The organism is Nocardioides aurantiacus (assembly GCF_003752505.1).
GTDB classification, from domain to species: Bacteria; Actinomycetota; Actinomycetes; order Propionibacteriales; family Nocardioidaceae; genus Marmoricola; species Marmoricola aurantiacus.
Window position 1 is genome coordinate 2,442,475 of sequence record NZ_RKHO01000001.1, and the last position, 113,540, is coordinate 2,556,014.

At 74.1% G+C, this 113,540-nt stretch carries 104 protein-coding genes (2 of these 104 only partly in view); 45 read left to right on the forward strand and 59 right to left on the reverse strand.

From position 1 onward, the window contains the following. On the reverse strand, positions 1–1,182 hold the 5' portion of the coding sequence (locus EDD33_RS11720; RefSeq protein WP_123393348.1) for a TadA family conjugal transfer-associated ATPase. Its footprint begins 123 nt before the window's first position; 1,182 of the gene's 1,305 nt are visible here — the first part of the coding sequence; it begins with the start codon at positions 1,180–1,182; its stop codon lies beyond the left edge, outside the window. A 318-nt stretch (positions 1,183–1,500) separates the two neighbouring features. Between EDD33_RS11720 and EDD33_RS11725 the strand changes: the two genes are divergently transcribed. Together EDD33_RS11725 and EDD33_RS11730 are read left to right on the forward strand one after the other, a co-directional pair. After that, the gene (locus EDD33_RS11725; protein ID WP_123391028.1) at positions 1,501–1,863 is read left to right on the forward strand and encodes a VOC family protein; all 363 of its coding nucleotides are present in this window, start codon (positions 1,501–1,503) and stop codon (positions 1,861–1,863) included. A 67-nt stretch (positions 1,864–1,930) separates the two neighbouring features. Further along, entirely contained in the window at positions 1,931–3,889 is a 1,959-nt protein-coding gene (locus tag EDD33_RS11730; RefSeq protein WP_170169796.1) for a patatin-like phospholipase family protein, read from the forward strand. Positions 3,890–4,015: 126 nt separating this feature from the next. On the opposite strand, the gene ligD (EDD33_RS11735) is transcribed toward EDD33_RS11730, so the two are convergent. Both ligD (EDD33_RS11735) and ligD (EDD33_RS11740) read right to left on the reverse strand, forming a co-directional pair. Further along, on the reverse strand, positions 4,016–4,924 hold the full coding sequence (gene ligD, locus EDD33_RS11735; protein ID WP_123391030.1) for a non-homologous end-joining DNA ligase: 909 nt from the start codon (positions 4,922–4,924) through the stop codon (positions 4,016–4,018). 9 nt (positions 4,925–4,933) lie between these two features. After that, positions 4,934–5,857: a non-homologous end-joining DNA ligase gene (gene ligD / locus EDD33_RS11740; RefSeq protein ID WP_123393351.1), complete on the reverse strand. Its 924-nt coding sequence runs from the start codon at positions 5,855–5,857 to the stop codon at positions 4,934–4,936. 55 nt (positions 5,858–5,912) lie between these two features. Between ligD (EDD33_RS11740) and ku the strand changes: the two genes are divergently transcribed. From ku to EDD33_RS11755, 3 genes are all read left to right on the forward strand, one after another. Next, positions 5,913–6,890, forward strand: a complete 978-nt coding sequence (gene ku / locus EDD33_RS11745) for a non-homologous end joining protein Ku (RefSeq protein ID WP_123391031.1) — start codon at positions 5,913–5,915, stop codon at positions 6,888–6,890. 79 nt (positions 6,891–6,969) lie between these two features. Further along, positions 6,970–8,226: a hypothetical protein gene (locus EDD33_RS11750; protein ID WP_123391032.1), complete on the forward strand. Its 1,257-nt coding sequence runs from the start codon at positions 6,970–6,972 to the stop codon at positions 8,224–8,226. Positions 8,227–8,236: 10 nt separating this feature from the next. Further along, positions 8,237–8,824 (forward strand): class F sortase, encoded by a 588-nt coding sequence (locus EDD33_RS11755; RefSeq protein WP_123391034.1) that lies wholly within the window; start codon positions 8,237–8,239, stop codon positions 8,822–8,824. On the opposite strand, the gene EDD33_RS11760 is transcribed toward EDD33_RS11755, so the two are convergent. The 5 genes from EDD33_RS11760 to EDD33_RS11780 form a co-directional block, all read right to left on the reverse strand. Next, positions 8,821–9,645, reverse strand: coding sequence for a DNA-formamidopyrimidine glycosylase family protein (locus EDD33_RS11760; protein ID WP_123391037.1), 825 nt, complete (start codon positions 9,643–9,645; stop codon positions 8,821–8,823). The two genes, EDD33_RS11755 and EDD33_RS11760, sit on opposite strands and share 4 nt — an antisense overlap. Before the next feature lie 8 nt (positions 9,646–9,653). Then, positions 9,654–10,565, reverse strand: a complete 912-nt coding sequence (locus EDD33_RS11765) for an SDR family NAD(P)-dependent oxidoreductase (protein ID WP_246003482.1) — start codon at positions 10,563–10,565, stop codon at positions 9,654–9,656. Continuing rightward, on the reverse strand, positions 10,550–11,980 hold the full coding sequence (locus tag EDD33_RS11770; protein ID WP_246003483.1) for an amidase: 1,431 nt from the start codon (positions 11,978–11,980) through the stop codon (positions 10,550–10,552). The genes EDD33_RS11765 and EDD33_RS11770 overlap by 16 nt, the downstream gene beginning before the upstream one ends. Positions 11,981–12,114: 134 nt before the next feature. After that, positions 12,115–16,938 (reverse strand): NAD-glutamate dehydrogenase, encoded by a 4,824-nt coding sequence (locus tag EDD33_RS11775; protein ID WP_123391041.1) that lies wholly within the window; start codon positions 16,936–16,938, stop codon positions 12,115–12,117. Positions 16,939–17,005: 67 nt separating this feature from the next. Further along, positions 17,006–17,854: a tryptophan 2,3-dioxygenase gene (locus EDD33_RS11780; RefSeq protein WP_123391043.1), complete on the reverse strand. Its 849-nt coding sequence runs from the start codon at positions 17,852–17,854 to the stop codon at positions 17,006–17,008. Between the two features lie 19 nt (positions 17,855–17,873). Between EDD33_RS11780 and EDD33_RS11785 the strand changes: the two genes are divergently transcribed. Together EDD33_RS11785 and EDD33_RS11790 are read left to right on the forward strand one after the other, a co-directional pair. Continuing rightward, complete coding sequence (locus EDD33_RS11785; protein WP_170169797.1) at positions 17,874–18,368, forward strand: DUF2505 domain-containing protein; 495 nt, start codon at positions 17,874–17,876, stop codon at positions 18,366–18,368. Further along, entirely contained in the window at positions 18,365–18,850 is a 486-nt protein-coding gene (locus EDD33_RS11790) for a DUF2505 domain-containing protein (RefSeq protein WP_123391047.1), read from the forward strand. Before EDD33_RS11785 ends, EDD33_RS11790 begins: the two co-directional genes overlap by 4 nt. On the opposite strand, the gene EDD33_RS11795 is transcribed toward EDD33_RS11790, so the two are convergent. The 5 genes from EDD33_RS11795 to EDD33_RS11815 all read right to left on the reverse strand — a co-directional run bounded on the left by EDD33_RS11795 (position 18,832) and on the right by EDD33_RS11815 (position 25,539). After that, entirely contained in the window at positions 18,832–19,053 is a 222-nt protein-coding gene (locus tag EDD33_RS11795) for a hypothetical protein (RefSeq protein ID WP_123391049.1), read from the reverse strand. The genes EDD33_RS11790 and EDD33_RS11795 overlap by 19 nt on opposite strands. Before the next feature lie 5 nt (positions 19,054–19,058). Then, positions 19,059–20,687 carry an L-glutamate gamma-semialdehyde dehydrogenase gene (pruA, locus tag EDD33_RS11800; RefSeq protein WP_123391051.1) on the reverse strand — a complete coding sequence of 543 codons (1,629 nt, stop codon included), beginning with the start codon at positions 20,685–20,687 and terminating at the stop codon, positions 19,059–19,061. 71 nt (positions 20,688–20,758) lie between these two features. Next, on the reverse strand, positions 20,759–23,662 hold the full coding sequence (locus EDD33_RS11805) for a M4 family metallopeptidase (protein ID WP_123391053.1): 2,904 nt from the start codon (positions 23,660–23,662) through the stop codon (positions 20,759–20,761). A 99-nt stretch (positions 23,663–23,761) separates the two neighbouring features. Next, positions 23,762–24,085, reverse strand: a complete 324-nt coding sequence (locus EDD33_RS11810) for a DUF6912 family protein (protein ID WP_123391055.1) — start codon at positions 24,083–24,085, stop codon at positions 23,762–23,764. Continuing rightward, positions 24,082–25,539 carry a WS/DGAT/MGAT family O-acyltransferase gene (locus tag EDD33_RS11815; protein WP_123391057.1) on the reverse strand — a complete coding sequence of 486 codons (1,458 nt, stop codon included), beginning with the start codon at positions 25,537–25,539 and terminating at the stop codon, positions 24,082–24,084. Before EDD33_RS11815 ends, EDD33_RS11810 begins: the two co-directional genes overlap by 4 nt. A 141-nt stretch (positions 25,540–25,680) precedes the next feature. On the opposite strand from EDD33_RS11815, the gene EDD33_RS11820 reads away from it, so the two are divergent. Both EDD33_RS11820 and EDD33_RS11825 read left to right on the forward strand, forming a co-directional pair. Further along, entirely contained in the window at positions 25,681–26,154 is a 474-nt protein-coding gene (locus EDD33_RS11820; protein ID WP_123391059.1) for a hypothetical protein, read from the forward strand. Positions 26,155–26,157: 3 nt separating this feature from the next. Further along, a complete protein-coding gene (locus EDD33_RS11825) occupies positions 26,158–27,501 on the forward strand; it encodes a hypothetical protein (protein ID WP_246003484.1) in 1,344 nt (447 codons plus the stop codon). On the opposite strand, the gene EDD33_RS11830 is transcribed toward EDD33_RS11825, so the two are convergent. Next, the gene (locus EDD33_RS11830) at positions 27,452–28,705 is read right to left on the reverse strand and encodes a CpaE/TadZ family protein (protein WP_148077065.1); all 1,254 of its coding nucleotides are present in this window, start codon (positions 28,703–28,705) and stop codon (positions 27,452–27,454) included. The two genes, EDD33_RS11825 and EDD33_RS11830, sit on opposite strands and share 50 nt — an antisense overlap. A gap of 3 nt (positions 28,706–28,708) precedes the next feature. Further along, complete coding sequence (locus EDD33_RS11835) at positions 28,709–29,425, reverse strand: hypothetical protein (protein WP_123391062.1); 717 nt, start codon at positions 29,423–29,425, stop codon at positions 28,709–28,711. Positions 29,426–29,544: 119 nt separating this feature from the next. On the opposite strand from EDD33_RS11835, the gene EDD33_RS11840 reads away from it, so the two are divergent. Beyond that, positions 29,545–29,787, forward strand: a complete 243-nt coding sequence (locus EDD33_RS11840) for a helix-turn-helix transcriptional regulator (protein ID WP_123391064.1) — start codon at positions 29,545–29,547, stop codon at positions 29,785–29,787. Between the two features lie 20 nt (positions 29,788–29,807). On the opposite strand, the gene EDD33_RS11845 is transcribed toward EDD33_RS11840, so the two are convergent. Next, the gene (locus EDD33_RS11845; protein ID WP_148077066.1) at positions 29,808–30,365 is read right to left on the reverse strand and encodes a hypothetical protein; all 558 of its coding nucleotides are present in this window, start codon (positions 30,363–30,365) and stop codon (positions 29,808–29,810) included. Positions 30,366–30,536: 171 nt separating this feature from the next. Between EDD33_RS11845 and EDD33_RS11850 the strand changes: the two genes are divergently transcribed. Both EDD33_RS11850 and EDD33_RS11855 read left to right on the forward strand, forming a co-directional pair. Next, positions 30,537–31,169 (forward strand): LysM peptidoglycan-binding domain-containing protein, encoded by a 633-nt coding sequence (locus EDD33_RS11850; protein WP_123391069.1) that lies wholly within the window; start codon positions 30,537–30,539, stop codon positions 31,167–31,169. Beyond that, positions 31,166–31,684, forward strand: coding sequence for an Rv3235 family protein (locus EDD33_RS11855; RefSeq protein ID WP_148077067.1), 519 nt, complete (start codon positions 31,166–31,168; stop codon positions 31,682–31,684). The genes EDD33_RS11850 and EDD33_RS11855 overlap by 4 nt, the downstream gene beginning before the upstream one ends. Positions 31,685–31,715: 31 nt before the next feature. On the opposite strand, the gene EDD33_RS11860 is transcribed toward EDD33_RS11855, so the two are convergent. The 14 genes from EDD33_RS11860 to EDD33_RS11925 all read right to left on the reverse strand — a co-directional run bounded on the left by EDD33_RS11860 (position 31,716) and on the right by EDD33_RS11925 (position 48,052). Further along, positions 31,716–32,810 (reverse strand): DUF418 domain-containing protein, encoded by a 1,095-nt coding sequence (locus EDD33_RS11860; RefSeq protein WP_123391073.1) that lies wholly within the window; start codon positions 32,808–32,810, stop codon positions 31,716–31,718. A 43-nt stretch (positions 32,811–32,853) separates the two neighbouring features. Next, positions 32,854–35,652 carry a preprotein translocase subunit SecA gene (secA, locus tag EDD33_RS11865; protein ID WP_123391075.1) on the reverse strand — a complete coding sequence of 933 codons (2,799 nt, stop codon included), beginning with the start codon at positions 35,650–35,652 and terminating at the stop codon, positions 32,854–32,856. 115 nt (positions 35,653–35,767) lie between these two features. Beyond that, positions 35,768–36,988: a winged helix-turn-helix domain-containing protein gene (locus EDD33_RS11870; protein WP_246003485.1), complete on the reverse strand. Its 1,221-nt coding sequence runs from the start codon at positions 36,986–36,988 to the stop codon at positions 35,768–35,770. Continuing rightward, a complete protein-coding gene (locus EDD33_RS11875; protein WP_123391077.1) occupies positions 36,985–37,686 on the reverse strand; it encodes a response regulator in 702 nt (233 codons plus the stop codon). The genes EDD33_RS11870 and EDD33_RS11875 overlap by 4 nt, the downstream gene beginning before the upstream one ends. A 73-nt stretch (positions 37,687–37,759) precedes the next feature. Beyond that, a complete protein-coding gene (hpf, locus tag EDD33_RS11880; RefSeq protein ID WP_123391079.1) occupies positions 37,760–38,377 on the reverse strand; it encodes a ribosome hibernation-promoting factor, HPF/YfiA family in 618 nt (205 codons plus the stop codon). 199 nt (positions 38,378–38,576) lie between these two features. Next, complete coding sequence (locus tag EDD33_RS11885) at positions 38,577–39,290, reverse strand: ComF family protein (RefSeq protein ID WP_246003486.1); 714 nt, start codon at positions 39,288–39,290, stop codon at positions 38,577–38,579. A 65-nt stretch (positions 39,291–39,355) separates the two neighbouring features. Then, entirely contained in the window at positions 39,356–41,101 is a 1,746-nt protein-coding gene (locus EDD33_RS11890; RefSeq protein WP_123391081.1) for an LpqB family beta-propeller domain-containing protein, read from the reverse strand. Further along, a complete protein-coding gene (gene mtrB / locus EDD33_RS11895) occupies positions 41,098–42,774 on the reverse strand; it encodes an MtrAB system histidine kinase MtrB (protein ID WP_123391083.1) in 1,677 nt (558 codons plus the stop codon). The genes EDD33_RS11890 and mtrB overlap by 4 nt, the downstream gene beginning before the upstream one ends. Further along, complete coding sequence (gene mtrA, locus EDD33_RS11900; RefSeq protein ID WP_123393361.1) at positions 42,749–43,456, reverse strand: MtrAB system response regulator MtrA; 708 nt, start codon at positions 43,454–43,456, stop codon at positions 42,749–42,751. The genes mtrB and mtrA overlap by 26 nt, the downstream gene beginning before the upstream one ends. Before the next feature lie 26 nt (positions 43,457–43,482). Beyond that, positions 43,483–44,913, reverse strand: a complete 1,431-nt coding sequence (ahcY, locus tag EDD33_RS11905; protein ID WP_123391085.1) for an adenosylhomocysteinase — start codon at positions 44,911–44,913, stop codon at positions 43,483–43,485. A 190-nt stretch (positions 44,914–45,103) separates the two neighbouring features. After that, the gene (locus EDD33_RS11910; RefSeq protein WP_123391087.1) at positions 45,104–46,126 is read right to left on the reverse strand and encodes an SIS domain-containing protein; all 1,023 of its coding nucleotides are present in this window, start codon (positions 46,124–46,126) and stop codon (positions 45,104–45,106) included. Positions 46,127–46,134: 8 nt separating this feature from the next. Continuing rightward, positions 46,135–46,305 (reverse strand): Trm112 family protein, encoded by a 171-nt coding sequence (locus EDD33_RS11915; protein ID WP_200936360.1) that lies wholly within the window; start codon positions 46,303–46,305, stop codon positions 46,135–46,137. Next, on the reverse strand, positions 46,302–47,675 hold the full coding sequence (locus EDD33_RS11920; RefSeq protein ID WP_123391089.1) for a phosphomannomutase/phosphoglucomutase: 1,374 nt from the start codon (positions 47,673–47,675) through the stop codon (positions 46,302–46,304). The genes EDD33_RS11915 and EDD33_RS11920 overlap by 4 nt, the downstream gene beginning before the upstream one ends. A gap of 17 nt (positions 47,676–47,692) precedes the next feature. Next, positions 47,693–48,052, reverse strand: coding sequence for a DUF3499 domain-containing protein (locus EDD33_RS11925; protein WP_123391091.1), 360 nt, complete (start codon positions 48,050–48,052; stop codon positions 47,693–47,695). 50 nt (positions 48,053–48,102) lie between these two features. Here EDD33_RS11925 and EDD33_RS11930 point away from each other — a divergent pair, with 50 nt between their 5' ends. Further along, positions 48,103–48,519: a metallopeptidase family protein gene (locus tag EDD33_RS11930; RefSeq protein WP_246003487.1), complete on the forward strand. Its 417-nt coding sequence runs from the start codon at positions 48,103–48,105 to the stop codon at positions 48,517–48,519. 36 nt (positions 48,520–48,555) lie between these two features. Here the strand turns inward: EDD33_RS11930 and EDD33_RS11935 are convergent, their stop codons facing one another. Further along, positions 48,556–48,819 (reverse strand): WhiB family transcriptional regulator, encoded by a 264-nt coding sequence (locus EDD33_RS11935; protein WP_056544037.1) that lies wholly within the window; start codon positions 48,817–48,819, stop codon positions 48,556–48,558. Positions 48,820–48,950: 131 nt separating this feature from the next. Here EDD33_RS11935 and cofD point away from each other — a divergent pair, with 131 nt between their 5' ends. Genes cofD through EDD33_RS11950 form a run of 3 tightly spaced genes read left to right on the forward strand, consistent with a single transcriptional unit; the run spans position 48,951 to position 51,807 of the window. Continuing rightward, the gene (gene cofD / locus EDD33_RS11940) at positions 48,951–50,036 is read left to right on the forward strand and encodes a 2-phospho-L-lactate transferase (RefSeq protein ID WP_123391095.1); all 1,086 of its coding nucleotides are present in this window, start codon (positions 48,951–48,953) and stop codon (positions 50,034–50,036) included. Further along, entirely contained in the window at positions 50,033–51,034 is a 1,002-nt protein-coding gene (gene cofE / locus EDD33_RS11945) for a coenzyme F420-0:L-glutamate ligase (protein ID WP_123391097.1), read from the forward strand. Before cofD ends, cofE begins: the two co-directional genes overlap by 4 nt. A 47-nt stretch (positions 51,035–51,081) precedes the next feature. Then, the gene (locus tag EDD33_RS11950; RefSeq protein WP_123391099.1) at positions 51,082–51,807 is read left to right on the forward strand and encodes a DUF3105 domain-containing protein; all 726 of its coding nucleotides are present in this window, start codon (positions 51,082–51,084) and stop codon (positions 51,805–51,807) included. A gap of 15 nt (positions 51,808–51,822) precedes the next feature. Here EDD33_RS11950 and EDD33_RS11955 read toward each other — a convergent pair whose 3' ends face one another. Further along, positions 51,823–52,920 (reverse strand): mannose-1-phosphate guanylyltransferase, encoded by a 1,098-nt coding sequence (locus EDD33_RS11955; RefSeq protein ID WP_123391101.1) that lies wholly within the window; start codon positions 52,918–52,920, stop codon positions 51,823–51,825. Between the two features lie 39 nt (positions 52,921–52,959). Between EDD33_RS11955 and EDD33_RS11960 the strand changes: the two genes are divergently transcribed. Further along, positions 52,960–53,724 carry a TIGR03089 family protein gene (locus tag EDD33_RS11960; protein ID WP_246003488.1) on the forward strand — a complete coding sequence of 255 codons (765 nt, stop codon included), beginning with the start codon at positions 52,960–52,962 and terminating at the stop codon, positions 53,722–53,724. 62 nt (positions 53,725–53,786) lie between these two features. Here the strand turns inward: EDD33_RS11960 and EDD33_RS11965 are convergent, their stop codons facing one another. The 7 genes from EDD33_RS11965 to EDD33_RS11995 all read right to left on the reverse strand — a co-directional run bounded on the left by EDD33_RS11965 (position 53,787) and on the right by EDD33_RS11995 (position 65,431). Continuing rightward, the gene (locus tag EDD33_RS11965; protein ID WP_123391103.1) at positions 53,787–56,861 is read right to left on the reverse strand and encodes an FG-GAP-like repeat-containing protein; all 3,075 of its coding nucleotides are present in this window, start codon (positions 56,859–56,861) and stop codon (positions 53,787–53,789) included. A gap of 154 nt (positions 56,862–57,015) precedes the next feature. Continuing rightward, the gene (locus EDD33_RS11970) at positions 57,016–57,804 is read right to left on the reverse strand and encodes an ABC transporter ATP-binding protein (RefSeq protein WP_123391105.1); all 789 of its coding nucleotides are present in this window, start codon (positions 57,802–57,804) and stop codon (positions 57,016–57,018) included. Then, a complete protein-coding gene (locus EDD33_RS11975; protein WP_123391107.1) occupies positions 57,804–58,817 on the reverse strand; it encodes an ABC transporter permease in 1,014 nt (337 codons plus the stop codon). Before EDD33_RS11975 ends, EDD33_RS11970 begins: the two co-directional genes overlap by 1 nt. Continuing rightward, positions 58,817–60,847: a glycosyltransferase gene (locus EDD33_RS11980; RefSeq protein WP_123391109.1), complete on the reverse strand. Its 2,031-nt coding sequence runs from the start codon at positions 60,845–60,847 to the stop codon at positions 58,817–58,819. The genes EDD33_RS11975 and EDD33_RS11980 overlap by 1 nt, the downstream gene beginning before the upstream one ends. Next, positions 60,840–62,024, reverse strand: coding sequence for a UDP-galactopyranose mutase (gene glf, locus EDD33_RS11985; protein WP_123391111.1), 1,185 nt, complete (start codon positions 62,022–62,024; stop codon positions 60,840–60,842). Before glf ends, EDD33_RS11980 begins: the two co-directional genes overlap by 8 nt. A 66-nt stretch (positions 62,025–62,090) precedes the next feature. Next, the gene (locus tag EDD33_RS20555) at positions 62,091–63,899 is read right to left on the reverse strand and encodes a glycosyltransferase (RefSeq protein ID WP_246003489.1); all 1,809 of its coding nucleotides are present in this window, start codon (positions 63,897–63,899) and stop codon (positions 62,091–62,093) included. Between the two features lie 56 nt (positions 63,900–63,955). Next, positions 63,956–65,431: an LCP family protein gene (locus EDD33_RS11995; protein WP_123391113.1), complete on the reverse strand. Its 1,476-nt coding sequence runs from the start codon at positions 65,429–65,431 to the stop codon at positions 63,956–63,958. Between the two features lie 163 nt (positions 65,432–65,594). Here EDD33_RS11995 and EDD33_RS12000 point away from each other — a divergent pair, with 163 nt between their 5' ends. From EDD33_RS12000 to EDD33_RS12040, 9 genes are all read left to right on the forward strand, one after another. Next, entirely contained in the window at positions 65,595–66,860 is a 1,266-nt protein-coding gene (locus EDD33_RS12000) for an LCP family protein (RefSeq protein ID WP_246003490.1), read from the forward strand. 14 nt (positions 66,861–66,874) lie between these two features. Further along, on the forward strand, positions 66,875–67,744 hold the full coding sequence (locus tag EDD33_RS12005) for a crotonase/enoyl-CoA hydratase family protein (RefSeq protein WP_123391115.1): 870 nt from the start codon (positions 66,875–66,877) through the stop codon (positions 67,742–67,744). Between the two features lie 162 nt (positions 67,745–67,906). After that, complete coding sequence (locus EDD33_RS12010) at positions 67,907–69,058, forward strand: glycosyltransferase (protein ID WP_123391117.1); 1,152 nt, start codon at positions 67,907–67,909, stop codon at positions 69,056–69,058. Continuing rightward, entirely contained in the window at positions 69,055–70,128 is a 1,074-nt protein-coding gene (locus tag EDD33_RS12015; RefSeq protein WP_123391119.1) for a glycosyltransferase, read from the forward strand. The genes EDD33_RS12010 and EDD33_RS12015 overlap by 4 nt, the downstream gene beginning before the upstream one ends. Beyond that, positions 70,125–71,177 (forward strand): glycosyltransferase, encoded by a 1,053-nt coding sequence (locus EDD33_RS12020; protein ID WP_123391121.1) that lies wholly within the window; start codon positions 70,125–70,127, stop codon positions 71,175–71,177. Before EDD33_RS12015 ends, EDD33_RS12020 begins: the two co-directional genes overlap by 4 nt. After that, positions 71,174–72,067, forward strand: coding sequence for a glycosyltransferase family 2 protein (locus EDD33_RS12025; protein WP_211332526.1), 894 nt, complete (start codon positions 71,174–71,176; stop codon positions 72,065–72,067). Before EDD33_RS12020 ends, EDD33_RS12025 begins: the two co-directional genes overlap by 4 nt. 27 nt (positions 72,068–72,094) lie before the next feature. Continuing rightward, positions 72,095–72,343 carry a hypothetical protein gene (locus EDD33_RS12030; protein ID WP_123391123.1) on the forward strand — a complete coding sequence of 83 codons (249 nt, stop codon included), beginning with the start codon at positions 72,095–72,097 and terminating at the stop codon, positions 72,341–72,343. A gap of 48 nt (positions 72,344–72,391) precedes the next feature. Then, positions 72,392–72,667, forward strand: coding sequence for a hypothetical protein (locus EDD33_RS12035; protein WP_148077068.1), 276 nt, complete (start codon positions 72,392–72,394; stop codon positions 72,665–72,667). A 100-nt stretch (positions 72,668–72,767) separates the two neighbouring features. Further along, on the forward strand, positions 72,768–74,273 hold the full coding sequence (locus EDD33_RS12040; RefSeq protein ID WP_170169798.1) for a serine/threonine-protein kinase: 1,506 nt from the start codon (positions 72,768–72,770) through the stop codon (positions 74,271–74,273). A 34-nt stretch (positions 74,274–74,307) separates the two neighbouring features. On the opposite strand, the gene EDD33_RS20340 is transcribed toward EDD33_RS12040, so the two are convergent. Together EDD33_RS20340 and EDD33_RS20345 are read right to left on the reverse strand one after the other, a co-directional pair. Beyond that, entirely contained in the window at positions 74,308–75,090 is a 783-nt protein-coding gene (locus EDD33_RS20340; RefSeq protein ID WP_211332527.1) for a crotonase/enoyl-CoA hydratase family protein, read from the reverse strand. Next, positions 75,087–76,364, reverse strand: a complete 1,278-nt coding sequence (locus EDD33_RS20345) for an acyl-CoA dehydrogenase family protein (protein WP_211332528.1) — start codon at positions 76,362–76,364, stop codon at positions 75,087–75,089. Before EDD33_RS20345 ends, EDD33_RS20340 begins: the two co-directional genes overlap by 4 nt. A gap of 44 nt (positions 76,365–76,408) precedes the next feature. On the opposite strand from EDD33_RS20345, the gene EDD33_RS12050 reads away from it, so the two are divergent. Further along, positions 76,409–77,272 carry an SDR family oxidoreductase gene (locus EDD33_RS12050; RefSeq protein WP_123391129.1) on the forward strand — a complete coding sequence of 288 codons (864 nt, stop codon included), beginning with the start codon at positions 76,409–76,411 and terminating at the stop codon, positions 77,270–77,272. A 55-nt stretch (positions 77,273–77,327) separates the two neighbouring features. Here the strand turns inward: EDD33_RS12050 and EDD33_RS12055 are convergent, their stop codons facing one another. Both EDD33_RS12055 and EDD33_RS12060 read right to left on the reverse strand, forming a co-directional pair. Next, on the reverse strand, positions 77,328–78,875 hold the full coding sequence (locus tag EDD33_RS12055; protein WP_123391131.1) for a hypothetical protein: 1,548 nt from the start codon (positions 78,873–78,875) through the stop codon (positions 77,328–77,330). A gap of 79 nt (positions 78,876–78,954) precedes the next feature. Beyond that, positions 78,955–79,383 carry an Hsp20/alpha crystallin family protein gene (locus EDD33_RS12060; protein ID WP_123391133.1) on the reverse strand — a complete coding sequence of 143 codons (429 nt, stop codon included), beginning with the start codon at positions 79,381–79,383 and terminating at the stop codon, positions 78,955–78,957. A gap of 117 nt (positions 79,384–79,500) precedes the next feature. Between EDD33_RS12060 and EDD33_RS12065 the strand changes: the two genes are divergently transcribed. The 3 genes from EDD33_RS12065 (at position 79,501) to EDD33_RS12075 (ending at position 82,450) form a co-directional block, all read left to right on the forward strand. Then, on the forward strand, positions 79,501–79,794 hold the full coding sequence (locus EDD33_RS12065; RefSeq protein ID WP_123391135.1) for a MerR family transcriptional regulator: 294 nt from the start codon (positions 79,501–79,503) through the stop codon (positions 79,792–79,794). Between the two features lie 83 nt (positions 79,795–79,877). Continuing rightward, positions 79,878–81,437 (forward strand): acyl-CoA synthetase, encoded by a 1,560-nt coding sequence (locus EDD33_RS12070; protein WP_123391137.1) that lies wholly within the window; start codon positions 79,878–79,880, stop codon positions 81,435–81,437. Positions 81,438–81,556: 119 nt separating this feature from the next. Beyond that, positions 81,557–82,450 (forward strand): alpha/beta fold hydrolase, encoded by an 894-nt coding sequence (locus EDD33_RS12075; RefSeq protein ID WP_123391139.1) that lies wholly within the window; start codon positions 81,557–81,559, stop codon positions 82,448–82,450. Here EDD33_RS12075 and EDD33_RS12080 read toward each other — a convergent pair. After that, the gene (locus EDD33_RS12080; RefSeq protein WP_246003491.1) at positions 82,440–83,627 is read right to left on the reverse strand and encodes a MalY/PatB family protein; all 1,188 of its coding nucleotides are present in this window, start codon (positions 83,625–83,627) and stop codon (positions 82,440–82,442) included. The genes EDD33_RS12075 and EDD33_RS12080 overlap by 11 nt on opposite strands. 94 nt (positions 83,628–83,721) lie before the next feature. Between EDD33_RS12080 and EDD33_RS12085 the strand changes: the two genes are divergently transcribed. Further along, positions 83,722–85,137, forward strand: coding sequence for an aldehyde dehydrogenase family protein (locus EDD33_RS12085; protein WP_123391143.1), 1,416 nt, complete (start codon positions 83,722–83,724; stop codon positions 85,135–85,137). A gap of 54 nt (positions 85,138–85,191) precedes the next feature. Here EDD33_RS12085 and EDD33_RS12090 read toward each other — a convergent pair whose 3' ends face one another. Both EDD33_RS12090 and EDD33_RS12095 read right to left on the reverse strand, forming a co-directional pair. Beyond that, complete coding sequence (locus EDD33_RS12090; RefSeq protein ID WP_123391145.1) at positions 85,192–85,983, reverse strand: ABC transporter; 792 nt, start codon at positions 85,981–85,983, stop codon at positions 85,192–85,194. 39 nt (positions 85,984–86,022) lie between these two features. After that, the gene (locus EDD33_RS12095; RefSeq protein WP_170169799.1) at positions 86,023–86,862 is read right to left on the reverse strand and encodes a DICT sensory domain-containing protein; all 840 of its coding nucleotides are present in this window, start codon (positions 86,860–86,862) and stop codon (positions 86,023–86,025) included. Positions 86,863–86,957: 95 nt separating this feature from the next. Here EDD33_RS12095 and EDD33_RS12100 point away from each other — a divergent pair, with 95 nt between their 5' ends. The 3 genes from EDD33_RS12100 (at position 86,958) to EDD33_RS12110 (ending at position 89,404) form a co-directional block, all read left to right on the forward strand. Further along, the gene (locus EDD33_RS12100; protein WP_123391149.1) at positions 86,958–87,197 is read left to right on the forward strand and encodes a hypothetical protein; all 240 of its coding nucleotides are present in this window, start codon (positions 86,958–86,960) and stop codon (positions 87,195–87,197) included. Beyond that, a complete protein-coding gene (locus EDD33_RS12105; RefSeq protein ID WP_123391151.1) occupies positions 87,194–88,036 on the forward strand; it encodes an FHA domain-containing protein in 843 nt (280 codons plus the stop codon). Before EDD33_RS12100 ends, EDD33_RS12105 begins: the two co-directional genes overlap by 4 nt. Positions 88,037–88,159: 123 nt before the next feature. Continuing rightward, the gene (locus EDD33_RS12110; protein WP_123391153.1) at positions 88,160–89,404 is read left to right on the forward strand and encodes an FAD-dependent oxidoreductase; all 1,245 of its coding nucleotides are present in this window, start codon (positions 88,160–88,162) and stop codon (positions 89,402–89,404) included. Between the two features lie 6 nt (positions 89,405–89,410). Here EDD33_RS12110 and EDD33_RS12115 read toward each other — a convergent pair whose 3' ends face one another. Next, positions 89,411–90,184: an EcsC family protein gene (locus EDD33_RS12115; protein ID WP_123391155.1), complete on the reverse strand. Its 774-nt coding sequence runs from the start codon at positions 90,182–90,184 to the stop codon at positions 89,411–89,413. 70 nt (positions 90,185–90,254) lie between these two features. Between EDD33_RS12115 and EDD33_RS12120 the strand changes: the two genes are divergently transcribed. Continuing rightward, a complete protein-coding gene (locus EDD33_RS12120) occupies positions 90,255–90,752 on the forward strand; it encodes a pyridoxamine 5'-phosphate oxidase family protein (RefSeq protein WP_246003492.1) in 498 nt (165 codons plus the stop codon). A 52-nt stretch (positions 90,753–90,804) separates the two neighbouring features. Next, on the forward strand, positions 90,805–91,668 hold the full coding sequence (locus EDD33_RS12125; RefSeq protein ID WP_123391157.1) for a DUF3097 domain-containing protein: 864 nt from the start codon (positions 90,805–90,807) through the stop codon (positions 91,666–91,668). A 29-nt stretch (positions 91,669–91,697) separates the two neighbouring features. Here EDD33_RS12125 and hemW read toward each other — a convergent pair whose 3' ends face one another. Then, on the reverse strand, positions 91,698–92,903 hold the full coding sequence (gene hemW, locus EDD33_RS12130; RefSeq protein ID WP_123391159.1) for a radical SAM family heme chaperone HemW: 1,206 nt from the start codon (positions 92,901–92,903) through the stop codon (positions 91,698–91,700). On the opposite strand from hemW, the gene EDD33_RS12135 reads away from it, so the two are divergent. Then, a complete protein-coding gene (locus EDD33_RS12135) occupies positions 92,902–93,852 on the forward strand; it encodes an SMP-30/gluconolactonase/LRE family protein (protein WP_123391161.1) in 951 nt (316 codons plus the stop codon). The genes hemW and EDD33_RS12135 overlap by 2 nt on opposite strands. A gap of 30 nt (positions 93,853–93,882) precedes the next feature. On the opposite strand, the gene EDD33_RS12140 is transcribed toward EDD33_RS12135, so the two are convergent. Further along, on the reverse strand, positions 93,883–94,788 hold the full coding sequence (locus tag EDD33_RS12140) for an intradiol ring-cleavage dioxygenase (RefSeq protein ID WP_123391162.1): 906 nt from the start codon (positions 94,786–94,788) through the stop codon (positions 93,883–93,885). Between the two features lie 49 nt (positions 94,789–94,837). Further along, entirely contained in the window at positions 94,838–96,667 is a 1,830-nt protein-coding gene (locus EDD33_RS12145) for an AMP-dependent synthetase/ligase (RefSeq protein ID WP_123391163.1), read from the reverse strand. A 184-nt stretch (positions 96,668–96,851) separates the two neighbouring features. Between EDD33_RS12145 and EDD33_RS12150 the strand changes: the two genes are divergently transcribed. After that, positions 96,852–97,745, forward strand: coding sequence for a hypothetical protein (locus EDD33_RS12150; protein WP_123391164.1), 894 nt, complete (start codon positions 96,852–96,854; stop codon positions 97,743–97,745). Here the strand turns inward: EDD33_RS12150 and EDD33_RS12155 are convergent. Together EDD33_RS12155 and EDD33_RS12160 are read right to left on the reverse strand one after the other, a co-directional pair. Beyond that, entirely contained in the window at positions 97,731–98,717 is a 987-nt protein-coding gene (locus tag EDD33_RS12155) for a sulfotransferase family protein (protein WP_123391166.1), read from the reverse strand. The two genes, EDD33_RS12150 and EDD33_RS12155, sit on opposite strands and share 15 nt — an antisense overlap. A 56-nt stretch (positions 98,718–98,773) precedes the next feature. Then, positions 98,774–99,412, reverse strand: coding sequence for an MOSC domain-containing protein (locus tag EDD33_RS12160; protein ID WP_123391169.1), 639 nt, complete (start codon positions 99,410–99,412; stop codon positions 98,774–98,776). 125 nt (positions 99,413–99,537) lie between these two features. Between EDD33_RS12160 and EDD33_RS12165 the strand changes: the two genes are divergently transcribed. Next, positions 99,538–99,888 (forward strand): YciI family protein, encoded by a 351-nt coding sequence (locus EDD33_RS12165; protein WP_123391171.1) that lies wholly within the window; start codon positions 99,538–99,540, stop codon positions 99,886–99,888. Beyond that, positions 99,885–101,126, forward strand: a complete 1,242-nt coding sequence (locus EDD33_RS12170) for an RNA polymerase sigma factor (protein ID WP_123391173.1) — start codon at positions 99,885–99,887, stop codon at positions 101,124–101,126. The genes EDD33_RS12165 and EDD33_RS12170 overlap by 4 nt, the downstream gene beginning before the upstream one ends. Here EDD33_RS12170 and EDD33_RS12175 read toward each other — a convergent pair. Further along, positions 101,123–101,935 (reverse strand): aminoglycoside phosphotransferase family protein, encoded by an 813-nt coding sequence (locus EDD33_RS12175; protein WP_246003494.1) that lies wholly within the window; start codon positions 101,933–101,935, stop codon positions 101,123–101,125. The genes EDD33_RS12170 and EDD33_RS12175 overlap by 4 nt on opposite strands. Before the next feature lie 90 nt (positions 101,936–102,025). On the opposite strand from EDD33_RS12175, the gene EDD33_RS12180 reads away from it, so the two are divergent. From EDD33_RS12180 to EDD33_RS12195, 4 genes are read left to right on the forward strand one after another with little or no spacing between them, the layout of a single operon-like run. After that, a complete protein-coding gene (locus EDD33_RS12180; protein ID WP_123391177.1) occupies positions 102,026–102,652 on the forward strand; it encodes a hypothetical protein in 627 nt (208 codons plus the stop codon). Between the two features lie 22 nt (positions 102,653–102,674). Then, the gene (locus tag EDD33_RS12185) at positions 102,675–102,953 is read left to right on the forward strand and encodes a hypothetical protein (protein ID WP_211332529.1); all 279 of its coding nucleotides are present in this window, start codon (positions 102,675–102,677) and stop codon (positions 102,951–102,953) included. Next, positions 102,950–104,368, forward strand: coding sequence for an NAD(P)-binding protein (locus EDD33_RS12190; RefSeq protein WP_246003495.1), 1,419 nt, complete (start codon positions 102,950–102,952; stop codon positions 104,366–104,368). Before EDD33_RS12185 ends, EDD33_RS12190 begins: the two co-directional genes overlap by 4 nt. After that, a complete protein-coding gene (locus EDD33_RS12195; protein WP_123391179.1) occupies positions 104,368–104,667 on the forward strand; it encodes a hypothetical protein in 300 nt (99 codons plus the stop codon). The genes EDD33_RS12190 and EDD33_RS12195 overlap by 1 nt, the downstream gene beginning before the upstream one ends. A gap of 71 nt (positions 104,668–104,738) precedes the next feature. Here EDD33_RS12195 and lepA read toward each other — a convergent pair whose 3' ends face one another. Genes lepA through EDD33_RS12215 form a run of 4 tightly spaced genes read right to left on the reverse strand, consistent with a single transcriptional unit; the run spans position 104,739 to position 111,155 of the window. After that, entirely contained in the window at positions 104,739–106,661 is a 1,923-nt protein-coding gene (lepA, locus tag EDD33_RS12200; protein ID WP_123391181.1) for a translation elongation factor 4, read from the reverse strand. Beyond that, the gene (locus EDD33_RS12205; RefSeq protein ID WP_211332530.1) at positions 106,622–107,359 is read right to left on the reverse strand and encodes a GNAT family N-acetyltransferase; all 738 of its coding nucleotides are present in this window, start codon (positions 107,357–107,359) and stop codon (positions 106,622–106,624) included. The genes lepA and EDD33_RS12205 overlap by 40 nt, the downstream gene beginning before the upstream one ends. Positions 107,360–107,390: 31 nt before the next feature. Then, positions 107,391–109,403, reverse strand: coding sequence for a S9 family peptidase (locus EDD33_RS12210; protein WP_123391183.1), 2,013 nt, complete (start codon positions 109,401–109,403; stop codon positions 107,391–107,393). Between the two features lie 27 nt (positions 109,404–109,430). Beyond that, positions 109,431–111,155 (reverse strand): thiamine pyrophosphate-dependent enzyme, encoded by a 1,725-nt coding sequence (locus EDD33_RS12215; RefSeq protein ID WP_211332531.1) that lies wholly within the window; start codon positions 111,153–111,155, stop codon positions 109,431–109,433. Positions 111,156–111,373: 218 nt separating this feature from the next. Between EDD33_RS12215 and rpsT the strand changes: the two genes are divergently transcribed. After that, positions 111,374–111,634, forward strand: coding sequence for a 30S ribosomal protein S20 (rpsT, locus tag EDD33_RS12220; protein ID WP_123391187.1), 261 nt, complete (start codon positions 111,374–111,376; stop codon positions 111,632–111,634). Positions 111,635–111,747: 113 nt separating this feature from the next. Here the strand turns inward: rpsT and holA are convergent, their stop codons facing one another. Both holA and EDD33_RS12230 read right to left on the reverse strand, forming a co-directional pair. Beyond that, a complete protein-coding gene (gene holA / locus EDD33_RS12225) occupies positions 111,748–112,731 on the reverse strand; it encodes a DNA polymerase III subunit delta (RefSeq protein WP_123391189.1) in 984 nt (327 codons plus the stop codon). 44 nt (positions 112,732–112,775) lie between these two features. After that, on the reverse strand, positions 112,776–113,540 hold the 3' portion of the coding sequence (locus EDD33_RS12230; RefSeq protein WP_123391191.1) for a PhzF family phenazine biosynthesis protein. Its footprint extends 93 nt past the window's final position; only the last 765 of its 858 coding nucleotides appear in the window; its start codon lies beyond the right edge, outside the window — the gene reads right to left on this strand; its stop codon occupies positions 112,776–112,778.

Consider the following 113,540-nt stretch of genomic DNA (forward strand, 5'->3'; position numbering starts at 1 on the left):
CTCGACGATGTCGTGCTCGACCCTCCCGGGCACGGCCACGATCTCGTTGACACGACGGGTGCCGCCCAGGTCGATGCCGAGGTGCACCACGAGGTCGACGGAGCTCGCCACGGTGGGCACCACGAACCGGGCCGAGATGTTCTCGCCAGCCAGCAGCGGCAGCGTGCAGAGCTTGACCAGCGCCTCCCGGGCGCTGTTGGCGTGGAGCGTCGCCATGCCGGGCAGGCCGGAGTTGAGCGCGAGCAGCAGGTCGAGGCTCTCCGCCGACCTGACCTCGCCGACGATGATGCGGGTCGGCCGCATCCGCAGCGTCTCGCGGACCAGGTCGCGCAGCGTCACCGCGCCGTTGCCCTCGAGCCCGACCTGGCGGGTCTGCATCGCGACCCAGTCCGGGTGTCCGAACCGCAGCTCGAAGACCTCCTCGGCCGACACGATCCGGTCGCCGCCCGGGATGGCCGAGGCCAGGCAGTTGAGCATCGTGGTCTTGCCGGCCTGCGTCGCGCCGGCGACGACGATGTTCTGCCCGGCCAGCACCGCGGCCTCGAGGAACTGCGCGGCCTGGGCGGTCAGCGACCCCAGCCGCACCAGGTCGGCGAGCCGCGCCGCCCGCAGCACGAACTTGCGGATGTTCACGGCCGAGAACTGCCGGCTGATCCCCTCCAGCACCACGTGCAGCCGATGCCCCTGCGGCAGCATCGCGTCCACGAACGGCTGGCTCAGGTCGATCCGGCGCCCGCTCGACTTCAGCATCCGCTCGACCAGGTCCTGCACCTCCGCGCGGGTCAGGATCACGTTGGTCAGCTCGTGGCGCCCCCTGCGAGCCACGAACACCCGCGAGGGCTCGTTGATCCAGATCTCCTCGACCTCCGGATCGTCGAGGAACCGCTGCAGCGGCCCGAACCCCGAGACCCGCGCCACCAGCTCCTCGACGGTCCCGACCGGGTCGGGCACCGGGGCGACCACGCCGGTCAGGCTGCGGTCGTCGTGCTCGCGCACCACCTGCTCGGCGATCCGGCGCACGTGCCGCACGTCGAGCTGCGGGTCCACCCCGTCCCGGCGTACGGCGGCCCGCACCAGCTCGTCGAGCGCACCCACCAGGTCCAGGTCGAGACCCGGCTCGACCTGGGCAGAGCTGGGAGGGACCGCGCGAGGAGCGCCAGCGCCCGAGACGTCCACTGACATGCCCAGCAGCATCACCCCGCCGCTGACCTGGTGAAACCCCCGCCGACCGATCTGTGGACAACCACGCCACAGCAGTCACACCAGCCCACAGCCGACGCAGAAACGAGACCCACCGGGGGTCGGTGGTGTCGGATGCCCTGGCCCCGCGGCACCCTCGTCACGTCGGGCGGGGTCAGCTCGGATATCGCGATGGCGCTCCACCTCGTCGCGGTACGCCGGCCGCGAGCTCGCCGAGGCCACCGTCCGGCAGATCGACCACGTGTGGACGAGACCCGCTGAGGACACGCCCTGTCCGCGGGCGGGTCTAGCGTGCCGGGCATGGCCATCGCCCAGTTCCCCGTGACCGTCCTCGACTGCCCCGACCCCCGCGTGCTCGCGGAGTTCTACGGCGCGATGCTCGACTGGGGGGTGCAGGTGGACGAGGACGGCGGCTGGGCGGAGGTCCGGGCCGACCACGGCCACTCGTTCTGCTTCCAGCGGGTCGACGACTACGCCGCCCCCGACTGGCCCGGCCAGGAGCGACCGCAACAGTTCCACCTCGACGTCAACGTCGCCGACCTCGACGAGGGAGAGAAGGCCGTGCTCGAGCTGGGCGCGACCAAGCACGAGCACCAGCCGGGCACGACCTTCCGGGTCTTCCTCGACCCCGCCGGCCACCCGTTCTGCCTCTGCGTGAGCTGACGCCGCGGTCGCGTCCTGGTCACGGACGCGCCACCGGGCCAGGATGAGCGGGACGAAGGAGACCGCCGTGACCGCTGCCCCACCCCCGGGCCCCCCGCTCGAGTGCGACCTCGTGATGAAGGGCGGCATCACGAGCGGTGTCGTCTACCCCCTCGCCGTCACCGCCCTCTCGCGCGTCTACCGGCTCCGCTCCGTGGGCGGCGCGTCGGCCGGCGCCATCGCGGCTGCGGCCGCCGCCTGCGCCGAGCTCGGCCGCACCAGCGGCGGCTTCGAGAAGCTCACCGCGCTCCCGCGGCTGCTGACCGAGACCGTCGAGCCGGGCCGCAGCCGGCTGTTCACCCTGTTCGCGCCCCAGCCGCGAATGCGCCGGCTCTTCGCCCTGGTCACCGCCGGGCTCGGCACGTCCGGCCGCGGTCGCGCCGTGGCGATGGTCGGCACCGCGCTCCGCGCCTGGCTCCCGTACGCCGCCGCCGGCGCCGCCCTGGGCGTCGTGCTCGTCGTCCTCGGGTTCGTCCTCGGCGGGCCCGCCGCCTGGGTCTGCCTGGTCGCGGGGCTGCTGCTGGCCGTCCTCGGCCTGGTGGCCGGCACGGCGTACGGCGCGCTGCGGGACCTCGCCGCCCTGCCCGAGGTCGGCTTCGGGCTCTCCTCGGGCGCGACCCCGCCCGGGGCGACCACCCCGGCGCTCACGCCCTGGCTCCACGAGACCTTCCAGCACCTGGCGGGCCGCACCCTCGACGACCCGCCCGTGACCTTCGGCGACCTCGAGACCGTCGGCGTCCGGCTGCAGCTGATGACGACCAACCTCTCGCGGCGCCAGCCGCTGACGATGCCGCTGGCCGACGACGACTACTGGTGGGAGCCGGCCCACTTCCGCACCCTCTTCCCCGCCGCGGTGGTCGACCGGATGGAGCACGTCGACCCGACGCCCGCCACCCCGCCGGACCGCGAGGACTGGATCCGCGCCGTGCAGCGGCTGCACGCCGGCGGCCGGGAGCCCCGGCTGCTGCCGTTCCCCGCGCCGAACGACCTCCCGGTCGTCGTGGCGGTCCGGATGAGCCTGAGCTTCCCCGGGCTGATCGCCGCCGTCCCGCTGCACGCCTACGACGAGCGGCGCTCGGTCAACCGGACCTGCCGCGAGCAGGCGGCCGCCCGCTTCGACGCCGACCCGACCTGCTCGCCCGAGGACGCGGTCGCCGACCTGCCGGCCCGCGAGGCGCAGGTCAACTGGTTCTCCGACGGCGGCATCTGCGCCAACCTGCCGCTGCACTTCTTCGACGCGGCGCTCCCCCGGCGCCCCACGTTCGCCATCAACCTCGCGGAGTTCCCGCCCGAGCGCCCCAAGAGCCCCGACGAGCACCAGAACTCCGACCTGCCCGAGGACGACGAGCAGGTCGCCCGCCGCCAGACGGTGTGGGAGGGCTCCGGCCTGGGCCTGCTGCTGACCTTCTTCGGCAGCATCGTGGAGACGGCGCGCACCTGGGTCGACGAGGCCCAGCTGGCGATGCCCGGCTACCGCGACCGGATCGTCACGGTGCTCCACGACGAGACCGAGGGCGGGCTCAACCTCGACATGCCCGAGCCGGTCGTCCTGGCGCTCTCCGAGCGCGGGGCGGGGGCGGCCGAGCGGCTGGTCCGTCGCTACGCCGGCGACCAGCCGGGCGTCGTACCCGCCCCCGGGTGGGACAGCCACCGCTGGCTGCGGTTCCGCACCGCGGGGGCTGCGTTCTCCGACGTGCTCGGGTCGTTCCGGGCGGGCTACGAGACGGTGCTGCCCGGCACCACGCCCTACGCGCACTGGGTCGGCATCGGAGACGACGGCGCGCCGGCCGACGCGCCGCTGCCGTCGTACCCCCTCGACGACGTACGCCGGGAGGCGGTCAACCGCCGCACCGAGGGCCTGCTCGACACCGCCGAGGAGTGGCGCACCGAGCCGGCCGACGCCTTCACCCGGGGCGCGCCGGAGCCACGACCGCAGATGCGACTGGTGCCCAGCGACCGGGCCGGAAAGGCGCCCGGACCGCGCTGATCGTCCGTCACGTCCGGTTTGACCGGATCTGCGATGGGGCATGCTGAGGGCCGGGCAGGATCGACCGCCGTGTCCCGGGGGTGGCGGAGATCCAGCCCTCTCGGGCCCCGCTCCTCCCGGCGGCACTCAGGCGCTGAACAGGTCGCCGTCCTCGGCGATCCGGGCCAGCACCTCGTCGTAGCGCAGGTGCTCCAGCCCGAGCACGTCCTCGGCGCCGGCCTCGACCTCCTCCCAGGTCCGCGGCGCGGCCACGGTGGGCGTCTCGCGGCCGCGCAGGGAGTACGGCGCGATGGTGGTCTTCGAGCCGGTGTTCTGCGACCAGTCGAGGAACACCTTGCCGCCGCGCCGGGCCTTGGTCATCTGGCTGACCACGAGCGACCGGTGCGACCGCTCGAGGTCCTCGGCGACCTCCTTGGCGTAGTCGCGGACCTCGTCGGCCGACAGGTCGCCGGCGAGACCGGCGTACAGGTGGAGGCCCTTGGACCCGCTGGTCACCGGGACCGTCTCCAGGCCGTCCTCGGCCAGTCGCTCCCGGACCAGCAGCGCGACCTGCGCGCACTCCATCAGCCCGGCGGGCTCGCCCGGGTCGAGGTCGATCACGAGCCGGTCGGGGTGGCGGGGCCGCCCGGTGCGGGTGACCGTCCACTGGTGGACGTGCAGCTCGAGCGCGGCCAGGTTGACCAGCCAGGTCAGCGTGGCCAGGGAGTCCACCACCGGGAAGCGCAGCTCCCCGTCCTCCCCCGACGCGGACCGCGACCCGGTCGTCGGCACCGCCACGGTGCGCACCCACGACGGCGTGCCCGACGGGGCGTTCTTCTCGAAGAAGCTCGCGTCGCCGGTGCCGTGGGGCCAGCGGATCCGGGTCACGGCGCGGTCGGCGAGGTGCGGCAGCATCACCGGCGCGACCTGGGCGTAGTAGTGGAGGACCTCGGCCTTGGTGGTGCCGGTGCGGGGATACATCACCTTCTCGAGGTTGACGAGCGTCAGCACCCGCCCGTCGACCTCGACGCGGGTCTCGGTGCGCGGTGGGCTCACGGGGCCACGCTACGCACCGAGCAGGTCGTCCGGGTCGAGGTCCGTGCGCACCCCGCGGTACGCCGGCTGCCGCAGCCGGCCGTCGCTGGTCAGCGCGAGGTGCTGCACGTCGACCACCACCCGCGGCTCCACCCACACCGTGTCCTGACGGTCGAGGCGCGGGAGCTCGGCGGAGAACGGCGAGGCGTCCGTGCGCATCGGCCCGAGCAGGCCGGCCAGCACCACCCCGGCCTTCCCGGCGATGCCGCTGCCCACCCGCCCGCGGAACCGCAGCCCGTCGCTGCCGGGCTCGCCGACGAGAACCGCACCGAGGCGGTGGTCGGAGCCGGTCTCCCAGCGGAACCCGCCGACGACGTAGGACGCGGTGGGGCGGATCGGGAACTTCAGCCAGTCCCTGCTGCGCCGCCCGGGGTGGTAGCGCGAGCCCAGCCGCTTGCTGACGATCCCCTCGAGCCCCTGCTGCTCCGCCGCGTCGAGCAGCACCGCGCCGTCGGCGTACGTCGGGGGCACCTGCCACGCCGCACCGTCGAGCCCGAGGTCCTCGAGGCGCGCACGTCGCTGCGACAGCGGCCGGTCGAGCAGCTCCTCGCCGTCGGCGGCGAGCAGGTCGAAGACGATCAGCGTGACCGGGTTGCGCTCGGCGAGCCGCTGCGCCCGGGCGGCGTCGCGCACGTGCATCCGGTCGGCCAGGGCGCCGAACGACGGCACCCCCTCCCCCAGCGCCACGACCTCGCCGTCGAGCAGCACGTCGGGCAGGCCGAGCGACGCCAGCCCCTGCAGCTCGGGGAACGACACCGTCACGTCGTTCTCGTTGCGCGACCACACCCGGACGCCGGAGCGGCGTACGTCGACCAGGACCCGCATCCCGTCCCACTTGACCTCGTGCGCCCAGCCCTCCGCGGCGGGCACGTGGTCCCCCTTGGTCGCGAGCATCGGCAGCACCCGGCCAGTCTGGCGCACCTCCCCCGGCACGGGGCATCCTGGACCCATGCGTGCGATCTGGAAGGGTGCGGTCTCCTTCGGGCTGGTCAGCGTCCCGGTGAAGCTATACTCCGCGACCGAGAGCAAGGACGTCACCTTCCGGCAGGTCCACGCCAAGGACGGCGGCCGCATCAAGTACCAGCGCGTCTGCAGCCTCGACGGCGAGGAGGTGGAGTACGCCGACATCGCCAAGGGCTACCAGACCGAGGACGGCGAGATGGTCATCCTCACCGACGAGGACATGGCCGACCTGCCGGCCAGCAGCAGCCGCGAGATCAGCGTCGAGAAGTTCGTGCCGAGCGAGCAGATCGACCCGATGCTGTTCGAGAAGTCCTACTACCTCGAGCCGGAGAAGTCGGGGGCCAAGCCCTACGCCCTGCTGCGCGAGGCCCTCGAGGCCGCCGACCGGATGGCGCTGGTGACGGTCTCGCTGCGCAACCGGATGTCGCTGGCCGTGCTGCGGGTGCGCGACGACGTCATCGTGATGCAGACGATGATGTGGCCCGACGAGATCCGCAAGGCCGACTTCGGCTCGGTCGACACCAGCGAGGCCAAGCCCGCCGAGGTCAAGATGGCGCAGATGCTGGTCGAGACCCTCGCCGGCGACTTCGACGCCGACGACTACGAGGACGACTACCGCGAGGCGCTCGAGGCGCTCGTCACGGCGAAGATCGAGGGCGGCGAGGTCAAGCGCACCCCCGAGACCCGCAAGTCCTCCGGCGAGGTCGTCGACCTGCTCGCCGCCCTGCAGCGCAGCGTCGACGCGGCCCGCACCTCCCGCGGCGAGAAGCCGTCCTCCGACGACGCCGACGAGGCGCCCGAGGCCGACGCGACCACGTCGGCGAAGCCCCCCGCGAAGAAGCCGACGAAGAAGCCGGCCGCCAAGAAGTCGACCGCCGCGAAGGCCCCGGCCAAGAAGGCCGCGGCGAAGAAGAGCGCGGCCACGAAGGCGCCCGCGAAGAAGCAGGCCAAGAAGGCCAGCTGAGGCGTAACCCCGGGCCGCCTGGTCCGTTGTCCCCCTCGTACGCCACCGGGGCGTGCCCTGGGGGAGGGAATCCATCAGCATGACCCGCACCAGCACGCGCCTGCTCGCCGCCAGTGGCGCCGTCGTCCTCACCGCCCTCGCCGCCGCGCCGGCCACCGCCGCGGCCGTGGTCTCGCGCGCGGACGCCAACGCCCTCACCGTGTCGATCGCCGGCAACGGCCAGGGCACCGGCACGGCCGGGGCGACGTACGACGGCCAGGAGACGCGCACCGGCGAGACCCAGCCCTCGCCGGCGCCGTTCTCGCAGGACTTCGTCGACCTGGGCGTGCTGACCCAGCAGGCCACCGCCGGTGACGGGTTCTCGGCCGCCTGCGCCGGCGTGGCCGGAGCGGGTGGCGGCATCGTCCAGATCGGCGACGGCTCGTGCCTCACCCCGGGCGACACCGTCTCGGGCTCGCTCAGCGACATCGGCCTCGACGCGATCGGCCTCGAGGCGCCCACCGACCTCCCCGCTCAGCTGCCGGCCGAGCTGCAGCGCATCATCGACGTGCTCCCCGGCGGCAGCGAGGAGCTCGACACGATCCTCGGCCAGGTCATCGGGGCCGTCGACGACGAGCTCGGCCCCCTGGGGCTCACGGCCCGCTTCGACGCCATCGAGGGTCGCTGCCGGGTCGAGGACGGGTCCCCCACCGGCTCGGCGAGCCTCACCAACGCCGAGCTCGTCCTCAGCGGCGGCGGTCAGCAGATCGACGTCGTCGACCTCCCGGCCAACCCCGCGCCGAACACCGAGGTCACCACCGACCTCAGCAAGGTCGCCGACACCCTGCTCGGCGCGGTGTCGACCCAGTTCGAGCAGGGCCTGAACGGCGCGACCGGCCCCCTCGCCGAGTTGACCGACCAGGCCCGCACCGAGCTGGTCACGGCGTTCCGGGAGAACATCGACGGGCAGCTCGCCCCCCTGCGCGACAACCTGCTGAGCGTCGTGCTCAACGAGCAGAGCCGCCCCACCGACGACTCCATCCGCGTGACCGCCCTGCACGCCCAGGTGCTGCCCGCCGCGGCCGACGCCGTCGGCGCGAGCCTCGCCGACGTCCAGGTCGGCAACGCCAACTGCGGCCCCGCCGACCGGGTCCCGACCGAGGCCGCTCCCCCGGCCACGCCGAAGAAGGCGCTCCCCAAGCTCCCGACCGCGGTGTCCGCCGGTGTCGAGGGCGCGCCCGCCACGACGACCCTGTCGACGCGGCTCGCCGAGGCGGCCCCGCTGACCGGCGTCGCCCTCGGTGGCCTGCTGATCGCGCTCGCGGGCGTGCTCGGCATCCGTCGCCACCTCGGCTGAGGCGGCAACCATGAGCCTCATCGACCACGCACTCACCCGTCTCACCAGCGTGCTGCTCGTCCTGGCCGTCGGGCTGATCGGCTTCGGCGCGGTGCTCCCCTCCCAGGCGGAGGAGACGCCCGGCGAGTTCCGGCCGCTGTCGGCGCCGTCCGATCCCACGCGGCTCGTGGTCCCGGCGCTGGGCGTCCGGGCACCGATCACCCCCATCGAGGTCAGCCCGTCGGGCGTGCTCGACCCGCCCGAGGACGTGGACGTCGTCGGCTGGTGGAAGCGCAGCGTGCGCCCCGGCGCGACCCGCGGCCAGACCGTCCTCACCGGGCACACCGTGCACACCGGCGGCGGCGTGCTCGACAAGCTCGGCAAGCTCCGTCCGGGCCAGGTGGTCCGGGTCGTCACGCCCCGTGGCGCGATGGTCTACCGCACCACCCGCGTGGAGACGCTGAGCAAGGCCGAGCTCGCCGAGCGATCGACGTCCCTCTTCGGCCAGGACCGGCAGCGCACCCGGCTGGTGCTGATCACCTGCACCGACTGGAACGGCTCGGACTTCGAGAGCAACATCGTCGCCTTCGCCCGGCCCCTCGGAGTGCGCCAGCGCTAACGGCGGCCGGCGCGCGAGGCGGGCACGGGGCCCGGCTGGCAGGTCGGGCACCACCACGTACGCCGCTGCTCGGGGTCGCCTGCGACCTCCTCGACCATCTGCACCGTCGTCCCGCAGCGCAGGCAGGGTCGGCGCTGCCGCCCCGAGACCCAGTGGGTCTCGCCGCGGGCGGTGTTGCCGGTCGTGACCTGGTAGGCGCCCTCGACGGTGGCCGACCGGTGCAGCGCGAGCGCCGCCCGGTCGACGAGGCGGGCGAGGTCGACCTCGCCCACCGGCGTCCACGGGCTGACGCCGGTGAGGAAGGCCAGCTCGTTGACCCACAGGTTGCCCAGGCCGGCCACCAGCCGCTGGTCGAGCAGGGCCGCGACCAGGGGCCGCCCGGGCTCGGCGCCGAGGCGGCGTACGGCCTCGCTCGCGTCCCAGTCCTCGTGGAGCGGGTCCGGGCCCAGGCGGCCGGTGATGCGGTGCTCGTCGCGGGTGCGGACGATCTCGAGCTGGTGCAGGCGCAGCCCCCAGGCAGTGGTGCGCTCCCCCGTCTCCAGGACCAGCCGCACGTCGCGCATCATCCGGCCCGGCAGCCGCTTCCCGGGCCCGGTCACGCTCCACGCGCCGTCCATGAGCAGGTGGCTGTGCAGCGTCAGCCCGTCGTCGAACCGGGTCAGCAGGTGCTTGCCGTGGGTGGCGTGCTCGGTGATGGTGCGACCGGCCAGGTCACGGGTCGCCAGGCGCGGCGTACGGAAGTCGGAACGGACCACCTCGCGTCCCAACAGCTGCCGGTCGAGGCGCCGCGCGAGCTTCCAGACGCTGTCTCCCTCGGGCACCGCTCCATCTAAGCCGACCGGTCGGCACCGACCCGCGCGGCCTCGGAGTCCGGCACCCGGGCGGCGGCCCAGCCCCACCCGGCGTCGCTGAGCCGGGGAGCGACCAGGTTGAGCACCTCGCCGACCCGGCCGGCCACCGTGGAGACGGTCACGGGCCGGTCCTCCAGCGCCCGGACCACCATCGCGGCGGCCTGCTGCGGCGACTTCGCGGGCGCGCGGCGGTAGGCGTCGGTCGCCGCGATCATGTCGGTGCGCACCAGGTCGAGCCGCACGTTGGTGAAGGTCACCCCGTCGGCCCAGGTCTCGCGGCCGGCGATGCGGGCGAAGCTGTCGAGCGCGGTCTTGGAGGCGATGTACGCCGCGAACTTGGGCGCCTTGAGCTGCACGCCCCACGTGACCACGTTGACGACGTGGCCGTGGCCGCGACGTCGCATCCCCGGCAGCAGGCCCAGGGTGAGCCGGACGGGGCCGAAGTAGTTCACCGCCATGGTCCGCTCGAAGTCGTGGACGCGGTCGTAGGACAGCTCGAGCGAGCGCCGGATCGAGCGCCCGGCGTTGTTGACCAGCAGGTCGACCCGGCCGTGCTCGGCCTCGACCTGCTGCACCAGGGCGTCGACCGCCGACGCGTCGGTCAGGTCACAGGTGTAGCCGTGCGCCTCGCCGCCCTCCGACCGCACCTCGGCGACCACCCGGTCGAGCTCGGCGCGACGACGTGCCACGCACAGCACGGTGGCACCGCGGCGGGCGACCTCGAGCGCGGTGGCCTCGCCCACGCCGGAGGAGGAGCCGGTGACCAGGACGACCTGGCCGCGCAGCGGGCTGGGCAGGGGACGCCCCGCCGCGGCCGCGAGCGGGGCGAGGAGGTGGCGGCGCAGCAGCGCCCGGGGCGTGAGCAGCAGGTCGGTCACGCGTCCGCCCACCGGGTCTGCTCGGGCATGGTCCACGGCCGGGCCGTCTCGAGCTGGGCCGAGAGCGAGAGGAGCGTGGTCTCGGCACCGGTGCGCCCGACCAGCTGGACCGAGAGGGGCAGCCCGTCGGGCGCCAGCCCGGCCGGCACCGCGGCCGCGGGCTGACCGGTGAGGTTCCACAGCGCGCAGTGGGCGATCATCGGCTGTGCGACCCACATCGCCCGCACGGCGCCGAGGCCGTCGAGCACCCCCGCCCGGGGCGGCCGCTGCCCGAGCGTCGGGGTCAGCAGCACGTCGATGCCGGCGTCGTCGAAGATGCGGTCGGCCTTCTCCCGCAGCCGCTCCCCCGCCCGCAGGCCGCGCTCGACCGCGCGGCGCGAGGCCCACCGTCCGAGCCGCAGCGTCTGGCGCGTACGCCGCTCCAGCCGGTCCGGGTGCTCGACCTGCTCGGCCTCGTCACGGACGCCGCCGAAGAACTGCGGCAGGAACGCCGCGGTGGCGTCGGGGTAGCGCGGCTGCACCTCACGCACGTCGTGGCCGAGGTCGCTCAGCAGCGCCGCGGTGTCCCGGACGGCGGCGGCATCGACCGCGGCGGGGTGGCGCAGCGGCAGCTGCGATCGGGTCGACCAGCCGATCCGCAGCCTCCCGGGCTCGGCGGCCGCCGCCTCGACGAACGACGTCGCCGGCTCGGCCGCGGTGAAGCGGTCGGCGTGCGTCGTACCGCGCAGGACGTCGTAGACCAGTGCGGAGTCCCGCACGGAGCGGGCCAGCGGCCCCACGGTGCCCAGACCCCACCACAGGTGCGGGTGCGGCGCGGTGCTCACCCGGCCGCGCTGCGGCTTCAGGCCGTAGAGACCGCAGCAGGCCGACGGGATCCGGATCGAGCCGCCCCCGTCGCCGCCGATCGCCACGGGCACCATCCCGGCGGCCACCGCGACGGCCGTGCCGCCGCTGGAGCCGCCCGGGGTGTGCCGCGGGTCCCACGGGTTGAGGGTGCGGCCCCCGTCGACGGACTCGGTGAACGGCCACTGCCCGAACTCCGGCATCCGCGTCTTGCCCACCACGACCGCGCCCGCCCGGCGCAGCCGTGCGACCACCTCGGAGTCGGCCGCGACCGGGGTGCTGTTGGCGCGCCCGCCGAAGGTGGTCACGCAACCCGCGACGTCGAGCTCCTCCTTGATCGCCACGGGCACGCCGTGCAGCGGGCCGGTGGCCTCCCCGCGCTCGCGGGCAGCGTCGCGCTCCGCGGCCTCCGCGCGCGCGACGTCGGCCAGCACGACGGAGAAGGCGTTCAGGGCCGGGTCGCGCTCGGCGATCCGCGCCAGCGAGGCCTCGACGAGCGCAGCCGCCGACACCTCCCCCGCGGTGGTACGGCGCGCCAGCTCGGCCGCCTCCAGGTCCATCAGGCCGGTGTCGGGAGGGATCACGCGCCCGAGGCTAGTCGTCACGGCTCGGCTCCAGCCGCGGGGTGCCGGGTCGCCCTCCCCGGCGTACGCAGACCCCGCCGGCCACTGCGCCGGAAGAACTGCCACACCGCCGGGACCCCAGACCATCCCCAGACCTACAACAGGCTCCGCACCACCCGGAGCGCGACCGAGACGCGGGCGAGGTCGGCCTCGTCGTCGGAGCAGATCTCGGCGAGGCTGGCCACGGCCTGCTCCCCGTCGCGCTCAGGAGGCGGGTCGCCGGCCAGCGCGTTGGCCGTCAGCCGGGCGTGGACGGCGTGCAGGTCGTCGCGCAGCGCGGCCCGGGCCATCGACTGCCAGCGGTCCTCGCGCGGGAGCCGCAGGATCAGCGACAGCAGCCGCGGCAGCCCGAGGTGGGCGCCGACCTCCATGTGGGTGCGGGCCACCTCGAGCGGGTCGCGCTCCTCCCGCACCGCGGTCTCGACCACGCCGAGCAGCATCGCGGCGGGCGGGCAGACCGCGACGCGGGCGGCCAGCGGCTCGGGCACGCCGAGCCCCACCAGCTCGTCGCGCCGGGCCTCGAACGCCTCGAGCTCCTCGCCCTGCAGCAGTGTCGCGAGCTCGGCCATGACCTGCTCGACGACGACCTCGTAGGTGTCGACGAGGTTGTCGGTCTCCGCCTCGATGCGGCGGCCGTCGAGCAGCCAGCGCGCACCGCGCTCGACCAGGGTCCGCACCTCCAGCCGCATCCGCGTCTGCACCGCCGCGTCGACCTGGTGGTCGAGCCCGGCGATGTCGGCCCGCAGCCGGTCGGCGCCGAAGATCTCGCGGGCCACGAAGTGGGCCTTGGTGAGGTCGGCGGTGCTGGCCCCGGCCTCGGCCGAGAGCCGGTGGGCGTAGGTGATGCCCGCGGCGTTGACCAGCTGGTTGACGACCTGCGTCACCACGATCTCGCGACGCAGCTGGTGGGCCTCCATCTGCGCGCGGTAGTCCTGCCGCATGCCGGAGGGGAAGTAGCCGAACAGCTCGCCGCGCCAGTAGGGGTCGTCGGGCAGGTCGCTGGCGAGCAGCTGCTCGGCCAGCACGATCTTGGTCCACGACATCAGCACCGCCAGCTCGGGCGCGGTCAGCCCCAGGCCGCGCTCGCGCAGCCGGGCCACGGCCCGGCGGCTGGGCAGGCCCTCGAGCTCGCGGTCGAGCACGCCGGCCTTCTCGAGCGTGCGCATCCAGTCCTCGTGGACGTGCAGCAGCGCCGGCGCGAGCGACTCGGCGTTGGCGAGCGCGAGGTTCTGCTCGTAGTTGTCCGCCAGCACCAGCTGCGCCACCTGGTCGGTCATCGAGGCCAGCAGCGTGCCCCGCTGCTTGCCGGTCAGGTCACCCTCGCTCACCACGCGGTCGAGCAGGATCTTGATGTTGACCTCGTGGTCGGAGGTGTCGACGCCGGCGGAGTTGTCGATGAAGTCGGTGTCGATGCGGCCCCCGTCCCCGTCGGGACCGCCCTCCCGGGCGTACTCGATGCGCCCGAGCTGGGTGAGACCGAGGTTGCCGCCCTCGCCGACGCAGCGCACCCGCAGCTCGGCGCCGTCGACCCGGATGGCGTCGTTGGCCTTGTCGCCGGCCTCGGCGTGGCTCTCGGCGGCGGACTTGACGTAGGTGCCGATACCGCCGTTCCACAGCAGGTCGACCGGTGCCAGCAGGATCGCGCGCTGCAGCTCGGCCGGTGTCATCCGCACCGTGCCGTCGGGCAGGCCGAGCGCCGTACGCATCTCGGCGCTGACCGGGATCGACTTGGCGCTGCGCGGCCACACCCCGCCGCCCGTGCTGATCAGCGAGGTGTCGTAGTCCTGCCAGGACGAGCGGGGCAGGTCGAAGAGCCGCCTGCGCTCGGCGTACGACGTGGCCGCGTCGGGGTCGGGGTCGACGAACACGTCGCGGTGGTCGAACGCCGCGACCAGCCGGATGTGCTCCGAGCAGAGCATCCCGTTGCCGAACACGTCGCCCGACATGTCGCCGACGCCGACCGCGGTGACGTCCTCGCGCTGGCAGTCGACGCCCATCTCCCGGAAGTGCCGACGCACCGAGACCCAGGCGCCGCGCGCCGTGATGCCCATCGCCTTGTGGTCGTAGCCCACCGAGCCGCCCGAGGCGAACGCGTCGCCGAGCCAGAAGCCGTACTGCTGCGAGACGCCGTTGGCGATGTCGCTGAAGGTCGCGGTGCCCTTGTCCGCGGCGACGACCAGGTAGGGGTCGTCGTCGTCGTGCCGGACCACCCGGGCGGGCGGCACGACCTCGCGGCCGTCCGGCCCGTCGACGAGGTTGTCGGTGAGGTCGAGCAGCCCCGAGATGAAGGAGGTGTACGCCGCGACGCCCTCAGCCAGCCACGCCTCCCGGTCGCCCGGGTCGGGCAGCCGCTTGGCGAAGAAGCCGCCCTTGGCGCCGACCGGCACGATCACGGTGTTCTTGACCATCTGCGCCTTGACCAGCCCGAGCACCTCGGTGCGGAAGTCGTCGCGCCGGTCGGACCAGCGCAGGCCGCCGCGCGCGACGGCTCCGAAGCGCAGGTGCACGCCCTCGACGCGGGGCGAGTAGACGAAGATCTCGAACTTGGGCCGCGGGGCCGGCAGGTCGGGGATCGCCGCCGGGTCGAGCTTGAACGAGAGCCGGTCCAGCGGTCGACCGTCGGCGTCGGTGACGTAGTAGCTGGTGCGCAGCGTGGCCTTCACCATCGCCAGGTAGGAGCGCAGGATCCGGTCGTGGTCGAGGCTGGTGACCTCCTCGAGCGCCCGCGTGATGCGCTCCTCGATCTCGGTGCAGCGCGCGACCCGCGCCCCGCCGGCCGCGGGGATCTCGTGGCGCGTGCCGGGGTCGAAGCGCGCCTCGAACAGCGCGACCAGCGCGCGGGTGATGTCGACGTTGCCCTGCAGCGCGCCCTCGATGTAGTCCTGGGCGAACGGCGTGCCGCCCTGGCGCAGGTGCTTGGCGTAGGCGCGCAGCACGGTGGCCTGGCGCCAGGTCAGCCCGGCGGTCAGCACCAGGGCGTTGAACCCGTCGCTCTCGTTGCGGCCGTCCCAGACCGCCGCCACCGTGTCCTGGAAGCGCTCGCGGACCTGGTCGGGCCAGGGCCGGTGGTAGCGCAGCCCGAAGTCGTAGATGAACGACTCCCGCGGCAGCCCCTCGAGCTCGTAGGGTCGCTCGTCGACGACCTCGACGCCCATCGTGGACAGGATCGGCAACACCTGCGACAGCGAGAGCCGCGAGCCGACGCGGAACACCTTCAGCCGCGCCTCGCCTGCGGGGGCGGCCACGTCCTGGTAGAGCGAGAGGCCCAGCCCGTCGTCGCCCGCGACCTGCTCCAGCCGGCCGAGGTCGTTGGCCCCGGTGACCGGGAGGTAGTCCTCCTTGTAGGCCTCGGGGAACGACCCGGCGTAGGTCCGGGCGAGGCGGCTGCCCTGCTCCTCGCCGTACGCCGCCACGACGGCGTGGACGAAGTCGTCGCGCCAGGACCGGGCCGCCTCGGCGCAGCGACGCTCCAGGTCGGCGACGTCGACGTCGGCGAGCGCCTCGCCCTCGGCGGGACGCACCACGAAGTGGAGCCGGGCGGCGAAGGACTCGCCCACGTGGGCGGTGTACTCGATGCTGTCGCCGTGCAGCCGCTCGGTGAGGATCGCGGCGATCCGCTCCCGCACGGCGGTGTTGTAGCGGTCGCGCGGCAGGTAGACCAGGCAGGAGTGGAAGCGGGCGTAGCGGTCGCGGCGCACGAACAGCCGCAGCTGCCGGCGCTCGCGGGTCAGCATCACCTGCGAGGCGATCGGGACGAGGTCCTCCAGCGGCGTCTGGAACAGCTCGTCGCGGGGGTAGGTCTCCAGCACGTCCATCAGCGCCTTGCCGGCGTGGCTGGTGGGGTCCAGGCCGACCTCGTCGATGACCGCGGCCGCCTTCTCGCGCAGCACCGGGATCCGGCGTACGGACTCGGTGTAGGCCGCGGAGGAGAACAGGCCCAGGAACCGCTGCTCCCCCACGACCGCGCCGGACTCGTCGAACACCTTCACGCCGACGTAGTCGAGAAACACCGGGCGGTGCACGGTGGCCCGCGAGTTGGCCTTGGCCAGGACGAGCAGGTGGGGGTCGCGGGCGTGACGGGCCACGGGGCCGGGCAGCGGCCGCGGCGTGGCGGGGTCGGCCCGCAGGATGCCGAATCCGGTGCCGGGCACGCTGACCAGGACGTCGCCCTCGTCGGTGGCGCGCAGGGTGTACTCGCGGTAGCCGAGGAAGGTGAAGTGGTCCTCGGCCAGCCACTCCAGCAGCGAGGCGCCCTGGGCCAGCTCGGCCTCGGGCAGCGGCGGCGGGTCGGAGCGCAGCCGCTCCACGATGCGGCCGGCCTGGGCGTGCATCCGCGACCAGTCCTCCACGGCGTCGCGGACGTCCTGGAGCACCTTGGTCAGCTGCTCGGTGATCGCCGGCAGGTCCTCGTCGGGCACCCGGTCGATCTCGACGTGCATCCACGACTCCCGGGCCACGTCGTGGTCCTCGGTGCTGCTCTGCTCGTCGAGCACCCCCTGCAACGTGCCGGTCAGGTCGCGTCGTACGACGACCTGCGGGTGCACCACGAGGTGCACGTCGTGCTCGGAGCGGTCCAGCGCCATCGACACCGAGTCGACGAGGAACGGCATGTCGTCGGTGACCACCTCGACCACGGTGTGCCCGCTCGCCGACCAGCCGTTGACCGAGACCGTCGGGGTGGACACCTTGACCGCGGCCGTCCCCTGGGGTCGCTCACGGGCGAGCCGCAGCTGCGCCATGACCGCGCCGTAGAGGTCCTGCGGGTCGCGCTCGAGCAGGTCCTCGGCCGCCACGTGGCGGTAGAAGGCCGTCATCACCTCGGTGACGTCGACGCCGGCGGGTGCGGCTCCGGCCGCGCCCCGTGCGACGTCGCACACCCGGTCGATCAGCTCGGACTTGTCCTGCTCCAGCGCCGTCACCCTCCGAGGTTAGGACGAGGTGAGCCAGGTCACCAACCGGGCCGCGCCCGGGGCGCCACGACGGCCTTCACAGCGCCGAGCGCAGCTCCCACAGCAGCGGGTAGTACTTCAGGTCCAGGCGGCTGCGCAGGTACCTCGCCCCGGTCGACCCGCCGGTGCCGGTGCGCGAGCCGATCATCCGCTCGACCATCACCACGTGACGCGCCCGCCAGGCCGCCGCCAGCTCGTCGTGGAGCACCAGCGCCTCCGCCAGCGCCCACACCTCGCCGTGGGTGCCGCGGTCGTGCGCGACCGTGCGCAGCGAGGCCACCAGGGTCGCGTCGTCGTCGACGGGAAGGCCGCGAGCGGCGACGAGGTCGACGAAGACGTCCCACAGCGACGGCTCGGCCAGCCGGCGGTCGAGCCGCGCCCGCTCGGCCTCGGTGATGCCCCGGAACCGCTCGAGGTAGCCCGGGTCCTTGGCGCCGGAGAGGAACTCCAGCTCGCGGAACTGCACCGACTGGAAGCCGCTGGCCGGGGCGAGGCGCTGGCGGAACTCCAGGAAGTCCTGGGGCGTCATCGTCTCCAGCACGTCGACCTGCTGCACCAGCACCCGCTCGATGACGTGCACGCGGTTCATCAGGTGCCGGGCCCACCACGCCCGGTCCCCGCTCCCGGCGGGGCCCGCCGCGAGCGCGTCGCGGACCGCCTCGACCTCGTGCAGCAGCTGCTGGAACCACAGCTCATAGACCTGGTGGACGGTGACGAAGAGCAGCTCGTCGTGGGCCGGCGGGTCGGACTCCAGGTGCTGGGCGTCGAGGAGCTGGTCGAGACGGAGGTAGCTGCCGTAGGTCAGCTGGCGGTCGCGCTGCCCCTCGGCCACCGCCTCCTCACCGAAGCTGACGAACGTCTCCTCCGTGGGCTCTGCCGGTGTCATGGCTGACATGATGCGCCCCGTGCAGCTCCGTCACGAGATCACCTACCGCGCCTCGCCCGACGAGGTCTTCGCCATGCTCGCCGACGAGGCCTTCCGTCGCCGTTCCGCGGTCGCCCAGGGGGTGCTGACCGCCGACGTGTCGATCGTGCGCGGTGGACGCTCCGAGGAGGGCATCAGCGTGCGCATCGACCAGCTGCAGCCGACCCGCGGCGTCCCCGACGTCGCCCGGCGCTTCGTCAGCGAGACGGTGCGGCTGGTGCAGCTCGAGGAGTGGTCCGACGCCGCCGGCGGCACGGTCGTGGTCGAGCTGCCCGGGCTGCCCGTCACGGTCACCGGCAAGGTCGGTCTCGAGGCCGACGGCGAGCTGACGCGGCAGCACGTGGAGGCCGACGTCGAGGTCCGGGTCCCGCTGGTCGGCGCCCGCCTGGCAGGCTTCATCGGCGGGCTGGTCGCGGCCGGCATGGACACCGAGCAGCAGGTCGGCGAGGCCTGGCTGAGAGGAGAGCGTGGATGAAGAAGGTCACCGAGGAGCTCCGCTACGACGGCGCCACCCTCGAGCAGGTGCACGAGATGCTCGCGGACCCCGCGTTCCGTGAGCGGGTGTGCGACTTCCAGGGCGTGAAGCAGCGCACCGTCAGCGTCGACCGGCAGGGCGAGCGGATGGGCGTCACCATCGACCAGGTGCAGGCGGCCCAGGGCATCCCCGGCTTCGCCAAGAAGTTCGTCGGCGACGAGATCAACATCGTGCAGACCGAGGACTGGCTCAGCCCGGCCAAGGGCGACATCCACGTCGCCATCCCCGGCAAGCCCGGTGAGATGAGCGGCACCGCGCTGCTCACCGAGGACCCCGACGGTGTCACCGAGACCGTCAACCTGGCCGTCAAGGTCAACATCCCGCTGGCCGGCGGCAAGATCGAGAGCCTGATCGCCGACATGCTGTCCAAGGCGCTGCGCGCCGAGAACAAGGTCGGGCGCGACTACCTCTCCGGAGCCTGACCCACGGGCCCGACCCCGGGTCCGCCGGTCCCCGGACCGTCCGGTGCGCCCGGGAGGACGTCGTCCTCCCGGGCGTCACGACGTCGGCTGAGCCAGATCGTCACGCCGAGCAGCACGAACGGCCCGAAGGCGAGCAGCAGCGTCAGCAGCTGCTCGGCCGGGTGCAGCGGGCCCAGGTGCAGGGGGGCGGTCAGGACGGTCACCGCGCTCAGCCCAGGTGGGGGTAGCGGTGGTCCTTGGGCGGCACGAACGTCTCCTTGATCGAGCGCGGCGAGGTCCAGCGCAACAGGTTGACCGGCGCCCCCGCCTTGTCGTTGGTGCCCGAGGCACGACCGCCGCCGAAGGGCTGCTGGCCCACCACGGCACCGGTCGGCTTGTCGTTGACGTAGAAGTTGCCCGCGGCGAAGCGCAGCCGCTCGCTCGCCCAGGCCACGGCCTGGCGGTCCTGGCTGATCACCGCGCCCGTGAGGGCGTACGACGCCACCGACTCCATCTGGTCCACGACGGTCTCGAACCGGTCGTCGTCGTAGACGTGGACGGCGAGGATGGGGCCGAAGTACTCCTCGGAGAACATCGCGTCCTCGGGGTCGCTCGCCTCGATGATCGTGGGCCGCACGAAGTAGCCCACCGAGTCGTCGGTCTGGCCGCCGGCCACGACCTCGAGCTTGGAGGACCGCTGGGCGCGGCCGATCGCCTTCTCGTGCTTGGCGAACGCCCGGTCGTCGATGACGGCGCCCATGAAGTTGGACAGGTCGGTGGTGTCGCCCATGGTGAGGTTCTCGGTGTCCGCGACGAGCTGGTCCTTGAGCCGTGACCAGACGCTGCGTGGCACGTAGGCGCGCGAGGCGGCCGAGCACTTCTGGCCCTGGAACTCGAAGGCGCCGCGGATCATCGCCACGCGCAGCACGTCGACGTCGGCCGAGGGGTGGGCGACGATGAAGTCCTTGCCGCCGGTCTCCCCCACGATGCGCGGGTAGGTGCGGTAGCCGGTCAGGTTGGCGCCGACCGTGCCCCACAGCGACTGGAAGGTGGGCGTGGAACCGGTGAAGTGGATGCCGGCCAGGTCGGGGTGGGCCAGGGCGACCTCGGAGACGGCGAGACCGTCGCCGGGCACCATGTTGATCACGCCCGGGGGCAGCCCGGCCTCCTCGAGCAGCTCCATCGTCAGGCTGGCCGCCAGCTGCTGGGTCGGCGACGGCTTCCAGACCACGGTGTTGCCCATCAGCGCCGGGGCGGTGGGCAGGTTGCCGGCGATCGCGGTGAAGTTGAACGGCGTGATCGCGTAGACGAAGCCCTCGAGCGGGCGGTGGTCGGTGCGGTTCCACACGCCGGGCGCGTTGGCCGGCGGCTGCTCCTCCAGGATCTGCCGGGCGTAGTGCACGTTGAAGCGCCAGAAGTCGATCAGCTCGCACGCCGCGTCGATATCGGCCTGCCAGACCGACTTGGACTGGCCCAGCATCGTCGCGGCGTTGAGCGTCGCGCGCCAGGGGCCGGCGAGCAGGTCGGCGGCCTTGAGGATGATCGAGGCGCGGTCGTCGAAGGACATCGCCCGCCAGGCCGGGGCGGCGTCGGCGGCGGCCTGCACGGCGGCCCGGGCGTCGGCCGTGGTGCTGTTCTTCAGGACGCCGAGCACCTTGGCGTGGGCGTGCGGCTGCACGACGGGGATCTCGGCCCCGCCCCCCATGACGGCCTCGCCGCCGATGTGGGCCGGGAGGTCGCGCGGTGCGGCCCCCAGGTGGGCCAGCGCCGCCTCGACCTCCACCCGCTCGGCGGAGCCCGGCGCGTAGTGGAGCGTGGGCTCGTTGACCGGGGCGGGCGGCGTGGTGATGGCGTCCATGCTCGCGATCGTCTCAGACGCGTCGTACGCCGACCAACCGCACCGGTCCCGCCGGGCGCCCGTCCGCGGGCTCAGCGCATCCGCACCAGCCGCGTAGCCGAGGTGCTGCCGAAGTAGGCGCCCGAGGGCTTGACCACGACCCGGTAGCCGGTGGCACGGGTCTGCTTGACCAACCAGGCCTTCGCACCCGTCGACCCCGTCGTCCCGGTGCCGACCGTGGACCAGGTGCGGGCGCCCGAGGCCTTGCGCTGGAGCACGACCGGGCGACCGGGCAGCACGGTGGAGGTCCCGCGTGCGGTGACCCGCCCGGTGACGGTGAAGGTGCGACCGGACCTCGCGCGGGCCACCGAGGCGGTGACCGTGGCCGTCGTCGGGGTGAACACGGCCGTCGCAGCGCCGCCGGCCGCGCCGTCCCGGCCCAGCGCGGTGACCACGACACGACCCGTCACGCGCGGGTCCACGCCCGTGACGGTGACGCTCCGGGCCGACGCCGGCAGGTCGGTCGTGGTGCCGTCGGGCCGGGTGACGCGCCAGCCGCTCAGGCCCTGGCCGGCGAAGCCGGCGGCCCAGGTGACGGTGGCCGAGGTGGCGCCCGCGGTGCGACCGGTCACGCGCGGCGCGCCCGGCAGGACGCTGTCGCAGGTGTAGAGACGGACGTCGTCGACGAACCACCCCGTGGCCCTGTCGGACTCGTCCCCGAACGCGCGGAACGCGATCGTGACCGTCCTGCCCGCCAGCGGGCCCAGGTCCAGCTGGCTCGAGCCGTAGCCACGGCTGTCGCCGCCCCAGCCGGTGACGCCGGACGCGGTGTCGCCCATGATCCTGCGGTTCGGCCCGTTGACCCACGACAGGCCGGTGACGCGCCGCCAGCTCGTGCCCACCTTCTCGCTCACCACGACCTCGCCGCCGTCGTAGTAGGTGCCACCGAAGGCCTCGAAGTCGTAGGCGTGGTCGAAGTGGAAGTAGCTGCTGCCCGTGGTCGTGGGCACGGTGAAGGGCGCCGAGACGAGCGTGGCGCTGGTGGCCGAGCCGCCGCTGCCGTCGGGGTCGGGGCTGGCACCGAACAGGGACTCCCGGCCGCTGGAGGCGAAGGCCGGGACGTCATCGCTCGGCACCCGGCTCCACAGGGCCGAGGTGCTGTCGAAGCCGAAGCCGTCGATGCCGTCGTCGTCGCGACGCACGGCGTCGTCGGTCATGGTCGCGCCGGCGGGGCAGGCGACCGGGACCGTCGGGGCGGCGGCGCCCTTGCGCGGCGCCTCGGCCAGCTCGGTGGCCGTCACCGCGGCCCGCACCGAGGCGCAGTCCTCGGCTCTCAGCCCGGCCGCGGAGGTGGCGGCCAGCTCGTCGCAGGTGGCGACGAGGGTGCGACCCAGGGCGGCGTAGTCGGCGCCGGAGGTCAGCCGCGGGATGGTCTCGAGGTAGAGCGTGCCGGTCTTGGCCAGGCCGGCGTCGCCGGCGTCGATGCCGCGGACGGTCTGCCCGTTGAAGGTGCCGCCCTGCGAGATCAGGTAGGCCGTCTTGTTGCCCACCCCGCCGTTGGTGTGGACGTCCTCGACGTCGGTGCTGAAGGTCGCGCTGGTCATCCGGTCGGGCTGGTCGGACCGGGTGGGGTCGGCCAGGTCCCGGCGCAGGTCGGCGTCGGGCAGGTCCTCGCCGATCGTCCAGGCCGAGTCGTCCTGGGTCGACAGCGGGTTGCGGTGGTCCACGACCTCGCCCACCACGTCGGAGAGCGACTCGTTGATCGACCCGGACTGGTAGAGGTAGAACAACCCCGACGTGCGCTCCACGAAGGCGTGCGTCAGCTCGTGCCCGACCACGTCGTCGGCCCGGCTGAAGCCCGCGCCGAGCACCACCTGGCGGCCGTCCCAGTAGGCGTTGTCGTAGGGGCACGGACCGGCCCCCTCGGGGCCGTCGAAGCAGATGCGCACCGTCGTGAGCAGCGCGTCGCTGCCCGAGATCTCGGTGCCCACCAACGACGTGAGGTCCGCAGCGGCGAGGTCGTCGTAGGTCCGGGAGGTGGCACCGACCGAGTCGTAGGCGGCGTCGACGTCGGCGAGGCCTGAGGCGGCACCGCCCTCGCGCCGCGCCGGGGAGACGCACGTGCCGAGGGTCGCGAACGGGTCGGCGGTGCGCCGGTTGCGGTGGTCGCACACGACGCGGTTGAGCGCCGGGGTCGCGTCGAAGTGCAGCGCCACCTCGCCGCGTCCGGTGCCCACGAGCACGGTCTCGCGGACGGCACCGCCGTCGGTGACCTCGAAGTGCCACACCGGGCGGACACCGGCCGCGTCGGTGGCGCCCACGAGCGCCGGGTCGTAGAGCTCGCGACCCAGGTCGCGCACGCGGAGCCGGTCGGTGGTGGTGGCGTGCCACTTGGCCACGCCGGTCAGGGCGGTGCGTCGGGCGCGGTCCTCACCGACCTCCGTCGCCGTGACCGCGGTCGCCGTCGTGGTCGCTCCCTGGAGCGCCGTCACGGCCTCGTCCTCGTCGAGGCTCACCACGACCTGGCCGCCGAAGACCGGCACCCCGTCGACGCGCTGCTCGGCGCGGACGACGGTGCCGCCGGTGGCCGAGGGCAGGGTCTGGGTCACCCGGGCGGTGGAGTCGTCGCCGTCGATGCCGAAGACCTCGCCGTGGTCTGCCAGCTGCTCGACCGCGGCGGCACGGGGCGTGGTCGCCGCCGAGCCGACCAGCGCCTCGCCGTCGGCGGACCGCACCTGCGCGACGCGGCCGTCGGCGTCGCGGTCCACGCGGACGCCGCCGTCGGCCTCGGCCCGCAGCTCGCGCAGCGCGGCCTCGGCCCCGGGGTCGGAGCCGGGGTCGGAGCCGGGGTCGGAGCCGGGGTCGGCGGCGCGGGCGAGCGCCGGGCGGGTCGTGGTGGCGGTGGCGGGCTGGGTGCCACCCGCGACGAGCGCGAACGGCAGGCCGAGCGCGACGGCGCTCACGAGCAGGGACGTACGACGGCGCAGCTGGTGCATCTGGTGGCTCCCGAGACTGGTGGTGAGCCGGAGTGTAGGGACGCCACATCCGTCGCGACGGAGGTTCCGCGTTCGGTCTATACCACTAGTGCACGAGCATCATCGGAGCAGTGCGGGGATCTCCTGCGTGGCGAACCACGCCAGCTCGCCGTCGGGCCCGGCGCCCTCGGGGTCGGCGTGCACCGCGACCACCCGGCGCAGCGGGACCGGGTCGCCCTCGCGGCCGACCTCGGCGACGACCACCACCCGGCGCGCGCCCGCGGGCTGCAGGTCGGCCGAGGCGTCGGCGGCGGCCATGAGCGCGTCGTACTCCGACTCCTCGTCCTCGTCGGCGGCGACGAACGGCTCGTCGTAGTCACGGACCTCCCCCGCCGCGGCGTACGACGCCAGCTGCTCGAGGGTGCTGGGGAGGTAGATCCTCACGGCTGCTCGGGACGTCGGGAGCCGCGTCCACGGGGTGCCCGGGGACGGGTCTCGCTCGCGCTGTCGACCAGCTCGTCGAGGGCCTCGCGCACGCACTGGCCCAGCACCTCGATGTCGGGCAGCGCGTCGCGGTCGGCGGTGATGCCGTAGTAGACGGCGCCGTCGTAGGAGGTCACGCCCACCGAGAGCGAGAAGCCCGGCAGGAGCGGCGGCACGGGGTAGGTCTGCACCATCTCGGCGCCGGCGAGGTACATCGGGAACTGCGGGCCCGGGACGTTGGTGACCACGAGGTTGACCTGCTGGCGGGCCTCGGTGAACGCCACCCGCGACCCGAGCGCGTGGAAGGTGGTGGGCGCGAAGCCCGCGACCCCGGCGATCCGGTCGGCAGCCACGGCCCTGCCGGTCTCGCTGTGGGCGCGCAGGGCGTAGGAGACCTGGTGCAGCCGCAGCACCGGCGACCCCTCCCCGATCGGGAGGTCGACGAGGTGGCCCACGACCTGCGAGCCCAGCGAGGTCGGCTCCAGCTCCTCGTCGATCACGCTCATCGGCACCAACGACCGCAGCCGGCGGCCGGCGCCCACGGGCTCGGCCCGGGTCATCAGCCAGGCCCGGATCGCCCCGGTCAGAGTGGCCAGGACGACGTCGTTGACGGTGCCGCCGTGGACACGGCGGACCTTGCGGTAGTCCTTGAGCGAGGTCCGCACGCACACCAGCCGGCGCTGCGCGGAGGGCTCCTGGTTGAACGGCGTCTCCGGGACCGTACGCCGCCCCGCCAGCCCGCCCGAGACGCCGGAGGCGACCTGGCCGGCCCGGGACAGCGTGCCGCCGACGGCGCGGCCCACGGCCTCGGCGTTGCTGCGCGCCGTGGCCGCCGCGACCCGCGGGTCGCGCACCGACTCGGTGAGCGCGCCGAGCAGCAGCGAGGTCTGGCTCGGCTCGTGGGAGGGCACCCAGCCCTCCTGCACCAGCGGGCGCGGACCGGGGTCGACGTCGAGCAGCACCTGGCCGAGGTCGACCGTGGAGATGCCGTCGACCAGGATCTGGTGCGACTTGGACAGCAGCGCCACGCGGCCGCCCTCGAGGCCCTCCACGAAGTACATCTCCCACAGCGGTCGAGCCACGTCGAGGCGGCGCGACATGATGCGGGCGGTCAGCTCGCCGAGCTGCTCGAGGTTGCCCGGACGGGGCAGTGCCGAGCGGCGTACGTGGTAGTTGAGGTCGAAGTCCTCGTCGTCGACCCACACCGGGTTGGCCACACGCCCCGGCACCCAGCGCACCCGCTGGCGGTAGCGCGGCACGAACGCGATCCGGTCGTCGATGTGCGCGAGCAGGGCGTCGAAGTCGAAGCCGGAGTCCAGCGGGTCGAAGATCTCGATGGTGCCGTTGTGCAGCGGGGTCCGCTCGGTCTCCTCCGCCAGGAGCGCCAGGTCGCTGGCGCGCAGCCGCTCGCTCATCGTCGCCTCTCGCTCAGGTGTGGCATCGGTCTCACCACCGGTGGGGCAGGGCCGCAGGACTTGGGTCGGCCGGGGGCACATGGGAGTCTGGCAGAGACTCCGCAGCGAGACAGCACGACGTCCACCACGAGAGGTTGTCCCATGTCATCCGCCCTCGGTCGGCTGCTCCGGCCGACCGCCCTGACCGTGTCGACCCTGGTGCTGCTCGCCGGGTGCGGTTCCTCGCAGGACCCGGCGTCGGGCTCGCCGTCGGGCTCCGGGAGCGCCGCCGCCTCCTCCGCAGCCTCCTCCGAGGCGTCCCCGGAGGCCTCGGGGTCCTCGAGCCCGTCGGCGTCCGCCGAGACGGAGGCCGCGGGCACCGTCGTGGCGATCACCATCGCCGACGGCACCGCCTCCCCGCAGGGCAAGGCCATGCAGGTCGCGATCGGCGAGCGGGTCACGCTGCGCGTGGAGTCCGACGCCCCGGGCGAGCTGCACATCCACTCCACCCCCGAGCAGGAGCTGTCCTTCGAGGCCGGGACCACCGAGGAAGAGCTCACCTTCGACCGTCCCGGCGTGGTCGACGTCGAGTCGCACGACCTCGACCAGCTGCTCGTCCGGCTCGAGGTGCGCTGAGCGGTGCTGCTCCCCCAGGTGCTGGTCCCCCAGCACGGCCTCGGTGGCGCCCAGAACCTGCCGCTGCCGCTGCCGCTGGCCGTCAGCGGCGCCGTGGCGGCGCTGGTCGTCTCCTTCTGCGTGCTCGCCCTGGCCTGGCGCCGACCGCGCTACGTCGACGGCCACCCGTCCCGGCCCGCCCCGACGGCGCTGGCCCGCCTCGTCGACCACCCGGCGTGGACGTGGGGCTGGCGGGTCGTGGGGCTGCTGTTCTTCGGCTACCTCGTCTGGCCGCTGGTGTGGGGACCCGACCTGGTTACCAACCCGGTGCTGGGCACCTTCTACGTCCTGGTGTGGGTCGGCGTGGTGCCGCTGTCGCTGCTCCTCGGCCGGGTGGCGCGCGCCGTCAGCCCGGTGCGGACGCTCAACGCCCTGCTCGCCCGCGCCACCGGCGGCGACCCGGCGACCGGCATGGCGCAGTACCCCGCGCGGTGGGGCTACTGGCCGGCCGCGATCGGGCTGTTCGGCTTCGTCTGGCAGGAGCTGGTCAACCCCACCAGCGCCTACCTGAGCTCGGTGCGTGTCTGGCTCGCGGTCTACCTCGCCGTGATGCTCGTCGGGGCCGCGGTCTTCGGCGACACCTGGCTCTCGCGCGCCGACCCCTTCGAGGTGTGGTCCGACCTCCTGGCGCGGCTCTCCCCCTGGGGCCGCGACGACGCCGGGCGGCTGGTGGTGCGCAGCCCGCTGGCCAACCTGGCCACGGTCACGCCGCGGCCGGGCCTGCTCGCGGTCGTCGCGGTGCTGTTCGGCTCGACGGCCTTCGACAGCTACGCCGACACCCTGTTCTGGCAGCGGGTGGTCCGCGACTCGGGCCTGCCGGAGGTGCCGCTCGACACCGTCGCGCTGCTCGTGTTCTGCCTGGTGGTGGGTGTCAGCTTCACCGTCGCGGCGAGGCTCACCCAGGTCGACGAGCGGCCGGGCGGCGTACGACGTCGGGAGCTGCCGCTGCTGCTGGCCCACTCGGTCGTGCCGATCGTCGTCGGCTACCTCACCGCGCACTACCTGACCTACCTCGTCGAGCAGGGGCAGACGACGCTGATCCAGCTCAGCGACCCGCTGGTGCGCGGCGACGACCTCCTGGGCACCGGCGACTGGTCGGTGAACTACTTCCTGTCCTTCCACCCGACGTTGCTCGCCGTGCTCAAGGTGCTGGCGATCGTGCTCGGGCACGTCGTCGGCGTGGTCGCGGCCCACGACCGTGCCATCGCGCTGCTCCCCGCCCGTCGCCACGTGACCGGCCAGCTGGCGATGCTCGTGATCATGGTCGTCTACACCGCCACCGGCCTCTACCTGCTGATGAGCGCTTGACCGGCTGACCGGCCCCGCCGAGGACCGCCTCGTGCAGCTCGGCCACGGCCGAGGCCAGCGGTGAGGCGCCCGCCTCCACCACCGAGCGTCCGGCGACGAGCGCGCGGTCCGCGGCGGCACGGTCGTCGGGCACGAAGACCACCCCGGCGGGCCGCACGTAGCCCTCGACCATGCCGAGGATGTCGCGCCGGCTCCAGCCCAGGCTGTCGCGCATCCGGTTGACGACCACCGTGACCGGGACGGGTGCGAGGTCGCGGAGGTCGACCAGGGTGCGCGCCAGCCGTGCCAGACCGACCGGCTCGGCCGACCCGACGGCCACGACGTGGTCGGCCGCGGCCACCGCGTCCAGCGTGAGCTGGTTGCGGACCAGCCCGCGCCCGAGGTCGGCGTCGTCCTCGAGGCTGAAGCCGGTGTCGACGACCACGTCGCCCACCTCGCTCGCGCGCTCGAGCACGGCGTCGAGGACGCCCGGCCGCGCCTCGACCCACCGGTCGGGCCGCGGCAGCCCGGTCAGCACCTCCAGGCCCGGCGTCACCTCGCGGCGGCACCGGGCGAACGAGCGGGCGTCGAGCCCGCCGGCGTTGACCAGCCGAGCGGCCGCCAGCAGGCCGCTCACCTCGTCGAGCACGACGAGGTGCTGCGCCACGGCGCCGCCGTGCGGGTCGGCGTCGACCAGCACGGTCGGCGCGCCCCGGCGGGCGTGCTCGGCCGCCAGCCCCGTCGCCAGGAGCGTGCGCCCCGGCGCCCCCGCGGGGCCGTGCACGACGACGGTGCGACCCCGGTCGGCCCGCACCTCCAGCCGGCTCTCGGGCCCGGGCTCGGGGTCGAGCACCAGGTCCTGGCGCACGGCGCGCCGCACCGCGTCGGGCAGCCCGGCGGGGTCGTCGACCGGATGCACCTCCACCACCCCGAGGCGGCCCAGCGCCTCGGCGTCCCCACCGACCGCGACGCACCGGACGTCGACCCGGAGCAGCTGCATCACCGCGTCGGCGTCGAGCCCGGCCAGCTCGCCGCTGACCAGCACCACGCCGACGGTGCCGGCCGAGGCACTGGCCAGCAGGTCGGTCAGGTCCACGCACCGCTTGAGCACGACCACCGAGGCCTCGGCCAGCGCACGCAGCGCCGGGGCCTCCCACGTCTCGCCCCCCGCCGCGACGAGGACCGGCACCCGGTCGCGCACCGAGGGTGCTCCTGCCGCTGCCACCGGTCAGCCCTTCCGGGTGAGGACCACGCGACCCTCGGCGAGGCCGCCCAGGGCGGCCGCGACCTCGTCGGAGCGGTCGGTCGGGACGCCGAGGACGACCTGGCGCGTCGTCTCGGGCGCCAGGCTGTCCTGGGTGCCGGGGACGGCGACCACGGTCACGTCCTCGAGGACCCGGCGGGCCTCGGCGGCGCGCTGCTCGCCCGACGCCGTCGTGGCGCCGCCACCCGCGGCCGAGGGAGCGACCCAGACGTCGACCACCGAGCCCTGCCGGACGGTCGCGGGCAGGTCGTCGGAGGCGACGCCGAGCGGGAGCTCGACCAGCTCGGCGCGCTCGCGCGGGGCGACGGCGGCGCGGGGCAGCAGCTCCCCGGCGCCCACGCGACGGTCGAGCACGGCACCGACGGGCGGCGCCTGCTCGGCGGAGAGGTAGCCGTCGGCGGCCTCCTGGTCGGGGAACCGCACCCGCTCGCGGCCGAGGTCGGCCTCGGCGAGCGTCGCCCCGTCCGGCAGGTCGCGGGTGGAGGTCCAGACGGCGACCGTGTCGTCGGCGCTCGCCAGCAGCCGGGCGCCACCAAGCACCGAGGCGGCCACGAGGAGCAGCCCGAGCAGCAGCCGGGGGTTGCGCCACCCGGGTCGGCGGCTCCGGGTCACCGGTGGGGCGGGCTCGACGGCGGCGTCCTCGGGAGTCGGGAGGTGTCGACGGTGGCGGGTGGTGGTCATGGTGTGTCTCCGGTGGTGGTGCGGCGGGTCTGCTGGGGCGGGGAGGCTCGACGGGGCGTCCACAGGTCGCCGGGGGCACCTGCTCGCCGCCGGACGCGACCGGTGGCAGAGTGACGCGTGTGAACGCGACCCCACGGTTCCTGCAGCTGGCTGACGTGGCCGAGATCCTCAACATCTCGGGAGCGCAGGTCTACGCGCTGGTGCGGCGCCAGGACCTCAAGGCGATCAAGATCGGTGGCCGGGGCCAGTGGCGGGTCGAGGCGAGCGAGCTCGAGGCCTACATCCAGCGGGCGTACGCCGAGGCCGACCAGTTCGTGCGCGAGCACCCGTTCGCCGAGGGCGGTCCGGCGCCGAAGGACTGAGCCCGGGCCGCGTCCGAGGATCACGACCCGCCCCGCAGGGCGGCGACCGCGCCGAGGGGCACCAGCACCGTCGCGGTGCGGGCCCGCTCACCGGGGGCCGGGTCACCGGCCACGAGCTCGAGGAAGTCGCTCCCGACCCGGAGCACCGCCCCGGTCGTCGACGAGCCGTCGGCGAGGTGGAGCCGGCAGCGGGGGTCGGACTCGGCCGTCCGGCGCACCAGCGCCCGGAACGGCAGCCGGTCGACCACCGACCAGCTCTGCGTGTCGTCCGCGCGGGGTGAGAGGCCCGAGACCGAGACGACGCCCACGAGCGGCACCAGCCACGACGTGCCGGCGGCCTCCACCAGGAGCCAGTCGGTCCCGCTGCGCACCAGCGTGCCGGTGAGCACGAGCCCACCGACCGACCGCACCACCAGCAGCGCACCGCGGGAGGCGTGCGCACGCTCGGCCAGCGCGACCTCGGTGTAGGCGGCTGCGGCGAGGTCGGCGACCTCCGCGTCACGGTCGACCAGCCGCAGCCCCGCAGCCTGCTGCTCGAGGTCCTCGAACACGTCCAGCAGTGCTGCTTCCCAGCTCATCGCTCGTCCCCCGTCCGGGGCCCCGCCGGTCGCGTGGCCCGATCCACGCAGGGCAGATGCCCGGCGGGGTGCGGGGCCAAACCGGCCGGCTCAGGCTGTGGACGCGTGGTTGACACCCGACGATCCTGGACGTTGTCTGAGGCAAACGCAAGCAAACGAAAGCATCGAGACGTGACCAGCACCTCCTACCGCGACGGACCCGCCTTCGACGCCCTCCTCGAGACGGCGGCGACCTGGGTCCTGGTCGCGACGCTGCTCTGGGGCGCGGCCCTGGTCCTGGCCGCGCTGCTCGAGCGGGCCAGCCACGGGCGGCTGCCGGCGCTGCACTGGGTCGGCTGCCCCCGCCGCGCCCGCCCCCTGCTGCTGGCGGTGGCCGGCCTCGCCGTGGTCGTCCCGGGCTCGGCCCACGCAGCCACCGGCGCCACCGGCGCCACGGACGGTCCGCGTCCCGGCAGCGGCACCCTCCCCGTCCCGACGCGACCCACCGACATGGGCACGGCCCCCTCCCTCCCGCGTCAGGGGACCCACCCGGCGCCCCACCCGGCACCCCGTCCCGCGGCGGCAGCCGGCGCCGAGCGCGACGCGGGCGTCGTGGTGCGACCCGGCGACTCGCTGTGGGGCCTCGCCTCCGACCGTCTCGGACCCGGCGCGGAGGTCCCGCAGGTCGCCGCCCTCGTCGAGCGGCTGCACCGACGCAACCTCGCCGTCGTGGGCCCCGACCCCGACCTCCTGCGACCCGGGCAGCAGCTCCGCTTCCCGGCCACCACGCTCCCGACCCCACCACCACCCACGGAGGCACCATGAGTCCCACGACCGTCCCCACCGCGCCGCACCGTGCCCACGCAGGTCCCGGCCGGCCGCCCCGCCGCCGCGTCCCGGTGGCCAGTGTCCAGGGCACCCTCGCGCTCGACCTGGGCCGCGGCGGCGGGACCCCGTCCGACGACCGTGGCCTCCCGAGCCCGTTGGCGCTGCTGCCCGGGGGCCGGGCCGAGCTCGACGCCTTCGCCCAACGCTTCGCCGCCGCCGTCGTGGAGGTCGTGGGCGGCGACCGGGGGCCGAGCCAGCTGCTGCGCTGGACCAGCCCGGAGGTCTACGCCGACCTGCAGCGTCGGTCCGCGCTGATGAACCGCACCGTCCCGGGCGACCGACGGGTGCGCCGGCTGCGCAGCCAGGTCCGCAGCGTCCACCTCAGCTGCCCCGCGCCCGGAGCCGTCGAGCTCAGCATCCACGTCCGCCGGGGCGATCGCTCACGTGCCGTCGCGGCCCGCCTCGTGCAGCGCGAGGGCCGCTGGTGCTGCACCGCCCTGGAGTTCGGCTGAGCCCCCTGAGTCCTCTCAGCCCGGGGCGGGCTCAGCCCCCGATCCAGCGGTACGCCGCCTCGGCGGGCCCGATCCCGAAGCGCCGGTGCCACCACCACGCGGCGACGACGGCCACCAGCCAGAAGCCGGCCGCCAGCAGCAGGGCCGGCGCCAGCCCGGTCAGCGGCACCACGCCGAGACCGTCGACGAGCAGCCGGAAGACCACGATGTGCGCGAGGTAGATCGTCAGCGACATCGCGCCCGCCCGCCGCAGCACGTCGACCACCGGGCTGCGGGGTGCCCGCTCGGCCAGCCACGACACCAGGGCGAAGGCCAGCAGCGCCGAGCCGAGCGCACCGGCGGTGTAGACGAGGCTGCGGGTCGAGGGCACCGCGCTGGTCGCGAGCTCGAGCCGCAACGAGCCGGTCGCGGCGAGCTTGGACACGGCCGTCGCGCCGCCCAGCAGCACGAGTCCCAGCCCGACCGTGGTCGGTCGCCACCCGGGCCGGGACAGCGCCCGTCCCAGCAGCACCCCCGCGCAGAAGAACGCCAGCCACGGCAGCAGCGGGTGGGTGCCGTTGACGACCGTGTCGAGGAGCAGTCCCTGCGGCGTCCAGTGCGGCGGGTCGGTGAGCCAGACCACCGAGCCCCCGTCCAGGCGCCGCTCCAGGGACCACGACGAGAGCCCCGCCGCCGCGAGCGCCGCGAGGGCACCGACGACCACCAGACCGCGCGAGGACAGCACGACCAGCAGTGCGGCCACGGCGAACATCGCGCCGTAGTAGGGCAGGATCGTCCCCTCCCAGGCGAGGTCGACCAGCCAGCCGACCACGAACAGCGCCAGTCCCCGCCGCAGCAGCACCACCCGCCGACGGCGCAGCTCGGCACCCTCGGCACTGCGCGTCATCAGGGTCGCCCCCACCCCCGCCACCAGGACGAACGTCGCGGCGAACCGCGTCGCCAGCGGCCCGGTGGCCGGGTCGAACACCTCCCCCGGCGTGCCGGGCTCCCGCGGGGAGCCCGCCAGGACGAGGTAGCCGTAGTAGTTCATCACCACCACGCCGACCAGGGCGACCGCTCGGACCACGTCGGGTCCGACCAGCCGCCCCCCGGTCACCGCGGGCGCGCCGGCCCCTGCGGTCGCCACCCGTCGGGCCGCCCCGCCGTGTCCGTCGTCCCCGCCGAGCCGGTCAGCCGTTGTGGCGCGCCGTCAGGCCGGTGGGACCGCCGGGGGCACCGTGGCACTTCTTGTACTTCTTGCCCGAGCCGCAGGGGCACTCGGCGTTGCGGCTGATCCCGGCGTAGGCGTCCTCGACGCCGCTGGCCTCGGAGTGCACCTCGACCTCGCCGTCCTCGGTCGGGGCGGAGTAGGTGAGGTTGGCCGGCTGCTGCGGCTCGCCCAGCCCCTTGGCGCGCAGGTGCGGGGCGGCCTCGGCGGGACGCGGCGCGCCCTCGGCGTCCTCGGTGGCGAGCTCGTCGACCTCGGGCTCCTCGACCTGGACCTCGAGGTTGAACACGAAGCCGACGGTCTCCTCGCGGATCCCCTCCTTCATCGCGTTGAACATGTCGAAGCCCTCGCGCTGGTACTCCACCAGCGGGTCACGCTGGGAGTAGGCGCGCAGCCCGATGCCCTCGCGCAAGTAGTCCATCTCGTAGAGGTGCTCGCGCCACTTGCGGTCCAGCACCGAGAGCAGCACCTGCCGCTCCAGCTCGCGCATGTTCTCCGAGCCGACCGTGGCCTCGCGGGCCTCGTAGGCCTTGCGGGCGTCGGCCTGCAGGTCCGAGACGAGGGTCTCGCGGTCGAGGCCGTCGCGACCGCCGGCCTCGCGCTCGAGCTCGGCGACCTTGAGGCCGACCGGGTAGATGGTCTGCAGCGCGGTCCACAGCGCGTCGAGGTCCCACTCCTCCGGGAAGCCCTCGGTGGCGGCACGGACGTAGGTCTCGACGACCTCGTCGACCATCCCGCGCACGTGGTCGGACAGGTCGGCGCCCTCGAGCACCGCGCGGCGCTCGCCGTAGATGACCTCGCGCTGGCGGCTCATCACGTCGTCGTACTTGAGGACGTTCTTGCGGGACTCGAAGTTCTGCGACTCGACCTGGCCCTGGGCCGACGCGATCGACTTGGTCACCGACTTGTTCTCGATCGGCACGTCGTCGGGCACCTTGAGCGCGAGCAGCACGCGCTCGACCCAGTCGGACTTGAACAGCCGCATCAGGTCGTCGCCGAGGGAGAGGTAGAACCGCGACTCCCCCGGGTCGCCCTGACGGCCGGAACGACCGCGCAGCTGGTTGTCGATGCGGCGCGACTCGTGGCGCTCGGTGCCCAGCACGTAGAGGCCGCCGAGCTCCTTGACCTCGTCGTGCTCGTTCTTGACCTGCTCGGTGATCCGCTGGTGCGTCTCGGGCCAGGCGGCCTCGTAGTCCTCGGCGTCCTCGACCGGGTCCAGGCCGCGCTGGCGCAGCTCCTGGTCGGCCAGGAACTCCACCGAGCCGCCGAGCATGATGTCGGTGCCTCGACCGGCCATGTTGGTGGCGACCGTGACCGCACCCTTGTGGCCGGCCATCGCGACGACCTTGGCCTCGTCGGCGTGCTGCTTGGCGTTGAGCACCGTGTGGGGCACGCCGCGCGACTTCAGGTCGCGGGCGAGCCGCTCGGACTTCTCGACCGAGGTGGTGCCGACCAGGATCGGCTGGCCCTTCTCGTGGCGCTCGGCGATGTCCTCGACCACGGCCGCGAACTTGGCGTCCTCGGTGCGGTAGACGAGGTCCTTCTGGTCGACGCGGGCCATCGGCTTGTTGGTCCGGATCGGCACCACGCCGAGCTTGTAGATCTTGTCGAACTCCGAGGCCTCGGTCATGGCCGTGCCGGTCATGCCCGCGAGCTTCTCGTAGAGCCGGAAGTAGTTCTGCAGCGTGATGGTGGCGAGGGTCTGGTACTCCTCGCGGACGGTCACGCCCTCCTTGGCCTCGATCGCCTGGTGGAGGCCGTCGTTGTAGCGGCGCCCCGACAGGATGCGGCCGGTGTGCTCGTCGACGATGAGGACCTCGTCGTTGAGGACGACGTACTCCTTGTCGTTGCGGAACAGCTCCTTGGCCTTGATGGAGTTGTTGAGGAACGAGATCAGCGGGGTGTTGGCCGACTCGTAGAGGTTCTCGATGCCGAGGTAGTCCTCGACCTTGGTGATGCCCGGGCCGAGGATCGAGATGGTCCGCTTCTTCTCGTCGACCTCGTAGTCGGTGTCGAGGGTGAGCCGCCGCGAGATCTTGGCGAACTCGGCGTACCAGTGCACCTCGTCCTGCGTGGGGCCGGAGATGATCAGCGGCGTCCGCGCCTCGTCGATGAGGATCGAGTCGACCTCGTCGACGACGGCGAAGAACGGCGCGCGCTGGACGCAGCTGTCCAGCGAGGTGGCCATGTTGTCGCGGAGGTAGTCGAAGCCGAGCTCGTTGTTGGTGGCGTAGGTGATGTCGCACAGGTAGGCCTCGCGACGCTCGTCGGGCCGCATGTCGGGGGTGATGACCCCGGTGGTGAGGCCCAGGAAGTGGTGGACGCGGCCCATCCACTCCGCGTGGTAGCGGGCGAGGTAGTCGTTGACGGTGACGACGTGCACGCCCTTGCCGGCCAGCGCGTTGAGGTAGGCCGGGAGCGTGGAGACCAGGGTCTTGCCCTCACCGGTCTTCATCTCGGCGATGTTGCCGAGGTGGAGCGCGGCGCCGCCCATGAGCTGCACGTCGAAGTGGCGCTGGCCCAGCACCCGCTTGGCCGCCTCGCGGACGGTCGCGAACGCCTCGGGCATCAGGTCGTCGAGGGTCTCGCCCTTCTCCAGGCGCTCCTTGAACTCGGCCGTCATGCCGCGCAGCTCGTCGTCGGTCATCGCGACGAAGTCGTCCTCGATGGCGTTGACGGCCTTGGCGATGGCCTCGAGCTGGCGCACGATCTTGCCTTCGCCGATGCGCAGGACCTTGTCGAAGAGCGACACGCTGGACATCTCCTAGGGAGGGGAACGGGGAGGGAACGGGCACGGCTGTGCCCCGCAACCCGTCAGCCATCGTAACGGCCGGGGCCCCTCCGGAGTTTCGAGACCGGGGACTCGGCGTGGGGTCTCAGCGCACGACGGCGGCCAGCGCGGGCTCGAGGTCGCCGCGGTCGCGCACCACGACGTCGGCCAGGCCCAGCCAGTCGGCCATCCGGCGCAGCTCGGCGGCCAGCTCCGGGGCGGTGTCGGGCGGGGCACCCGGCTCGGCGTACGCCGCCTGCACGAGCAGCCGCCCGCCGGGTCGGTCGGCCTTGAGGTCGACCCGACCGACGATCCGGTCGCCCAGCACGAACGGGAGCACGTAGTAGCCGTGGCGCCGCAGGTGCTGCGGCACGTAGATCTCGATGCGGTAGTGGAAGTCGAAGAGCCGCTCGGTGCGCTCGCGCTCCCAGACCAGCGGGTCGAACGGGCTGACCAGCGACCGCACGTGGACGCGCCGCGGCAGCACGGCGTCGCGGTGGAGGTACGCCGGCCGCGCCCAGCCCTCCACCCGGGCCGGGAGCAGCTCGCCCGACTCGACGAGCTCGGCCACCGCCCGCTGGGTCGCCGCCTGGCCGGGCCCGCCCATGCTGGCCTGGAGGCGGTAGTAGTCGGACAGGCAGCGCACCGTGGCGACGCCGTGGCTGCGGGCCGCGCGCCGCACGAGCTCGCGCGTGGCGTCCTCGGGGCTCGGCGTGGGGACGGCGAGGACCGCCGCGGGCAGCACCCGCTCGGGCACGTCGTAGACGCACTCGAACGACGGCGTGCGCCCGGCGATGGCCAGCTCGCCGACCAGGTAGAGCCAGTCGAGCGCCTTGCGCGCCTCCGACCAGTTCCAGCCCCAGTGCTCCGTGCTGCGCGGCGCCCCGTCGTCGAGGTCGCGGGCCGTGCTCGGCCCGCGGGCGGCGACGTCCTCGCGCACCCGGTCGACCAGGCCGGGGTTGGTGGCCAGCCAGCCGCCCCACCGCGGGTTGGTGCGGAACCCCGCCATCCGGTGCTGCATCACCGGCCACAGGTCGACCGGCATGAAGGCCTGCACGTGGGCCCAGTACTCCACCATCCGCCGGGGCCGCTGCTCCGAGGCCCGGCGGAGCAGGTCCGGGTCGTAGGGACCCATCCGTGAGTAGAGCGGGAGGTAGTGGGCGCGCTGGAGGACGTTGACGGAGTCCACCTGGAGCACGCCGGTGCGCTCCAGGGTGCGACCGAAGGTGCGCATCGTGGGCGGCTGGTGGACCGGGTCGCGGAAGCCCTGCGCGACCAGGGCCACCCGCCGCGCCTGGGCCGCGGAGAGGGCGGTCTCGTCCGTCACGGGATGTCGAGCAGCTTGGTGCGCACGGCGTACATGACCGCCTCCATGCGCGAGTGCAGCTGGAGCTTCTCCAAGATGTTGCGCACGTGGTTCTTCACGGTGTTCTCGCTGATGAACAGCTCGCGCGCGGCGTCGCGGTTGTTCAGGCCCCGGGCGACGAGCCGCAGCACCTCGAGCTCGCGCTCGGTCAGCCGCGGCGTCGGCACCTGCTCGCGCTCGGCGCGCGACATCTCCTTGAACTCGTCGATCAGCTTGACCGCCATCGACGGACTGATCAGCGACTGCCCTTCGGCCACCACGCGGACCGCCTGGGCGACCTCGTCGATGGAGGAGTCCTTGAGCAGGTAGCCGGACGCGCCGTTCTTGACCGACTCGTAGAGGTCGCCCTCCTCGTCGCTGACGGTGAGCATGATGATCTTGACGCTCGGCACGAGCTCCTTGATCTTCATGCAGGCCTGCAGGCCCGAGCGCTTGGGCATGCGTACGTCGAGCAGCACCACGTCGGGCACCGTCGCCACCACGACGTCGGTGGCCGCGATGCCGTCCCCGGCCTCGCCGACCACCTCCAGGCCGGGCTCGACGCCCAGCAGCATGGTCAGGCCGCGACGGAACAGCTCCTGGTCGTCGACCACCACCACGCGGATCGGCTCTGCGCCGTCGGCACCTGCAGGACCCGAACCCGAGTCGTCGTCGTCCATGGGCGCCACTATGGCAGAGCGCCGCCGTCCCGGGGCACGAGTCGGTGCCCCTGCCCCGGGACGGTCGGAAGGGTCAGCTCAGCTGCAGCGCGATCACGCCGTAGTCGTAGCCGCGGCGGCGGTAGACCACCGACGGCTGCTCGGACTCCTTGTCGACGAACAGGTAGAAGTCGTGGCCCACGAGCTCCATCTCGTAGAGCGCCTGGTCCAGGGTCATCGGCGAGGCCGGGTGGGTCTTCTCGCGCACCACCAGCGGCCCGTCGCCGGTCACCGTCATCGGTCCGACCTTGCGCTCCACCACGGCGTCCTCGTCGACCTCGCCCGCCTGCTCCGCGGGCAGGCTGCGGGCCATGGCCGAGCGCAGCGACTCGGGGGTGGCGTGGCCGCGGTGCACCTTGCGGCGGTCCGCGGCGCGGCGCATCTGGGAGGCCATCTTGTCCAGCGCGAGGTCGAGGGCCGCCATCTTGTCCTCGGCCGCGGCCTCGGCCCGCACGATGGGGCCCTTGGAGCGGGCGGTGAGCTCCACGCGCACCGCCCGTTCGGGATCCCGGGGCCGGGGCTCCTTGTCGACGGTCACGTCCACGCGGATGATGCGGTGGTCGTGCTTCTCCAGACGTCCGAGCTTGTCCTCGACGTGCTCGCGGAACCGGTCCGTCACCTCGCAGTGACGGGCGCTGACGACGACATCCACCTGTACCTCCTGTCCCCGGACGCGCCCCGCCTCTCGACGACGCGCGCCTGAAATGAGTCGGTTACCCGTTGACTCCCGTCCTTGGACACCGGACGGGCAGGAACCCCGGGCGGACCGCTCCGACGACGCGGACGGTGCTCCGGGGCTCCATGTGGAGACGCTAGTCCCCCGGCGGGCAGACCGGTAGGGCACGTTGGTGCTACTCGGCGCGTCCGAGCAGCCGGCGGCGGGTGGCGGCCACCGTGGCGACACCCGCCACGGGGACCCCGCTCACCTCCAGCGCGCGCTGCGCCTCCCGGACGGTCGCCCCCGTGGTCAGCACGTCGTCGACGACGAGCACGCGGACCGGCACCCCGGCACGCGCCAGCGCCGCCCGCGACCGCGGCCGGACCGCGAGCGTGCCCTCGCGGTTGCGACGCCGGGCGCCGGAGTCCAGGCCCGCCTGGTCGGCCACCGGCAGCCGGGTGGTCAGCAGCGGGGCCACCACGACCGCCCCGCCCGCGGGTCCGCGTCGCAGCCGACCGGCCGCGCGCCGGGCCAGCCGCAGCACCGGGTCGTGCCCGCGGCCGCGGACCACGGCCCTCGGGCTGGGGACGGGCACCAGCAGGGTCCGGACCGGCGCACCGGGACCCGCGTCGAGGAACGGCTCGACGGCTGCGGCCAGGCAGCCGCCGAGCGGGGCGGCGAGCGCGAGCACCGCGTGCTCCTTGTGGGCGAGCACCATGGCGCGCAGCAGGCCGTCGTACTCCCCCGCGGTGGAGCAGGCGACCAGGCCCGCCGGGCAGGGCGTCGGCCGGGCCGGTCGGCCCCGGGCCGGGAGCGTGGCCGCGCAGTCACGGCACAGCGACCGGCCGGCGCGGCCGCAGCCCACGCAGCAGCCCCCGTGCACCAGGTCCAGCCACGTGTCGCGCACGCCCCCAGCGTCACCGCCGTGGGCGGCCCGGGCCAGCGCCGCGGGCGTGCCTGTGGACGCCGCCCTCAGGGGGAGTACGTCGCCGCGACCAGGTCCGAGGCCGTGCGCGGCCAGCTGCCGCCCGCGGCCAGGGTGAACAGGCGCTCGTCGGCGGTCACCAGGCGCAGCGGGACGTCGGCCTGCGGCGAGACCACCAGCGCGGTGGCGTCGTCGCGGAACAGGCTCGGCTCGACCAGGCCGGGGGCGACCGGCGACCCGTCGGCGGAGACGTAGTCGACGCGACTGGTCTCGGCCCCGGTGCTGCTGAGCACGGCCAGGGTCGCGGGGTCGCGCCAGCCGACGTCGACGGCCTGGGCGGCCTCGCCCGCGACCACGAGCGACCGGGACCGACCGGTGCCGGTGACCTGTCCCTCGTCGGTGCGCAGCACGTCGACCACCCGGACCCGCGCGACGGCGCGGCCGCCGAGGGCCACGGCCAGCCGGGTCCCGTCGTGGGACACGGCCGCGGCGGTGACCGACTCGCCGGTGACGCCGCGTACGCGCAGCTCGCGCGCGACACCGTCCTGCACCAGCCGGACCCGCGCCCCGGCCGAGGTCCGGTCGACCAACCACAGCCCGCCGAACAGGTCGTAGGAGGGCCGGAGCAGGCCGGTGCCGGTGGCGACCTGTCGGACGCCCTCGCCCTCGCTGGGCTGGTCGAGCGGTGCCTCGAACAGGGTCGTGCCGTCGGCGGAGACCGCCGCCACCCGGCCGGCGGCGGCGCTGACCGCGAGGCTGCGGGTCTCGAAGCCGGTGCGGCCCAGCGGACCGCCCACGGGCTCGGCCGCGCCGCCGTCGAAGGCCACCACGCGGCCGCCGCGCAGGCCGTAGAGCACCGCGGGGGTGTCGCCCGCGGCGTCGAGGTCCTGCGCGCTGGAGACGGGCACGTCGATGACGCCCCGCGGCAACGGCACCGCGGCGCCCCCCACGACCATCCGCACCCGGGCGACGTCCGGCACCTGGCGCAGCGTCCAGGCCAGCTGGTCGGCGGCGCGCTCGAGGTCGGCAGGCGAGGCCCGCAGCAGCTCGCGGGTCAGCGGCACCTCCGCCACGCCGCTCTCGGTCACCACCACCGACAGGTCGAGACCGGTGCCGCGGGGGAAGGCCGACCGCGTCACCTGGGCCAGGGCCGGGCCGGGCCCGGCCAGCAGCCCGCGGACCAGGTTGGTGGCCGACTGCCCGCCCCGCGGGATGAACACCGGGTCGGGCAGCAGGGTGCGCCCGGTGGGGTCGAAGAAGTAGAGCGTGCGGCGTTCGAAGGTCCGGTCGAAGAAGGAGGCCGGCACGACCAGGGCGTCGGGCGGGTCCTCCACGCGCCACTGGCCCTCCTCGTACTCGAGGTCCAGCGTCAGCTCCTGGACGCGACCGGGCGCGTCTCCTCGCCAGCCGCCGCGGGCGTCCAGCCGACGCACGTCGGCCAGCCGGACGGTGGCCTGCGACCCGCTGGGGGTGACGGTGAACGCCTCGTAGACCAGGGTGCCCCGGTTGGGCCGCCAGGTGCGCGCCGCACGGTCGGTCAGGAACTCGCGCGCCACCTTGGTGCTGAGCGGGTTGGCCTGCATCGCGACCAGGAAGCCCGAGGCGATGGCGGCGGGCGAGCCGTCCTCGGCCGGGCCCGGGGGGTTGAAGTAGGGCGCGCTGGGGGCCTCGTCGGCGCCGGCGGCGGCCTCGCGGCGCACCGGTCCGCTCTCGGGCAGGCTGGCGCACCCGGCACACAGGGCCAGTGCGAGCAGCAGCGCCACGACCGGGCGGCGGCCGTGCGCCGTCCTCACGCCGCTCCCCCGCCGGGCGGGGTCGTCGCCGGCTGGGGCACCCGGCGCGCGGCGACCCGCAGGTCGTCGGGCACCAGCGGCAACGGGCTGTGGGTCACCGGCTCGCCGGCCCGGCGCGGCAGCGTCAGCCGGAACTGCGCGCCCCCGCCTGGCGTGCCCCACGCCTGCAGCCAGCCTCCGTGGAGCCGGGCGTCCTCGAGCGCGATCGCCAGGCCCAGGCCGGTGCCGCCGGTGGTGCGGGCCCGGGCCGGGTCGGCGCGCCAGAACCGGTTGAAGACCATGCCCGACTGGCCGGGCTGGAGGCCGACCCCGTGGTCGCGCACGGTCAGCGCGGTGGTCTCCTCGTCGCTGGCGAGCCGGACCACCACCCCGGACGGGTCGGCGTGGTCGATGGCGTTGGTGACCAGGTTGCGCACGATCCGCTCGACCCGGCGTACGTCGGACTCGGCCATGAAGACGCCGTCGTCGAGCACCTGCACCCGCACCTCGCGCGCCGCCGCCATCGGCGCGGTCGCGGCCACGACACGGCGCGCGACGTCGCCGAGGTTGGCGTCCTCGAGGTCGAGGACGGCCGCCCCGGCGTCGAAGCGGCTGATCTCGAGCAGGTCGGCCAGCAGGTTCTCGAACCGGTCGAGCTCGGCCTGCAGCAGCTCCGCGGCCCGGGCCGCGACCGGGTCGAACCCCTCGCGGGCGTCGTGGAGCACGTCGCCCGCCATCCGCACCGTGGTGAGCGGCGTGCGCAGCTCGTGGCTGACGTCGGAGACGAAGGTGCGCTGCACCCGCGAGAGCTCGACCAGCTTGCGGATCTGGGACTGCAGCGCCTCGGCCATCTGGTTGAACGAGGTGGCCAGCCGGGCGATGTCGTCCTCCCCGGTGACCTGCATCCGCTCCTCCAGCCGGCCCGAGGCGATCCGCTCCGCGACCCGGCGGGCCAGCCGGACCGGGGTGATCACCTGACGGGTGACCAGCAGTGCGACCCCCGCGACGAGCAGCAGCAGCACCAGCCCGGCGACGAGCAGCACCTGGCGCAGCAGCGCCAGGGTCTGCTGCTCCTCCCCCATCGGGAACAGGTAGTAGAGCGCGTAGCTGCCGCCGTCGGCGGGCAGCACGACCGTGGATCCCACGGCGACGCCCGGCTGGGAGGCCGGCGTGCCCGAGCCGGAGTCGGGGGCGGCGTACCGGATCCGGGTGTAGGTCCAGGCCAGGCCCTTCTCGCCGTCCTCGACGGTGCGACGCAGCGACGCGGGCACGCTCGCGGCGTCGACCTGGGGCGTGGTCCGCACCCCCGAGGGACTGGCGCCGTCGCCGACCGGGCCCTGCACCACCACCTCGAAGCCCTTGGCGTCGCCGCGGGCGACCAGGGTCTCCACCAGCAGCCGGAGCTGGGTCTCGGGGTCGAAGTCGTTGCTGCCCGCCGGACCGAGCCGCTCGCGCACGATGGCGGTCTCGGTGCGGGCCTCGGCCAACGAGCCGTCGACGCGACTGCTGACCAGTCCGTCGGCGATCTGTCGGGTGACCATCCAGCCGACCGAGCCGACCACGAGGGCGCAGAGGACCACGATCGCGGTCACCACGCGGGTGCGCAGCGAGCGCCGCCAGAAGCCCAGGGCGGCGCGCGGCAGGCGCCTCACCGCGGCGAGCGGCAGCTCACGCCTCGTCGTCGACCGGGTCATCGGTCACGCCCGCCTTGTAGCCGACTCCCCGGACGGTGACGACGATGGTGGGGTTCTCGGGGTCGTTCTCGATCTTGGCGCGCAACCGCTGCACGTGGACGTTGACCAGGCGGGTGTCGGCGGCGTGGCGGTAGCCCCACACCTGCTCCAGCAGTACCTCGCGGGTGAAGACCTTGCGCGGGTTCTGGGCCAGGCACACCAGCAGGTCGAACTCCAGCGGCGTCAGCGCGATGGGCCGGCCGTCGCGGGTGACCTCGTGGCCGACGACGTCGACCTGCAGGTCGCCGATCTGCAGCTCCTCGGGCGCTGGCACCTCGAAGCGGCGCACGCGCGCCCGGATGCGGGCGACGAGCTCCTTGGGCTTGAACGGCTTGGCGACGTAGTCGTCGGCCCCGGACTCGAGGCCGACGACCACGTCGACGGTGTCGCTGCGGGCGGTGAGCATCACGATCGGGACGCCGGACTCCGCCCGGATCTCCCGGCAGACGTCGACGCCGTCCTTGCCCGGGAGCATCAGGTCGAGCAGCACCACGTCGGGCCGGAAGCTCCGGAAGGCCGCCAGCGCCTCGTCACCACGGGCGACGACCTGGCTGGCGAACCCCTCGGTGCGCAGCACGAGGGTGAGCATCTCCGCGAGTGCCGCGTCGTCGTCGACGACGAGGACCCGCGGCCGCTCGACCATCTCGTGCTGCGCCACTCCCGGGCCGCTCAGTAGCGGTACTGGTCGGACTTGTAGGGCCCCTCGGCCGGGATGCCCAGGTAGGCGGCCTGGTCGTCGGTCAGCGTGGTGAGGTTGACGCCCAGCGCACCGAGGTGGAGCCGCGCGACCTCCTCGTCGAGGTGCTTGGGGAGCACGTAGACGCCCACGGGGTAGTCCTCGGTCTTGGTGAAGATCTCGATCTGCGCCAGCACCTGGTTGGTGAAGGAGTTCGACATCACGAACGACGGGTGACCGGTGGCGTTGCCGAGGTTCATCAGGCGGCCCTCGGACAGGACGATGATCGCGTTGCCCTCGGGGAACGTCCACAGGTCGACCTGGGGCTTGACGGTCTTGCGCTCCGCCACGCCCGGCGCCTCGAGGCCGGCCATGTCGATCTCGTTGTCGAAGTGACCGATGTTGGCCACGATCGCGTTGTGCTTCATCTTGCGCATCTGGTCGAGGGTGACCACGTCGCGGTTGCCGGTGGCGGTGACGATGATGTCGGCGACCGGGAGGGCGTTGTCGAGGGTGTCGACCTGGTAGCCGTCCATCGCCGCCTGGAGCGCGCAGATCGGGTCGATCTCGGTGACGATGACCCGGGCGCCCTGGCCGCGCAGCGACTCCGCGGACCCCTTGCCCACGTCGCCGTAGCCCGCGACGACGGCGACCTTGCCGCCGATGAGGACGTCGGTGGCGCGGTTGATGCCGTCGATGAGCGAGTGGCGGCAGCCGTACTTGTTGTCGAACTTGGACTTGGTGACCGAGTCGTTGACGTTGATCGCCGGGAAGAGCAGCTTGCCGTCACGCATCATCTCGTAGAGACGGTGCACGCCGGTGGTGGTCTCCTCGGTGACGCCCTTGACCGAGTTCGCGATCGGGGTCCAGTGCTCCTTGTCCTTCGCGAGCTGGGCACCGAGGACCTCGAAGATGATCCGCTGCTCGTTGCTGCCGGCGGTGGCCGGGTCGGGCGCGGTGCCGGTCTTCTCGGCCTGGACGCCGAGGTGCAGCAGCAGGGTGGCGTCGCCACCGTCGTCGAGGATCATGTTCGGCGGCTCGGACTGGCCCCAGTCGAGGATCTGCTGGGTGCACTCCCAGTACTCCTCGAGGGTCTCGCCCTTCCAGGCGAAGACCGGGACGCCCTGGGGGGCCTCGGGGGTGCCGTCGCGACCCACGACGACCGCGGCGGCCGCGTGGTCCTGGGTGGAGAAGATGTTGCAGGAGGCCCAGCGGACCTCGGCACCCAGGTCGACCAGCGTCTCGATGAGCACGGCGGTCTGAATGGTCATGTGCAGCGAGCCGGCGATGCGCGCACCGGCGAGGGGCTTGTCGGCGCCGTAGCGCTCGCGCATCGCCATCAGGCCGGGCATCTCGTGCTCGGCGAGGGTGATCTCGGTGCGGCCGTAGTCGGCCAGCGAGAGGTCAGCGACCTTGTAGTCCATGCGGGGTCCTTGTCAGTCAGGAGAGAGGTTGCGGCAGGGGTGGGCGCACGGGTGACCGCCCGCGTCGTGCTGGCGGCGGGCCCACCGATGCGTCAGACCACGATCTCGTGCGAAAGGCGCGTGCCCATCGTAGTCGACCGGCCCCGCGGCCCCAACGCGCCGCACCCCTGGTGGGGCCGCGCGGCGGCGGTCAGCCCCGGCCCATCCCCAGGCTGAGATAGGCCGCGGCGTAGGTGCCGACCGAGAGCATCGCGGCGTAGCGGGCGACCTCGCCGTCGGCCGCGGAGGTGATGGTCTCGACGCGGACGCCGTGGTCCCGCGCGGCGGTGGCGAGGCGGTCGCGGGTGACGGTGACCGCCTCCTCGTCCGAGCCGTCGTCGAGCAGCACCAGGGCCGGGCGCAGCTCGGCGCCGGGGTCGGCGAAGGGGTCGGCGAACACGTCGGCCGGGGCGGTGGCCTCGAGCACGGCGAGCAGCTGCTCGGCGTCGGCGGCCAGCGCGGTGCGGCCGGTGGCGCGGCGTACGGACTCGGCCACGCGGCGGCCCGCACGGGCGGCGAGCACGGTGCCGCCCCACAGGAGCGGGTCGGAGTCGGCGATGCCGATGGCCAGGATCTTGGCCGGGTTGGTGGCCAGGTCACGGTGGGGGCTGCACACCACGGCGACCTCGTCGAGCGCGTCGGCGACGACGTCGGGGTCGGTGCGGGGGCCGAGGTGCACCCGGTCGAGCAGGTCGAGGACGGCCACCGCCACGGCGAGCTGGTCGCCGCTCTGGGTGGGCAGCAGCGAGGTGTAGCGGCCGGCGGCGTGCTCGGCGACGAGCGACCCCTCCGGTGCGGCCACGACGAGCTGGCACCCCCGGCGCACGGCCTCGGCCACCGCGCCCGCGGTCGCCACGTCGTCGCCCACGGGAGCGAGCACGACGACGAGGTCCAGGCCCCCCGCCCAGCCGGGGAGCCCGGGCCCGGGCCAGGCCACGAACGGGACCGGGCAGACCGGCTCCAGCACCGCGCGCAGCAGCCGGGAGTCGGGGCCCGCGGCCACCACGGCGCGCGGCCGGCTCTCGCCGAGCCGCTCCACGGCCGCCGCCAGCACCTCGGCCGCCGCCACCGCCTCGCGGCGCACCCGCGAGCCGCTCTCGGCCAGGTGGCGCAGCCGGGCGTCGGCGCGGGCGAGCGCGGTCGCGTCGTCGAGCAGTCCGTCGTCGAAGGTCATCGCAGGCCTCAGGAGGGGACGCGGGCCTCGTCGACCAGGAGCACGGGGATGTCGTCGCGGACGGGGTAGGCACGCCCGCAGCCCGCGCAGACCAGCTCCTCCGCCGCCTCGTCGGCGGCCAGCGAGGAACGGCACGCCGGGCAGACGACCACGTCGAGGAGTCGGGGGTCGAGGTTCATCGGGATCTCCTGATCAACGCGAGCACGTCGTCACGCACCCGCTCCATCGTGGTCTGGTCGCGCCCCTCGGCGTTGAGCCGCAGCAGCGGCTCGGTGTTGGACGCGCGCACATTGAACCACCAGTCGGGGTGCAGCACGGTCAGGCCGTCGAGGCGGTCGAGCTCGACGCCCTCGCCGCCGCCCCAGGCCGCCTCCACCTCGGCGACGACGGCGTCCTGGTCGTGCACGGTCGAGTTGATCTCGCCGCTCGCCACGTGGCGCGCCCAGGGCGCCAGCACCTCCGAGAGCGGCGCCTCGGTCTCGGCCAGTGCGGCCAGCGCGTGCAGCGCCGCCAGCATCCCGGAGTCGGCGCGCCAGAAGTCGCGGAAGTAGAAGTGCCCGGAGTGCTCGCCGCCGAAGATCGCACCGGTGCGGGCCATCTCGGCCTTGATGTAGGAGTGACCCACGCGGGTGCGGACCGGGGTGCCGCCCAGCTCCTCGACGATCTCGGGCACGGCGCGCGAGGTGATCAGGTTGTGGATGATGCTCGCGCCCGGCTCCTTGGCCAGCTCGCGGGCCGCGATCAGCGCCGTGAGGGTGCTCGGGCTGACCAGCTCGCCGCGCTCGTCGACCAGGAAACAGCGGTCGGCGTCGCCGTCGAAGGCCAGGCCGACGTCGGCGCCCTGCTCGCGCACGGCCGCCTGCAGGTCGCGGAGGTTCGCCGGCTCGATCGGGTTGGCCTCGTGGTGGGGGAAGGTGCCGTCGAGCTCGAAGTAGAGCGGCAGCACCTCCACGTCGAGGCGGCCGAGCACGGCCGGCGCGGTGTGGCCGGCCATCCCGCTGCCCGCGTCGACCGCGACCCGCAGCCGGCGGCCGGTCACCGGCGCGAGCGAGAGCAGGTGGTCGGCGTACGCCGTGAGGAGGTCCTGCTCGTCGACGGTGCCCGCCGTCGTGGCCTCGAGGGTCTCCCCCGCCGCCACCCGCTGCTCGATCTCGACGAGCCCGGTCTCGCGACCCACGGGCGCGGCCTCGGCGCGGCACAGCTTGATCCCGTTGTACGCCGCGGGGTTGTGGCTGGCGGTGAACATCGCGCCCGGACGACCCAGGTGCCCCGAGGCGAAGTAGAGCTGGTCGGTGCTGGCGAGCCCGATCAGGGTGACGTCCGCGCCGGCGGTCGCGGCACCGCGGGCGAAGGCCCGGGCCATGCCGGGCGAGGAGTCGCGCATGTCGTGCCCGACGACCACGGCGTCGGCGCCGAGGACCGCGACGAAGGCGTTGCCCACGGCCTCGGCGAGCTCCTCGTCGACCTGCTCGGGGACCAGACCGCGCACGTCGTAGGCCTTGAAGACCGCGGCGAGGTTGGCGGGGTCACGGGTGCTGCTCGGGGACATGCCCCGCAGCCTAGGCCTCAGGCGTCGGAGCGCAGCGAGCGCAGGTGCCCGCGGCGGACGCCGTCGCGGGTGCCGACCGGCGGGGCGACCGGCGGCGCGGCGGGGCGGGGCTGGGCCGCCTCCCGGACCGCGTCGGCGAGCGCGAGCAGGTCGTCGGAGGTGGGGCCGGAGCGGTCGTCGACCGCCAGCCGCATCACCTCCCAGCCGCGCGGGGCGGAGAGCCGCTCGCTGTGGAGGTCGCACAGGTCGTAGGCGTGCGGCTCGGCGTGGGTGGCCAGCGGCCCGACGACGGCCGTCTGGTCGGCGTACACGTAGGTGAGCGTGGTCGTGGCGGGGCGGCCGCACGCGGTGCGCGAACAACGACGGAGGAGGGCCACGGCCGCGACGCTACCGGCTGGGCGCAGCCGCGGCCCTTAGGCTCGCGGTCGTGACGACACGGGACCGACGCGGACGCGGCATGCGTGGTCCGGCGTACGCCCCGGGGGCGCCGCGCGGGCCGGTCCCGGCCGCGCTGACCCGCCGGGAGCGCTTCGACCGGATCGCGGTCACCGTGATGGCCGACGTCGAGGAGCGGTGGCACGACGAGCTGTCGCGCGTCGAGCTCGCCGTCGAGGACGCGCCGGTGCTGCCCGCCTCGTGGGTCAACCCGCGCGTGCCGCTGGCGTCGTTCGTCGACGCCAGCGGCGGCGCGCCGCCGCGCCTGGTGCTGTTCCGCCGTCCGCTGGAGCACCGCGCCGAGACACTCGCCGACCTGGAGGCACTGGTCCTCACCGTGGTCGTCGAGCAGCTCGCCGAGGTGCTCGGGGTGCCGCCCGAGGACGTGCACCCCGACTACGAGGCCTGAGCCCCCCGCAGTCGAGCCGTCAGACCGGCGGAGCGGTCAGACGGCACGCTTCTTGAGCTTGCGGCGCTCGCGCTCGGACAGGCCGCCCCAGATCCCGAACCGCTCGTCGTGGGCCAGGGCGTACTCGAGGCACTCCTGACGCACGTCGCAGGTCAGGCAGACCTTCTTGGCCTCCCGGGTCGAGCCGCCCTTCTCCGGGAAGAAGGCCTCGGGGTCGGTCTGCGCGCACAGTCCGCGCTCCGCCCACCCCGGGTCCTCGCCACCGCCGCCATCGCCGTCCAACACGTACAGTTCGCGCATCTTGTGCCCCTTCGACCCTGCGGCCCTGACGGACCGAGTTGATAACCACACTGGTGTGATTACATGCCTGTCGTGCACGGGTCGTCAAGCGGAACAGTGGTAGTGGATCCCACTGGTACACACTGTGGTCCATGTCCTCCACGCCCGTGACGACCCACCCGGACGCCCCCTCCACCGTCGAGGCCGGCCCCGCGCCGCGCCGCCTCACCGTCCTCTCCGGGGGCGTCGGCGGTGCCCGCTTCCTCGAGGGCCTGCTGCACCTGGCCCGCCGGGAGGAGGCGGAGAGCGGCACCGTGACCGAGGTGACGGTGGTCGCCAACACCGCCGACGACTGGTGGCTGCACGGGCTGAAGGTGTGCCCCGACCTCGACACCGTGATGTACACCCTCGGCGACGGCATCGACGTCGAGCGCGGCTGGGGACGGCGCGAGGAGACCTGGAACGCCCGCGACGAGCTGGCGGCGTACGGCGTGGGGCCGGCGTGGTTCGGCCTCGGCGACCGTGACCTGGCCACCCACCTCGTGCGCACCCAGATGCTCGACGCGGGCTACCCGCTCTCCGCGGTGACGGCCGCGCTGTGCCGACGCTGGCAGCCGGGCGTCGAGCTGCTGCCGATGACCGACGACCGGGTCGAGACCCACGTCGTGATCGACGACCCCGACACCGGGGAGCGTCGCGCGGTGCACTTCCAGGAGTACTGGGTGCGCCACCACGCCGAGGTCCCCGCCCACGGCGTGGTGCCGATCGGCCTCGAGGACTCCTCCCCCGCCCCGGGCGTCCTGGAGGCCATCGCCGGCGCCGACGTGGTGCTGGTGCCGCCGTCCAACCCGGTGGTCTCGGTCGGCACGATCCTGGGCGTGCCCGGGGTCCGGGAGGCGATCGCCAGCACGCCGGCCCCGGTGGTCGGGGTCTCCGGGATCATCGGCGAGGACCACGTGCGCGGCATGGCCCGCCAGCTGCTCGGCGTCGTCGGGGTGGAGGTCTCGGCCGCCGGTGTCGCCGAGCACTACGGCCGCCGCGGCGCCACCGGGAGCGACGGCGCGACCGGGGTGCTCGACGGCTGGCTGGTCGACACCGTCGACGAGAAGGCGGTCGAGCGGCTCCGGGCGGGCGGGTTCGCGTGCCGCGCCGTGCCGCTGTGGATGAGCGACGACGACACCACGACCGCCCTGGCGGCGGCGGCCCTCGACCTGGCCGCCGAGGTCGGGCGCCGGTGAGCGACCGCCCCCCACCGCACGGTGCCGGGCTCCACGCGTGGCCGGTCGACGGCCTGGGCGAGGTGCGCCGGGGCACGGTGCTCGTCGACCTGCTGGACGGCGTCGACCTGCACGACGGCGACGTGGTGTGCGTGACGAGCAAGGTGGTGGCCAAGGCCGAGGGGCGGCAGCGTCGCCAGGACCGCGAGGAGGCGGTGACGCAGGAGACGGTGCGCGTCGTCGCGCGGCGCGGCCCGACCCGCATCGTGGAGAACCGGCTCGGCCTGGTGATGGCCGCGGCCGGGGTCGACGCCTCCAACACCGAGGCCGGCACCGTGGTGCTGCTGCCCGAGGACCCCGACGGCTCGGCACGCCGGCTGCGCGAGGACCTCGCCGAGCGGCACGGCCGCAACGTGGCGGTGCTGGTCACCGACACCGCCGGCCGCGCCTGGCGCACCGGCCAGACCGACCTGGCGGTCGGGGTCGCCGGGATGGAGCCGCTGGAGCCGATGGACGGCGAGGTCGACGCCTACGGCAACCGGCTGGTCGTCACCGCCCCGGCCGTCGCCGACGAGCTCGCCGGGCTCGCCGAGCTGGTCACCGGCAAGCTCGGCGGTCGTCCGGTCAGCGTGGTCCGTGGGCTGGCCCCCCGCGTGCTCCCCGCGGGCGAGCACGGCCCCGGCGCGGCCGTGCTGCAGCGGCCGCGGTCGCAGGACATGTTCGCGCTGGGCGCCCGGGAGGCCGTGGTAGCCGCCGTGCGGGGGCGCGACCTCGACTGCTTCGGCGCGCCCGCCTCGGCCGAGGAGGTGGCGGCGGCGCTGACCTCCTGCGGCCTGGACGCCGCGACCGACGGCCCCGCCGTCCGGGTGCGGCTCGGGGCCGGCACCCGCGACCAGGTCGTCGCCCTGGAGCGGGCCCGGCTGGTCTGCCTGGCCCACGGCTGGGGCCCCTTCAGCGACACCGGTCCGGCCACGCCCGCGCTCGGGGACGCCGTCTTCTTCTCACCGGGCGATCCGTAGACTCACCACCGCCCGCACCCGACCAGCACCCGAGCCGAAGGCGGACCATGGCCAAGAAGAACACCCGTGACCACGAGCGTCGCGCCGTCGCCGAGCAGCTGCGCAAGACCCAGCAGCGCAAGGAGCGGATGCGCAGCTTCGCGATCCTGGGGGTCTGCGTCCTGGTCGTGGTGGGGCTGCTGGGCGTCGCGGTGTTCACCTACGTCCGCTCCGAGCGGGACAAGGCCGCAGCCGCCGGTGCCCCCCTGGCCGACCTCGGCGTCTCCGAGGCGCAGGCCTCGTGCGACGCCCCCGCGGAGGCGGCGGCCACGGGCAACAACGAGCACCTGACCATCGGGCAGCCCATCGACTACCCCGACGCGCCGCCGGCCTCCGGCCCGCACTGGGGCAACTTCCTCCAGGGCTCGGAGATCCGCTCGTTCTACACCGTCGACGACCGCCCCGAGAAGGAGCGGCTGGTCCACAGCCTCGAGCACGGCCACACCGTGGTCTGGTACGACGACACCGTCACCAAGGACACCGACGCCTACCGCCAGCTCCGGTCGATCTCGGACAAGTTCGAGGCCCAGAGCGACAAGGTCATCGTGGCGCCGTGGACCGCGGAGGACGGCGGCGGGTTCCCGGAGGGCAAGCACGTCGCGCTGACCCACTGGACCGGTCCGGAGGACCAGCTGGGCGTGACGCAGTACTGCGGCGCCCCGAGCGGCGCCGTGCTCGGGAAGTTCATGAAGACCTACCCCGCCACCTCGGCGCCGGAGCCCAACGCTCCCTGACCCGGGAGCGACCGGTCAGGTCAGGTCGGTGCGGCCCTCGCGCTTGAGGGTGTCCACGACGTCCTTGACCTGCTGCGCGTGGGCGTACGTCGTCACCAGCACCGCGTCGCCGGTGTCGACGACCACCACGTCCTCGAGCCCGACGACCGCGACCGTGCGTCCGCCCGCGGGCACGACGAGGCCGGTGCTGCCGGGCGCCTGCACCAGCGCCGCGTCGCCGAGGACGTGCACGCCGGGGTTGCCCCGGGGCCGCATCGCCCCCAGCGCGGCGAAGTCGCCCAGGTCCTCCCACGCGAACGGTCCGGGCACCATCGCGACCCGGCCGGCCGCGGCCGCGGGCTCGGCGACGGCGTGGTCGATGGCGATGCGGGTCAGGCCGGGCCAGCGCCGCTCCAGGCTCTCGGGCTCGGCCGCGATCGAGCGCAGCGAGGCCGCCAGCCCGGGGTGCTCCTCGGCCAGCAGGTCGAGCAGCACGCCCGCGCGGCACAAGAACATGCCGGCGTTCCAGCGGTAGCGCCCCGAGGCGACGTACTCGGTCGCGCGCTCGCGGTCGGGCTTCTCCACGAACTCCTCGACCTCGCGGGCCGTGGCGAAGCCGTCGAGCGCCGCCCCGCCGCGGACGTAACCGAAGCCGGTGGCGGGCTCGGTGGGCTCGATGCCGATCGTCACGAGCAGTCCGGTGTCGGCGACCTGCGCCGCCTCCTCGACGCAGCGGCGGAACGCCTCGTCCTCCCAGATCACGTGGTCGGCCGCGAACGAGCCGAGCAGGGCGTCCGGGTCCTCGCGCTCCAGCACCGCGGCGGCCCAGCCGATCGCGGCCATCGAGTCGCGCGGCGACGGCTCGGCCAGGACCCGGTCGACGGCCGGCAGCTGTCGGCGTACGGCGCGCTCGTGGACCGCACCGGTCACCACCACCACGCGCGGGCCCACCAGCGGCTGCAGCCGGTCGACCGTGCCCTGCAGCAGGGTGCGGCCCGAGCCGGTCAGGTCGAGCAGGAACTTGGGATGCGCGGCCCGCGACAGCGGCCACAGCCGGGTGCCGGCACCCCCGGCGGGGACCACCGCCCACAGGCGCTCGAGGACGGGGCGGGCACCGGCGGCGGGAGCGGTCACGGCGGTGAGTCTCCCACGCGGACCACTAGCGTGAGGTGCGTGAACGCCACCGCACCGATCGCCTCCCCCACGTTCCCGGCCCTGCTCGCCCGGCTGCTGCGGGAGGACCCCGGCCGCCCGCTGGTGACCTACTACGACGACGCCACCGGCGAGCGCACCGAGCTGTCGGTGGTCACCTACGCCAACTGGGTCTCCAAGAACGCCAACCTGCTGCTCGAGGAGCTCGACCTCGAGCCGGGCGACGTCGTGCTGCTCGACCTCCCGGGCCACTGGCTGGTGCCGGTGTTCCTCGGTGCGGCCTGGTCGGTCGGCGTCGCCGTCACCACCGACCCGACGGTGCCCCACCGGGTCGTGGTCTGCGGCCCCGACGCGCTGCCGGCCCACACCGCCGCCCCGGGCGGACCGCAGGTGCTCGCGTGCTCGCTGCACCCCTTCGCGACGCGGTTCCCCACCGCCCTCCCGCCGGGCGTCGTCGACCACGGCAGCGCCTGGCCCGGACAGAGCGACGTGCTCGTGGCACCCGAGCCGGTCGGGCCCGACGACCCGGCGTGGGCCGGGCCCGACGGCTCGCGCAGCCAGGGGGAGCTGCTGGCCTCCGCGCGGGCACAACCGCTCCCGGGCACCGGCCGGCTGCTCACCGACCACCACCCGCTCGAGCCCGGCCACCTCGTCGCCGACCTGCTGTCCCCGCTGCTCCAGGGCGGCTCGGTGGTCCTGGTGCGCCACGCCGACCCGGCGAGCTGGGACCGCCGGGCCGAGCAGGAGCGTGCCGACGTCGTACGCCGAGCCGACCGGGCCGACTGAGCACACCGGGCCGACTGAGCACACCGGGCCGACTGAACACCCCGGGCCGACCGGCCCGGGGCTCAGCCGCCGAGGTCGTAGCTGCTGAAGCCGCTGCCCAGGAAGCGCCGGGCGCCGAGCCCGGTCGCGGTGCCGGGCAGCAGCCACACCAGACCGGCCGCGTCCCTGGCCACGAGGTCGGGCCGGCCGTCGCCGTCGACGTCACCCGGACCGACCGTCCAGGTGTAGCCCTTGACGGCGGTGCCGGCCGCACCCACGAAGGGCACGAACGAGCCGTCGGGGCTGACGAACGTGCTGCCGGGCATCGAGCCCGGCCGGAACGACCCGCTGCCGACCTGGTTGAAGGTCCGCATCGACGACGGCGCCAGGACCGGTGCCTGGAACCCGGTCCGACCGTTGCCGGGGAAGATCGTCGGCCTGCCCGTCGCGGTGCGCCCGAGCAGGTCCGGACGGCCGTCGCCGGTCACGTCGCCCACCGCCGCGAGCGAGGTGAACGTCTTCCAGCCGCTGCTCATCCGCACCGGCGTCGCGAACCGGCCGTTGCCCAGACCGGTGCGCAGCTTGAGCACGTCGCCGGCGTACTGCCGGGTGACGAGGTCGCCCCGGCCGTCGCGGTTCCAGTCGCCGGCCGCGAAGACCTGGCTGGCGCCCGGGAGGGTGACGTTGGTGGCGACGGCGGCGCTGGTGTTGCGCTTGCCGTTGTGCGGCACGACGACCACGCGGGTGCCACCGCCGGCGAGGCCGACGAGGTCGGGCTGCTTCGACCCGGTCATCGAGCCGCTGGAGAGGTGCGCCAGGCCCGCGCCGCCCGGGAAGGACCCCAGGGTGGCCCCGAGGCCGCCGCGTCCGTCCCCGGTGAGGACCGAGACCGCACCCGAGCTGCTGCGGGCGTAGAGGTCGCCGCGACTGTCGCCCGACAGGTCGGCCGCGCCGCCGACGACCGCGTCGTAGCGCGACCCGACGGTGGCGGTGCGCACCCAGCTGCCGAGGCGGCCGGTGCTGGTCCCGGGGACGAGGTGGAGCACGCCGGAGCGGACCGCGACCAGGTCGGGTCGCCCGTCGCCGTTCAGGTCGCCGCCGGGGGCGATCGAGGTGGCGCCGCGCCAGCCGGTCCCGAGCAGCGTCGGAGCGCCGAAGCGTCCGGAGCCCAGGCCCTTGGCGAGGTAGAGGGCGCCGTTGCTGCGCATCCGGACCAGCAGGTCGTTGCGACCGTCCCGGTTCCAGTCACCGGCCCCGACCACGAGGTCGGCCCCGGCGAAGGACGCCGTGCTCGCGATGCCCACCGGGTCCACGTGACCCAGTCCGTCACCGCGGTAGACGCGGAGCAGCGAGCCGCGCACCGCCCGCGCGACGATGTCGCCGCGACCGTCCCCGGTCACGTCGCCGACGGCGGCGAGCAGGTCGACCTTGCCGCTCCAGCTCACGGCGGTGCTGACGGGCGCTCCGAGGCCGGTCTGGCCCTCGGTCGGCAGGATCCGCACCGCGCCGGTGCCCTGCTGCCGCAGCACCACGTCGAGCTCGCTGGACCCGACCAGGTTGGGGTGGCGGGTGAGGGCGACGTCGGAGGGCTGCGGCTGCGCCGGGCGCGGGGTCTGGGTGGGCGAGGTGAAGCCGGTCGACGGGGCCGGGGTGGGGCTCGGCGCCGGAGCCGGGGCCGCGGCACCGGCCTGGATGCGGGCGGCGGCCGTGCGGATCGCGGGCAGCTTGGCGTAGAGGTAGCGGCCGGGGCAGGCCGTGGAGCCGGCGTCGCGGTGGCCGTTGATGCCCTGGAAGTACTTGTTCTTCACGTAGAGCCGGGTCGCGTCGGCCCGGACGTCGTGGAGCGACAGCTTCCAGGCGAACAGGGCCGCGTAGGCGTTGACCACGGCCTGGGACGGCTGGGCGACGTCGTAGTTGCCGATCGCCGACATCGCGAACGAGGCCTCGTTGTAGCCCAGGGTGTGGGCCCCGACGACGGCCTTGTCGACGCCGCCGTACCGGCCCTCCCAGATCCGGCCGAAGCGGTCGACCAGGAAGTTGTAGCCGAGGTCGCTCCAGCCCCGCGACTGCGTGTGGTAGGCGTAGATGCCGCGCAGCAGGCTCGGGACGTCGGCCTCGGAGTAGCTGTTGGCGTTGACCGTGTGGTGGATGAACCCGGTCTTCACGGTGCCGTAGCTCGGCGCGGACCCGCGGAGCCGCTCGTTGGCGCCCCACTGGGAGCGGGAGAAGATCTGCGGCTTGGGGGCGACCCGCATCGCGCTCAGCGACGCGGTCGCGCTCGACGTCGTGGCCTGCTCGTCCGCCTGCTCCTCGCGGGCCGGGGCCTCGTCCTGCCCTTCCCGGGCGGCGGGGGCCGGCATGGTCGAGGTGTCGAGCGCCGGCTCCTGCACGTCGGTGCTGCCCGCACCGGGGTCGATGACGGCCAGCTCGAGGTCGGGCGGGGTGGTGCCGTCGCTGGTCAGCGTCCGCGCCTGCACGGCGTCGACGTCGCCGACCACGACGGCGTCGGTGCCGGGGCGCTCGGCGCGTGCGGCGGCGGCCCGGGCCTCGGCCGGCTCGGGGGCGTGCTCGTCGTGGTACTCGGCGGTGCTCCAGTCCGACCACCGGCCGTCGTCCTGGGTGCGGACCTGGACCGCGATCTCGTCCTCGTCGTACTCGCGGCCGGCCTTCCAGGTCATGCCGACGGTGGCGTAGCCCTTGACGGGCTGCGCCTCGGACCGGGCCACGAGCCGCGTGGGCGCGGGGGCCTCGGCCCTCTCGGCCTTCTCGGTCCTCTCCGGCACCGGGGACGCCTCGGGCTCGTCCTGCTCCGCGGGTGCGGCCGCACGGCCGCCGCCCGGCCCCTCGACGCCGGTGACGGCGACCTCGCGGACCTTCGGCGTGACCGGGGCCGTGTCGACCGTGGCGGGCTCCGGCTCGGGTGCCGCGGCCGTCCGGGTCGGCGTGGTCGCTCGCCGCTCACGCTCGCGCAGCACGGTCGCGTCGTCCAGGGCCGGTGCCCCTGCGGCCTGCGGGCCGAGGGCTCCGGGGGCCGATCCGGGCGCGGGGACGATGTCCAGGGTGCGCACGCCGGCCGCCGAGACGGCGACGACGAGGACCGCGGCCGTCACCAGGCTCTGTTGGCACACGGTGACGTAGCGGGTGCGGCGCGAACGCATCAGGAGTACTCCACGTGAAGGAAAGGGAATTCACACGAGTACCAAGTTTCACACCAGTTACATATGTTGCCGCAACCAATTTGCCCGAATTACAAACCTGTATTTAATTGTCAGCAGCTAATGACAGAGGTGTCATTAACGATCGCATATCGACTCAGACGTCGGAGCCGAGCTCGGCGTCGACGGCCTCCTCGGAGGTCTGTCCGGGGACGACCGCCGGCTCGTCGTCGTGCAGGTGGCGGATGCCGGCGTCGACCTCGCCGTCGAAGGTGAGCCGGCCCTTCTCCAGGACCAGCACGCGGTCGCACATGGCACGCACCGATGCCGTCGCGTGGCTGACGTAGAAGATCGTGGTCCCCTGACGGCGGATCTCCTGCATCTTCTGCATGCACTTCTTCTTGAAGGGCCGGTCCCCCACCGCCAGGACCTCGTCGGCCAGGAAGATGTCGGCGTCGACGTGCACCGCGATGGAGAAGCCGAGCCGGGCGTACATGCCCGAGGAGTAGTGCGAGACCGGGGTCTCCAGGAACTTGCCGATGTCGGCGAACTCCACGATCTCGTCGAAGCGGCTGTCGATCTCCTTCTCGGTCATCCCGAGGATCGCGCCGTTGAGGTAGAGGTTCTCCCGGCCGGTGAGCTGGGGGTGGAAGCCCGCCCCGGTGGCGATCAGGCCGGCGATCCGGCCGCGCGTCAGCACGGTCCCCTCGTCGGGGCGCATCACGCCGTTGAGCACCTTGAGCAGGGTGCTCTTGCCGGAGCCGTTGAGGCCCATCAGACCGATGGACTCCCCCTGCTCGACAGTGAACGACACGTCGTCGACCGCCTTGAACGTCTCGGTCAGCGGCAGCCGCCGCGCGGTCGCGACCGCCATGTCCTTCAACGTGCGGTGGTACTGCATCGTGAAGTGCTTGCTGACGCCGTCGACCTCGATGGACACGCTCATCACAGACGCTCCGGGAACTTGCCCTCGACGCGCGAGAAGAACCGCTGGGCGCCGGCGAGCAGGACGAGGCTGATGACCAGGGTGATCGAACCGCGGACGAACATGTCCGGCGGGAAGGCCTGGCCGATCGAGGAGGGATCCTCGACCAGGGGGTACCAGAAGAAGCGCTGCAGCAGCATGACCGCCTGCGCGACCGGGTTGGCGACGTAGATCTGGTAGAGCACCGGGTGGTCGAGGTGCGCGGCGTAGATCCGCTCGAAGGGGTAGATCATCGGCACCAGGAAGTGCATGAACTGCATGATCGTGCCGACGATGTTCTGGAAGTCGCGGTAGAAGACGTTCACGGCCGAGAAGAAGATCGCCAGGGCCGCGGAGAAGGTCACCAGGATCGAGAGCCCCAGCACGAGCGCGGCCAACGACGTCCAGGTGATGCTCCAGCCGATGAACAGGCAGCAGACCACCAGCACGAGCACCTGCGGGAACGTGTGGTACGCCGCGACCACCATCGCCGAGACGGGGAAGACCTCGCGCGGCATCCGCATCTTCTTCACCAGCGCCTGGTTCTGCCAGATCGAGCGGGTGCCGCCGTTCCAGGTCTCGCCGAAGTAGTGGACCACCACCATGCCGGTGAAGAGGTGGACGGCGAAGTAGGGGAACCCCTGGTGCAGCACCAGGATGTAGCCCATCACCACGTAGTAGACCGAGAACCGCATCGCCGGCTGCACGTAGGACCACAGCAGGCCCAGCAGCGAGGCGCTGTACATCTGGGCCAGCTGACGCCGCACGATCAGCCGCAGCAGGTAGGGCTGCTGGAAGACCTCGACCAGACCGCCTCGTGGCGCCGGGGCCTGGAGCTCGGCCTCGACCCTGCGCGTCGTGCGGGGTGCGTCGGCTGCCTCGACCACCGGCATCGCGTCGGCCTGGTTCCTGGCCAGGCGACGGGCACGACGGCCGGCGTTGCGGGGCCGCTCGTCCGTCTCCTGGGGCGCGCTCCGCCTGTCCGCGGGCTTCATCAGTCTGCTCCGCCGCCCTGGCCGCCGTGGAACGTCGTGGACCAGCGCTCCGGCGAGGTGATCTCGCCGAGCTGGTCGCGGTAGAGAGCAGCCAGGCGCGGCCACTCCCGGTGCAGCTGCTGGTGGATGTCGACGGTGCGCCGCAGCAGGTCGCGGAACTCCTCGGGGTCGCGGTGGCGCCACGCGGCACTGCCACCGTCGGGCATGGAGACCACGACCGAGTCGAACTGGGACACGATCCACCACCGGGCGTCCATCGCCGCGAGGCGGGCCTCGGGGTAGGAGTCCGAGAGGGGCCGCTTGGGGCGGGTCTGGCGCACGGCGCTGGTCAGCGCGGAGAGGTAGAAGCCGACCCGGCCCTTGGCCTGGGTCGGGTCCTGGCCCCGCTTGGGCGGCTTGGCCCGGCGCTCCTCGGGGAAGGCCTCCGGGTCCGGGGAGGTCCGGGCGTCGGCGTACGCCGCCCGCATCGCGCGCAGCTCGGGCAGCTTGGTGCCGAGGTCCTCGTGGAGCCGGTCGGGACCGGCCAGCAGGTCCTCGAGCGCCTTGTGGCGCAGCTCGGCCGTGGAGTACTCGAGGGCGAAGAGGTGCTTGACCTGGTGGTTGAAGCTCTCGAGCACCATCCGGCCGCCCCGCTCGTAGGGCGAGTGGATCAGCGCCGCGACGAACCGGTTGCGCTGGTGGAAGTAGGACTGCCAGTCCACCGCGTCGTTCTTGTCGGTCCACGGCACGTGCCAGACCGCGGCACCCGGCAGGGTCACCGTCGGGTAGCCGGCCTGCTGGGCGCGCAGGCCGTACTCGGAGTCGTCCCACTTGATGAACAGCGGCAGGCTGAGGCCGATCTCGCGCAGCACGTGGGTCGGGATCAGGCACATGAACCAGCCGTTGAAGTCCACGTCGACGCGGCGGTGCAGCCACCGGCTCGAGCGCAGGTTGCGCTCGCCGAAGTCCCAGTCGGTGTTGACCGACTGCGGCGACTGCCACCAGAACCGGTAGCGCTGCACGATCTCGCCGAAGCTGTGCAGCCGCGACTTGGCGTAGAGGCTGAACATGTGGCCGCCGACGATGGTCGGGCGGCGGCACAGGTCACCGAAGGTGACGGCCCGGACGATGCTCTCGGGCTCGCAGACGACGTCGTCGTCCATGCACATCATGTAGGTCGACCGGCCGGCCTCGAGCGTCTCCAGCTGGGCGCGCGCGTAGCCGCCCGAACCGCCGAGGTTGCCCTGCTCGATGATGCGCAGCCGGTCGCCCAGCGCCTCGGCGGCGGCCGGGTACGCGGCGTGGTCGGCGACCTTGTCCGAGCCCTGCTCGGCCAGCACGACCTCGTCGAGGACCTGGCGGACGTCGTCGTCCTCCCCGATCTGGCGAAGCAGGTCGGCGCAGAACTCGGGGCGGTTCATCGTGGTGATGCCGATGGTCACGGTGCCGGGCTCGACCCGGTCGGCCGGGACCTCGGCGGTCCACGCGGCCTCGTCGAGGTGCACCCCGTGGTCGCCCGCGATCAGGTCGAACCAGTACCACCCGCCGTCGGCGAAGGTGGCCAGCGACAGGTCGAAGGTGAAGCTCTGGGCGCCCTCCCCCGTCGTCTGCTGGTCCTCCACGCGCTGGGCGCGGCCGTCGGGCATCGAGCGGTAGACCGTCACGCGCGACCCGGCGCCGGTGACGGTCACCTCGAGGCGGACGGTGTCCACGAGGGTCCACCGACGCCAGTAGCTGGCCGGGAAGGCGTTGAAGTAGGTGCCGAAGGAGACCCGGTCGTTGGCCTCGACGCGGTAGCTGCGACGCCCGGTGACGGCGTGGGGGTCGGGCTGGATCTCGGCGTTGGGCATCGCCGGGGGGATCCGGCCGCGCTGCTTGGCCGTCATCCCGATCGTGTTGGTGTCGAGCTGGGGACGGTCCGGGTCGACGTACAGCGGGAGGACGTCGGTGTCGCGCGAGGTCGGCAGCACGACGCGCTGGAGCACCCGCCGGTGCGTCGGGACGTCCTGCTGGGTGTCGCTCTGGGCGTCGATCTGGGCGGTCTCACTCATCGACGCCTCCGGAGGTCAGGGCGGCGCCGTCGGTGAAGTGGGGCGCCAGCTTGTTGTCGAACATGGACAGCGCCGAACCGATGGCCATGTGCATGTCGAGGTACTTGTAGGTGCCGAGGCGTCCGCCGAAGAGCACCATCGGCTCGGCCTTGGCCAGCTCGCGGTAGCGCAGCAGCTTGGCCCGGTCCTCGGCGGTGTTCACCGGGTAGTAGGGCTCGTCGCCCTCCTCGGCGAAGCGGCTGTACTCGTGGACCACGATCGTCTTGCCGGGCAGGTAGGTGCGCTCGGGGTGCAGGTGCTTGAACTCCAGCGTGCGCGTGAAGGGCACGCCCTCGTCGTTGGCGTTGACCACGCCCGTGCCCTGGAAGTCGTCGACGTCGAGCGTCTCGGCCTCCAGGTCGATGGTGCGCCAGGACAACCGGCCCTCGGAGCTGCCGAAGTACTCGTCGACCGGACCGGTGTAGACGATCGGGACCTTGCCCTTGAACTCCTCGGCCACGTCGAAGAAGTCGGTGTCGAGGCGGACCTCGATGTTCTCGTGGGAGGCCATCCGCTCCAGCCAGGCGGTGTAGCCGTCGACCGGGAGACCCTCGAAGTCGTCGTTGAAGTAGCGGTTGTCGAAGGTGTAGCGCACCGGGAGGCGCGTGATGATGTCCGCGCTCAGCTCCTTGGGGTCGGTCTGCCACTGCTTGGCGGTGTAGCCGCGGACGAAGGCCTCGTAGAGCGGGCGCCCGATCAGGCTGATCGCCTTCTCCTCGAGGTTCTGCGCGTCGGCGGTGTCGATCTCGCTGGCCTGCTCGGCGATCAGCGCACGCGCCTCGTCGGGGGTGTGGCTGCGACCGAAGAACTGGTTGATCAGCCCGAGGTTCATCGGGAAGGAGTAGACCTGGCCCTCGTACTTGGCGTAGACGCGGTGCTGGTAGCCGGTGAACTCGGTGAACCGGTTGACGTAGTCCCACACCCGCTTGTTGGAGGTGTGGAACAGGTGGGTGCCGTAGACGTGCACCTCGATGCCCGTCTCCTCGTCGAACTCGGAGTAGGCGTTGCCGCCCAGGTGGTGACGCCGCTCCAGGACCAGCACCTTCAGCCCCAGCTCGGAGGCGCAGCGCTCGGCGATGGTGAGGCCGAAGAAGCCGGATCCGACGACGACGAGGTCAGGGGTGGTCTCGGCAGTCACTGGGGGGTACTCCTCGGCCGGAAGGCGGGGTGGGGGACGCGGCTCCGCCGCGAGGACCGGATGAGTCTAGCCGCGGGGGCTGCCGGTTCGGTTGGCCAACAGGCGGCGGTAGGCGACCTTTCTCACGGCCTCCGGCACCAGTCGGTAGCCACCGCGCACGGCGACGTTGCGGGCGAACTGCAGGCGGGTGGTCAGGCCCAGGGCGCGCAGCCGACGCTGCAGCGCGACCTCCGAGCGCAGCAGCGGCCAGCCGCCGCGCCGGGCGTAGGCGCCGGCCCCGACGCGGTAGTGCACCAGCGGGTCGGCCAGGTTGGCCGGCACCGCCCCGGCCGTGACCATCCGGGTGAACAGGAGGTAGTCCTCCATCAGCGCCATGTCGGTGTAGCCCCCGGCGGCCAGGACCGCGCTGCGCCGGTAGACGACCGTCGGGTGGTTGAAGGGGTCGCGGAAGCGGATGACGCGGCGGATCTCGTCGGGGTCCGTGGGCGGCGTACGTCGGCCGACGACGTCGGTCGGGTCGGAACCGAACTCCCACAGGCCCGACCCGACGATGTCGGCCCCCGCCTCGACCAGCGGCAGCTGGCGGGCGAAGCGGTCGGGCGTGCTGACGTCGTCGGCGTCCATGCGGGCCACGATCTCGTGCTCGCTGGCTTGCAGCCCGGCGTCCAGCGCCGGCCCCAGCCCGATGTTGTCGGAGATGTCGACGTGGGTGACCGGGACCGGGCTGGTCGCGCGCAGGTGGGCGATCTCCTCGGCCAGCTCCTCGGGCACCGGGCCGTCCTGGACGAGCACCACCTGGGCGGGCCGACGGGTCTGGTCGTGCACCGAGGAGGTGAAGGCCAGCCGGAGGTAGTCGGCCCGGTCGCCGCCGTAGGTGCTCAGCAGCAGGGCGAACGGCTGCCCGGGCTCCAGGACCTCGGTCGGGCCGACCCGCCCGGCGGCGGGGTCGGTGGTGTCGGCGGGCGCCTCCCACCCGGCCTCCTGCAGCACCGAGGCGGTGGGCCGGGGCGCCTCGCGGACGCCGGCCCGCAGGCCACGGGCCAGCCCGCGCAGCAGCGTCGGGCGGTCCTGTGACCGGGCGACGGTGCGGGTCCAGCGGCGCAGCGTCGAGGCGGCGTAGAGGGCCTTCTCGTGGGGGGCCAGGCCGGTGGAGCGGGAGAACAGCCACACCTTGTTGCGGACCTCGAAGAAGAAGCGCTCCCCCGGGTCGGCGTCGGTGGCCCCGAACACGCGGGTCTTGTGGACCACCAGGCTGGAGGGGACGTAGAGGCCGACGCCGCCGCGGACCAGGCGGGTGGAGTACTCGAAGTCGTCGTTCCACAAGAAGTAGTCGGCGATCGGGAGCCCCCGCTCGCGGACCGTGGTGGCGTCGCAGGCCAGCGAGACGAAGCTGGCCGAGCGCACCGGCACCGCACCGACCGCCGCCGCCGCGTCCCGGACCGCCCGGGGTGCCCCGGGCTGCCGGCGGGGGGTGTTCATGGGGTGGTCGCGGCCGTCGGTCCACACCACGAGGCTGGCCAGCACCGCCGGTCGCGGCGCCCCGGGGGCGTGGTCGCGGTGCACGCGGACCAGCTCGGCCAGCGCGGTCTCGGTCGGGACCGTGTCGTCGTCGAGCAGCCAGACCAGGTCGGGGTCGTGGGTGAGCGCCTGGGCGATGCCGGCGGCGAACCCACCGGCGCCCCCGGTGTTGCGGCTCAGCGAGACCACGTCGAGGTCGTCGCGCCCGACCAGGTCCTCGGCGGTGCCGTCGGTGGAGGCGTTGTCGACCACGACCACGGCCGTGGGCGCGTGGGTCTGGCCCAGCACCGCGGCGAGGGACTCGGCGAGCAGCCCCCGGCGGTTCCACGTCACCACCACGGCCACCACGGACGTCACGGTCGCGTCCCTCCCGGTGTCCCTCCGTGGACCCCCTGCGGGGTCGTCCGCGGCGCTCAGCACGCCGAGGAGAGGTCCTCGGCCTGGTTGGCACCGTAGCCCTCGCGCAGGTTGCCCAGGGAGCCGCCGGTGGTGCCGGTGTCCTTCGGGGCCGCGGGCGCGGGGGCCGGGGAGGTCGTCGTCCCGGCGTCGTCCCGGGACTTCTCCGGCGGGTCGACCGCCTTCTGGACGGCGGCGTGGATCTTGTCGATGTCGGGGTCGCCGGTGGAGATCATCGGCGGCACGAAGGAGACGGTGCGCACCGGCTGGCTGCGGGCCTGGAGCGCGAGCCTCATGAACCGGTCCACGTCGCCCTGCGGGATGTCGGTGGTGATCAGTGCCTCGCCGGCCTCGGCGATGCTCTCGAAGTTGGTGACCACGGTGCGCGGGCTGAGCTGGTGCAGCATCGCGTTCATCACGCACTTCTGGCGGGCCATCCGGGAGTAGTCGTCGGCCGCGACCCGCGACCGGGCGAACCACAGCGTCTCGAAGCCGGACAGCGTGCGCGTGCCGGGCTCGACGTAGCCGGTCACGGGGGCACCGATGCCGCCGATCGGGATCCGGTCCCGGACGGTCAGCTCGACCCCGCCGACGGCGTCGACGAGCTTCTCGAAGCCCTGCAGGTTGACCATCGCGTAGTAGTTGATGTCGAGCCCGGTGATGCCCTCGACACCCTCCTTGGTCGCCTCGACCCCCGGGTCGGCGTACCCCTCGAAGAGGGACTCGTGGTCGGCGGCCCAGGTGGCCAGCGAGTTGAGCTCGCACTCGGGGCCGCAGTCGTAGCCGTCGGGGAACTGCTCGTGCATCACCGAGCCCTCGGGGAACGGGAAGTTCAGCATGTTGCGGGGCAGCCCGAACAGCACGGTCTCGCCGGTCTCCGCGTCGATGCTGGCCACGGAGATCGAGTCCGGGCGCATCCCCCAGCGGTCGGCGCCGGAGTCGCCGCCGAGCAGCATCACGTTGTAGCGCCCGTCGTGGGCACCGATGGTGGTGCCGTCGGCGAACATCGTGCTCACCAGGTCGCGCTGCACGCCCACGACGTGGGAGGCGAACAGCAACGAGCCCGCGACGCCGAAGCACAGCACGCCGTTGATGCCGACCATCGCCAGCCGCTGCTTGCGGCGCAGCGAGAGCGGGTCGCCGAGCCGCCAGGCGTCGACGAGCAGCAGCGCCCAGCCCACGGCCAGCACCATCAGCACCACCCGCAGCGCCCCGAGGACGGGCGGGCTGCTGAGCAGCCAGAACACGAAGGAGTCGAACACCAGCCCGAGGCCGAACAGCAGCAGCGCGGTCGCCCACAGGCCGACCCACACGCGCAGCGCCACCCGACCGACCCGCTTGCTGCCGGCGACCAGCTGCGCCGATCCCGGCGCCACGAGGGTCATCAGCATCAGCACCAGCGCGCGGCGGAAGTGGTGCGGGCGGCGGCCGGGACCACCGCCACCGTTGCCGCGCGGGGTGGCGCGAGGTGGTTCGGTCAGGACTGACGCCATGGGGAAGGCCTCTCCGGTGTGGTCGCGGGCGAGGGTGGTCGGGGGATCGCGTTGGGGGCACCGCTCGCTGCTCGTGGAGGGTGCGGACCAGTATCACCAGCCGACCCGCCGGGGACCGGTCCGGCGCGCCGGTCGGGGCCGTCCTGCGCGGTAGCGTCGGCGCATGCCAGAAGGTGGAGGCGGGTCAGGACGGCGCCCGGACGACGACGACTCGCAGTACGGCTGGCTCTACGGCAGCTCCGACGACCGTCCCGGCGGCTCCGGTCGTCCCGGTGCCGGCGATCCCGAGCCCACCCGGATGATCCCCCGGCTGGACCGGCGTACGGGCCGACCGGTGCAGGAGGAGCGCACCACCGCGATCCCCCGCGAGCGCCCGGAGCCGCGCGAGCGTGCGGGTGGCGGCGAGCCGCCCCGCAGGATCGTGCAGCCCCCGCGCGAGACCGGCGGCGGCCGCCCCCGACGTCCGCGTCGGCGACGCCGCTGGGGTCGCATCGTGCTGCTGGTGCTCGTCGCCTGGCTGGTGTTCCTGCTCGTGGTGCCGATCTGGGCCGTGGGACGCATCGACAAGGTCGACATCGCCCCCGACGCCGAGCGTCCCGACCAGCAGCCCGGGCGCACCTACCTGCTGGTGGGCTCCGACAGCCGCAAGGGGCTGAGCGAGGCGGAGAACCGCCGGCTCGGCACCGGCGGGGTCGGCGACGTCGGGCAGCGCACCGACACGATCATGCTGCTGCACACCGGCGCGGGCCCCTCGATGCTGCTCTCCATCCCCCGGGACTCGCTCGTCAACGTGCCCGGGGCCGGGCGCACCAAGATCAACTCCGCCTTCGCCCGCGGTGGCCCGGAGCTGCTCGTGCAGACGATCGAGGAGAACACCGGGGTCCGGGTCGACGACTACGTGGAGATCGGCTTCGGCGGCTTCGTCAACGCGGTCGACGCCGTCGGCGGCATCACGGTCTGCCCGCGGGAGCGGATGGTGGACCCCAAGGCCAACCTGCGGATCCGCAAGGGCTGCCAGGAGGTCGACGGCGTCACGGCGCTGGGCTACTCCCGCTCGCGCTACGTCAGCCGGTACGGCGACCTCGACCGCGCTCGCCGCCAGCGCGAGGTGGTCAGCGCGATCGGCGCCGAGGTCAAGTCGCCGTGGACGTTCCTCAACCCGGTGCGCTACTTCCGCGTCAACCAGGCCGCGACCTCCTCGCTGCGCATCAGCGAGGGCACCGGCCCGGTCGCCCTGGCCCGCTTCGGGCTCGCGATGACCCGCGTCAACGGCACCGACGGCCTCACCTGCGGCATGCCGATCGCCGACCAAGAGGTCAACTGGGACCGCGAGCGCGCGCTGGCGCTGCTGGCCTACGTCAAGGAGGACCGCACCGGCGACATCCCGGAGGACCTGTGCACCCCGACCGGGTTGGCCGGGGTCGACTAGGGAACGCTGGGGTCATGAGTGGATTCGAGACCCTGTCCTGGTCGCTCGACGACGACGGGGTGGGCACCCTCACCCTCGACCGTCCCGACGCGCTGAACTCCTTCACGGTCACCATGGCCCGCGAGCTCGAGGAGTTCTTCCGCGTCACCGCGGCCGACGACGCCGTGCGCGCCGTCGTGGTCACCGGCGCCGGCCGCGCCTTCTGCGCCGGGATGGACCTGTCGGCCGAGGGCAACGTCTTCGGCCTCGACGAGACCGTGACGCCCACGCCGGCCGACCTGCGCGACCACCTCACCGAGGAGCCGTTCCAATCGGGCGTGCGCGACACCGGTGGCAAGGTGACGCTGGCGATCCACGAGCTCCCCAAGCCGGTCATCGCGGCGATCAACGGCCCCGCGGTCGGCATCGGCGCCACCATGACGCTGGCGATGGACATCCGGATGGCCTCGACGAAGGCCCGGATCGGCTTCGTCTTCGGCCGCCTCGGCATCGTGCCCGAGGCCGCCTCGTCCTGGTTCCTGCCGCGCATCGTGGGGCTGCAGCAGGCCCTGGAGTGGGTGTACGCCGCCGACGTGCTCACCGCCGAGCAGGCGCTCGAGGGCCGCCTGCTCCGCTCGGTCCACGAGCCCGACGACCTCCTCGGCGCCGCGCAGGAGCTGGCCCGCTCGTTCGTGGTCGGCCGCTCCCCCGTCGCGCTCGGTCTCGCCAAGCGGCTGCTCACCGCCGGCGCGGGCTTCGACCACCCGGTCGAGTCCCACCGCGCCGACAGCCTGGCGATGTGGCACGCCTCCACCGGCGACGGCAAGGAGGGCGTCGCCGCCTTCCTGGCAAAGCGCGCCCCGGAGTTCACCGGCCGCGCGAGCGAGCTGCCCGAGATCCTCTGACGACGGCCGGGGCCCGTGACGGGCCCGGCGACCCACCTCGACCAGCCGGACCCGGTCCCCGAGGGGTCGTCGAGCCCCCTTGACAGGCCCCCGGGGGCCGCCCCATCGGATTTCACCCCTTCGGGGTCGACTGTCCGGGATGCGGACGGGTATGGGGCCAGCATGTCCGTCGTACCCACGACGTCCTCCCCGGCCACCACCCCCCGGCCGGTGCGTACGACGTCCCCCAGCCCGCGAGCCGACGGGGCGACCACCGTCGTCGCCTCGGTGCCCGGTTCGCACGTCTACGTCCGGCACGTGGCGGACGAGCAGCCCGACGGCGTCGTACGGCTGGCCGACCCGGACCCCGACGACCCCACCCGCACCACGACGCAGCGGTGGTGGCCGCCCGTGATGCTGTCCCCGGAGTGGGTCGCGCAGGCCGACCTCGACGTCTTCCACGTGCAGTTCGGGTTCGACTCCTGGGAGCCGGCGCGGCTGGAGGCGGTGGCGGAGGCGGTGCACGCCCGCGGCGCCCGGCTGGTCCACACCGTCCACGACCTGCGCAACCCCCACCACACCGACCCCGCGCTCCACGACGCCCAGCTGCGGGTGCTGCTGGCCCACGCCGACGAGGTCGTGACGCTGACGCACGGCGCCGCCGCGGAGATCGAGCGCCGCTACGGCCGCCGCGCGACCGTGATCCCCCACCCGCACGTCGTCGAGCTCGACACCATGGCGTCGTACGCCGCCCGCCCGCGCCCGGCGGGCCCGTTCCGGATCGGGCTCCACGTCAAGAGCCTGCGCGCCAGCCTGGCCCCCGAGGTCGTGCTCCCCGTGCTCGTCGAGGCCGTGGCGGCGCTGCCCGACGCGGTGCTGCAGGTCAACGGCCACCGCGACGTGCTGGAGGGCGGCCACGAGCGCCACGACCCGGCGCTGGCCGCCGAGCTGCGACGGCTGGACGCCGCCGGCGCCATCGAGCTGCACGTGCACGACTACCTCACCGACGCCGAGCTCTGGGACTACCTCCACGGCCTCGACGCGTCGGTGCTGGCCTACCGCTTCGGCACCCACTCGGGCTGGCTCGAGGCCTGTCGCGACCTCGGCACCGCGGTGGTCGCCCCGACCTGCGGCTTCTACGCCGAGCAGGGGGCGGTGCACTCCTTCGACCTCGACGAGGACCGGTTCGACGCCGACTCGCTGGTGGCGGCCGTCCGGGCGGCCCACGCCGCGGGCCCGGTCGCCCCGGTCACGGTCGCGGACCGACGTCGGCAGCGCGCGGCCGTGGCCGCGGCGCACCGGGAGGTCTACGGGCACGCCGGGCACGCCTCATGACGCTGCGCATCTGCCTGATCGCCTCCTCGCGCTTCCCGGTGGCCGAGCCGTTCATGGGCGGCCTGGAGGCCCACACCCACTCGCTCGCCGCCGCGCTGAAGCGGCGCGGCCACGAGGTGCTGGTCTTCGCCGGGCCGGGCAGCGACCCCGCCCTGGAGGCGACCACGCTGCAGGTCGCGCCGTTCTCGAGCAGCGAGGCCGCGCGCTCCGACGTGGGCGGTCGACCCGAGCAGTGGATGGCCGAGCACCACGCCTACCTCGACCTGATGCTCTCGCTCGCGCGCGGCGACCACGGCCACGTCGACGTGGTGCACAACAACAGCCTCCACCACCTGCCGATCGCGATGAGCCGCACGCTGCCGGCACCGCTGCTCACCACGCTGCACACCCCGCCGATCGCATGGCTGGAGTCGGCGGCCGAGTTCGCCGCCAGCAACGCCCACTACGTCGCGGTCAGCGACCACCTGGCCCGCTCCTGGGACCACGTCGTCACGGCCGAGACCATCCCCAACGGCATCGACACCGCCGCGTGGCGGCCCGGACCCGGCGGCCCCCGCGCGGTGTGGTCCGGCCGGCTGGTGGCCGAGAAGGCCCCCCACGAGGCGATCGAGGCCGCGCGGCTGGCCGGGGTGCCGCTCGACCTGGTCGGACCGGCCCACGACCCGGCGTACTTCGCACGCGAGGTGGAGCCTCGGCTCGGCGCGGGAGTGCGCTACCTCGGGCACCTCGCCGGGGAGCCGCTGCGACGGCTGGTCGGCGAGGCCGGCGTCGCCGTGGTCACGCCCGCCTGGGACGAGCCGTTCGGGCTGGTGGCCGCCGAGGCGCTGGCGAGCGGGACGCCCGTCGCGGCGTACGCCCGGGGCGCGCTGCCCGAGATCGTCACGCCCGACTGCGGCCGGCTGGCCGTCGGCGGCGACACCGCCTCGCTGGCGCTGGCGATCCGCGAGGCCATGGTGCTCGACCGCGCGGCCGCGCGCCGGCGGGCCGTGGAGCACTTCGACGTCGAGGTCATGGTGGACCGCTACGAGGAGACCTACCGCTGGCTCTCCGGGGTGAGGGACGCGGCGTGATCGGCTACTACGTCCACCACCAGGGCAGCGGCCACCTGCACCGCGCGCTGGCCGTCGCCCGCGCCTGGGTGGCACAGGGCGGGGAGGTCACCGGGCTCTCGTCCGCCGAGCGGCCGCGCGACTGGCCGGGGCCCTGGGTGCGGCTGCCGCTGGAGGACGTCACCGACCCCGCGGTCGCCCTCGACCCGACGGCCGGTGGCTCGCTGCACTGGGCGCCCCGCGGCGACGCCGGGCTGCTGGCCCGGCAGGCGGCGGTCTCCGGGTGGCTGGCCCGGGCCCGGCCCCGGGCCTTCGTCGTCGACGTCTCGGCCGAGGTGGCCTGGCTGGTGCGGCTGCACGGCGTCCCCACGGTCACGGTGGTGCAGCCCGGCCACCGGGCCGACGACGCGCACGTCGCGGCGTACCGCTCCGCCTCCGCGCTCGTCGCCCCCTGGCCTGCCGACGCCGAGCGCGTGGTCGCCGGCGGCTTCACCCCCCGCCTGCCGGTCGACGTCCGCGACCGGGTGCGGCCGGTCGGCGCCATCTCCCGGCTCACCACCACCGGCCCCGACGCGGGCCCGGACGCGGGACCCGACGCGGGACCCGGGCGCCCGGCGCCCGAGCCCGGCCACGCCGTGGTGCTGCAGGGGCGCGGCGGTGGGCAGCTGACCGAGGAGACGGCCGCCGACCTGGGTCGCCGGCTGCCCCGCTGGCGCTGGACCGTGCTCGGGGGCGGTGGCACCTGGGTCCAGGACCCCGCCGACGTGATCGCCTCCGCGGGGCTCGTGGTCGCCCAGGCCGGTCTGGGCTCGCTCGCCGACGTCGCCGCGCTGCGGCGACCCGCGGTCGTGGTCCCCCTCCCCCGTCCGTACGACGAGCAGCACGCCACCGCCCGCGTGCTGGCCGCCGGCCGCTGGCCCGTCGTCGTGGCCGCCTCCGGCGTCGAGGCGCTGCGCGAGGAGACGCTCGACGCGGCGGCCGCCCTGGACGGCGAGGCCTGGCGGGGCTGGGTGGACCCCGAGGCCCCCGCCCGCGTCGCCGAGGTCGTCGCCGAGGTGGCGCTCCCGTGACCCCGCCCGCCCGCGCCACCGCCGGGGACGTCGCCGTGATCACCCTCGTGCGCGGCCGGCGCGAGCACCTCGCCCGGCAGCAGCGGTCGCTCTCGCGCGGCACCGTGCGGCCCGCGCAGTGGGTCGTGGTCGCGATGGACGACCCGGGCCTGGCCGACTTCGCCCCGCGCGACGGGGTCCGCCCCACCGTGGTGCACCTCGACGCCGACCCGCGCGGGCTGCCGCTCGCGGCGGCCCGCAACGCCGGCGCCGAGCGCGCCCTGGCGGCCGGGGCGCGGGTGCTGGTCTTCCTCGACGTCGACTGCCTGGCCGGGCCCCACCTGGTGTCGGCCTACGACGCCGCGGTGACCGACGACCCCGACGTGGTGTGGTCGGGGCCGGTGACCTACCTGCCCGAGGGCCTCGACGAGGAGCAGCTCGCGACGCCGTGGACGCTCGACTCGCCCCACCCCGCCCGGGCGATGCCGCCCCCCGGGCAGCGGCTGCTGGGCGCACCGCCCGAGCTGTTCTGGTCGCTGTCCTTCGCCCTCTCCGCCCGGGCCTGGACGGCCACCGGCGGCTTCTGCGAGGACTACGTCGGGTACGGCGGCGAGGACACCGACTTCGGGATGCTCGTCGTCGACCGCGGGCTCGAGCACGGCTGGCTCGGCGACGCCCGGGCCTACCACCAGCACCACCCGACGTCCTCGCCCCCGGTGCAGCACCTCGAGGCCGTGGTGCGCAACGGCGCGGTCTTCGCCGACCGCTGGGGCTGGTGGCCGATGTCGGGCTGGCTGGAGGCCTTCGAGGAGCGCGGCCTGGTCGAGCGCGAGGGCGACGGCTGGCGGCTGGCCCGGGACGACCGTCCCGACAGCCGCCCCGACAGCCGCGTGGACAGCCGCGCGACGTAGCCCCGTCCCGTGGGGCAGGGTGGCCCGATGACGCCGCCCCCCGCCGACCCGTCCGAGCAGGCCGACCCGTCCGGGGAGCCGGACCGGTCCGCCGAGGACGCCGCCGCCGACCTGGTCGGTCGTCCGGTCGAGGAGGCCGGTCCGCTCGGCGAGCGGCACGGATGGCGGGTGCGGGCCCACCGCCCCGACGACCTGCTCACGATGGACCACGTCGACGGCCGGCTCAACCTCGAGCACGACGACGACGGGGTCGTGCGGCGCACCTGGTTCGGCTGAGCGCCGGACTGTCGGACCGGACCCGTAGGCTCACCCGGTGAGCCGACGATGAGCAAGATGGACAACCTGCGCGCGATGCGCGAGGCGCGCTACGAGCAGAACGCCGCCCGCGCGGGCACCCGCCCGGCGGCCCGACGGGCCACCCCGCCCGTCGCACCCCCCGAGGCCGCGGCGCCCCGCGCCTCCCGGGCCGCCAAGGCCGCGTCCGCGGCCCAGCCGCCCGCCGAGGGAGCGGCCGAGGAGCTGTGCGGCCACCGCAACATGAGCGGCCGCACCTGCACCCGCGAGGCGGGGCACGCGGCCAAGAGCCACCGCTACTCCTGACCCCGGGCCCTTCCCTCCCCGGGCCGCCACCGCCCCGCGAGCGGCCGCGCCGCGCCCCTACGATGTCCCTCTCGTGACGTCGCAGCACCGAAGGACCACCGTGATCGCAGGCAGGTACTCGCTGGAGCGCGAGGTCGGCCGTGGCGGCTCCGGCGCGGTGTGGCTCGGCCGTGACGAGACCCTCGGCCGGCGCGTGGCGCTCAAGCGCATCGGGCTGCTGCCCGGCGCCGACTCCACCGACCTGGCCCGCGCCGAGCGGGAGGCACGGCTCAGCGCCCAGCTGCACCACCCCCACGTCGTGCTGGTCTACGACGTCGTGGTCGACGGCGACAGCGGCGCCCGCTGGCTGGTCATGGAGTACGTCGAGGGGCCGACCCTCGACGCCCTGGTCCGTGAGCGCGGGCGGCTCTCGCCCGACGAGGCCGCCCCGCTGCTGTGGCAGGTCGCGGACGCGCTGGTCGCCGCCCACGCGGCCGGCATCGCCCACCGCGACGTCAAGCCGTCCAACGTGCTGCTCGAGCACGGACGTGTCGCCAAGCTGGCGGACTTCGGGATCGCCCGTGTCGCCAGCGACCCGTCGCTGACCCAGACCGGCATGGTGACCGGTTCGCCGGCCTACCTCGCCCCGGAGATCGCCACCGGCACCGGCGGCGGCGCCGCGGCCGACGTCTGGTCGCTCGGCGCCACCGCGTGGCACGTGCTGGCGGGCCGCAAGCCCTACGACTCCGGCGACAACGTGCTCGGCACGCTCTACCGGATCGTCCACGAGGAGCCGCCACGCCTCGAGGAGGCGGGCTGGCTGGCGCCCGTCCTGGCCGGCACCATGGTCCGCGACCCGGGGCAGCGCTGGTCGATGGCGCAGGTGCGCGACTACCTCGCCGCGGGACGCGACGCCACGCCGGCCCCGCCCGCCACCGCTCCCCCGGCCACCGCGCCCCTCTCCCCGGCCGACGAGCCCACCCAGCGGATCAGCCCGGCCGTGGCAGCACCCGCACCGGTCGCCACGGGCCCCAGCGCCGACGACGGACGGGCCGGCGGACGGGCCGACCAACGGGCCGACGAACGGGCCGACGAACGGGACCCCCGGCGCCGCCGGGTGCTGCTGCTCGGCGTCGCCGCCCTGCTCGCCCTCGTCCTGCTCGCCGTGCTGCTGCTGCCGCTGCTCGGCGACGGCGGTGACGAGAAGCCGGCGGCCTCGGACCCCAGCGCCTCGTCCACGGCCTCGGCGAGCCCGTCGGCGTCCCCCTCGCCGTCCCCGTCCCCCTCGGAGTCGCCGGCCGGGCCCACGGCCGCCGGCATGGAGGACTTCATCCGCAGCTACGTCGCGACGGTCGCCGAGGACCCCGACGCCGCCTGGACGATGTTGACGCCGAAGTTCCAGCGCGAGAGCGGCGGCATCCAGCGCTACCGCGCCTTCTGGGACCGCGCCACGTCGGGGCGGGTGCTCAGCATCCGCGCCAACCCCGAGAACCTCAGCGTCAGCTACCAGGTGCGGTTCGAGAACTTCGACAACGGCCCCGGGCCCACCGTGCTCGACCTGGCCTTCGACGACGGCACCTACCGCATCGACGGCGAGCGCTCCGAGGGCTTCACCCCCGCCGGCTGAGCGGTCGGGCCGCGCTCGGACTGGGCCGGACGGGCTAGCGGCCCTGCCAGCGCGGCGCCCGCTTCTCGGCGAACGCGCGCGGGCCCTCCTGGGCGTCCTCGCTGAGGAGGACCGGCAGCGTGACCTCCTCCTGGCGCTGCCACTGCTCCTCGTTGCTCCAGCCGCGGGACGCGCGTGCGATGCGCCGCGACGCGGCGACCGCGAGCGGTCCGTTGGCGGCGATCCGGGCCGCCAGCTCCAGCGCCGCCTCGAGCGCCAGGCCGGTCGGGACCACCCGGTTGACCAGGCCGAGGTCGGCAGCGCGGCGGGCGTCGACGGGGTCGCCGGTGAGCAGCAGCTCCAGCGCGATCGGCAGCGGCAGCAGCTCGGGCAGCCGCAGCGCGGCACCGGCCGCGGCGACCAGGCCGCGCTTGACCTCGGGCACGCCGAACCGGGCGTCCTCGGCCGCGACCACCAGGTCGCAGGCCAGCGCGATCTCGAACCCGCCGGCCAGCGCCCAGCCCTCCACCGCCGCGATCAGCGGCTTCTCGGGCGCCCGCTGCGTCAGCCCGGCCAGGCCGCGCCCCTCCACCATCGGGGACTCGCCGGCGAGGAACGCCTTGAGGTCCATCCCGGAGCAGAACGTGCCACCCGCGCCGGTGAGCACGCCGACGCGCAGCTCCGCGGTGGCGTCGAGGTGGTCGAGCGCCTCGGCCACCCCGGCGGCGACCGCCGCATCGACGGCGTTGCGGGCCTCGGGCCGGTCGAGGGTGATGACCAGCGTCTGGTCACGGACCTCGGTGCGGACCGGAGCGGGGCGGCCGCCGACCGGGCTCACGTGAAGTGCGGCTTGGGCAGCGTGAACAGCGGCTCGGCGCCGAGCTCGGCACGCGCCAGGGAGGTCAGGTGCACCTCGTCGGGGCCGTCGAAGATGCGCATCGCGCGGTGCCAGCCGTACATCATCGCCAGCGGCGTCGCGTCGGAGATGCCGGCGCCGCCGTGCACCTGGATGGCGCGGTCGATGACGTCGTTGACCGCCCGCGGCACCGCGACCTTGGCGGCGGCGATGAGGTGGCGGGCGGCCTTGTTGCCCTGGCTGTCGATGACGTACGCCGCCCGGTGGCACAGCGCCCGCGCCTGCTCGAGCTGGATCCGCGACTCCGCGATCCGCTCGCGCACCGAGGACTGCTCGGCCAGCGGCCGGCCGAACGCGACCCGCTCCTGGGTGCGCTCGACCATCATCTGCAGCGCACGCTCGCCGGCGCCCAGCGCCCGCATCACGTGGTGGATGCGCCCCGGGCCGAGCCGGGCCTGGGCGGCGGCGAACCCGCCACCCTCCTCGCCGAGCAGGTTGGTCGCCGGCACCCGGACGTCGTGGAACTCCACGACGCAGTGGCCGTGCTGGTCCTGGCGGCCGAAGACCGGGTAGGACCGCTTGATCGAGACCCCGGGGGTGTCGGCGGCGACGATGATCATCGACTGCTGGCGGTGGGTGGCGGCCTCGGGGTCGGTCTTGCCCATGGTGATCAGCAGCGAGCAGCGGGGATCGGCCGCGCCGCTGCTCCACCACTTGGTGCCGTTGACGACGTAGTCGTCGCCGTCGCGCACGATCCGGGTCGCGATGTTGGTGGCGTCGGAGCTGGCCACGGCCGGCTCGGTCATCGCGAAGGCGGAGCGGATCTCGCCGCGCAGCAGCGGGTCGAGCCACTGGCGCTGCTGCTCCTCGGTGCCGATGAGGTGGAGCAGCTCCATGTTGCCGGTGTCGGGCGCCTGGCAGTTCATCGCCTCGGGCGCGAGCTCGTTGCTCCACCCGGACAGCTCGGCCATCGCGGCGTACTCCAGCTGGGTCAGTCCCGACTCCGAGGGCAGGAACAGGTTCCACAGCCCGCGCGACCGCGCCTTCTTCTTCAGCTCCTCGACGACCGGCGGCACGGTGTGGTCCTCGGGACCGACCTGCTCGCGGTAGGCGTCGTAGGCCGCCTCGGCCGGGAACACCTCGGTCTCCATGAAGTCCACGAGCTCGGCGTGCAGCGCCACTGCCTGCTCCGAGGGAGCGGGGTAGGCGTCGTACAGGGTGGACCCGAGGGAGCGGGGGCTCGTCGCAGCTGCCATGGCGCCCATCCAACCCCCTGCCCCCTGGGGTGCACCATGGGCCCATGACTCCTGCTCCCGTCACCGGACCCACCCTCGCCCTGACCGGCGTCACCGGCGCGCTCGGCGGCCGCGTCTCCGCACTGCTGGGCGAGCGCGGCGTCGCCGCCCGGCTGCTGGCCCGCGACCCCGCCCGCGTCGCCCCGGTCGAGGGCGGGATCCCGGTCCGGTTCACGGGGTACGCCGACCGCGACTCCTGCCTCGCCGCGCTGCACGGCATCGAGACGCTGCTGATGGTCTCGGGCTCCGAGAGCGCCGACCGGCTCGACCAGCACCGCGCCTTCGTCGACGCCGCCGCCGAGGCCGGCGTGCGCCACGTCGTCTACACCTCCTTCGTCGGAGCCTCCCCCACCTGCACCTTCACCCTGGGGCGGGACCACTTCGCCACCGAGGAGCACCTGCGGGCGTCGGGCATGACCACGACGTTCCTGCGTGACAACTTCTACCTCGACGTGCTGCCGCTCTTCGCCGGCGAGGAGGGTGTGCTGCGCGGCCCCGCGGGCGAGGGCCGGGTGGCGGCGGTCGCCCGCGAGGACGTCGCCCGGGTGGCGGCAGCGGTGCTGGCCGACCCCGACGCGCACGCCGGGGCGTCGTACGACCTGACCGGGCCGGAGGCGATCACCCTGGCCGAGGCCGCGGTCGTCATCGGCCGCGCCCAGGGCCGCGAGGTGCGCTTCGAGGACGAGACCGTGGCGGAGGCCTACGCCTCGCGCCGTGCCTGGGACGCGCCGCAGTGGCAGTACGACGCGTGGGTCAGCACCTACACCGCCATCGCGGCCGGTGAGCTCGAGCAGGTCACCGACCACGTGGAGCGGCTCACCGGACGCCCCCCGCTGGACCTCGCCGCCGTCCTCGCCGCCGCGGAGTGACCGACGGCTGACCGACGCCTGACCGGCAGCCGGCTCACGACCGGGCCCGCCGACCTCAGCCGGCGCAGCGTTTTGCGGCCTCGGTGGTGCAGTAGGTCGTGCCCAGGAACGGCGGGCTGACGACGCCCTTCTCGAGGGCGAACCTGCCCGTCATGCCGACTTTCGGCACCGCGCCGCTGATCATCTTCGGGTCGGTCACCTCCACCGCGGTCAGCGTGGCGGTCGCACCCCGCCGCGCCGCGGTGCCGGTGGCGTCGGCGAGCTGGTAGGTCAGGTCGATGACCGGGCCCTTCGGCCCGGCCAGCCGCTCGGTGACCAGCCCGGCCTCGCTCACCACGAGGCTGCGGCGCGGACCGCGGTAGGTGCCCACGAGGCCCTCGAAGGTGGGCTCGTCGCGGCTGACCTCGATGCGCTGCTCGACACCGGCCGCCTCCTGGGCGAGCCGGTCGAGCTCGGCGGCCAGGGTGCTGCGGAGCACGGGGGCGTCGAGGACCGGTGCCAGCAGCACGCCGGCGGCGGGCACCAGGGTGCCCAGGGCGTCCTCGCCGGCGCAGGACCCGACGAGGGCCGCGGCGTCCTTGCCGAACGCGCGGGTGCAGGCCCGCTCGGCCAGCAGGTCGGCGAAGAGCTTGCGCGCCGTCGGCGCCCCTTCGACGCCGAAGGCGCGCAGCCGGGCGGACAGGGTGGTCGAGAGCGAGCGCAGCGCCTGGACCGACCGGCCCCGGGCGTCGTCGCGGGCGGTGGCCAGCAGCGCGCTGCCCGGGTCCAGCTCGACGTCGTACGACGCGGAGCGGCCGGGCGCCAGCCAGGCGCCACTCCCGGCGTCGACCGCGGCAGACCAGGCGTCCCACGGGGTGCCCTCGGGGCTGGAGCCGGTGGTCTCGGGCGCCTCGGTGCCGGGCACGCTGACCCGGACCGGGACGCTGCGGGTGTTGGTCACCCGCAGGGTGCGACCCTCGCCGAGGTCACCGAAGCACCAGGCGAGCGTGCTGCGCTTCCAGGACCGGGCGCCGTAGCCGTCCTCGCGGGCCGCGTCGGCCCCCACGCAGGAGGTCGAGGTGGCCTCGGGGGCCGGCAGCGCGGGGACGCCGGCCAGGTCGTCACGGACCGCGGCGAGCACGGCACGACGGTCCATCGCCAGCACGCCGACCTCGCCGACCTCGGAGGCGATGAACTCCACGTGACGTCGTCCGGGGTCGAGGTCGCCCTCGAGGTAGCTCCACGGCTGCTCGGCCGTGCCGCGGCTGATCACGAAGACCGGGGTGCCGCGCGGCACGGCGTTGTCGAGCTGCACCCGCACCAGCGCCGGCGAGCCGAGCGGGCCGTCGTGGCGGACGGGGTAGACCTCGGAGACGGGGTAGAGCCCACCGCCGGGCTCGGGCGCGGACCGGGGCTCCCCGACCGAGAACGCCTCGGGGTCGGCGGCACCGACGATCTCGACGGGCTGCTCCTCGGCGACGGGCGTCGAGGACGGCGGGGCCGCAGGCAGCTCGGCCGCCTGCGGCTCCGCCTCCTTCGCCCCGCACCCGCCGAGCAGCAGGGCGGCCGTCGTGGCTCCCGCGAGGACGCGCCAGGTGGTCGCGCGTCGCCGGTGTGCACCCATGTCCGTCTCCACCGTCGGGCGACGGCGCCTTTCCGGACCACCGTACGAGAATCGGCGCCCGAATTGGGTGGTTTTCGGATTACCCGTGGAGCTGGTGGTGCTCCTGGGACGACCCGGCCCCCACCTGGATCTTGCGCGGCTTGGCCCGCTCCGCGACCGGGACCACCAGCCGGAGCACCCCGTCGGCGTAGTCGGCCTGGATCCGGTCGAGGTCGAGGTTGTCCCCCAGCACGAGCTGGCGGCTGAACATGCCGCGGCTGCGCTCGGAGGTCAGCATCTCCCAGTCGCCGTTGCGCGGCAGCCGCTCGGCCCGGACGGTCAGCACGTTGCGCTCGACGTCGAGGTCGATGGTCTCGCGGGAGACGCCCGGCAGGTCGAACTCGATCACGAACCGGTCACCCTCGCGCCAGGCGTCCATCGGCATCGCCGCGGGTCGGGTCGCCGTGCCCATCATCTGCTGGGCGAGGCGGTCGAGGTCACGGAACGGGTCGGTGGTGCGCAGCAACATTTCTTCCTCCTCGGAGTCGTCAGGCCGTCTCGACAACCTGTACTGTCTGATACAGGTTTTATAGATCGTCCGACAGCGGGTTTCAAGCCCGTCGACGGACTTTCCCCAGGAGGCCCCGTGACCCGTCCCGCCGCACGGCACCGCGGCGTCTACGCGATCTCCGTGGCGGCGGAGATGGTCGCGATGCAGGTGCAGAACCTCCGCGTCTACGAGCGCCGCGGCCTGCTGCGGCCCGAGCGCACCGACGGTGGGACGCGCCTCTACAGCGCCGCGGACATCGACACGCTGCACCGCATCCGCGACCTCCTGGCCGAGGGCCTCAACCTGGTCGGCATCGCCCGTGTGCTCGACCTCGAGGCCGAGAACGCGCGGCTGCGCGCCCGCCTGCTCGCCCGACGGCAGGACCGGTAGCGCGACGGCCGTGCCGCCGAGGGTTGCCGCCGCGCGTGGCGTCGGTCACAGTGGCGGCCCGTCGTACCCCCGCAGGAGGACATGTGTTCCCGGGCACCCACGCCGCCGCCACCCCCGACAAGGTCGCGCTGGTGATGGCCGACACCGGCGAGACCCTGACCTACGGCGAGCTCGAGGACCGCTCGGTCCGGCTCGCGCACGTGCTGCGCGACGGGGAGGGCACGGCCGGGTTCGCCGGGATGGCCGTCGGCGACGACGTGGCGCTGCTCTCGGACAACTCGCTGCGCTACCACGAGGTCTACTGGGCGGCGCTGCGCAGCGGGCTCTACGTCACCGCCCTCAACCACCACCTGTCCACGGAGGAGCTCGTCTACGTCCTGCGCGACTGCGGCGCCCGGGTCCTCGTGGCCGGCGCCGGTCAGCGCGAGCGGGCGATCGCGCTCGCGGAGGCGGCGCCGGGCCTGGAGCTGCGGCTGGCCTTCGACGGCGAGGTCGAGGGCTTCGAGGACTACGAGACGACCCTGGCCGCCGCCTCCCCCGTGCCGTACGACGACCAGCCGGCCGGCGCCGACATGCTCTACTCCTCCGGCACCACCGGTCACCCCAAGGCGATCCGGCCGAGCCTGCCCGACCGGCAGGTCGACGAGCCCGGCGACCTGCTGCTGGCGGTGTTCGCGAAGCTGTACGGCTTCGACGGCGACACCGTCTACCTCTCCCCCGCACCGCTCTACCACGCCGCTCCCCTGCGGTTCGTCGGCATGATCACCGCCACCGGCGGCACCGTGGTGGTGATGTCGCGCTTCGACGCCGAGCGGGCGCTGGCGCTGGTGCAGGAGCACCGGGTGACGCACAGCCAGTGGGTGCCGACGATGTTCGTGCGCATGCTCAAGCTGCCCGAGGAGGTGCGGGCGTCGTACGACGTGTCCTCGATGCGCGTCGCGATCCACGCCGCCGCGCCGTGCCCGGTCGAGGTCAAGCAGCGGATGATGGACTGGTGGGGCCCGGTCCTGCACGAGTACTACGCCGCCACCGAGGCCGCGGGCGTCACCCTCGTCGGGCCGCAGGACTGGCTCGAGCGTCCCGGCACCGTCGGCAGGGCCGGTCTGGGCGTGGTGCACGTGTGCGACGAGTCCACGCCCGACCAGGACGAGGTGCCGACCGGCGAGGTGGGGCTGATCTACTTCGAGCGCGAGCAGATGCCGTTCGTCTACCACCACGACCCCGACGCCACCCGCGCCGCGCAGCACCCGCGGCACGACACCTGGGCCACCACCGGCGACATCGGCCGGCTCGACGAGGACGGCTTCGTCTACCTCACCGACCGCAAGGCATTCATGATCATCTCGGGCGGCGCGAACATCTATCCCCAGGAGGTCGAGGACGTCCTCACCCTCCACCCCGCCGTCCATGACGTGGCGGTGATCGGCGTCCCCGACGACGACATGGGCGAGGTCGTGAAGGCGGTCGTCCAGCCCGCCGAGGGCGTCACGCCCGGACCCGAGCTCGCCGAGGAGCTGATCGGCTACGTCCGGGAGCGCATCGCCCACCTCAAGGCCCCCCGCACCGTCGACTTCGTCGACTCCCTCCCCCGCACCCCCACCGGCAAGTTGGTGAAGCGGAGGGTGCGGGAGCAGTACGTGTGAGGGGGGCAGTTTCACCGGCCAGCCGGTGAAACTGCCCGCCAGAAGCCACATACCGGTCACGCGCGGGCAGTTTCCACCCGTTCGACATCCGCTTTGTCCGATCAACCTCAGGAGCCCGTATGACGCAGCCCGAGCCCACCCCGATCGACCTGCCCAGCGCGGGCGGCGTGACCGTGCAGGCCTACCGCTGGGACCCCGACGGGGAGCCGACGGCGGTGGTGCGGCTGACCCACGGCATGGGTGAGCACGTACGCCGCTACGACCACCTGGCCGCGCAGCTCACCGCCCGCGGCTGGGTCGTCTACGGCCAGGACCACCGCGGCCACGGGGCGACCGTACGGCGGGCCGGGACCGAGCCGGGCGTGATCGGCGCCGACGGGTGGACCGAGCTGGTGCGCGACGTCGGGCGGCTGGGCGACCTGGCCCGCGAGGCGCACCCGGGGCTGCCGCACGTGCTGCTCGGGCACTCGATGGGGTCCTTCGCCACGCAGCAGCACCTGCTCGACCACGGCGACGACCCCGACGCCGTCGTGCTCACCGGCACCGCCGTCATCGACCTGCTGGAGCCGGCGCTCGACCTCGACGCGCCGCTCGACCTGTCGATGTTCAACGCGCCGTTCGCGCCGGCGCGCACCGACTACGACTGGCTCAGCCGTGACGAGGGTCAGGTGGACGCCTACGTCGCCGACCCGCTGTGCGGCTTCGGGCTCGACGGCGAGGGCGGCAAGCAGATGTTCGTGGCCGCCCGCCGGATGTCCGACCCCGACGCCGTGGCCGCGGTCCCGGACACCCTGCCCGTGCTGGTCGCCGTCGGCACCCACGACCCGGTCGGCGGCGACCTGGCGCTGGTCAACGCCCTGGTGTCCCGCTACACCGCTGCCGGGCTGGGTGACGTCACCCTGCTCACCTACCCCGAGGCCCGCCACGAGGTGTTCAACGAGACCAACCGCGACGAGGTCGAGGCCGACGTCGTCGGCTGGATCGCCGATCGGCTGGAGGGCCTCAGCCGCTGACCCGCGCCATCCGGGTGACGGCCTCGGTCAGCACCTCCGTGCTGGTCGCGAGGGTCAGCCGGACGTGGTCGAGGCCGCCGACGCCGAACGCGGTGCCGGCGGCCAGCCCGACCCGGGAGCGCTCGAGGAACGCCCTCGCCGGGCCCGCGTCGGCGTTCATCACCCCCCGCGGCGCCGGCGTGTCGGCGTACACCCCCGTCAGGCCCAGTCCGGAGCAGTCGAGCCAGGCCAGGAAGGTCGCCCGCGGCGGCGTCCAGCCGACCTGCGGGAGGTGCTCGGCGAGCAACGTGCCCAGCAGGTCGCGCCGGGCCCGCAGCGCCACCAGGACGTCGTCGAGCCAGGGTCCGCCGTGCTGGAGGGCGGCGGTGTGCCCGAGGACGCCGAGGTGGCTCGGCCGCTGGGTGGCGACCTCGGGCAGCCGGGCCAGGGCGTCCGCCGCGTCGGGCCCGGCCACCAGCACCGCGGCCTTGAGGCCCGCGAGGTTCCACGCCTTCGACGCCGAGGTCACCGCGAGCCCGGCCGGGTCGACCGAGAGCCACGGCACGAAGCCCGGGCCGTCGAGCACCAGCGGGGCGTGGATCTCGTCGGCCACGACCCGCACGCCCGAGGTCCGCGCCAGGTCGGCCAGCGCGGTCAGCTCCGCGGCCGTGTGCACGACGCCGGTCGGGTTGTGCGGCGAGCAGAGCAGGTACGCCGCACCCCGGCCCCCGGCGGTGGCCCGCGCGAACGCCTCGGCCAGCGCGTCGAGGTCGAGCCGGCCGTCGGCGCCCAGCGGCGCCTCGAGCACCTCGCGCCCGACGTCCTCGAGGTAGCCGAAGAACGGTGGGTAGACCGGCGGGCTCACCACCACGGTCGACCCCGGCACCGTCACCAGCCGCACCGCCTCGGCCACCCCGGTCATCACGTCGGCGACCAGCGCGGTGCGGGCGGGGTCGAGCCCCGACCAGCCCCAGCGCCGCTCGGCGAACGCGGCCAGCGCCTCGGCGTACGGCGTGGCGCCGGGGTAGCCGGTGTCACCGTCGCGCACCGCCCGCTCCAGCACCTCGCGGACGGGGTCGGCGAGCCGCACGTCCATCTCCGCGACCCACAGCGGCAGCACGTCGGCGTCGAACCGGTGCCACTTGATGCTCTGGCGGGTGCGCAGCTGCTCCAGGGTCAGCGCGTCGAACGGGTCCACGGGTCCTCCTCCGCACGGGGGTGATGACGCTAGCGCGCCGGCCCGGCGTCGCCCTGCCGTTGAACCGACCCACGTCGTCGGACACGCTGGGCCCATGACGACCCTCGACACCCCGCCCGCCGACGTCACCCGCGAGGCACCCGAGCTGCTCGTGCCGCGACTGCGAGCGGCGTACACCTCGGGGCGGACGCGCTCGCTGGCCTGGCGCCACGAGCAGCTGGCCGGGCTGAAGCGGATGCTCGTGGAGCGCGAGGCCGAGTTCACCGCGGCGCTCGTGGAGGACCTCGGCCGACCGCCGTTCGAGGCCTGGGCCGCCGACCTCCGCGCGAGCGTGCGCGAGGTCGAGGACCTGCAGAAGAACCTCGAGTCCTGGACCGCGCCCCGCAAGCAGAAGGTGCCGGCGCTCTTCAAGCCCGCCACGGCCTCGGTCGTCGTCGAGCCCCTGGGCGTCGCGCTCGTGATCGGGCCGTGGAACTACCCTGTGCAGCTGCTGGCCTGCCCGCTGGCCGCGGCGCTCGCCGCCGGCAACGCCGTGGTGCTCAAGCCCTCGGAGGTCGCGGCCGCGACCTCGCGCGCCTTCGCCCGGTGGGTGCCCGACTACCTCGACCCCGCGGCCGTGGCCGTCGTCGAGGGCGGCGTGCCCGAGACCACGGCGCTGCTCGAGCAGCGCTTCGACCACGTCTTCTACACCGGCAACGGCACGGTGGGCCGGATCGTCGCGCAGGCCGCCGCGAAGCACCTCACCCCGGTCACCCTCGAGCTCGGCGGCAAGTCCCCGGTCATCGTGGCGGCGGACGCCAACCTGCAGCTCGCGGCGAGCCGGGTGGCGTTCTCCCGGTTCCTCAACTCCGGGCAGACCTGCGTGGCCTCGGACCACGTCTACGTGCACCGCGACGTCGAGCAGGCCTTCCTCGACGTGCTCGCCGCCGAGATCCGCAAGCGCTACGGCGCCGACCCGCGCACCTCGGCCGACTTCGGCCGCATGGTCAACCGGCGCCACACCGAGCGGGTCAAGGCGCTGCTCGACGGTGGCGGCCACGAGGTCGTGGTCGGCGGCGAGGTCGACCTCGAGGAGCGGTACGTCGCCCCGACGGTCGTGCGGACCACCGACGTCGACTCACCGCTGATGCGCGAGGAGATCTTCGGCCCGGTGCTGCCCGTGCTGACCTTCACCGACCTCGACGAGGTGTGCGCCACCATCTCCGCGGGCGACAAGCCGCTCGCGCTCTACCTGTTCACCGGCTCCGACGCGGTCGTCGAGCAGGTGCTGTCCACCACGTCGTCGGGCGGGGTGTGCGTCAACGACGCACTCACCCACCTGCTGGTGTCCTCGCTGCCCTTCGGCGGCGTCGGCGAGAGCGGCTACGGCAGCTACCACGGCCGGTGGGGCGTGGACACCTTCAGCCACCACAAGGCGGTCTACCGCCGGCCGTCGTGGCACCGGGACCTGCCGCTGCTGAACCCGCCCTACGGCCGGTTCAAGCAGAAGGCCGCCCGCCGCCTGTTCTGATCCCGGTCCGGGCTCCTGGCCGGCTCACCGGCCCCGGTGACCCGGACCGGCCGGCTAGCCGGCGATGGGCTTGCGGCGGCCCGGGATCCGGTTGGCCAGGTCGGACAGCGGCCCGACCGAGCGGCCCAGCACCTCGATGGCGCGGTGCAGCTCGGGCAGCACGTCGACCAGCTCGTCGAGCTGGGGGTAGACGCGCTCCAGCGTCGGGCCCAGCGCCACCAGCTGGTCGAGGGTGCCGTCCTCGGCGACCAGCTTCTCCACGAAGCCGCGCTCCGCGAGGAGCCGGTCGACCAGGCCCCCCTCAGCGAGCACGGTGTCGAGCGCTCCCCCGGGACGGGTGACGCGGTCGAGCGGGCCGTCCTCGTCGACGAGCCGCTCCAGCGGGCCGTCCTCGATCAGGAGGCGGTCGAGCACGCCGCCCGAGGCGAGCAGCCGGTCGAGGGCACCGCCCGGGGCGAGGATCCGGTCCAGGGCGCCGTCGTCGCTGAGCAGCCGGGTGAGCGGGCCGTCGTCGGCCAGGGCGCGGTCGAGGATGCCGCCGGGAGCCAGGGCCCGGCCCAGCGGGCGCTCCTCGCCGGCCGCCTGCGACAGCGCCGCGACCCGGCCCAGCGGGCTCTCGGGGTCGCGTGACATCGCGTCGAGCTTGCCGACCATGCCGTCCTCGCCGAGCACGGCGGCCAGCTGGTCGGCGTACCCCCCGGGGCGACGGACCGGGCCGTCGGGCGCCACCAGGGCCCCGACGGCCAGCGTCACGTGCACGGCGGCACCGACCAGCCGGAACGGCAGCGCCACGGCACGGGTGACGAGAGGTGCGTCGTGGTCAGCGGACAGCTCGACGGAGGCCATGCCCGCAGCCTAGGGACTCTCCCCCGGGCCGGAGGTGACTCAGCTCAACCGGTCGACGTAGGAGACCATCCGGTTGAACAGGCCGGTGACGGCCAGGGGATCGGCCGAGGAGCCGGGCGGGTTGCTCACCGGGGGCGCCTCGACGCCGGCGACGGAGGCGCACACCCGCGCGGCGTCGTGTACGGCGGCCGCGTCGACGGTCCACATCGACTCGAACAACCGGTCGCGGTCACGCACGTCGGACTGGCCGGGCAGCTCCCAGGCGGTGAGCACGACCGGGAGGTCGGGGGCGTCGCAGACGACCGCCCACTCCCGTCGCATCGGCGCGTCGTCCGCGAGGTGCACCTCGACCGGGGAGGCGTCCCGGTCGTCGCTGCCGAAGTCGGCCAGCACGGTCGCCGAGCGCGCCACCCGGGCCAGCTCGGTCCAGCGCGGCTGCGCCTTGCGGTAGTAGTGCTCCTTCTGGAAGGCGCCGTAGATGGAGGCCCGGTCGGCCTTGGCGCAGAACTCGTCCTCGATCGCCCACGACAGCGCGAGCAGGGTGGTCTTCTTCAGCCGGTGCACGCCGACGGCGGGGTGCCTGCGCCGCAGGTAGGCGTAGACCGAGGGGGCCGCGGGCTGGGCGTCGGCCATGGCACGCCGGATCGCCTGCTCCAGGCGGGTGCCGGCGTCCTTGTGCTGCACGACCCGCTCGATGGTGGACACGTCGTCCTCGGAGTAGCGGCGGTGGCCGCTGTCGAGGCGCTGCGGCTTGGGGAAGCCGTGGCGCGTCTCCCACATCCGCAGCGTGGCCGGGCTGAGACCGGTGCGGTCCGCCAGGTCGCCGATGCTGAGGTGTGCCTCATCCGTTGAAGAATTTGTTGATGACATCTCAGACATCTCGGACGCGTGGACTTGCGCATCGCGGTCAATGGTGGGCATGCTGACCATCATAAACCTCAACAGGTTGTTGAGGTCAACGCTGGAGGTACGACATGCCGCAGAGCAACCGTGCGATGGACGACAGCTCGCCCGAGGTCGTCGACTGGACCGACCTCGGACGCAAGATGTGGGACTTCCTCACCGGGCGTGAGGCGGCGATCAACTACACCTTCTCCGACATGACCGTCGAGATCCCCCGCGACACCGGCCCGCAGGCGCCGCGCGCCACCTGGAAGGTCGACGGCACCCTCACCGTCACCACCAGCGACAACAACGTCCCGCGCCGCTCGTGAGCCCCACCGCCACCCTCGTCGAGGTCGACGCGGACCTCCGCGTCGAGCTCACCGGCCTCGACGGGCAGTCCGCCCGCGGCCACCTCTACGGCGAGGCCAACCACTTCACCTTCGAGCTCGACCACCCGGGGGTGTTCGCCGGCAGCGACGACGCCCCCACCGTGGCGGCGGCCGCCGAGATGTTCGCCGAGCGGGGCATCACCATCAAGGTCGTCAGCGACGGTGTCCACCTCGTCACGATCGGCGCGGTCCGAGCCCCCTGGTGGCAGCGGCGCGCGACCGGCTCGCGGCACATCCGCGTCGGCACCTGGCGCGGCGGCTGGACGGCGCTGCGCTCCCGGGCGGCCGGCCAGCCCCCGGTGCTGCCGTCGAGCAAGGCGTTCCCGCCGCCCAGCATGCTGCCGGTCGCTCCCACCTTCGGCTTCCGTCGCCGGCGCCTGACCGGCACCGACTCCCCCGGCGCCGGTTCCCCGCGCCTGGCCGTCGAGCGCGCCTCGGTGATGGCCGGCGAGACGCAGTCGGTGTTCTGGCTGCAGGGCGACGTCGTCGGCATCGGCTCCGACCCCTCCAACGCGGTGGTCCTGCCCGGCATCGAGCCCTTCCACGCCGTCATCAACCGCGACGCCGAGCGCGACGAGCTCGTGATCAGCACCGCGGGCCCGGAGGTGCGGGTCCACGGCGAGCTGGTGCGGGAGAAGCTGCTCCGCTCCGGCTCGCGCATCGAGATCGGCGAGCACACCCTGGCCTACTACCGCGACGAGCACGCCGACCACGGCCGCCCCTACGGCGGTCGGCAGGGCGGCGAGATGGGACGACAGCGGCCCCAACCGGGTCGCTGATACCCGGACCGGGTGACCCGGCGCTCCCCGCCGGTACCCGGCACCCGGTCCGATGAGGCACGGGGACCTGCGCAACTGTGCCTGCGCAGGTCCTCGTGCCGCCCCCCTTCCCCGAGGAGTGCCGTGCCCCTGCCCACCCAGACCGACGTCGTGGTCGTCGGGGCCGGTCTCGCCGGCCTCGCCGCCGCCCTGCGACTGCAGCGGGCCGGGCTGGGGGTCGAGGTGCTGGAGTCGGCCGACGCCCCCGGAGGCCGGGTGCGCACCGACGAGGTCGACGGCACCCTGCTCGACCGCGGCTTCCAGCTGCTCAACCCCGCCTACCCCGAGGTGGGCCGCGTGGTCGACGTCCCCGCGCTCGACCTGCAGCCGTTCGGCGCGGGCGTCGTCGTGGCCCACGGCGAGGGCCGGTTCACCCTCGGCGACCCGCGGCGGCTGCCCAGCAGCCTGGTCTCGGACCTGCGGGCACCCGTCGGCGGTCTCGCGACCAAGCTGCGGCTGCTGCGCTGGGCCGCACCCGTGGGCTTCGGGCCGGCGAGCGCGGTGCGCGCCGGGTCCGACCGCCCGCTGATGGCCGAGCTGCGGCAGCGCGGCCTCGACGGGCCGCTCACCGACCGGGTGCTGCGGCCGTTCCTCGCGGGCGTCCTCGCCGACGAGGACCTGGTGACCTCGCGCCGCGTCGCCGAGATGATCCTGCGGTCCTTCGTCCGGGGCACGCCTGCCGTCCCGGCCCGCGGCATGCAGGCCCTCCCCGACCAGCTGGCGGCCGGGCTCGTCCCCGGGACGCTGCGCTGCGGCGTACGGGCCCGGCTCGCGACCGGGCACCGGGTCTCCACCGGCCAGGGCACGATCGGTGCCCGCGCGGTGGTCGTGGCCGCCGACCCCGTGGCCGCCGCCGACCTGGTGGCACTGCCCCGCCCGCGGGTGCGGGCGCTGACCACGTACTGGTTCCGCGCCGCGCAGCCGCCGACGGGCTCACGGCTGCTGCACGTCGACGGCGACCGCCGCGGCCCGGTCGTCAACACCGCGGTGATGACCAACGCCGCGGCGTCGTACTCCCGGGACGGCGCGCTGGTGCAGGCCACCGTGGTGGGCGCCCACCCCGACCTCGGTGAGGACGTACGCCGCCACGCCGGTCGGATCTACGCCGCGGACCCGCGCGGGTGGGAGCTGCTGCGCACCGACGTGATCACCTCGGCGCTCCCGGCCCACGCGGCGGGGGTGCCGCTGCAGCGCCGCGTGGACCTGGGCGAGGGGCTGTTCGTGGCGGGCGACCACCGCGACACCCCGTCCATCCAGGGCGCACTGGTCTCCGGACGCCGCGCCGCCGACGCGGTGCTCGCGCGGCTCGGCGCGGCCCCGGCCGCCTGAGGTCGGCTAGACCTTGGTGAACTGCTTGCGGGCGTAGCCGCCGACCTGGCGCGTGGCCCAGGCGTCGCTTCCCGCACCGATGACGCCGCCCACCACGGGAACCCGCTTGCCGGCGAAGGTCGCCAGCCGCTTGCCGCCCACGTTGGCGATCAGCGTGGTGGCGACCTGGGCGCCGACGACGCGGTCGAGCTGGGTGCGGGCCTTGCGGCGCGAGCCCTTCGCGTCGCTCTCGCGGACGGCGTCCGGGGGGCGCTCCTCCTCGAGCCGGCGCTCGGCGGCCGCGGCGCGGTCCTCGACCTCGGCGGAGGGCAGCGTCGCGATCTGGTGGGGCGTGCCGGGCAGCTTGCCCTTCTTGACCAGGGACCTCACGGCGTCCTCGCCCATCATGGTGGCGAGCACGGCGTTGCGGACGCGCGAGTCGTCGACGTCGTACCCCCGCAGGTGCGCGATGGCCGCGACCATGCGGCACTGCAGCAGGGCGAGGCCGCTGATGTTGGCCGGGATCGTGGCCGCGGCGGTCACCAGGCCGCCGAGGTTGGTGGCGAAGCCCTCGGCCCCGGCGAGCGCGAGGTGGGTGGAGACCAGCTTGTCGATCGCCTTCTCGACGTCACCGCCCTGGTCCTCCAGCTCCTTCTGCGCCGCGGTGCGGGCGCCGTCGAGCGGACCGATGCCACGGATGGCGCGGTCGAGGGCCTGGTGGACGATCTCGGCCACGGGGCCGGGGGCGAGGTCCCCGGCGCGGGGGACGAGCTTGGCGCCGAGACGGCGAGTGATTCCCATGCCCGAAATCTAGCGGGGGCTCGTTTACGTTGTACGCGCCCTACCCAGCCAGCCGACCCGGGGAGACACCGTGGCCAAGCAGCGCGACCAGATCCAGATGACCGCCGCGGAGGTCGACGACCTCCTGCACCAGCAGCGCAGCGCCACCGTCGCGACGTACGGCCCGAGCGGCGCGATCCACCTCGTCGCCATGTGGTACGCCGTCCTCGACGGCGAGATCTGGATCGAGACCAAGGCCAAGTCGCAGAAGGTCGTCAACCTGCGCCGCGACGACCGGATGTCGGTGCTCGTCGAGGCCGGTCACACCTACGACCAGCTGCGCGGCGTGGCGCTCGAGGGGCGCGGCGAGGTGGTCGACGACCCCGACACGATCTGGCGGGTCGGCGTGGACGTGTTCGAGCGCTACCAGGGGCCCTACACCGAGGAGATGAGGCCCCTCGTGGAGGCGATGCTCGCCAAGCGGGTGGTGGTGCGCCTCGCCGTGGAGCGCACCCGCTCGTGGGACCACCGCAAGCTCGGGATGGGCGCCGTCGAGCTGGGCGGCACCACCGCGGCACACGTGGAGTAGCCCTCGGCGCTGCGCCACCACCCGGCGCCCGCGGGGGCCTAGCGTTCCTCCGGTGCCTCCCCCCACGCCTGCCGACCGCTACGGCTCCGACGTCCTCGCCACCGACTGGCGGGTCCCGAAGAACGGCCGCGCCGTCGAGATCGACGCCGACCTCGGGCTCGTCGTGGAGGAGGTCGGCCGCGACTGGGTCGGCGAGATCGTCCAGGTCGAGCGCGACCTCGGCACCGTGACCCTGGAGGACCGGCACCGCAAGCGGCGCACCTTCCCGCTCGGTCCGGGCTTCCTGCTCGAGGGCCGCCCGGTCGTGCTCGTGGCTCCCACACGCACGGGCCCGCAGGCGGCCACCCGCACCGCGTCGGGCTCGGTGGCGGTGCACGGCACCAAGGCCCGCGTCGCCCGGGCCAGCCGGATCTTCGTGGAGGGCCGCCACGACGCCGAGCTGGTCGAGAAGGTCTGGGGCGACGACCTGCGCATCGAGGGCGTCGTCGTGGAGTACCTCGACGGCGTCGACGACCTGGGCGAGAAGCTCCGTGACTTCGGTCCCGGCCCCGAGCGCCGGGTCGGCGTCCTCGTCGACCACCTCGTCGCGGGCTCCAAGGAGAGCCGGATCGCCCAGTCCGTGCGGCGCTCCCCCGTCGGCAAGCACGTGCTCGTCGTGGGCCACCCCTTCATCGACATCTGGGCGGCGGTCAAGCCCGAGCGGCTCGGCAAGAAGGCGTGGCCGCAGGTGCCCCGCACCATCGAGTGGAAGAAGGGCGTGTGCCAGCAGTTCGGCTGGCCGCACCGCGAGCAGGCCGACATCGCCCGCGCCTGGAAGCACATCCTCGGCGGCGTGCGCGGCTTCCAGGACCTCGACCCCGCGCTGCTCGGCCGGGTCGAGGAGCTGATCGACTTCGTGACCGAGCCGGGCCACTGAGGCGCCTGCCCCGAGCAGATCAGGTCAGGTCAGGTCAGGTCGCGGACCACGGCGTCGGCGAGGAGACGGCCCTCGCGGGTCAGCACCAGCCGGTCGTCGCGTCGTACGCCGAGACCGCGCCCGACCACGTCGTCGACCCCCGCGGCGGGGACCAGCGACAGCGGGAGCCCGTCGCGCAGCCGCACCTCGAGGAGCACCCGCTCCAGGTGGCGGTCGGCGTCCGAGAGCGTCTCGCGGTCCTGGGCCGGTGACGCGCCGGTGGCCAGCCGGGCGGCGTACGCACTGGGGTGCTTGACGTTCCACCACCGCTCGCCGTCGACGTGGGAGTGGGCGCCGGGGCCGATCCCCCACCAGCTGGCCGAGGTCCAGTAGAGCTCGTTGTGGCGGCAGCGGGAGGCCTCGCTGCGGGCCCAGTTGGAGACCTCGTACCACCCCAGGCCGGCGGCGGTGAGCAGGTCGTCGACGAGGACGTACTTCTCCGCGAGGTCGTCCTCCTCGGGCATCGGGATCACGCCGGTGCGGACCTGGCGGGCCAGGCGGGTGCCGTCCTCGACGATGAGGGAGTACGCCGAGACGTGGTCGGGCCCGCTCGCCAGCGCCGCCTCGACCGAGGTGCGCCAGTCGGTCACCGACTCCCCCGGCGTGCCGTAGATCAGGTCGAGGCTGACCTGCTCGAAGCCGGCCTCGCGGGCCCACCGCACCGCCCGGTCGACGCCGGCCGGGTCGTGGGTGCGCTCGAGCACGCGCAGCACGTGGCCGACGGCGGACTGCATCCCGAACGAGACGCGGGTGAACCCCGCCTCGCGCAGCCGCGCCAGCGACGCAGGGCTCACGCTGTCGGGGTTCGCCTCGGTGGTGACCTCGGCGCCCTCGGCGAGCCCGAAGTGCTCGCGCAGGCTGTCCAGGACGCGGGCCAGGTCCTCGGCCGGGAGCAGCGTCGGCGTCCCGCCCCCGAGGAAGACCGCGTCGATCGCGGGGCGGTCGGGGCCGAGCGTCGCGGCGGCCAGCGCCACCTCGGCGACCGCGTGGCCGGCGTACGCCGCCTGGGAGCCGCCGCCCCCGAGCTCGGTCGCGGTGTAGGTGTTGAAGTCGCAGTAGCCGCACCGGCTCGCGCAGAACGGCACGTGGACGTAGACCCCGAACGGGGTCCCAGGAGGCACGTGCACGGCCCCAGTCTCCCACCCGGTGCTGGGGCCCGCGTCGTACGGTGGGCGGGGACGAAAGGGACCCGCCATGACACCTCGAACCCGTCCGCTCCTCGCCCTCGCGCTGGCCGCCGTGCTCGGCACCGGCCTGGTCGCCCCGGCCTCCGCCTCGGCGGCCGAGCGGCGCCCCCCACGGGCCGAGCCGCCGAGCCGGGTCGAGCTGCCCGACGGCTTCCAGCCCGAGGGCATCGAGGCGCGCGGACCGATCGCCTACCTCGGCTCGCGCGTCGACGGCGACGTCTACGCGTCCGACCTGCGCACCGGCACCGGCCGGGTGATCAGCCAAGGAGACGGGACGCCCGCCATCGGTCTCGAGCTCGGCCGCGGCAACGACCTGTGGGTCGCCGGCGGAGCCGACGGCGACGTCAAGGTCGTCGACGTCCGCACCGGCGCGACGACGGCGACCTACGAGCTGACCCCCGACCCCGCCCCGGGCACGAGCTTCGTCAACGACGTGGTGGTCACCGGCCGGACGGCGTACGTCACGGACTCGCTGCAGGCGGCGCTGTTCCGCGTCTCCCCCGGCCCCCGCGGCACGGCCGAGGTGACCCGGCTGCCGCTGAGCGGCGACTGGGTGCAGAACCCGGGCGTGAACAACGCCAACGGCATCGAGACCACCCCCGACGGGCGCGCGCTGCTGGTCGTGAACTCCAGCAACGGCGTGCTCTACCGCGTCGACCCCCGCACCGGCGTGGCCAGCCGGGTCGACCTCGGCGGCACCCTGCTGACCAACGGGGACGGCCTGCTCCGCGAGGGCCGCACGCTGTTCGCGGTGCAGAACCGGCTCAACCAGGTCGCCGAGCTGCGGCTGTCCCGCGACGGCCGGTCCGGACGGCTGGTGCAGACCATCACCTCGCCGGACTTCGACGTCCCGACCACGGTCGCCCGCTGGCGCGACGGCCTCTACCTGCCCAACGCGCGGTTCACCACGCCCGCGACCCCGGAGACGGAGTACTGGGTCACCCGGGTGGAGGACTGACGCCGACCGGGCCCTGTCCGCGTGCCGCGGTCAGACGGGGACGTTGAGGGTGGCGGTGTAGCCCTCGTCGAGGCTGCCGGTGACCTTGGCCATCTGCAGCGAGTAGCCGTCGCTGAACACCATGTCGCTGGCGAGCGAGACCTGGCCGAGGTTCTGCACCGAGGCCTCGTAGCCCTCGGTGGCGTAGACGGTCTCGCAGACGTCCTGGGGCAGCGCGAGCTGGGAGGTGCGCAGCTTCTCGCCGCCGCCGGTGGCGGCCTCGGCCTCGGCGTACACCTCGAAGTGCACGTGCGGCCAGCGGCCGGCGTAGCAGGAGGGGAAGATGCTGGTGAACTCCACCCAGCCCGTCGCGTCGGTCACCTGGACGCCGCGCAGGTAGTTCTGGTCGGCCACCTCGTCGTCGTACATCGAGTAGCGGCCCTCGCGGTCCGCGTGCCAGGCGTAGACGGCCGCACCGGACAGCACGGTGGCGTCCTCGCCGTTCAGGTCGTAGACCTTCATCCGGATGGTGAGCGGCACGCCCTCGGCGGTGCCGCTGGCCGAGCCGAAGCTCGTGGTGATGTCGCTGCGGACCACGCCGCTCTCGGAGAGCACGTCGGGCCCGTTGCTGCCGTCGCCCGGATAGGGGCCGGCGGTCTCCTCGGGGATCTCGCCCTCGGCGACCTCGGTGGTCGAGGCGCCGCCGTCGGGCGGGGCGCCCGCGCCGCCCGCGGCGTCGGTGGAGGACGAGGAGGAGGTGGACGCCTCCGACCCGCAGCCCACCACCGCGACCGCTCCCACCCCGCCGAACAGGGCGAGCAGGCCGCGGCGGCCGAGGTTGCGCTCGACGATGCGGGGCAGGTCGTGGGACAGGCCGAGGTCGTGGGCCTCGACCTCCCCCTCGACGTGGACGTGAGGGGCGGGGACGGCAGCAGGGGTGCGGGTGCGGCGGCTCATGGGCCGATCCTCACCCGCACCCCTGTGCGGTGGCTGTGCGTGACCTGGGTCAGGCGTACATGCCGTCGATGAGGTCCTGGTGGTTGGTCTGCACGACGTTGCGCTTGACCTTCATCGAGGGGGTCAGCTCGCCGGACTCGACCGAGAGGTCGTGGTCGAGGAGCACGAACTTCTTGATCGTCTCCCAGCGGTTGAGCTGGCCGTTGAGGTCCTCGACGTAGCCGTCGACCATCTTCTCGGTCTTCGGGTCGGCGACGATGTCGGCGTAGGACTTGCCGCCCAGGCCGTTCTCCTCGGCCCAGCCCGCGATCGCGTCGGGGTCGAGCGTGACCAGCGCGACGCAGTAGTTGCGCTCGTCGCCGAAGACCATGAACTGGCTGGCGTAGGGGCACACGGCCTTGAACTTGGCCTCGATGGCCGGGGGCGCGATGTACTTGCCGCCGGAGGTCTTGAAGAGCTCCTTGATGCGGCCGGTGATCGTCAGGTAGCCCTCGTCGTCGAGGGCGCCCTTGTCGCCGGTGCGCAGCCAGCCGTCCTCGGTCAGCGTCTCGGCGGTCTGGTCCGGCAGGTTGTGGTAGCCGTCCATGATGCCGGGACCCTTGATCTGGATCTCGTCGTTCTCGCCCAGGCGCACCTGGCTGCCGGGGACGACCGGTCCCACGGTGCCGAACTTGTAGTTGTCCGGGTGGTTGACGAAGGAGCCGGCGGAGGTCTCGGTGAGGCCGTAGCCCTCGAGGATCAGGATGCCGGCGGCGTGGAACCACTCGGCGATGTCGCGGTTGAGCGCCGCGGCACCGGAGATGAAGAACCGCACCCGTCCGCCGAAGCGGTCGCGGATCTTGGAGAAGACCAGCTTGTCGAAGACGGCGTGCTGCAGCTTGAGCGGCAGCGGGACCGACTTGCCCTCGCGCTTGAGGGCATCGACCTTGCGACCGACGGCGAACGCCTGGTTGAAGATCTTCTCCTTGGCCCCGCCCTCGGCGGCCTGCATCGTGAGGATCCGGCCGTGGGCCTTCTCGAAGATGCGCGGCGCCGCGCCCATGAAGGTCGGCTTGACGATCGCGAGGTTCTCGATGATCTTCTCGACCCGACCGTCGACGGCGGTGGCGAAGCCGCAGGCGAGCTGGGTGGAGAGCAGCACCTTGCCGAAGGAGTGGGCCATCGGCAGCCAGAGGAACTGCAGGTCCTCCTCGCTGAGGATGCCCTGCGCCTCCATCGCGGCGCCCTCGTAGGTCCACGAGGAGTGCTTGAGCCGCACGCCCTTGGGCTTGCCGGTGGTGCCGGAGGTGTAGATCAGGGTGGCGAGCTGGTCGGGGCCGATCGCGTCCACGGCCCGGTCGACCGCGTCGCCCGACTCGGCGAGGTGGGAGGCGCCGAGCGAGGAGAGGTCGTCGAGGCTGAGCACCCAGTCGCCGTCGCCGGCACCCTCGAAGAGCACCACCTTGTCGAGGTGGGGAAGCTCGGTGCGGTGCTGCCGCAGCTTCTCCAGCTGGCCCGTGTCCTCGGCGAAGACGATCCGGCACTCCGAGTCGGCCACGATGTAGGCGACGTCCTCGGCCATGGTCGAGGGGTAGACGGTCGTGGTGGCGCCGCCGGCGCACATGATCGCGAGGTCGGCGAAGATCCACTCCACCCGGGTGTTCGAGGCGATGCCCACGCGCTGCTCGGGCTGCAGGCCCAGCGCGAGCAGGCCAGCGGCGAGGCGCTCGACGCGCTCGCCGGTCTCCTTCCAGGTGATCGACGTCCACGGCTCGCCGTCGGCCGCGGGGTAGCGGTAGGCCTCGCGCTCGGGAGACTTCTGGACCCGCTCCCGGAACTGCACGGCCACGCTGGGGGGCCGGTTCTCGATGAAGGACGTGTCGGGCGTGACCGCTGACATGGGGGCTCCTGCCTGGGGCTGGCCGGGCCGTCTCGGAGGCCCGACACCTGGGTGACGTGGCAGTAACTTAGATCACAGGAGCAAGTCGAGCACCCCTCGGGTGCGACCGGCCGGGTCGGTCCCACGCGACATGGTGGACCTGGGCAACCGACCTCAAGTCGACCGGATCAGTAGGGTTCGGTTCATGGACCTCGTCGACACCCCCCTGCCCGCCGTCGAGGACGCCCAGGTCGTGGTCCCGGCACCGGGATCGGGTCCCGGCAACTGGGCCGGCGCCGCGTCGGCCGTGCTCGTCGACGGGGTCACCTACCTGACCTACCGCGTACGCCGCCCGCTCCTCGACGGCCGCGGCATCGCCACCGTGGTCTCGCGCTCCACCGACGGCGTCACCTTCACCCCGGTGTGCGAGGTGATGCGCGACGACGTCGGCGCGGAGTCCTTCGAGCGCCCCGTCGTCTGCCGCCGCCCCGACGGCGGCTGGCGCCTCTACCTCTCCTGCGCCACCCCGGGCTCCAAGCACTGGTGGGTCGAGGCGCTGGACGCCGACACCCCCGAGGAGCTGCCGCGCGGTCGCCGCACCGTGGTGCTGCCCGGGTCGGACACGGTCGCGGTCAAGGACCCCGTCATCACGCTGCGCGACGGCCTGTGGGAGATGTGGCTGTGCGAGCACCCGCTGACCGACCCCGGCCACGAGGACCGGATGTCGACGTCCTACCTCACCAGCGACGACGGCCTGGTCTGGGAGCGGCACGGCACCGTGCTCGAGCCCACCCCCGGCAGCTGGGACGCCCGCGGCGCCCGGGTCACGACCGTGCTCTCCCACGACCCCCTGGTGGTGCTGTACGACGGCCGCCCGACCGCCGAGGACAACTGGCACGAGACCACCTCGGTGGCGCGCGCCGACGCCACCGGCGTGCTGCGCCCGGCCCCGGACGCCCCGGTGCTGCGCTCCCCCGCCGGCGACGGGGCGATGCGCTACGCCAGTGCCGTGCCGCAGCCCGACGGCAGCACCCGCTTCTACGTCGAGGTCGCACGCCCCGACGGGGCGCACGACCTCGTCACGTCACTGGCCCGCTGACGCCCTCGACCGGCCGGCCGCCTGGCGGCTGGAGAACGACCCGCCGTCGCGGTACTCGCGCCACTGCGCGAACGACTCACCGGTCAGCTCCTCGAGCAGCGCGATGTCCTCGAGGTGGGGCTCCAGCAGGACGGTGCGCTGCTCGGGGGTGAGCTGGGGCCGCCCGGTGCCCCCGCCCCGGTGGAGCTGGTGGACCAGCGGCCTGCTGACGGTGCGCCAGACCTTCGGCGGCAGGAACTGGCCGACCGCGGCGCCGGCCCGGATCACCGGGCCAACGGTGCGGGCCCGCACCCCGTCCCTGACGAAGGGGCGGCTGTTGTCCGAGGGGATCTGCGCGATCTCGTGGGTCTGCACGCCCAGGAACCCGAAGACCCGGTCGAGCACCTGGTCGGGCTCGTCGACCAGCTCGCGGTAGCGCAGCAGCAGCACCTGCTCGCGCGGGACGTGGTCGTAGAGGTCGCGGAGCTGCCGGCCGTACATCCCCATCGACTGGTAGTGCCAGAACGGCGCCCAGCCGCTGTCGATCCGCTCGGGCTCCTGGCGCACCGCCTCGACGACGTCGGCGCGCGGCTCGAGGCCGTCCATCCACAGGTGCATCCAGTTGGAGTAGGCCCGGTCGACCGGGTCCCGCAGCACCACGACGAGCTTGGCGTCGGGGCGGTCGGCCGCGATCCGTCGACGCGCGTCGCGGTGGTAGAGGTAGAACGGCGTGCTCTCGCCGCGCAGCTGGTCCTCGCCCGCCTCGTCGAAGAGGTCGAGGTAGCGCTCGCGCTGCCAGATCCACTCCTGGTTGCTGTGGGCGTCGCCCGGTCCCTTGTACGCCGGGGGCGGGGAGTCGCCGCACAGGTAGTACTTCGGCTCCTTGACCCGGCTCAGGAACAGCTGCGGGTGCAGCGTCAGCGCGGCGTGGAGGGCGCTCGTGCCCGCCTTGGGTGCCCCGATCAGGAAGAAGTCGGGAGGTCGTCGACTCATGCCGAAAGCCTACCCAATCTATCGACTAACAATGCGAGGGGCCGCGAGGTGGACGCTCAGCCGCCGACGTAGGCCTCCGCGCGACGCCGCGCCTCGACGGTGAGGCCCTCGACGCGCAGCAGCTCCGGCAGCAGCGAACGCTCGGTGGTGAGCGCGCGGAACATGGTCGCGACGGTCACCCCGTGGCCGGGCTGGTGCACCACCTCGACCGGGTCGCCCACCTGCAGCTCGCCCTCGTGGACGACGCGCAGGTAGGGGCCCGGTCGGCCCTCCTCGGTGAAGCGCCGCACCCACCCCCGGTCGTCGAAGCCGTGACGGCGCTGCCACGTCTTGAAGTCGTTGCACGGCGTGCGGACCGAGGCCACCTCGAGCACGGCGGTGCCGATGCGCCACCGCTCCCCCACCTCGGACTCGTTGACGTCGAGCCCACGCGTGGTGAGGTTCTCGCCGAAGTGCCCGTCCGGGACCTCCTGGCCCAGGCGCTCGGCCCACCGGTCGAGGTCCTCGCGGGCGAAGGCGTAGACCGCCTTGTCGATCCCGCCGTGGTGACGGGTGTCGGAGACCTCGTCGCCCTCCAGGCCGAGCCGACCCACGGCCACCGGGCCCGTGACCTGGTGCTTGTCGATGGAGGTGCGGCCGATCCCGGCCCACGCGGCGGGGCGGGGACGACCCACGTTGACGGAGACCACCTGCACGCGGACATGCTCTCAGCACGCCGACGAAAACTTCTTCCCGCGGGGTGTCGTGTGTGGCCCTCCCCGTTCGTGGAGAAGGTGAGACCGGGCGCACCGGGCGCCCGGCCCGAGCAAGGAGCACCGACATGACGCAGTACCTCCTCTCCGTCCACACCGACTTCGACGACGTGGCCGGCACCACCGAGGCCGAGATGCAGCAGGCCTACGCCCAGGTCGACGCCTTCAACACCGAGCTGCAGGCCAGCGGCAGCTGGGTCTTCGCCGGGGGCCTCACACCGCCCGCCGACGCCACCGTCGTCGACGCCGCCGGCCCCGAGGCGGTGCTGACCGACGGCCCGTACGCCGAGACCAAGGAGGTCCTCGGCGGGTTCTGGATCATCGACGTCGCCGACCTCGACGCGGCCCTGGACGTCGCGAAGAAGGCCTCGGCCGCCTGCATGGGCAAGGTCGAGGTGCGCCCCTTCCAGGGCGAGTGAGCACCCCCGCCCCGGCCGGGCTGGCGGCCGTGTTCCGTGCCGAGCACGGACGCGTGGTCGCCGGCCTGGCCCGGCGCCTCGGCGACCTCGACCTGGCCGAGGACGCCCTGGGCGAGGCCCTCGTCGTCGCCGCCGAGCGGTGGCCCGTCGACGGGGTGCCGCCCAACCCGGGCGCCTGGCTGACCACCGTGGCCCGCAACAAGGCCCTGGACCGGCTGCGACGCGAGCAGCGGCGCGAGCACAAGCACGCCGAGGCGCACATGATCACCGACCCCACCCCGCACGAGCCCACCGGGCCCGTCGAGGACGACCGGCTCCGGCTGGTGTTCACCTGCTGCCACCCGGCGCTGGGCCCCGAGGCCCGGGTGGCGCTCACGCTGCGGCTGCTGGGCGGGCTCACCGTGCCCGAGATCGCGGCGGCCTACCTCGTCCCCGAGACCACGATGGCCCAGCGCCTCACCCGGGCGAAGCAGAAGATCGCCCGGGCCGGCATCCCCTACCGGGTCCCGGCCGCCGCGGACCTCGCCGAGCGGCTCGACGGTGTGCTGGCCGTGCTCTACCTCGTCTTCAACGAGGGCTATCTCTCCCACGCGGGGCAGGCGGTGCGAGACGACCTGACCGGGGAGGCGGTCCGGCTGGCCCGGCAGCTGCGCGAGATGGTGCGGCGTACGCCGTCGCTCGGCACGCAGCCCGAGGTCGACGGCCTGCTGGCGCTGATGCTGCTGACCGAGGCCCGCCGCCCGGCCCGGGTGGCGGAGGGGCGGCTGGTGCCGCTGGCCGAACAGGACCGGACCCGGTGGGACGCCGCCCTGGTCGACGAGGGCCACCGGCTGGTCCGGGGCTGCCTGGCGCTGGGGCGGCCCGGGCCCTACCAGCTGCAGGCCGCCGTCAACGCGGTGCACACCGACGCCCTCGACGCCTCGATGACCGACTGGTCGCAGGTCGTGCAGCTCTACGACCAGCTACTCGCGCTGCGCCCGACCCCCGTGGTGGCCCTCAACCGGGCGGTCGCGGTGGCCGAGGTCGACGGGCCGGAGGTCGCGCTGGGCGTGGTCGACCGGCTGCCGCTCGAGCGCTACCACGCCTGGCACGCCACCCGGGCCGACCTGCTGCGACGGCTCGGCCGGCCGCAGGAGGCGCGGGCGGCGTACGACGCGGCGATCGGGCTGGCCGGCAACGACGCCGAGCGGGCCTTCCTCGCCGGTCGTCGGGACGGCCTGGGCCGCGGCCCGACCTAGTCCTGGACCGCCTTGGCGACGGTGACCGCCCGGGTCACGACCGCGGCGTCCTCGAGCGCGTCGGCGGCGTCGGCGAGGACCCGGACCAGCACCCAGGCCCGGGCGCGGTCCTCGTCGAGCCCGGCGGTGTCGACCAGGGTGTGGAAGCGCTGCCGCAGCCCGTCACGGACGCCGACGCCCCCGGGCAGCGACAGCTCGTCGTAGCGGTGGGTCAGCATCGGCGCCGGCTCGTAGTGGCGGTCGCCGCTCAGCGGACGCGGGTCCACGGCCAGCCACGGCTCGCGGTCGCCCGCCAGCACGGTGCCGTAGTGCAGGTCGCCGTGGACCAGGGTGCCGTCGGTCGCCGGGTCGACCGCGAGGTCGCGGGCCAGGCCGGCCGCCTGCTCGACCAGCCGGCGCGGCAGCGGGGCCGCGCGGGGCAGCGCGGCGAGGTGGTCGGCCACCCGGGCGGCGTACGAGGAGAGCAGGCGCAGCTGCGGCGTGGCCCGCACGTGGAGCCGGCCGTAGAGCCCGGCGACGACCTCGCAGGCCTCGACGTCCCAGGCGTCGGCGAGGTCCTCGGCGTGCAGCCGCTCGAGCAGCAGCGCCCCGCGGTGGGGGTCGGCGCGCAGCAGCCGGGCGGCGCCGGCGCCGTCCCAGCGGCGCAGTGCGAGGTGCTCGTCGGGCGCCGCGCCCAGCTTGAGCGAGGCCGGGGTCCCGGCCTCGGTCCGCACCGGCTGCACGGTCGCGGCGCCGCGCTGCGTGACCGGCCCGTCGGCGCGCAGCTCCCACGCGCGGCGTACACCCTCGAGCAGGTCGGCGCTGGACATCGCGGTGATCGTGCCACGCCGGTCCAGTCCAGGTCCGGGCCGGTGTGACATCCCGACCCGGTCGGGGCACGGGGATGATGGGCTCCTCTCATGCCCCCCACCGTCACGCCGGCCGCCCCCGCGACCGGGCTGACCCAGTTGCCCGCCCGCGAGCTCGCCGCGCTGGTGCGCCTCGGCCGGCTCTCCGCCCAGGACGTGCTCGCCGCCCACCTCGACCGGCTGGCCGCCGTCGCCCCCGAGCTCGCCCACACCCGTCGCGCCGGCAACCAGGTGGTCCGGCTGGACACCCGGCTGCGCCACGACCTGCCCGGCGGTGCGCTCGCCGGGGTGCCGGTGCTGGTCCGACCCGACCTGGTCGCCGCCGCCCGGCTCACGGCCGCCGGCGCGGTCGTGCTCGCCTCCCGCGACCTGAGCGACGCCGCCGCGGCCGCCGCCGTCGCCGCGGTCACCGACCACGTGCTGCCGCTGGCGCTCGTCGCGGCCGGACCGGCCGGGTCGTTCGCGCCCGACCTGGTGCGGCTCGACCTCACCGTCGGCGCCGAGCGGGTCCGGGTGCTGGCCCGGGACGTGCGTGACGCCGGGCTGCTCCTCGGGGTGCTCGGGGCGGCGTACGGACCGGGCTCGGTGCTCTCGCTGCCCCGCGCCGACCACGCCGTGCCGCGGCCCGAGGCCGAGGCCCGGCTGCTCGCGGCGGCGGCGCGGGTGCCGCGGGCCTGACCCGGTGGCTACGGTGGGCGCCGTGACGACGACCGCCCCCGCCCCCACCTCGGCCGGGGACCCGGTCACCACGCTGTTCGCCAGCCGGAGCGTGACCGAGCACGTGCTGCGCGGCCTGCTCGGCCTCGCCCTCGTCGTGGCGGCGCTGTGGCAGGCCTCGGCCCATCCCGCGGCGCTGCTGCTGCTCGTTCCCGCCGTCGTGGCCTGGCGGGGCTGCCCGACCTGCTGGGCCCTGGGCCTGGCCGCCACCGTGTCGCGCGGCCGCACCCCCGCCTGCACCGACGGGTCCTGCCGGTCGTGACCGTCCGCACCCGCACCCTGGACGTCACCCACCTCGTGGTCGGGGCCGGGGCGACGGGTCTCGCCTTCACCGACGCGCTCCTGGACCACTCCGACGCCCGGGTCGCGCTCGTCGATCGCCGGCCCGGCGTGGGCGGCCACTGGCGCGAGGCCTACCCGTTCGTCCGGCTCCACCAGGCCTCGTCGTTCTACGGCGTCGCCTCCACGGTGCTCGCCGAGGGACGCACCCAGACCGAGGGACCCGAGGCGGGCCTGCACGTCCGCGCCGACCAGCCCACCATCCAGGCCTACTACGACGACGTCGTGCAGCGCCGGATGCTCGACAGCGGCCGGGTCGAGCTGTTCACCGGGTGCGACTACCTCGGCGACCGCAGCTTCGTCTCGGTGGAGACCGGCACGGTCCACCTGGTGCCCGAGGACTGCCGGGTCGTGGACGCGCGCTACCTCGCCCCGCGCATCCCCGCCGAGACCCCGCCGCGGTTCGTCGTCGGCGCCGGGGTGCAGGTGGTGCCCGTCAACGACCTGCCGGCCCTCGAGCAGGAGCCGAGCCAGTACGTCGTCGTCGGCTCCGGCAAGACCGCCACCGATGCCTGCGTCTGGCTGCTCGGCCGCGGCGTCGACCCCGACCGGATCTGCTGGGTGCGCCCCCGCGACCCGTGGATGCTCGACCGGGCGCTGATCCAGCCCGACCCCGAGGTCTACCTCGGCATGGTCGCGGAGATGATGCGGCTGGCCGCCTCCGCCGAGACCCTCGACGGGCTGTTCCTCGACCTCGAGGAGGCCGGGATCATGCTCCGGGTCGACCGCGGCGTCACCCCGAGCATGGCCAAGGCACCCACGCTGGGCAGGTGGGAGCTCGACCTGCTCCGCACGATCGGTCACGTCGTGCGCCGGGGGCACGTCGTCTCCGTCGAGCGTGGCCGGCTGCGGCTGACCGGCGGCTCGGAGGCGATCGCCGACGACGCCGTGGTGGTCAACTGCGCGGCCGACGGGCTGCGCTCGCGGCCCCGGGTGCCCGTGTGGGGCCAGCAGGCGATCACGCTGCAGCCGGTCCGCGCCGGGTTCCCGTGCTTCGGTGCGGCCCTGACCGGCTACGTCGAGGCCACCCGCCCGGCCGGGCCGGAGGGCGACGGCGAGAAGAACCGGATCTGCCCGCCGTCGTCGTTCGGCAACTCCCTGGCCGACTGGGCCCGGATGAACGTCCTCGGCACCCGCAGCGCCGCCTCCTTCGGCGCCGAGCCGGACGTCAAGGCGTGGTCGGACCAGGTCGCGCTCAACCCCGCCCGGGTGCCCCCCGACCACCCCGGCTCCCCCGCGCTCGACGCCGCCCGCGAAGGGCTGGCGCGCTGGACCGCCCCCGGCGTCGCCCGGCTCGCCGCCCTCGGCGGGCTGGCCGGCGCGACGGGGAGGGCCTGATGGTCGCGAGCCGCTCCGCCCGCGAGCGCAAGGCGGGCGTCGAGGCCGGTCCGCTGGCCCGGGTCGTCGTCGACGTCGACCGCACGACGGCGTTCGTCTACAAGATCAGCTGCACGACGTGCACCGCCAAGGGCGACAAGGCCTGGTCGGCGTACCGCCTGGGCGGCGACAACGGCTACCTCGCCGCCATGGACCGCTGGACCTTCCACCTCGTGGAGAAGCACCCCGGCACCGAGGCGCCGTGCCTGACCTACCTGGCCGACGCCCAGCAGCGGCTGCACGAGCGGCGCGAGGGGTGAGCCCCGACGCCACGCACGGTCGGGTCGGGGCGCGGACCCTCGGCCGGACGGGCGGCTGAGGGCCGCCCGGCCTACTTCTTGGGCTTGTCCCCGGCGGGACCGGAGGTGGACAGCGCGGCGATGAACGCCTCCTGGGGGACCTCGACGCGGCCGACCATCTTCATCCGCTTCTTGCCCTCCTTCTGCTTCTCCAGCAGCTTGCGCTTGCGGGTGATGTCGCCGCCGTAGCACTTGGCGAGCACGTCCTTGCGGATCGCGCGGATCGTCTCGCGGGCGATGACACGCGCGCCGATGGCGGCCTGGATCGGCACCTCGTACTGCTGCCGCGGGATCAGCTCGCGCAGCTTGCCGGCGAGCATCACGCCGTAGCCGTACGCCGCGTCCCGGTGGACGATCGCGCTGAACGCGTCGACCGTCTCGCCCTGGAGCAGGATGTCGACCTTGACGAGGTCGGCCGCCTGCTCGCCGGTGGGCTCGTAGTCGAGCGAGGCGTACCCCTTGGTCTTCGACTTCAGCTGGTCGAAGAAGTCGAAGACGATCTCGCCCATGGGCAGGGTGTAGCGCATCTCGACCCGGTCCTCGGAGAGGTAGTCCATCCCCTCGAGCTGGCCGCGCTTGGACTGGCAGAGCTCCATGATGACGCCGATGTAGTCGCTGGGCGAGAGGATCGTGGCCTTGACCACCGGCTCCCGGACCTCAGCGATCTTGCCGTCGTTGGGGTACTCGCTCGGGTTGGTCACGACGCGCTCGGTGCCGTCCTCCATGAGGAGGCCGTAGACCACGTTGGGGGCGGTCGAGATCAGGTCGAGGTTGAACTCCCGCTCCAGCCGCTCGCGCACGATCTCCATGTGGAGCAGGCCGAGGAAGCCGCAGCGGAAGCCGAAGCCCAGCGCCCCGGAGGTCTCCGGCTCGTAGGCGAGCGCGGCGTCGTTGAGCTGCAGCCGCTCGAGGGCGTCGCGCAGCGTCGGGTAGTCGTCGCCGTCGATCGGGTAGAGCCCGGAGTACACCATCGGGTTGGGGTGCTTGTAGCCGCCGAGCGGCTCGGTCGCACCGTGGTGCTGGCTGGTGACGGTGTCACCGACGCGCGACTGACGGACATCCTTCACCCCGGTGATGAGGTAGCCCACCTCGCCGACGCCGAGGTCACCGGCCTTGACCGGCTCGGGGCTGATCACGCCGACCTCGAGCATCTCGTGGACCACGCCGTTGGACATCATCTTGATCCGGTCGCGGTGGGTGAGCTTGCCGTCGACGACCCGGACGTAGGTCACCACGCCGCGGTAGGTGTCGTAGACGGAGTCGAAGATCAGCGCGCGCGGCGGGGCGTCGGGGTCGCCGACGGGCGGCGGGGTCTGGGCCACGATCTCGTTGAGCAGGTGCTCCACGCCCATGCCGGTCTTGGCGCTCACCTGGAGCACGTCGCCGGGCTCGCAGCCGATGATGCCGGCGAGCTCCGCGGCGTACTTCTCGGGCTGGGCGTTGGGCAGGTCGATCTTGTTGAGCACCGGGATGATGTGCAGGTCGGCGCCGATGGCGAGGTAGAGGTTGGCCAGCGTCTGTGCCTCGATCCCCTGCGCCGCGTCGACCAGCAGCACGGCGGTCTCGCAGGCCTCGAGCGAGCGCGACACCTCGTAGGTGAAGTCGACGTGCCCGGGGGTGTCGATCATGTTGAGCACGTAGGTGTCGGCCCCGACCTCGTGGAGCTCGGCCGCCTCCTCGGTGACCGTCCAGGGCATCCGGACGGCCTGGCTCTTGATGGTGATGCCGCGCTCGCGCTCGATGTCCATCCGGTCGAGGTACTGCGCCCGCGCCGCGCGCTCGTCGACCACGCCGGTCAGCTGCAGCATCCGGTCGGCCAGCGTCGACTTGCCGTGGTCGATGTGGGCGATGATGCAGAAGTTGCGGATGATCGCGGGGTCGGTCTTGCCCGGGGCGGGCGCGTGGGCGTTCAGGGTCACGGAGTGCTCTCGGGACGGTGGGTGCGGCCGGGCCATCCTCCCACGCCGGGCCCCGTCCCCCGGCCCTCACCCGGCCGCCACGAGCGGGCCGCGCCCCTGACCGCGGGGCCACCTCCTCCCGGAGGACTCGGGAGACCGTGGCAGGTGCCACCCTCTCCGTAGTCCTCGTGGGCTGCGGCCCACGGCGGGCGGCCGCTCGGGCTCGTCACCTGCCCGGTGCCGACGAGGAAGCGGAGCTTCGCGCCCCGCCGGTCCTCCAGCCGTCCGCCGTTGGCCTCGATCACGCGACGCGAGGCCAGGTTGCCGACGTCGCAGGTGAGCAGGGCGTCTGCGATCCCCCGGGCACGGGCGTGCGGAAGCACGGCGGCCAGCATCGCGGTGGCGTGGCCCTCCCGGCGCCGGGAGCGGCGTACGTCGTAGCCGACGTGGCCACCCACCTCGCGGAGCCGCTCGGTCAGCCGGTGGCGCAGGTCGATCCGGCCGATGTACTCGCCGCCGTCGATCCACCACCAGGTGGTGTGCGGGACGAAATCGTCGCGCGGGGCAACGGCCTCGCGGCGCACCTGCGCGACGTACGCGGCGAACCCCGCGGGCGTCGACCATGTCGGACCGTGCTCCAGCAGGTCCTCCCCCAGCATCGACCCGGGACGCGCCCGCCCCTCGTCGCGGAACTCCTGCATGGCGGAGAGGAAGGACGCGTGCCAGCGCACGTCGGGACGCTGCAGCTCGGCCATGCCCCAGCCTCGGCGGGGACGGGGCCGGGGCTCAACCCGTTTTCGCCACCGGCAGGTGCTCGGCCCACCAGCGCAGCAGGTGCTCGAAGCGCTGCCGGCGATGGCGCGGCCGGCCGCTGCGGCTCAGCTCGTGGCCCTCGGCGGGGAACAGCAGCAGCTCGGTGCGTACGCCGCGCAGCCGCAGCGCCGTGAACCAGCGCTGGCCCTGCTCCACCGGCGTGCGCCAGTCGTGCTCGGAGTGGATCACCAGGGTCGGCGTGGTCACCCCGTCGACGTGGGTCAGCGGGCTCTGCTGCGCCGCGGCGTCGGCCGAGCCGTGGTAGCCACCGGGGAAGAACCAGCCGATGTCGGAGGACCCGACGAACGAGGTCGCGTCGAGGTAGCCCCGCTCGACCACGGCGGCGACGAAGCGGTCGGTGCGGGTGGTCAGCGTGGCGGTGAGGTAGCCGCCGTAGGAGCCGCCCACGACGCCCACCCGATCGGCGTCGAGCGGCAGGTCGGCGGCCAGCGCGTGGTCGAGGAACGCCAGCACGTCGTCGGCGTCCAGCGTGCCCATGGCGTGCTCGATCGCGCGGGCGTGGTCCGGCCCATAGCCGGCCGAGCCGCGGGGGTTGCACATCACGACGGCGTACCCCGCCCCGGCTGCCACCTGGGCCTCGTCGAACAGCGCCCAGTCGTACTGCGCGTGCGGCCCGCCGTGGATGTGGAGCAGCACCGGGTGCGGGCCCTCGCCGTAGACCCCGGGGTCGGGCAGCACCACCCAGCCGTGGACCAGGTGGCCGCCGGTCAAGGTGGCCTCGACCTCGACGGGCGTGCTGACCCCGGCGTGGCGCAGCGACGCCGAGACGTCGGTGAGCCAGGTGGTCGCACCGTCTCGCACGACCGCGAGGTCACCGGCGCGCTCGGGGTCGGCGACCGTGGCCAGCACGGTGGCACCGTCGGGGCTCGCGGCGTGGCCGGCGACGACCAGCCGGCCGTCGAGCAGCACCTCGGCTTCGTGGACGCCGTCGGGGTCCAGCGCCACCAGGCGCACCCGCCCGCGGTGCTCGTCCTGCACCAGCACGCGGCCGCCGGCCACGACCAGCGCCGCGGAGCCGCCGGCCAGCTCGAGGTCGGCCTCCTCGGTGAGCGGACGCAGGTCCACCTCCTGGTCCGCGACCGGCCGCTCGGTGACCCACGCCCGCGCCTTGCGGCCCACGAAGCCCAGCCCGTCCGGGCCGGTCTCGGTGCCGGTGACGACCAGCCGCCCGTCGGGCGACCACTGCACCCCGCCGAGCGCCCGGTCGCCGGTCAGCACGGCCTGCGGTGCGGGCTCCGGGGCCCCGGCGTCGGCGGCGACGAGGTGGACGCCGCTGCGCAGGTCGGTCTCGTGGCCCTCGTGACGCGAGGAGAGGAAGGCCAGCCGGGTGCCGTCGGGGCTCCACGCGGGCTCGGTGTCGTCGGCGTCGCCGTCGGTGACCTGGCGGGGCGCGAGCGGCAGCACGGGCAGGTCGGCGCCGGGCGTGGCGTCGGCCGGGGGCACGGCCAGGACGAACAGGTGGTGGCGGCGGTCGCGGGTGAAGCCGACGTCGTCGCGGCGGTACGCCGGTTCGGCGATCAGCCGCGCGGGCTCGGCGTCCGGGGTCGGCGTACGCCCCTCGTCGTCGGCGGTGCCGTAGCGGCCGGGCTCCGGCACGCGGGCGGCGTACGCCAGGCGGGTGCCGTCAGGGCTCCACACCGCCGCGCCCGCGCCGAGCGGGTGGTCGGTCAGGCGCAGCGGCTCGCCGCCGTCGAGGGCGGTGAGGTGCAGCTGCGGCGGCGTGCCCGGCGAGGAACGCAGGAACGCCACGCGGCGACCGTCGGGGCTCACCGCGGGACTGCGGTCGTGGTGACCGGTGGTCAGCCGCACCGCGCCCGAGCCGTCGGTCGGCACCCGCCACAGCTGGCCGCCGTAGGAGTCCGAGGCCAGGTCGGGGCGGGTGACCGCGACCACCGCGACCCGACCGTCGGGGGTGAGGGCCGGGCGGCCGCAGGCGTGGAGCAGGTCGAGGTCGTCGGGACGCATCGGCCCAACCTAGCCAGGGGCCGGGGCTCACTCGGCGCTGGTCAGCGCCTCCTTGGTCTTGGCGATGGCGAAGCCCCAGGCCTGGGACACGGTCGGCGAGGGCGGCAGCGCCACCTCGTCGGGGTTGGTCACGACGTCGAGCAGCACCGGGCCCTCGTGGGCGAAGGCCTCGCGCACCGCCTCGTCGACGTCGCCGGGCCGCTCGACGCGCACGGCGTGCAGCCCCATCGCGCGGGCGACCGCGGCGAGGTCGGGGTTGCGGAGCACGGTGCCGAACTCGGGCAGGCCGACCTGCTCCATCTCGAGCTTGACCATGCCCAGCCGCCCGTTGTCGAAGACGACGAGCTTCACCGGCAGGTCGTGTGCCACCGCCGTGATGAGGTCGCCCAGCAGCATCGTCAGGCCGCCGTCGCCGCACATCGCGACCGCCTGCCGACGCCGGTCGAGCGCGCTGGCACCCAGGGCCTGCGGCATCGCGTTGGCCATCGAGCCGAGGTTGTAGGACCCGAGCAACCGCCGGGTGCCGGTCATCCGCACGAAGCGGGAGAACCACACCGTGGCCATGCCGGTGTCGGTGGTGAAGACGGCGTCCGAGGCCGCGTGGCGGTCGACCGCGGCGGCCAGGAGCTCGGGCCTGATCAGGGCGTCGGGGTTGTCGACCTTGCGCCGCAGCAGCCCCTTCGGGGTGTGGTCGTACGCCGGGTCGGTCAACGCCTGCTGCGACTCCTGCCAGGCGAGGTACTCCTCGCGCACCCCGTCCAGGTGCGTCCGGTCCCGGCCCTCCCGCAGCAGCGGCAGCAGCGCCTGCACGCCGAGCCCGGCGTCACCGACCAGCGGCAGATCGACGGCGAGACGGCGTCCGATGTGCGACCCGCGCACGTCCAGCTGCACCACGGTCTTCCCCTCGGGCAGGAAGTCCCGGTAGGGGAAGTCGGTGCCGACGAGCACCAGCGCGTCGCACTCGGCGAAGGCGGTGGCCGTCGCCGGGTTGCCCAGCAGCCCCGACTGGCCCACCTCGAACGGGTTGTCGTCCTCCAGGCCCTCCTTGGCCTTGAGGCTCAGCACCATCGGCGCGGCCAGGCGGTCCGCGAGCCGCAGCACCTCCTCGCGCGCGTCGACGGCGCCCCGACCGACGAGGAGCGTGACCGTGCCGGCCGCGTCCAGGGCGGCGGCGGCGGCCTGCACCGCGTCCGGGTCGGGCACGGCCCGGGGCGACTGGCGCACGAACCGGGGCACCGGGGTGTCCTCCGGGAGGTCCAGGCCGCCCACGTCGCCCGGCAGCGTGAGGACGGCCACGCCGCGGTGCTGCAGCGCGGCGTTGCCGGCGGCCTCGATCAGGGCGGGCAGCTGGTCGACGTGGGTCACCGTCCGGTTGAACACCGCGACGTCGGCGAAGAGCGCGTCGTTGTCGACCTCCTGGAAGAACTCGCTGCCCATCTCCTCGCGCGGCACCTGGCCGCACACCGCCAGGACGGGGGCGTGGGACTTCTTCGCGTCGTACAGGCCGTTGAGGAGGTGGATGGCGCCGGGACCGACGGTGCCCATGCAGACCGCGAGGTCACCGGTGAGCTGGGCCTGGGCGGCGGCCGCGAAGGCCCCCACCTCCTCGTGGCGCACCCCGATCCACTCGATGCGGTCCTCGCGTCGGATCGCGTCGGTGACCGGGTTGAGCGCGTCACCCACCACGCCCCACACCGACCTGACTCCGTGCTCGGCGAGGGACTCGATCAACAGCTCGGCGACGGTGGGCACGCGGACTCCTCGGGGGACGGTGACGGGCGTCGCTCCGGATCCGGAGCCGCCGGGGAGGACGTACCCGCACCACCGGCCGGCGCACGTGACGACGACGATTTGGCCGCCCCGGAGCCACGCTGGTAATCTCAGCGATCGTGTCTGGCCGCTCCGGCGAGCAGGCCGACCCATTGACTCAGCACCACATCCACACCCGACGTAGACGAGGCGAGCCTGCAGTGGCCAACATCAAGTCCCAGATCAAGCGCAACCGACAGGCCGACGCCGCGCACGAGCGCAACAAGTCGGTCAAGACGGCGCTGAAGAGCGCGGTGCGCAAGTTCCGCGCGGCCGCCGAGTCCGGTGACGCCGACCAGGCCAAGACCGCCGCCGCCGCCGCCGGCCGCCAGCTCGACAAGGCCGCCAGCAAGGGCGTCATCCACAAGAACCAGGCCGCCAACCGCAAGTCGGCGATGGCCAAGAAGGCCGCCTCGCTCTGAGGTAGTCCTCGCAGCACCAGGCGTCGCACCCCTCGGGTGCGGCGCCTTCGTGCGTCCCGGGCACCCGTGGCCCCCAGCGGCCTTCAGCCGCCCTCAGCGGCCCTCAGCGGCCCTCAGCGGCGGGGGCGGGCCCGGACGACGTCGAGCACCATCTTCTCCAGGGCGTACGCCGCGTCGCTGGCCTGACCCTTGACGTCGGCGTCGGCCCGGGCGACCGAGCGGATCGCGCGCCCCACACCGTCGGCGTCCCAGCCGTGCGACTGGCGCCGCAGCACGTCGATCTTCCACGGCGGCACCCCGACCTCCCGGGCGAGGTCGTTGTTGCGCATCCCCCGCGGGGCGCCCATGAACTTGGCCAGCCCGCGCAGGCTCCCCGCCAGGGCGCTGGTCACCAGCACCGGCGCGGTGCCGCGCTCCAGCGCCCAGCGGAGCTCCTCGAGCGCCTCGGCCGCCTGGCCGTGCAGGGCGAGGTCGGCGACCGCGAAGGACTTGGCCTCGGCCCGGCCGCCGAAGTAGCGCTTGACCATCTCGGTGGTCAGGGTCGAGCCCTCGAAGTCGCTGGCCAGCTGGTGGGCGGCCGCCGCCAGCGAACGCAGGTCCTGCCCGACGGCCTGCACCAGGAACTCGGCGGCGTCCGGCTCGATGCGGGAGCCGTGGCCGCGCAGCTCCTGGCCGACGAAGCCGGGCAGCTCGCTGGGTCGCGGCGAGGCCGACTTGACCTCCACGACGCGCTCCAGCTTGCGCAGCCGGGTCAGCACGCCGCTGCCCTTCTGGCCCCCGCCGTGGGCGAGGACCAGCGCCACGTCGTCGGCCGGCGAGGCGGCGTACTGCAGGAGGCCGGGGACGGACTCCTCGGGCAGCTCCTCAAGCCGGCGCACGACCACGCAGCGGATGCTCGAGAACAGCGACGGGGCGGCGAGGTCGCCGAGCACGGCCATCGTGAGCGTGGCTGCGTCGGTCTCGGACAGCTCGGCGTCGGCGTCGTGCCGGCGGACCTGCTCGCGGACGGCGCGCACGGCGCGCTCCCCCAGGAACTCCTCCGGACCCGTCACCAGGGTCACGTGACCCAGCGCCGGCCGGCTCTCCGCGCGTGCCATGGCCCGACCTTCTCACGCGGCTCCGACAGTCCCCGGACGCAGGGTCAGGGCGTGAGGTGGCCGGCCACGACCGTGCGGGTCGCGCCGCCGACCCAGAGCGCACCGTCGTCGTCACGCTCGACGTGGACCCGGCCGTCGCGACCCACGGCGGTGCCCTGACGGACGACGTACGACGCGGGCAGGACGCCCTCGCCGACCAGCCACACCGCGAACCCCGCGTTGAGGCTGCCGGTCACCGGGTCCTCCGGGACCGAGAGGCCGGGGCAGAACGCCCGCACCTCGTACGCCGCCCCGAGACGCGCCGCCTCGGCCGCGTCATGGGCGCCGATCACCCCCAGCTCCAGCCCCTGCATGGCGGCGAGGTCGGGCGCGAGGTCGAGCACGGTCCGGGCGTCCCGCAGCTGCAGCCCCAGCCACCCCGGCCCGTTGTCGATCCACGCCGCCCGCAGCACCCGGTCGGGCTCGACCCGCAGGGCCGCCACCGCCCGCTCGAGGGTGGCGGCGTCGACCGGGCCGGACCGCAGGAACCCCGGCGCGCGGAAGGCCCGGCGGTCCGAGCCGGGCGAGGCGCGCACCTCGACCAGCCCGAGCCCGCACTCCTGCACCACGACGTCCTCGCGGGCGGGGACGCCGCCCCCCTCGAGCCAGGCGTGGGCGGTGCCCAGCGTCGGGTGGCCGGCGAACGGCAGCTCCTCGGCGGGGGTGAAGATCCGCACCCGGTAGTCCGCGCCGGCCTCCCGCGGCGGCAGCAGGAACGTCGTCTCGCTCAGGTTGGTCCACCGGGCGAAGGCCGCCAGGGTCGCGTCGTC

Excerpts from the sequence above, each read along its gene's own strand:
- EDD33_RS12150 (WP_123391164.1), top strand. The coding sequence starts at position 96,852 with ATGGACCTCGTCGACACCCCCCTGCCCGCCGTCGAGGACGCCCAGGTC.
- EDD33_RS12135 (WP_123391161.1), top strand. The coding sequence starts at position 92,902 with ATGACACCTCGAACCCGTCCGCTCCTCGCCCTCGCGCTGGCCGCCGTG.
- EDD33_RS12015 (WP_123391119.1), top strand. The coding sequence starts at position 69,055 with ATGACGCTGCGCATCTGCCTGATCGCCTCCTCGCGCTTCCCGGTGGCC.
- ahcY (WP_123391085.1), bottom strand. The coding sequence starts at position 44,913 with ATGGACTACAAGGTCGCTGACCTCTCGCTGGCCGACTACGGCCGCACC.
- EDD33_RS11915 (WP_200936360.1), bottom strand. The coding sequence starts at position 46,305 with ATGAACCTCGACCCCCGACTCCTCGACGTGGTCGTCTGCCCGGCGTGC.
- EDD33_RS12055 (WP_123391131.1), bottom strand. The coding sequence starts at position 78,875 with ATGGGTGCACACCGGCGACGCGCGACCACCTGGCGCGTCCTCGCGGGA.
- EDD33_RS12035 (WP_148077068.1), top strand. The coding sequence starts at position 72,392 with ATGAGCAAGATGGACAACCTGCGCGCGATGCGCGAGGCGCGCTACGAG.
- pruA (WP_123391051.1), bottom strand. The coding sequence starts at position 20,687 with ATGGACGCCATCACCACGCCGCCCGCCCCGGTCAACGAGCCCACGCTC.
- EDD33_RS11970 (WP_123391105.1), bottom strand. The coding sequence starts at position 57,804 with ATGAGCGTGTCCATCGAGGTCGACGGCGTCAGCAAGCACTTCACGATG.
- mtrA (WP_123393361.1), bottom strand. The coding sequence starts at position 43,456 with ATGGTCGAGCGGCCGCGGGTCCTCGTCGTCGACGACGACGCGGCACTC.
- EDD33_RS11935 (WP_056544037.1), bottom strand. The coding sequence starts at position 48,819 with ATGCGCGAACTGTACGTGTTGGACGGCGATGGCGGCGGTGGCGAGGAC.
- EDD33_RS12060 (WP_123391133.1), bottom strand. The coding sequence starts at position 79,383 with ATGTTGCTGCGCACCACCGACCCGTTCCGTGACCTCGACCGCCTCGCC.
- EDD33_RS11835 (WP_123391062.1), bottom strand. The coding sequence starts at position 29,425 with ATGACCACCACCCGCCACCGTCGACACCTCCCGACTCCCGAGGACGCC.
- EDD33_RS11980 (WP_123391109.1), bottom strand. The coding sequence starts at position 60,847 with ATGAGTGAGACCGCCCAGATCGACGCCCAGAGCGACACCCAGCAGGAC.
- cofD (WP_123391095.1), top strand. The coding sequence starts at position 48,951 with ATGTCCTCCACGCCCGTGACGACCCACCCGGACGCCCCCTCCACCGTC.
- lepA (WP_123391181.1), bottom strand. The coding sequence starts at position 106,661 with ATGGCCCGGCCGCACCCACCGTCCCGAGAGCACTCCGTGACCCTGAAC.
- EDD33_RS12175 (WP_246003494.1), bottom strand. The coding sequence starts at position 101,935 with ATGTCCAGCGCCGACCTGCTCGAGGGTGTACGCCGCGCGTGGGAGCTG.
- EDD33_RS11845 (WP_148077066.1), bottom strand. The coding sequence starts at position 30,365 with ATGAGCTGGGAAGCAGCACTGCTGGACGTGTTCGAGGACCTCGAGCAG.
- EDD33_RS11975 (WP_123391107.1), bottom strand. The coding sequence starts at position 58,817 with ATGAAGCCCGCGGACAGGCGGAGCGCGCCCCAGGAGACGGACGAGCGG.
- secA (WP_123391075.1), bottom strand. The coding sequence starts at position 35,652 with ATGTCCAGCGTGTCGCTCTTCGACAAGGTCCTGCGCATCGGCGAAGGC.
- hemW (WP_123391159.1), bottom strand. The coding sequence starts at position 92,903 with ATGGCGGGTCCCTTTCGTCCCCGCCCACCGTACGACGCGGGCCCCAGC.
- EDD33_RS12205 (WP_211332530.1), bottom strand. The coding sequence starts at position 107,359 with ATGGCCGAGCTGCAGCGTCCCGACGTGCGCTGGCACGCGTCCTTCCTC.
- EDD33_RS12005 (WP_123391115.1), top strand. The coding sequence starts at position 66,875 with ATGAGTGGATTCGAGACCCTGTCCTGGTCGCTCGACGACGACGGGGTG.
- EDD33_RS11725 (WP_123391028.1), top strand. The coding sequence starts at position 1,501 with ATGGCCATCGCCCAGTTCCCCGTGACCGTCCTCGACTGCCCCGACCCC.
- EDD33_RS12095 (WP_170169799.1), bottom strand. The coding sequence starts at position 86,862 with ATGTCTGAGATGTCATCAACAAATTCTTCAACGGATGAGGCACACCTC.
- EDD33_RS11820 (WP_123391059.1), top strand. The coding sequence starts at position 25,681 with ATGTCATCCGCCCTCGGTCGGCTGCTCCGGCCGACCGCCCTGACCGTG.
- EDD33_RS11815 (WP_123391057.1), bottom strand. The coding sequence starts at position 25,539 with ATGAGCGAGCGGCTGCGCGCCAGCGACCTGGCGCTCCTGGCGGAGGAG.
- EDD33_RS11875 (WP_123391077.1), bottom strand. The coding sequence starts at position 37,686 with ATGGACGACGACGACTCGGGTTCGGGTCCTGCAGGTGCCGACGGCGCA.
- EDD33_RS11965 (WP_123391103.1), bottom strand. The coding sequence starts at position 56,861 with ATGCGTTCGCGCCGCACCCGCTACGTCACCGTGTGCCAACAGAGCCTG.
- EDD33_RS11780 (WP_123391043.1), bottom strand. The coding sequence starts at position 17,854 with ATGACACCGGCAGAGCCCACGGAGGAGACGTTCGTCAGCTTCGGTGAG.
- EDD33_RS12140 (WP_123391162.1), bottom strand. The coding sequence starts at position 94,788 with ATGAGCCGCCGCACCCGCACCCCTGCTGCCGTCCCCGCCCCTCACGTC.
- EDD33_RS11805 (WP_123391053.1), bottom strand. The coding sequence starts at position 23,662 with ATGCACCAGCTGCGCCGTCGTACGTCCCTGCTCGTGAGCGCCGTCGCG.
- EDD33_RS12000 (WP_246003490.1), top strand. The coding sequence starts at position 65,595 with ATGCCAGAAGGTGGAGGCGGGTCAGGACGGCGCCCGGACGACGACGAC.
- EDD33_RS12075 (WP_123391139.1), top strand. The coding sequence starts at position 81,557 with ATGACGCAGCCCGAGCCCACCCCGATCGACCTGCCCAGCGCGGGCGGC.
- EDD33_RS11920 (WP_123391089.1), bottom strand. The coding sequence starts at position 47,675 with ATGTCCCCGAGCAGCACCCGTGACCCCGCCAACCTCGCCGCGGTCTTC.
- EDD33_RS11755 (WP_123391034.1), top strand. The coding sequence starts at position 8,237 with ATGAGCCTCATCGACCACGCACTCACCCGTCTCACCAGCGTGCTGCTC.
- EDD33_RS12085 (WP_123391143.1), top strand. The coding sequence starts at position 83,722 with ATGACGACCCTCGACACCCCGCCCGCCGACGTCACCCGCGAGGCACCC.
- EDD33_RS12165 (WP_123391171.1), top strand. The coding sequence starts at position 99,538 with ATGACGCAGTACCTCCTCTCCGTCCACACCGACTTCGACGACGTGGCC.
- EDD33_RS12145 (WP_123391163.1), bottom strand. The coding sequence starts at position 96,667 with ATGTCAGCGGTCACGCCCGACACGTCCTTCATCGAGAACCGGCCCCCC.
- EDD33_RS12090 (WP_123391145.1), bottom strand. The coding sequence starts at position 85,983 with ATGGCCTCCGTCGAGCTGTCCGCTGACCACGACGCACCTCTCGTCACC.
- EDD33_RS12180 (WP_123391177.1), top strand. The coding sequence starts at position 102,026 with ATGCCCCCCACCGTCACGCCGGCCGCCCCCGCGACCGGGCTGACCCAG.
- EDD33_RS12210 (WP_123391183.1), bottom strand. The coding sequence starts at position 109,403 with ATGCGTCCCGACGACCTCGACCTGCTCCACGCCTGCGGCCGCCCGGCC.
- ku (WP_123391031.1), top strand. The coding sequence starts at position 5,913 with ATGCGTGCGATCTGGAAGGGTGCGGTCTCCTTCGGGCTGGTCAGCGTC.
- EDD33_RS12010 (WP_123391117.1), top strand. The coding sequence starts at position 67,907 with ATGTCCGTCGTACCCACGACGTCCTCCCCGGCCACCACCCCCCGGCCG.
- EDD33_RS11855 (WP_148077067.1), top strand. The coding sequence starts at position 31,166 with ATGAGTCCCACGACCGTCCCCACCGCGCCGCACCGTGCCCACGCAGGT.
- EDD33_RS12030 (WP_123391123.1), top strand. The coding sequence starts at position 72,095 with ATGACGCCGCCCCCCGCCGACCCGTCCGAGCAGGCCGACCCGTCCGGG.
- EDD33_RS11750 (WP_123391032.1), top strand. The coding sequence starts at position 6,970 with ATGACCCGCACCAGCACGCGCCTGCTCGCCGCCAGTGGCGCCGTCGTC.
- EDD33_RS12155 (WP_123391166.1), bottom strand. The coding sequence starts at position 98,717 with ATGAGTCGACGACCTCCCGACTTCTTCCTGATCGGGGCACCCAAGGCG.
- EDD33_RS12050 (WP_123391129.1), top strand. The coding sequence starts at position 76,409 with ATGACTCCTGCTCCCGTCACCGGACCCACCCTCGCCCTGACCGGCGTC.
- holA (WP_123391189.1), bottom strand. The coding sequence starts at position 112,731 with ATGGCACGCGCGGAGAGCCGGCCGGCGCTGGGTCACGTGACCCTGGTG.
- ligD (WP_123393351.1), bottom strand. The coding sequence starts at position 5,857 with ATGCTCGCGACCAAGGGGGACCACGTGCCCGCCGCGGAGGGCTGGGCG.
- EDD33_RS11910 (WP_123391087.1), bottom strand. The coding sequence starts at position 46,126 with ATGACCTTCGACGACGGACTGCTCGACGACGCGACCGCGCTCGCCCGC.
- EDD33_RS20345 (WP_211332528.1), bottom strand. The coding sequence starts at position 76,364 with ATGGCAGCTGCGACGAGCCCCCGCTCCCTCGGGTCCACCCTGTACGAC.
- EDD33_RS11790 (WP_123391047.1), top strand. The coding sequence starts at position 18,365 with ATGAAGAAGGTCACCGAGGAGCTCCGCTACGACGGCGCCACCCTCGAG.
- EDD33_RS11995 (WP_123391113.1), bottom strand. The coding sequence starts at position 65,431 with ATGGCGTCAGTCCTGACCGAACCACCTCGCGCCACCCCGCGCGGCAAC.
- EDD33_RS11950 (WP_123391099.1), top strand. The coding sequence starts at position 51,082 with ATGGCCAAGAAGAACACCCGTGACCACGAGCGTCGCGCCGTCGCCGAG.
- mtrB (WP_123391083.1), bottom strand. The coding sequence starts at position 42,774 with ATGACCCGGTCGACGACGAGGCGTGAGCTGCCGCTCGCCGCGGTGAGG.
- EDD33_RS12115 (WP_123391155.1), bottom strand. The coding sequence starts at position 90,184 with ATGGGAATCACTCGCCGTCTCGGCGCCAAGCTCGTCCCCCGCGCCGGG.
- EDD33_RS12195 (WP_123391179.1), top strand. The coding sequence starts at position 104,368 with ATGGTCGCGAGCCGCTCCGCCCGCGAGCGCAAGGCGGGCGTCGAGGCC.
- EDD33_RS12100 (WP_123391149.1), top strand. The coding sequence starts at position 86,958 with ATGCCGCAGAGCAACCGTGCGATGGACGACAGCTCGCCCGAGGTCGTC.